The 115,343-nt window shown below is 43.8% G+C and carries 113 protein-coding genes, 3 pseudogenes and 1 riboswitch (1 of these 117 running past the window's edge); of the genes and pseudogenes, 41 read left to right on the top strand and 75 right to left on the bottom strand.

From position 1 onward, the window contains the following. Window positions 1-1,729, bottom strand: the 5' portion of a protein-coding gene (gene macB, locus AAY47_RS05060; protein WP_047767499.1) for a macrolide ABC transporter ATP-binding protein/permease MacB. 227 nt of this gene lie to the left of the window's left edge; only the first 1,729 of its 1,956 coding nucleotides appear in the window; the start codon lies at window positions 1,727-1,729; the stop codon falls past the left edge of the window. Window positions 1,730-1,731: 2 nt separating this feature from the next. Next, complete coding sequence (gene macA, locus AAY47_RS05055) at window positions 1,732-2,877, bottom strand: macrolide transporter subunit MacA (RefSeq protein ID WP_047767497.1); 1,146 nt, start codon at window positions 2,875-2,877, stop codon at window positions 1,732-1,734. A gap of 460 nt (window positions 2,878-3,337) precedes the next feature. Between macA and AAY47_RS05050 the strand changes: the two genes are divergently transcribed. The 5 genes from AAY47_RS05050 to artM all read left to right on the top strand — a co-directional run bounded on the left by AAY47_RS05050 (window position 3,338) and on the right by artM (window position 7,426). Further along, a complete protein-coding gene (locus AAY47_RS05050; RefSeq protein WP_047767495.1) occupies window positions 3,338-4,240 on the top strand; it encodes a lysine exporter LysO family protein in 903 nt (300 codons plus the stop codon). A 166-nt stretch (window positions 4,241-4,406) separates the two neighbouring features. Next, window positions 4,407-5,135, top strand: coding sequence for an arginine ABC transporter ATP-binding protein ArtP (artP, locus tag AAY47_RS05045; protein WP_047767493.1), 729 nt, complete (start codon window positions 4,407-4,409; stop codon window positions 5,133-5,135). A 157-nt stretch (window positions 5,136-5,292) separates the two neighbouring features. Beyond that, on the top strand, window positions 5,293-6,030 hold the full coding sequence (gene artJ, locus AAY47_RS05040) for an arginine ABC transporter substrate-binding protein (RefSeq protein ID WP_047767491.1): 738 nt from the start codon (window positions 5,293-5,295) through the stop codon (window positions 6,028-6,030). Between the two features lie 11 nt (window positions 6,031-6,041). After that, on the top strand, window positions 6,042-6,758 hold the full coding sequence (gene artQ / locus AAY47_RS05035; RefSeq protein ID WP_047767489.1) for an arginine ABC transporter permease ArtQ: 717 nt from the start codon (window positions 6,042-6,044) through the stop codon (window positions 6,756-6,758). Next, window positions 6,758-7,426: an arginine ABC transporter permease ArtM gene (gene artM / locus AAY47_RS05030; RefSeq protein WP_047767598.1), complete on the top strand. Its 669-nt coding sequence runs from the start codon at window positions 6,758-6,760 to the stop codon at window positions 7,424-7,426. The genes artQ and artM overlap by 1 nt, the downstream gene beginning before the upstream one ends. 189 nt (window positions 7,427-7,615) lie before the next feature. On the opposite strand, the gene rlmC is transcribed toward artM, so the two are convergent. The 3 genes from rlmC to AAY47_RS05015 all read right to left on the bottom strand — a co-directional run bounded on the left by rlmC (window position 7,616) and on the right by AAY47_RS05015 (window position 9,690). Then, the gene (gene rlmC, locus AAY47_RS05025) at window positions 7,616-8,749 is read right to left on the bottom strand and encodes a 23S rRNA (uracil(747)-C(5))-methyltransferase RlmC (RefSeq protein ID WP_047767487.1); all 1,134 of its coding nucleotides are present in this window, start codon (window positions 8,747-8,749) and stop codon (window positions 7,616-7,618) included. 24 nt (window positions 8,750-8,773) lie between these two features. Further along, window positions 8,774-9,295 (bottom strand): YbjN domain-containing protein, encoded by a 522-nt coding sequence (locus AAY47_RS05020; protein ID WP_047767485.1) that lies wholly within the window; start codon window positions 9,293-9,295, stop codon window positions 8,774-8,776. A gap of 83 nt (window positions 9,296-9,378) precedes the next feature. Next, window positions 9,379-9,690 (bottom strand): YbjC family protein, encoded by a 312-nt coding sequence (locus tag AAY47_RS05015; protein WP_047767483.1) that lies wholly within the window; start codon window positions 9,688-9,690, stop codon window positions 9,379-9,381. 208 nt (window positions 9,691-9,898) lie between these two features. Here AAY47_RS05015 and AAY47_RS05010 point away from each other — a divergent pair, with 208 nt between their 5' ends. From AAY47_RS05010 to AAY47_RS04980, 7 genes are all read left to right on the top strand, one after another. Next, a complete protein-coding gene (locus tag AAY47_RS05010; RefSeq protein WP_047767481.1) occupies window positions 9,899-10,162 on the top strand; it encodes a GrxA family glutaredoxin in 264 nt (87 codons plus the stop codon). Window positions 10,163-10,637: 475 nt separating this feature from the next. Continuing rightward, window positions 10,638-11,246, top strand: coding sequence for an undecaprenyl-diphosphate phosphatase (ybjG, locus tag AAY47_RS05005; RefSeq protein WP_047767596.1), 609 nt, complete (start codon window positions 10,638-10,640; stop codon window positions 11,244-11,246). 133 nt (window positions 11,247-11,379) lie between these two features. Beyond that, window positions 11,380-11,571 carry a transposase family protein gene (locus AAY47_RS20435; RefSeq protein WP_053460722.1) on the top strand — a complete coding sequence of 64 codons (192 nt, stop codon included), beginning with the start codon at window positions 11,380-11,382 and terminating at the stop codon, window positions 11,569-11,571. A 54-nt stretch (window positions 11,572-11,625) separates the two neighbouring features. Further along, window positions 11,626-11,892 carry a hypothetical protein gene (locus AAY47_RS04995; protein ID WP_047767479.1) on the top strand — a complete coding sequence of 89 codons (267 nt, stop codon included), beginning with the start codon at window positions 11,626-11,628 and terminating at the stop codon, window positions 11,890-11,892. A gap of 208 nt (window positions 11,893-12,100) precedes the next feature. Next, window positions 12,101-12,337, top strand: coding sequence for a hypothetical protein (locus tag AAY47_RS04990; RefSeq protein ID WP_047767477.1), 237 nt, complete (start codon window positions 12,101-12,103; stop codon window positions 12,335-12,337). Window positions 12,338-12,391: 54 nt separating this feature from the next. Further along, a complete protein-coding gene (locus tag AAY47_RS04985) occupies window positions 12,392-13,156 on the top strand; it encodes a gp53-like domain-containing protein (protein WP_047767476.1) in 765 nt (254 codons plus the stop codon). A gap of 2 nt (window positions 13,157-13,158) precedes the next feature. After that, a complete protein-coding gene (locus AAY47_RS04980; protein ID WP_047767474.1) occupies window positions 13,159-13,608 on the top strand; it encodes a tail fiber assembly protein in 450 nt (149 codons plus the stop codon). Window positions 13,609-13,637: 29 nt separating this feature from the next. Here the strand turns inward: AAY47_RS04980 and AAY47_RS22600 are convergent. Next, window positions 13,638-13,706, bottom strand: a pseudogene (locus AAY47_RS22600) (tail fiber assembly protein); the annotation flags it as partial. 13 nt (window positions 13,707-13,719) lie between these two features. On the opposite strand from AAY47_RS22600, the gene AAY47_RS23035 reads away from it, so the two are divergent. Beyond that, window positions 13,720-13,842: a hypothetical protein gene (locus AAY47_RS23035; protein WP_255334780.1), complete on the top strand. Its 123-nt coding sequence runs from the start codon at window positions 13,720-13,722 to the stop codon at window positions 13,840-13,842. Window positions 13,843-13,882: 40 nt separating this feature from the next. Here AAY47_RS23035 and AAY47_RS04975 read toward each other — a convergent pair whose 3' ends face one another. Continuing rightward, window positions 13,883-14,269, bottom strand: a complete 387-nt coding sequence (locus AAY47_RS04975; protein ID WP_047767473.1) for a LecA/PA-IL family lectin — start codon at window positions 14,267-14,269, stop codon at window positions 13,883-13,885. Between the two features lie 690 nt (window positions 14,270-14,959). Here AAY47_RS04975 and AAY47_RS04970 point away from each other — a divergent pair. Next, a pseudogene (locus AAY47_RS04970) lies at window positions 14,960-15,127 on the top strand (NADP-dependent isocitrate dehydrogenase); the annotation flags it as partial. Between the two features lie 128 nt (window positions 15,128-15,255). Beyond that, window positions 15,256-15,639: a hypothetical protein gene (locus tag AAY47_RS04965; RefSeq protein WP_047767469.1), complete on the top strand. Its 384-nt coding sequence runs from the start codon at window positions 15,256-15,258 to the stop codon at window positions 15,637-15,639. 168 nt (window positions 15,640-15,807) lie between these two features. On the opposite strand, the gene AAY47_RS04960 is transcribed toward AAY47_RS04965, so the two are convergent. Next, window positions 15,808-16,179, bottom strand: coding sequence for a hypothetical protein (locus AAY47_RS04960; RefSeq protein WP_047767467.1), 372 nt, complete (start codon window positions 16,177-16,179; stop codon window positions 15,808-15,810). Window positions 16,180-16,561: 382 nt separating this feature from the next. On the opposite strand from AAY47_RS04960, the gene AAY47_RS04955 reads away from it, so the two are divergent. Then, complete coding sequence (locus tag AAY47_RS04955; RefSeq protein ID WP_047767465.1) at window positions 16,562-18,025, top strand: tetratricopeptide repeat protein; 1,464 nt, start codon at window positions 16,562-16,564, stop codon at window positions 18,023-18,025. 10 nt (window positions 18,026-18,035) lie between these two features. Further along, the gene (gene arsC / locus AAY47_RS04950) at window positions 18,036-18,407 is read left to right on the top strand and encodes an arsenate reductase (glutaredoxin) (protein WP_053014208.1); all 372 of its coding nucleotides are present in this window, start codon (window positions 18,036-18,038) and stop codon (window positions 18,405-18,407) included. Window positions 18,408-18,489: 82 nt separating this feature from the next. On the opposite strand, the gene hda is transcribed toward arsC, so the two are convergent. The 3 genes from hda to upp form a co-directional block, all read right to left on the bottom strand. Beyond that, window positions 18,490-19,197 (bottom strand): DnaA inactivator Hda, encoded by a 708-nt coding sequence (hda, locus tag AAY47_RS04945; protein WP_047767461.1) that lies wholly within the window; start codon window positions 19,195-19,197, stop codon window positions 18,490-18,492. 477 nt (window positions 19,198-19,674) lie between these two features. Further along, on the bottom strand, window positions 19,675-20,985 hold the full coding sequence (gene uraA, locus AAY47_RS04940; RefSeq protein WP_047767459.1) for a uracil permease: 1,311 nt from the start codon (window positions 20,983-20,985) through the stop codon (window positions 19,675-19,677). Window positions 20,986-21,060: 75 nt separating this feature from the next. Continuing rightward, window positions 21,061-21,687 carry a uracil phosphoribosyltransferase gene (gene upp / locus AAY47_RS04935; RefSeq protein WP_047767457.1) on the bottom strand — a complete coding sequence of 209 codons (627 nt, stop codon included), beginning with the start codon at window positions 21,685-21,687 and terminating at the stop codon, window positions 21,061-21,063. 224 nt (window positions 21,688-21,911) lie between these two features. On the opposite strand from upp, the gene purM reads away from it, so the two are divergent. The 12 genes from purM to baeR all read left to right on the top strand — a co-directional run bounded on the left by purM (window position 21,912) and on the right by baeR (window position 39,783). Continuing rightward, the gene (purM, locus tag AAY47_RS04930) at window positions 21,912-22,955 is read left to right on the top strand and encodes a phosphoribosylformylglycinamidine cyclo-ligase (RefSeq protein WP_047767455.1); all 1,044 of its coding nucleotides are present in this window, start codon (window positions 21,912-21,914) and stop codon (window positions 22,953-22,955) included. A 114-nt stretch (window positions 22,956-23,069) separates the two neighbouring features. Continuing rightward, entirely contained in the window at window positions 23,070-23,708 is a 639-nt protein-coding gene (gene purN, locus AAY47_RS04925; protein WP_047767453.1) for a phosphoribosylglycinamide formyltransferase, read from the top strand. A gap of 189 nt (window positions 23,709-23,897) precedes the next feature. Next, entirely contained in the window at window positions 23,898-24,476 is a 579-nt protein-coding gene (gene speG / locus AAY47_RS04920) for a spermidine N1-acetyltransferase (RefSeq protein WP_047767451.1), read from the top strand. A gap of 38 nt (window positions 24,477-24,514) precedes the next feature. After that, on the top strand, window positions 24,515-26,584 hold the full coding sequence (gene ppk1, locus AAY47_RS04915) for a polyphosphate kinase 1 (protein ID WP_047767449.1): 2,070 nt from the start codon (window positions 24,515-24,517) through the stop codon (window positions 26,582-26,584). A gap of 3 nt (window positions 26,585-26,587) precedes the next feature. After that, a complete protein-coding gene (gene ppx, locus AAY47_RS04910; RefSeq protein WP_047767447.1) occupies window positions 26,588-28,120 on the top strand; it encodes an exopolyphosphatase in 1,533 nt (510 codons plus the stop codon). Window positions 28,121-28,132: 12 nt separating this feature from the next. After that, the gene (locus AAY47_RS20425; RefSeq protein WP_072059743.1) at window positions 28,133-28,309 is read left to right on the top strand and encodes a YfgG family protein; all 177 of its coding nucleotides are present in this window, start codon (window positions 28,133-28,135) and stop codon (window positions 28,307-28,309) included. A gap of 70 nt (window positions 28,310-28,379) precedes the next feature. Continuing rightward, entirely contained in the window at window positions 28,380-29,843 is a 1,464-nt protein-coding gene (mgtE, locus tag AAY47_RS04905; RefSeq protein WP_047767445.1) for a magnesium transporter, read from the top strand. A gap of 340 nt (window positions 29,844-30,183) precedes the next feature. Next, window positions 30,184-31,413, top strand: coding sequence for an MdtA/MuxA family multidrug efflux RND transporter periplasmic adaptor subunit (locus AAY47_RS04900; protein WP_047767444.1), 1,230 nt, complete (start codon window positions 30,184-30,186; stop codon window positions 31,411-31,413). Beyond that, window positions 31,413-34,574: an MdtB/MuxB family multidrug efflux RND transporter permease subunit gene (locus AAY47_RS04895; RefSeq protein WP_047767442.1), complete on the top strand. Its 3,162-nt coding sequence runs from the start codon at window positions 31,413-31,415 to the stop codon at window positions 34,572-34,574. The genes AAY47_RS04900 and AAY47_RS04895 overlap by 1 nt, the downstream gene beginning before the upstream one ends. Further along, a complete protein-coding gene (mdtC, locus tag AAY47_RS04890; protein WP_047767440.1) occupies window positions 34,571-37,669 on the top strand; it encodes a multidrug efflux RND transporter permease subunit MdtC in 3,099 nt (1,032 codons plus the stop codon). The genes AAY47_RS04895 and mdtC overlap by 4 nt, the downstream gene beginning before the upstream one ends. Window positions 37,670-37,687: 18 nt before the next feature. Then, the gene (gene baeS / locus AAY47_RS04885) at window positions 37,688-39,076 is read left to right on the top strand and encodes a two-component system sensor histidine kinase BaeS (protein WP_152669767.1); all 1,389 of its coding nucleotides are present in this window, start codon (window positions 37,688-37,690) and stop codon (window positions 39,074-39,076) included. After that, the gene (gene baeR / locus AAY47_RS04880; protein ID WP_047767436.1) at window positions 39,073-39,783 is read left to right on the top strand and encodes a two-component system response regulator BaeR; all 711 of its coding nucleotides are present in this window, start codon (window positions 39,073-39,075) and stop codon (window positions 39,781-39,783) included. The genes baeS and baeR overlap by 4 nt, the downstream gene beginning before the upstream one ends. Window positions 39,784-39,838: 55 nt before the next feature. Here the strand turns inward: baeR and AAY47_RS04875 are convergent, their stop codons facing one another. After that, window positions 39,839-41,017: an MFS transporter gene (locus tag AAY47_RS04875; RefSeq protein ID WP_047767434.1), complete on the bottom strand. Its 1,179-nt coding sequence runs from the start codon at window positions 41,015-41,017 to the stop codon at window positions 39,839-39,841. Window positions 41,018-41,260: 243 nt separating this feature from the next. Between AAY47_RS04875 and AAY47_RS04870 the strand changes: the two genes are divergently transcribed. From AAY47_RS04870 to fbaB, 3 genes are all read left to right on the top strand, one after another. Next, window positions 41,261-41,605, top strand: coding sequence for a YegP family protein (locus AAY47_RS04870; RefSeq protein ID WP_047767431.1), 345 nt, complete (start codon window positions 41,261-41,263; stop codon window positions 41,603-41,605). A gap of 177 nt (window positions 41,606-41,782) precedes the next feature. Further along, entirely contained in the window at window positions 41,783-43,147 is a 1,365-nt protein-coding gene (yegQ, locus tag AAY47_RS04865) for a tRNA 5-hydroxyuridine modification protein YegQ (protein ID WP_047767429.1), read from the top strand. A 603-nt stretch (window positions 43,148-43,750) separates the two neighbouring features. Continuing rightward, the gene (gene fbaB, locus AAY47_RS04860) at window positions 43,751-44,800 is read left to right on the top strand and encodes a class I fructose-bisphosphate aldolase (protein ID WP_047767427.1); all 1,050 of its coding nucleotides are present in this window, start codon (window positions 43,751-43,753) and stop codon (window positions 44,798-44,800) included. 57 nt (window positions 44,801-44,857) lie between these two features. Here fbaB and thiD read toward each other — a convergent pair whose 3' ends face one another. From thiD to AAY47_RS20420, 4 genes are all read right to left on the bottom strand, one after another. Beyond that, a complete protein-coding gene (thiD, locus tag AAY47_RS04855) occupies window positions 44,858-45,658 on the bottom strand; it encodes a bifunctional hydroxymethylpyrimidine kinase/phosphomethylpyrimidine kinase (protein WP_047767425.1) in 801 nt (266 codons plus the stop codon). Between the two features lie 44 nt (window positions 45,659-45,702). Then, window positions 45,703-45,795, bottom strand: a riboswitch (TPP riboswitch). A gap of 122 nt (window positions 45,796-45,917) precedes the next feature. Next, window positions 45,918-46,127: a cold-shock protein gene (locus AAY47_RS04850; RefSeq protein ID WP_047767423.1), complete on the bottom strand. Its 210-nt coding sequence runs from the start codon at window positions 46,125-46,127 to the stop codon at window positions 45,918-45,920. 794 nt (window positions 46,128-46,921) lie between these two features. After that, on the bottom strand, window positions 46,922-48,286 hold the full coding sequence (locus AAY47_RS04845; protein ID WP_047767421.1) for an amino acid permease: 1,365 nt from the start codon (window positions 48,284-48,286) through the stop codon (window positions 46,922-46,924). A gap of 317 nt (window positions 48,287-48,603) precedes the next feature. After that, window positions 48,604-48,759, bottom strand: a complete 156-nt coding sequence (locus tag AAY47_RS20420) for a PhoP/PhoQ regulator MgrB (protein WP_099131379.1) — start codon at window positions 48,757-48,759, stop codon at window positions 48,604-48,606. Between the two features lie 184 nt (window positions 48,760-48,943). Between AAY47_RS20420 and AAY47_RS04840 the strand changes: the two genes are divergently transcribed. Then, window positions 48,944-49,330, top strand: a complete 387-nt coding sequence (locus AAY47_RS04840) for a helix-turn-helix domain-containing protein (protein ID WP_047767592.1) — start codon at window positions 48,944-48,946, stop codon at window positions 49,328-49,330. 218 nt (window positions 49,331-49,548) lie between these two features. Here the strand turns inward: AAY47_RS04840 and AAY47_RS04835 are convergent, their stop codons facing one another. Beyond that, window positions 49,549-50,379: an N-acetylmuramoyl-L-alanine amidase gene (locus AAY47_RS04835; protein ID WP_235428289.1), complete on the bottom strand. Its 831-nt coding sequence runs from the start codon at window positions 50,377-50,379 to the stop codon at window positions 49,549-49,551. 211 nt (window positions 50,380-50,590) lie between these two features. Further along, window positions 50,591-52,045 (bottom strand): alanine/glycine:cation symporter family protein, encoded by a 1,455-nt coding sequence (locus AAY47_RS04830; RefSeq protein WP_047767411.1) that lies wholly within the window; start codon window positions 52,043-52,045, stop codon window positions 50,591-50,593. 1,295 nt (window positions 52,046-53,340) lie between these two features. Between AAY47_RS04830 and AAY47_RS04820 the strand changes: the two genes are divergently transcribed. After that, window positions 53,341-54,462, top strand: a complete 1,122-nt coding sequence (locus AAY47_RS04820) for a cupin domain-containing protein (RefSeq protein ID WP_047767409.1) — start codon at window positions 53,341-53,343, stop codon at window positions 54,460-54,462. Window positions 54,463-54,514: 52 nt separating this feature from the next. On the opposite strand, the gene pepT is transcribed toward AAY47_RS04820, so the two are convergent. From pepT to lolC, 5 genes are all read right to left on the bottom strand, one after another. Beyond that, the gene (pepT, locus tag AAY47_RS04815; RefSeq protein ID WP_047767407.1) at window positions 54,515-55,759 is read right to left on the bottom strand and encodes a peptidase T; all 1,245 of its coding nucleotides are present in this window, start codon (window positions 55,757-55,759) and stop codon (window positions 54,515-54,517) included. A gap of 66 nt (window positions 55,760-55,825) precedes the next feature. After that, window positions 55,826-56,656, bottom strand: a complete 831-nt coding sequence (gene cobB, locus AAY47_RS04810; protein WP_047767406.1) for a Sir2 family NAD+-dependent deacetylase — start codon at window positions 56,654-56,656, stop codon at window positions 55,826-55,828. Between the two features lie 106 nt (window positions 56,657-56,762). Then, window positions 56,763-58,010, bottom strand: a complete 1,248-nt coding sequence (lolE, locus tag AAY47_RS04805) for a lipoprotein-releasing ABC transporter permease subunit LolE (protein ID WP_047767404.1) — start codon at window positions 58,008-58,010, stop codon at window positions 56,763-56,765. Next, window positions 58,004-58,714: a lipoprotein-releasing ABC transporter ATP-binding protein LolD gene (gene lolD, locus AAY47_RS04800; RefSeq protein WP_047767402.1), complete on the bottom strand. Its 711-nt coding sequence runs from the start codon at window positions 58,712-58,714 to the stop codon at window positions 58,004-58,006. The genes lolE and lolD overlap by 7 nt, the downstream gene beginning before the upstream one ends. After that, the gene (lolC, locus tag AAY47_RS04795) at window positions 58,707-59,909 is read right to left on the bottom strand and encodes a lipoprotein-releasing ABC transporter permease subunit LolC (RefSeq protein WP_047767400.1); all 1,203 of its coding nucleotides are present in this window, start codon (window positions 59,907-59,909) and stop codon (window positions 58,707-58,709) included. Before lolC ends, lolD begins: the two co-directional genes overlap by 8 nt. A gap of 197 nt (window positions 59,910-60,106) precedes the next feature. Between lolC and mfd the strand changes: the two genes are divergently transcribed. Next, window positions 60,107-63,553, top strand: coding sequence for a transcription-repair coupling factor (gene mfd / locus AAY47_RS04790; protein ID WP_047767398.1), 3,447 nt, complete (start codon window positions 60,107-60,109; stop codon window positions 63,551-63,553). Between the two features lie 136 nt (window positions 63,554-63,689). Here the strand turns inward: mfd and umoD are convergent, their stop codons facing one another. From umoD to yceD, 19 genes are all read right to left on the bottom strand, one after another. Further along, on the bottom strand, window positions 63,690-64,172 hold the full coding sequence (gene umoD / locus AAY47_RS04785; protein WP_047767397.1) for a UmoD family flagellar biogenesis regulator: 483 nt from the start codon (window positions 64,170-64,172) through the stop codon (window positions 63,690-63,692). Between the two features lie 814 nt (window positions 64,173-64,986). Beyond that, window positions 64,987-66,291, bottom strand: a complete 1,305-nt coding sequence (locus tag AAY47_RS04780; protein ID WP_047767395.1) for an NAD(P)/FAD-dependent oxidoreductase — start codon at window positions 66,289-66,291, stop codon at window positions 64,987-64,989. A gap of 201 nt (window positions 66,292-66,492) precedes the next feature. After that, window positions 66,493-67,503 (bottom strand): beta-N-acetylhexosaminidase, encoded by a 1,011-nt coding sequence (gene nagZ, locus AAY47_RS04775; RefSeq protein ID WP_047767392.1) that lies wholly within the window; start codon window positions 67,501-67,503, stop codon window positions 66,493-66,495. Between the two features lie 39 nt (window positions 67,504-67,542). Beyond that, complete coding sequence (locus AAY47_RS04770; protein WP_047767389.1) at window positions 67,543-68,415, bottom strand: phosphotransferase; 873 nt, start codon at window positions 68,413-68,415, stop codon at window positions 67,543-67,545. Next, the gene (gene lpoB, locus AAY47_RS04765; protein WP_047767388.1) at window positions 68,402-68,971 is read right to left on the bottom strand and encodes a penicillin-binding protein activator LpoB; all 570 of its coding nucleotides are present in this window, start codon (window positions 68,969-68,971) and stop codon (window positions 68,402-68,404) included. The genes AAY47_RS04770 and lpoB overlap by 14 nt, the downstream gene beginning before the upstream one ends. A 156-nt stretch (window positions 68,972-69,127) precedes the next feature. Further along, window positions 69,128-69,478 carry a purine nucleoside phosphoramidase gene (gene hinT, locus AAY47_RS04760; protein ID WP_047767386.1) on the bottom strand — a complete coding sequence of 117 codons (351 nt, stop codon included), beginning with the start codon at window positions 69,476-69,478 and terminating at the stop codon, window positions 69,128-69,130. Window positions 69,479-69,530: 52 nt separating this feature from the next. Next, a complete protein-coding gene (locus tag AAY47_RS04755; protein WP_047767384.1) occupies window positions 69,531-70,316 on the bottom strand; it encodes a metal-dependent hydrolase in 786 nt (261 codons plus the stop codon). A gap of 22 nt (window positions 70,317-70,338) precedes the next feature. Continuing rightward, entirely contained in the window at window positions 70,339-71,355 is a 1,017-nt protein-coding gene (gene holB / locus AAY47_RS04750) for a DNA polymerase III subunit delta' (RefSeq protein ID WP_047767382.1), read from the bottom strand. After that, window positions 71,348-71,980, bottom strand: coding sequence for a dTMP kinase (gene tmk / locus AAY47_RS04745; RefSeq protein ID WP_047767380.1), 633 nt, complete (start codon window positions 71,978-71,980; stop codon window positions 71,348-71,350). The genes holB and tmk overlap by 8 nt, the downstream gene beginning before the upstream one ends. Next, a complete protein-coding gene (mltG, locus tag AAY47_RS04740) occupies window positions 71,977-73,002 on the bottom strand; it encodes an endolytic transglycosylase MltG (protein WP_047767378.1) in 1,026 nt (341 codons plus the stop codon). The genes tmk and mltG overlap by 4 nt, the downstream gene beginning before the upstream one ends. 39 nt (window positions 73,003-73,041) lie before the next feature. Continuing rightward, window positions 73,042-73,869 carry an aminodeoxychorismate lyase gene (pabC, locus tag AAY47_RS04735; protein WP_047767376.1) on the bottom strand — a complete coding sequence of 276 codons (828 nt, stop codon included), beginning with the start codon at window positions 73,867-73,869 and terminating at the stop codon, window positions 73,042-73,044. Window positions 73,870-73,937: 68 nt separating this feature from the next. Next, complete coding sequence (fabF, locus tag AAY47_RS04730) at window positions 73,938-75,179, bottom strand: beta-ketoacyl-ACP synthase II (RefSeq protein WP_047767374.1); 1,242 nt, start codon at window positions 75,177-75,179, stop codon at window positions 73,938-73,940. Between the two features lie 74 nt (window positions 75,180-75,253). Beyond that, the gene (acpP, locus tag AAY47_RS04725; RefSeq protein ID WP_012989255.1) at window positions 75,254-75,490 is read right to left on the bottom strand and encodes an acyl carrier protein; all 237 of its coding nucleotides are present in this window, start codon (window positions 75,488-75,490) and stop codon (window positions 75,254-75,256) included. Window positions 75,491-75,641: 151 nt separating this feature from the next. Further along, entirely contained in the window at window positions 75,642-76,376 is a 735-nt protein-coding gene (fabG, locus tag AAY47_RS04720) for a 3-oxoacyl-ACP reductase FabG (protein WP_047767589.1), read from the bottom strand. Window positions 76,377-76,387: 11 nt separating this feature from the next. Then, window positions 76,388-77,317 carry an ACP S-malonyltransferase gene (gene fabD / locus AAY47_RS04715; protein WP_047767371.1) on the bottom strand — a complete coding sequence of 310 codons (930 nt, stop codon included), beginning with the start codon at window positions 77,315-77,317 and terminating at the stop codon, window positions 76,388-76,390. Window positions 77,318-77,335: 18 nt separating this feature from the next. After that, window positions 77,336-78,289: a beta-ketoacyl-ACP synthase III gene (locus AAY47_RS04710; RefSeq protein WP_047767369.1), complete on the bottom strand. Its 954-nt coding sequence runs from the start codon at window positions 78,287-78,289 to the stop codon at window positions 77,336-77,338. 7 nt (window positions 78,290-78,296) lie between these two features. Further along, on the bottom strand, window positions 78,297-79,349 hold the full coding sequence (gene plsX / locus AAY47_RS04705) for a phosphate acyltransferase PlsX (protein ID WP_072059741.1): 1,053 nt from the start codon (window positions 79,347-79,349) through the stop codon (window positions 78,297-78,299). Window positions 79,350-79,378: 29 nt separating this feature from the next. Further along, the gene (gene rpmF / locus AAY47_RS04700) at window positions 79,379-79,549 is read right to left on the bottom strand and encodes a 50S ribosomal protein L32 (protein ID WP_004240653.1); all 171 of its coding nucleotides are present in this window, start codon (window positions 79,547-79,549) and stop codon (window positions 79,379-79,381) included. 12 nt (window positions 79,550-79,561) lie between these two features. After that, a complete protein-coding gene (gene yceD / locus AAY47_RS04695) occupies window positions 79,562-80,086 on the bottom strand; it encodes a 23S rRNA accumulation protein YceD (RefSeq protein WP_047767364.1) in 525 nt (174 codons plus the stop codon). Window positions 80,087-80,231: 145 nt separating this feature from the next. Here yceD and AAY47_RS04690 point away from each other — a divergent pair, with 145 nt between their 5' ends. Continuing rightward, window positions 80,232-80,825 carry a Maf family protein gene (locus tag AAY47_RS04690; protein ID WP_047767362.1) on the top strand — a complete coding sequence of 198 codons (594 nt, stop codon included), beginning with the start codon at window positions 80,232-80,234 and terminating at the stop codon, window positions 80,823-80,825. Here AAY47_RS04690 and rluC read toward each other — a convergent pair. Next, complete coding sequence (gene rluC, locus AAY47_RS04685; RefSeq protein WP_047767360.1) at window positions 80,819-81,775, bottom strand: 23S rRNA pseudouridine(955/2504/2580) synthase RluC; 957 nt, start codon at window positions 81,773-81,775, stop codon at window positions 80,819-80,821. The two genes, AAY47_RS04690 and rluC, sit on opposite strands and share 7 nt — an antisense overlap. A 555-nt stretch (window positions 81,776-82,330) precedes the next feature. Here rluC and rne point away from each other — a divergent pair. Together rne and AAY47_RS04675 are read left to right on the top strand one after the other, a co-directional pair. Further along, entirely contained in the window at window positions 82,331-85,576 is a 3,246-nt protein-coding gene (gene rne / locus AAY47_RS04680) for a ribonuclease E (protein ID WP_047767358.1), read from the top strand. A 275-nt stretch (window positions 85,577-85,851) separates the two neighbouring features. Beyond that, window positions 85,852-86,484 (top strand): SDR family oxidoreductase, encoded by a 633-nt coding sequence (locus AAY47_RS04675; protein WP_047767357.1) that lies wholly within the window; start codon window positions 85,852-85,854, stop codon window positions 86,482-86,484. A gap of 64 nt (window positions 86,485-86,548) precedes the next feature. Here AAY47_RS04675 and tmaR read toward each other — a convergent pair whose 3' ends face one another. The 11 genes from tmaR to AAY47_RS04615 form a co-directional block, all read right to left on the bottom strand. Further along, on the bottom strand, window positions 86,549-86,869 hold the full coding sequence (gene tmaR, locus AAY47_RS04670; RefSeq protein ID WP_047767355.1) for a PTS system regulator TmaR: 321 nt from the start codon (window positions 86,867-86,869) through the stop codon (window positions 86,549-86,551). Between the two features lie 723 nt (window positions 86,870-87,592). Next, the gene (locus AAY47_RS04665) at window positions 87,593-88,024 is read right to left on the bottom strand and encodes a tail fiber assembly protein (RefSeq protein WP_047767353.1); all 432 of its coding nucleotides are present in this window, start codon (window positions 88,022-88,024) and stop codon (window positions 87,593-87,595) included. After that, window positions 88,024-88,941, bottom strand: coding sequence for a hypothetical protein (locus tag AAY47_RS22370; protein ID WP_053014207.1), 918 nt, complete (start codon window positions 88,939-88,941; stop codon window positions 88,024-88,026). The genes AAY47_RS04665 and AAY47_RS22370 overlap by 1 nt, the downstream gene beginning before the upstream one ends. Window positions 88,942-88,958: 17 nt before the next feature. Then, window positions 88,959-89,993, bottom strand: a complete 1,035-nt coding sequence (locus AAY47_RS04650; RefSeq protein ID WP_047767352.1) for a DUF6453 family protein — start codon at window positions 89,991-89,993, stop codon at window positions 88,959-88,961. Beyond that, window positions 89,990-93,253 carry a host specificity protein J gene (locus AAY47_RS04645; RefSeq protein ID WP_047767351.1) on the bottom strand — a complete coding sequence of 1,088 codons (3,264 nt, stop codon included), beginning with the start codon at window positions 93,251-93,253 and terminating at the stop codon, window positions 89,990-89,992. The genes AAY47_RS04650 and AAY47_RS04645 overlap by 4 nt, the downstream gene beginning before the upstream one ends. Beyond that, entirely contained in the window at window positions 93,253-93,837 is a 585-nt protein-coding gene (locus tag AAY47_RS04640; RefSeq protein WP_047767350.1) for a tail assembly protein, read from the bottom strand. Before AAY47_RS04640 ends, AAY47_RS04645 begins: the two co-directional genes overlap by 1 nt. Next, window positions 93,780-94,493, bottom strand: a complete 714-nt coding sequence (locus tag AAY47_RS04635) for a C40 family peptidase (RefSeq protein WP_047767583.1) — start codon at window positions 94,491-94,493, stop codon at window positions 93,780-93,782. The genes AAY47_RS04640 and AAY47_RS04635 overlap by 58 nt, the downstream gene beginning before the upstream one ends. Window positions 94,494-94,497: 4 nt before the next feature. After that, complete coding sequence (locus AAY47_RS04630; protein WP_047767345.1) at window positions 94,498-95,202, bottom strand: phage minor tail protein L; 705 nt, start codon at window positions 95,200-95,202, stop codon at window positions 94,498-94,500. Next, window positions 95,199-95,534, bottom strand: a complete 336-nt coding sequence (locus tag AAY47_RS04625; protein WP_047767342.1) for a phage tail protein — start codon at window positions 95,532-95,534, stop codon at window positions 95,199-95,201. The genes AAY47_RS04630 and AAY47_RS04625 overlap by 4 nt, the downstream gene beginning before the upstream one ends. A 38-nt stretch (window positions 95,535-95,572) precedes the next feature. Further along, the gene (locus tag AAY47_RS04620; RefSeq protein ID WP_047767340.1) at window positions 95,573-95,812 is read right to left on the bottom strand and encodes a hypothetical protein; all 240 of its coding nucleotides are present in this window, start codon (window positions 95,810-95,812) and stop codon (window positions 95,573-95,575) included. Between the two features lie 11 nt (window positions 95,813-95,823). Beyond that, entirely contained in the window at window positions 95,824-99,108 is a 3,285-nt protein-coding gene (locus AAY47_RS04615) for a tape measure protein (RefSeq protein ID WP_047767339.1), read from the bottom strand. Window positions 99,109-99,197: 89 nt separating this feature from the next. Here AAY47_RS04615 and AAY47_RS04610 point away from each other — a divergent pair, with 89 nt between their 5' ends. Together AAY47_RS04610 and AAY47_RS04605 are read left to right on the top strand one after the other, a co-directional pair. Further along, a complete protein-coding gene (locus AAY47_RS04610; RefSeq protein ID WP_047767331.1) occupies window positions 99,198-99,500 on the top strand; it encodes a type II toxin-antitoxin system HigB family toxin in 303 nt (100 codons plus the stop codon). 2 nt (window positions 99,501-99,502) lie between these two features. Continuing rightward, entirely contained in the window at window positions 99,503-99,877 is a 375-nt protein-coding gene (locus AAY47_RS04605) for a helix-turn-helix domain-containing protein (protein WP_047767329.1), read from the top strand. 38 nt (window positions 99,878-99,915) lie between these two features. Here AAY47_RS04605 and AAY47_RS04600 read toward each other — a convergent pair whose 3' ends face one another. The 5 genes and pseudogenes from AAY47_RS04600 to AAY47_RS21185 all read right to left on the bottom strand — a co-directional run bounded on the left by AAY47_RS04600 (window position 99,916) and on the right by AAY47_RS21185 (window position 102,975). Continuing rightward, window positions 99,916-100,455 (bottom strand): hypothetical protein, encoded by a 540-nt coding sequence (locus tag AAY47_RS04600; protein WP_047767327.1) that lies wholly within the window; start codon window positions 100,453-100,455, stop codon window positions 99,916-99,918. A gap of 39 nt (window positions 100,456-100,494) precedes the next feature. Continuing rightward, the gene (locus AAY47_RS04595; protein WP_047767325.1) at window positions 100,495-100,857 is read right to left on the bottom strand and encodes a hypothetical protein; all 363 of its coding nucleotides are present in this window, start codon (window positions 100,855-100,857) and stop codon (window positions 100,495-100,497) included. A gap of 352 nt (window positions 100,858-101,209) precedes the next feature. Further along, window positions 101,210-101,587: pseudogene (locus tag AAY47_RS04590) on the bottom strand (phage antirepressor N-terminal domain-containing protein); the annotation flags it as partial. Between the two features lie 273 nt (window positions 101,588-101,860). Next, window positions 101,861-102,619: a Bro-N domain-containing protein gene (locus AAY47_RS04585; RefSeq protein ID WP_047767323.1), complete on the bottom strand. Its 759-nt coding sequence runs from the start codon at window positions 102,617-102,619 to the stop codon at window positions 101,861-101,863. Window positions 102,620-102,804: 185 nt separating this feature from the next. Then, a complete protein-coding gene (locus AAY47_RS21185) occupies window positions 102,805-102,975 on the bottom strand; it encodes an Arc family DNA-binding protein (protein WP_080718388.1) in 171 nt (56 codons plus the stop codon). A gap of 124 nt (window positions 102,976-103,099) precedes the next feature. Between AAY47_RS21185 and AAY47_RS04580 the strand changes: the two genes are divergently transcribed. Then, window positions 103,100-103,501, top strand: a complete 402-nt coding sequence (locus tag AAY47_RS04580) for an Arc family DNA-binding protein (RefSeq protein ID WP_047767321.1) — start codon at window positions 103,100-103,102, stop codon at window positions 103,499-103,501. Between the two features lie 231 nt (window positions 103,502-103,732). On the opposite strand, the gene AAY47_RS04575 is transcribed toward AAY47_RS04580, so the two are convergent. From AAY47_RS04575 to AAY47_RS04500, 16 genes are all read right to left on the bottom strand, one after another. Next, complete coding sequence (locus tag AAY47_RS04575) at window positions 103,733-104,023, bottom strand: helix-turn-helix domain-containing protein (protein ID WP_047767319.1); 291 nt, start codon at window positions 104,021-104,023, stop codon at window positions 103,733-103,735. A 2-nt stretch (window positions 104,024-104,025) separates the two neighbouring features. Next, window positions 104,026-104,337, bottom strand: a complete 312-nt coding sequence (locus tag AAY47_RS04570; protein ID WP_047767317.1) for a type II toxin-antitoxin system RelE/ParE family toxin — start codon at window positions 104,335-104,337, stop codon at window positions 104,026-104,028. 98 nt (window positions 104,338-104,435) lie between these two features. After that, window positions 104,436-105,125 carry a DUF6246 family protein gene (locus tag AAY47_RS04565; protein WP_047767315.1) on the bottom strand — a complete coding sequence of 230 codons (690 nt, stop codon included), beginning with the start codon at window positions 105,123-105,125 and terminating at the stop codon, window positions 104,436-104,438. A 52-nt stretch (window positions 105,126-105,177) separates the two neighbouring features. Further along, entirely contained in the window at window positions 105,178-105,930 is a 753-nt protein-coding gene (locus AAY47_RS04560; RefSeq protein WP_047767312.1) for an Ig-like domain-containing protein, read from the bottom strand. Between the two features lie 50 nt (window positions 105,931-105,980). Beyond that, window positions 105,981-106,355, bottom strand: coding sequence for a hypothetical protein (locus AAY47_RS04555; RefSeq protein ID WP_047767310.1), 375 nt, complete (start codon window positions 106,353-106,355; stop codon window positions 105,981-105,983). After that, a complete protein-coding gene (locus AAY47_RS04550; RefSeq protein ID WP_047767308.1) occupies window positions 106,352-106,723 on the bottom strand; it encodes a hypothetical protein in 372 nt (123 codons plus the stop codon). Before AAY47_RS04550 ends, AAY47_RS04555 begins: the two co-directional genes overlap by 4 nt. Before the next feature lies 1 nt (window position 106,724). After that, complete coding sequence (locus AAY47_RS04545; RefSeq protein WP_047767307.1) at window positions 106,725-107,072, bottom strand: hypothetical protein; 348 nt, start codon at window positions 107,070-107,072, stop codon at window positions 106,725-106,727. A gap of 2 nt (window positions 107,073-107,074) precedes the next feature. Continuing rightward, entirely contained in the window at window positions 107,075-107,440 is a 366-nt protein-coding gene (locus AAY47_RS04540) for a DUF7370 family protein (RefSeq protein ID WP_047767305.1), read from the bottom strand. Next, a complete protein-coding gene (locus AAY47_RS04535) occupies window positions 107,421-107,681 on the bottom strand; it encodes a hypothetical protein (RefSeq protein ID WP_047767303.1) in 261 nt (86 codons plus the stop codon). Before AAY47_RS04535 ends, AAY47_RS04540 begins: the two co-directional genes overlap by 20 nt. Window positions 107,682-107,690: 9 nt before the next feature. Further along, on the bottom strand, window positions 107,691-108,782 hold the full coding sequence (locus AAY47_RS04530) for a major capsid protein (protein ID WP_047767301.1): 1,092 nt from the start codon (window positions 108,780-108,782) through the stop codon (window positions 107,691-107,693). A gap of 10 nt (window positions 108,783-108,792) precedes the next feature. Then, the gene (locus tag AAY47_RS04525) at window positions 108,793-109,218 is read right to left on the bottom strand and encodes a hypothetical protein (protein ID WP_047767299.1); all 426 of its coding nucleotides are present in this window, start codon (window positions 109,216-109,218) and stop codon (window positions 108,793-108,795) included. Between the two features lie 5 nt (window positions 109,219-109,223). After that, complete coding sequence (locus AAY47_RS04520; protein WP_047767298.1) at window positions 109,224-110,612, bottom strand: DUF2213 domain-containing protein; 1,389 nt, start codon at window positions 110,610-110,612, stop codon at window positions 109,224-109,226. A 20-nt stretch (window positions 110,613-110,632) separates the two neighbouring features. Continuing rightward, the gene (locus tag AAY47_RS04515) at window positions 110,633-111,532 is read right to left on the bottom strand and encodes a phage minor head protein (protein ID WP_047767296.1); all 900 of its coding nucleotides are present in this window, start codon (window positions 111,530-111,532) and stop codon (window positions 110,633-110,635) included. A 37-nt stretch (window positions 111,533-111,569) separates the two neighbouring features. After that, window positions 111,570-112,937 carry an anti-CBASS protein Acb1 family protein gene (locus AAY47_RS04510; protein ID WP_167400584.1) on the bottom strand — a complete coding sequence of 456 codons (1,368 nt, stop codon included), beginning with the start codon at window positions 112,935-112,937 and terminating at the stop codon, window positions 111,570-111,572. A gap of 69 nt (window positions 112,938-113,006) precedes the next feature. Beyond that, the gene (locus AAY47_RS04505) at window positions 113,007-114,566 is read right to left on the bottom strand and encodes a terminase family protein (protein WP_047767292.1); all 1,560 of its coding nucleotides are present in this window, start codon (window positions 114,564-114,566) and stop codon (window positions 113,007-113,009) included. Further along, entirely contained in the window at window positions 114,563-115,123 is a 561-nt protein-coding gene (locus tag AAY47_RS04500; RefSeq protein ID WP_047767290.1) for a terminase small subunit, read from the bottom strand. Before AAY47_RS04500 ends, AAY47_RS04505 begins: the two co-directional genes overlap by 4 nt. Window positions 115,124-115,343 lie beyond the last annotated feature (220 nt).

Here is a 115,343-nt window from a genome sequence, read left to right as displayed (position 1 = left end):
TAAGGAATTGCTGCATAATGTCACTGGTTCTGGCCCCTACTGCCATACGAATACCAATTTCCCTTGTACGCTCGGTAACTGATACCAACATGATATTCATGACACCAATTCCCCCGACAACCAAGGATATTACCGCAACTAACGTTAAAAATATTTGCATCGTCCGTGTTGTTTTATCCATTATTTTAATGGTTTTATTCATGTTATAAGTGTGAAAGTCTTTTTTACCATGACGGAATATCAGCAATTGATTAATTTTTTCTTCGGCTTCATTGGACGCATGGTCATCTTTCAACCTGACAGCAATCGAATTCAAGTAGTTTTGATTCATTAAACGGCTATTCATCGTACTGTAAGGCACCCAAACTTGTAAGGTATTACTGCTATAAAGACTTTGCCCATTAGCAATGACACCAATCACTGTCAAGGGCATATTTATTAACAGTAACTCTTTGCCTACCACATTACCCTGGTAAGGAAAGAACTTCTTACGTGTATTATCATCAATGATAACCACTTGAGACTGACGCTCAATCATGTCTGAAGTAAAAGGAATGCCTTGAGAAAATTTCATTGCATATACCTGAAAAAAATCACTTCCTACCCCCGATATTTGTGCTTTAGCATCCATATTGCCTTGACGCAAACGCCCCTCATTCATAAATTCGGGAGAAACAGCCTGAACATAGGGCTGAGATTTTATTGCTGGAATATCAGTAAGTTTCAGTGCCTGCATATCCAAAGCGTTATCACTGCCAAAATCTTTTCCTGGATAAATTGATATAGAGTTAGTTGCGATAGATTTAATATGTGATAACACCATCGATTTTGCCGCATCACCAATCACTACGATCGTTACAACAGAGGCAATGCCTATTATGATCCCAAGCATTGTCAGCAGAGTCCGTAGCTTATTCACATTCATGGCACGCCATGCCATCAATAACGCTTCATTAAAACGTCCCCAGATTTGTTGCACTGAAGAAGTTTTTACATTGACCGTTTTTGTCTCTACAGAAGAAGGGAGGGGTAATTTGGGGCGTTCAGAAGAGCGTACCTCACTCATGATACGCCCGTCTTTAATTTCAATCACCCTTTGTACCTGTGCAGCAATATTAGGATCGTGCGTAACAATAACAACCGTATGTCCTCGTTGACAGAGTTTCTTCAAGATATCCATCATTTCCTGGCCGGAAGTACTATCTAATGCTCCGGTCGGTTCGTCAGCAAGGATGACCTGACCGCCATTCATAAGTGCTCTGGCAATACTGACCCGTTGTTGCTGTCCTCCTGAAAGCTGGCTTGGTCGATAATCAATCCGATTTTCCAATCCAAGGCTTTTTAGCAATTCAATAGCCCGCTCACGACGTTGTATTTTGGAAACACCGGAATAAATCGCCGGAATTTCAACATTTTGCTCGGCGGTTAAATGAGTCAATAAATGGTAGCGCTGAAAAATGAACCCAAAATACTCCCTGCGTAACTCAGCCAATTGATCACTATCCAAATCAGCAATATTTCTTCCCGCGACCCAATATTCTCCACTGCTAGGTTTATCCAAGCAGCCAAGTATATTCATTAAAGTAGACTTACCTGAACCAGAAGCGCCGACAATAGCCACCATTTCTCCGGCCTGTATCGATAACGAAATATTATCCAGCACAGTGAGTTGCCCTTCTCCAGCAGGATAATTACGACTAACGCCTTTTAGTTCCAGTAATGTATCCATTATTACTCCTCTACACTACTATCACTGAGACTGGTGATCACACGTTCGTTTTCCTTCAAGCCAAAGAGCACCTGAACATTCACGTTATCAAAGGCTCCTATTGTGATTTTACGTTTTTCTGCTTTGCCATTATGCAAAACACTCACTTCATATTGCGTAGAAAGTACATGCTGAGTTGAAGACGTATATTGGTGAGAAGCTATCTCCAAAGCTGAAATTGGGATCATCAATACATTATGCAAAGTTTGAAGCGCTATTCTTACTTGCGCAGTCATCTGCAAACGCAGAATATGTTCGGGATTAGGTACTTCAAAGCGGGCGTAGTAGAAAATGGCGTTATTCTCAACTTGTGGTGTTGGTAAGGTATCTTTCAGGACGCTGTGAAATAGCCTTCCTGGCGCCCCTAAGATGGTAAATGAGACTTTCTGTCCCGGCGCTAAATTGATGACATCAGCCTCCGATACTTCTGCATTAACAATCATAGTATCAAGATTTGCGAGGGTCAGGATAGTCGGTGCTTGCTGTGCAGCAATCACGGTTTGTCCCTGAAATGTTTTGATATCTGTCACAATGCCCGCGATTGGGGCAGTAATTCTGGTATATTGCAAATTCGTTTTTGCCGTATCAAGTTTGGCCTTATTTTGCTTAATTTGCGCCGCTAAATCGTCAATTCTGGCGGCCTTAAACTGCATATCTGTTATGCTGGAGTCCAATTCTTGCCGGGAAATTAAATGTAATTTAAACAAATGATTCAGGCGATTTACTTTGAGTTGTGCAAGTTTTAGTTCAGCCTGTGCGCCACGGAGATTAGCCTCCAGTGATTTTGCTGTTTCCTGAATTTCAGCCACAGTGTTTTTTGCTGTTTGTGGATCAATCAATGCCAATAATTGGCCTTGCTTAACTTTATCCCCCAATTTCACATAAAGCGCTTTCAACTGACCACTAACCTGAGCCCCTACGTCAACTTTACTGACCGCATCCAATTTACCCACCGCTAAGACACTTCTTTCGAAATCTCCCTTTATCACTGCACTCGTCTGATATGTGATAGGCTTCGGCAGGTAGAAGAAATAGAACCACACAGAAGCAATAGCTATGAGAACAAACCCAGCTCTGACCCAGCGATATTTGGCAAAAAGAAGTTTCATCAATAAATACCTACCATTAAAAGTATGTCATCTCATTTAATGACTTCATTTGAACTTTACTGTATAAACCATAAACAAACTCTATCAACGGGATATTTCTGATAAGAAAAATTTCTAATATCTCTTCTTAAAAAAACCAACGTCAATAGCCAAAATGACGTTCAATTGACTTTCCCTCTCACCAGCCAAACAATCCTGGAAAATATCTCTTTTAAAGGTAATGGAATAGTCGCAACACCCTGTTCTACTGTGTCATTCCATATCGGATTAACTTAGTTTTATTTATAACATCCATTCTGTCAGAGATTAAAAATGCATTGAATTTCAGTATGTTTCTCTTTATCCTACTTGTTATTTTGGTGTGAATTTTTTGTTTCTGTCTGTTTTCTGGTTTTTGTGCTTAGTTTTCGTGATTAAGATTAGATAAAAGACGTTTTTTATTGGATTAAGGATGAGGATCATGTATTCAGGATTAATAATTATTCTCCTGCCTTTGGCTCTGGGCTACCTTATTCATCTGAATGATAAATCGATGTTAACCTTCGTGCATAAGCTACTCAATGTCATGGTCTATATCATTCTCATTCTGATGGGTATCAGTCTGGCTATACTGGAAAATCTGAGCAGTCATTTACTTTCTATTTTGCTGTATGCAACAACATTTTTTCTATGCACCTTTATAATTAATATGCTGGCCCTCTTCCTCTTGGATATACGAGATCCATGGATTATTAATGCACATAAACAGGAAAAACCCCCTTCCAGATTACATATGGCGCTGGATTCCGTCAAATTATGTGGTGCATTAGTCTTGGGGTTTCTTATTGGATTAACAGACTGGTCAGGGTTTCACTTTTCTAGCCTAGCCAGCAAAATTGCCCTGATTTTTTTACTATTTCTCGTTGGGATTCAACTGCGTAATAACGGTATGAGCCTAAAGCAAACCCTGCTGAATCGCCGTGGTACGATTATTGCCATCGTGGTTGCCATAAGTTCTCTGCTGGGTGGCGTATTGGCTGCATTTTTGTTGGAATTACCAACCAAAACTGGCCTTGCCATTGCATCAGGATACGGTTGGTATTCCCTTTCCGGCATTTTAATTTCCGATGCTTACGGGCCTATGCTTGGTAGCACCGCATTTTTCAATGACTTAGCTCGTGAATTGGCGTCCATCATGCTTATTCCCATGTTAATAAATCGCTATCGTTCAACCGCATTGGGTTTAACCGGAGCAGCTTCAATTGACTTTACCTTACCAATCTTACAACGCTGTGGTGGTGTAAATATCGTGCCCGCCGCTATCGTTCATGGTTTTATATTGAGTCTACTGACGCCTTTGTTCATCGCATTGTTTACTCAATGAAGGATTTACCCAATAAAAAAGCAAAAAAAAGATCTAAAAAATGCAGGCAATTTGATTAGTTAACTTACTAATTCGATTAAAATAACAATTTTATGCCGATGTTATTGCATAGTTATGCTCGCGGGATTAATATCGCATCAATCAATTAACTATTCATATTTTTCGCATGAGCATTCAATTAAAAAACATCAATTGTTTCTATGGCTCACAACAGGCTCTGTTCGATATCGATTTTGTATGTACATCGGGAGAAACTGTCGTGTTACTAGGCCCAAGTGGAGCTGGAAAGAGTTCTTTGCTGCGTGTCTTAAATTTACTCGAGCTGCCTCGTTCCGGATTACTCAATGTGGCAACGCACCAATTTGATTTCAAACAACAACCAAACCACAAAGAAATTCTCGCATTGCGCCAAAAAGTTGGCATGGTTTTCCAACAATACAATTTGTGGCCACACTTGACCGTGATGGATAATTTGATTGAAGCACCTTGCCGAGTATTGAAGCAATCTAAACAATATGCACGGGAAAAAGCGGCCAAACTCCTTTCCCGGCTTCGTTTGGGCGAATTCGCCAACCGTTTTCCGCTGCACCTTTCCGGTGGGCAACAACAACGGGTTGCCATTGCACGTGCCTTAATGATGGAACCTCAGGTTCTCTTGTTTGATGAACCCACTGCTGCACTCGATCCTGAAATCACGTCTCAAGTTATTGACATTATTAAAGAGCTGGCAGAAACCGGGATCACTCAGGTTATAGTGACTCATGAAGTGGAATTTGCTCGCAAAACAGCAAACCAAGTTGTATATATGGAACAAGGACACATTCTCGAAAAAGGAGATGTCACTCATTTTATGCATCCTCAAACAGAAGCCTTTGCTCACTATTTATCACATTGAAATACCATACTGGATCTATAAACTCGATAGATTTCAAGCTACGGTTTCCCTGTAAGGTAGCAGATTGAAAGATGAAGTAGATATATCGATAATCGATTATAAAACAAACATAAAAGCAGTTATCAACCATTAAGTTCATAAACAACAGGATATTGCTATGAAGAAATTATTGTTTGCAGCCTTATTGAGTGTAGTGACCTTGTCAGCAACCGCAACAGAAAAAGCAACACTCCGTTTTGCGACGGAAGCGACCTACCCTCCATTTGAATTTATTGATGCAAATAATCAGATTCAAGGATTCGACGTCGATTTGGCGAATGCCATATGTACAAAGCTCAACACAGAATGTACATTCACCAACCAGGCTTTCGATAGCCTCATTCCCAGCTTAAAATTCCGCCGTGTTGATATTTTGATGGCGGGTATCGACATCACACCGGATCGGAAAAAACAAGTTGATTTCACCCAAATCTACTATGATAACTCTGCCATTTTCGTTGCTATCAAAGGGAAGTTTGCTCAAGTTGCCGATCTCAAAGGTAAACAAGTCGGTATCCAGAATGGCACTACACACCAGAAGTATTTGATGGAACAGCATAAGGAACTGAAAACCGTACCTTATGACAGCTACCAAAATGCCATTCTTGATTTAAAAAATGGCCGTATTGATGCGTTATTTGGTGATACTGCTGTCGTCAATGAATGGCTAAAAAAGAATCAAGAATTAAGCACAGTTGGTGATAAGGTGACAGACAAAAACTACTTTGGTATCGGTTTAGGCATTGCAGTTCGCAAAGGTAATACTGAGTTGCTGGACAAACTGAACAAAGCATTAACGGAAGTTAAACAAGACGGTACTTACGATACCCTCTACAAAAAATGGTTTAAACAATAAACTCAATCCTAATGAATGAACTTCTCTCTTTAATCCATGCCGCCGGTATCACCGTCGGCCTTGCCATTTCCTCGCTTATCGTCGGTTTAGTTCTGGCAATGTTTTTTGCTGCATGGGAATCCATTCGCTGGAAATCTATTGCTTTTTTAGGCTCCTGCTGGGTTACCGTGATCAGGGGATTGCCTGAAATTTTAGTTGTTCTCTTCATCTATTTTGGCAGTTCCCAACTTCTCATTACGCTGTCGGACGGTTTTGATATCAATCTCATTGTTTGGCACTTTAGAATACAGATGGAAATTGACAACTTTGATGTCAGACCTTTTCTGTGCGGTGTTATTGCCCTGTCTCTGCTCTATTCTGCTTATGCTTCACAAACACTGCGCGGAGCATTAAAAGCAGTTCCAATAGGGCAACGGGAAGCGGGCCAGGCTCTGGGATTAAGCCAAAGCCGCATCTTTTTTCGCCTGATCATGCCTCAAATGTGGCGTCATGCCCTGCCAGGGCTTGGTAATCAATGGCTGGTTTTATTAAAAGATACGGCTCTGGTTTCATTAATCAGCGTTAATGATCTGATGTTACAAACAAAAAGCATCGCTACCCGAACTCAGGAGCCGTTCACATGGTATATGATTGTTGCTGTGATCTATCTGATAATCACCCTGATCAGCCAATTTATTCTCAAACAGCTTGAAATACGCGCCACCCATTTTGAACGGAGTGCTTCATGATGTTTGAATATATCAAGGAAATTTTACCCGGCTTGCAAACCAGCCTCAGTTTGACTTTCTCTGCATTGCTGGCTGCATTCATACTATCCATTGTCTTGACCATGATCCTGACAATGAAACTGCCTGTACTTTCTCAGTTGGTAAGAAGCTATATCACACTATTTACCGGAACCCCACTCCTCGTTCAGTTCTTCTTAATTTACTATGGGCCGGGGCAATTTCCATCGCTCAAAGAATATCCGTGGTTCTGGCAACTTATGTCAGAGCCGTGGCTATGTGCAATGGTTACACTTACATTGAATAGTGCAGCTTACTCAACCCAGCTATTTTACGGCGCTGTCAAAGCAATTCCTGCCGGACAATGGCAATCTTGCCAGGCCCTCGGTATGTCCAAAGTGCATTCTATGCGCATCTTGTTACCTTATGCTTTTAAGCGAGCACTTTCTTCCTATTCCAATGAAGTCGTGCTGATTTTCAAGAGCACTTCACTAGCCAGTACCATCACCTTATTAGACATCATGGGATATAGCCAGCTTCAATTTGGGCGTAGTTATGATGCAACAATATTTATTGCCGCAGGTATTATTTACCTCTGCATAAATGGTCTTCTGACACTGCTGATGCGTGTAATTGAACAGCGATCCTTATCATTTCAACATCGCAATTAATCAGCATTCATCCTTAATTATCTGATTTCCCCCTTCCTGCCCGTGGTAACTTATTGTTATCACGGAGTAATTAAGATATACCCATCCAACTTCAAGATGCGTATTATATTTCCCCGTGCAGCGGGGAAATATAAGGCCCCGCGTCGTCTTGCGGATTACAACTTGAAGTTTATCGAGTATATAAGGTTGTTAGTTTACATTAAGAACTAACAGTGCCAATGCTTCATAATGTTCGGTATGAGGAAACATATCGAATAACTGTACTTTTTCTATTCGATATTGTTTAAGCAAAGTGATATCTTTTGCCATCGTCTGAGCATTACAGCTCGAATAGAGAACAAATTTAGGTGCCATCCGGCTAAGGTATTCGCATAGCTCTTTACCAATACCTCTTCTGGGAGGGTTTACCAGTACTAACTCAGGTATTTGTGATTTATCAAGGGCAAACTGAGTGGAATCCAATGCCTGAAAATCCACCTGCTCCAATCCCAGGCTTTTGGCAGAACTTTTCGCACAACTAATGGCTTCAGCACTGATCTCAATCCCTGTCAATCGGGTCTTTTTATCTGCACAATGCAGACCAAAACCGCCAGCACCGCAAAACAGATCCCACATACTGTTGATGTTTAATTCCCTAACCCAACGCCCCGCTGTTGCATACAGCTCTGAAGCAATATCTGGATTTGTCTGGAAAAAACTACGCGGGCGGATGTACAGCGGAATACCATTAAAAGTTTCCTGTAACATCTTACGTTCGGTAAAAATGATTTCCTTCTCACCTTCCAGAATTGCCATATGGGTTGGCTGAATATTAGCGGAAATCACAGTTGCTTGTGGCAATTGTTCCTTCAGCCAAGACAAAGCCTGCTCTAATTGAGCCAGCTTTGTTTCCGAACGCAAGACAAAGCGCAGCATTATTTCGCCATTAGCACGACTTTCCGTCAGAAGAATATATTTTAATTCCCCTTTCCGGCGTTCAACGTTGTACGGAACTAAACCCGCTTTGGCGATAAATGTTTTTATGACTGCAAATACCGTCTGAAAGTATTTTGGATACAACGGACAGTCACAAAGATCCACCGTTCTGCCATCACGATGCAGCATACCAAGTAATGGACGCTCAACACTGCCACTGACTACCATCTTGGCTTTATTACGGAACTCACTTGTTTTGCTACTTACGGGTGGCAACCAATGTATTCCTGACCCTTCCTGTAAAAGTTGCTTTAAATGTTGTTGTTTATCAGATAATTGCTGTAAATAGGACTTATCGAGCCACTGGCAAGAGTGACAATGCCCCGCGGTATACTGCGCACATTGCATAGTAAAAACCATATCAAAAAAATATTAGTGCAAAGTAAATGTTGATGTTTTCGTTGAAATTAAGGATTCTTCAGCTTCTTCAATTTCCTCAACTTCCATCTCACTTTCCATATCATTATTGACATAGAGAAGGTTATTGCTGTGAATTTCAAAAATCACATTCGCAATTTGTTCTTCACCCTGCTGCATAAAATTGGAGAATTGTCTGAAAGTCATTCCAGCAGCAATAGGGAAAGCCTGACACACAATCAACTTAGGCAAGTTTTCATCCTGAACATCGATAAATGCCTTCACAGTAAGAGAGCAAGCATTAATCTGACTCAAATTAGCAACCAATGGAATTATCGCAGTTGGCCTGACTTCGGCCAAAGCAGAAAGCAATACTACATCACCCAACAGATCGATCTTGGCATCAAACAAGCCGTCAATATTCTGCATATGAGGCAAATGCAAGACTGTGCCTGAATCATTCTCAAAATAAGAGATCTTGAGCTGTTCAAGCCACGTGCACAAAATTGACAAATCGGGAATAACCATAGAATCCATCGAATTAACCTCATATGACCGAGAAGTTACACATGCTACCTAAGGGAACGTCCCAGCAAGCAGCCGTATGTACAATAATTAATCTATTTTGTTTTTTCATCATCAGTGACAATCTGATGGTTTTTATCTGCTTTCTTATGATCAATTCCTAAAAAGGAAAGATTATAGACTGCACGCCAGATAATATGGATAGCTGCTGGTATCAAGCAACCGATACCCAATAAAATCATAGCAATGTGTGCTTCTGTCGTCATTAGTAAAGGTGATAAAATTATGCTATCAGTGATTGACAAGTAAGCCAGAACCAACAGCCCCACGCCCAATATTTCCAATAAAATAACTAACTTAGGCATATCAGCCAATGAGCGCATCTCTTTTGATGGGTTCACTTTCATTCTTTAACCTGTTGCAGCCTAAAAATAGAATTTCTGTTACTCAATAAATCTCTGTCACTGGGTAAGTCTATCATACCTGAATCCCACTTATTGGCAGGACTAATTACAACAAAAGGCAATTCCTGCTTTTTTTTATTAATACATACAGGCATAGTAACTCCAGATGACATTCTATAAAGTTCATGATCATTACCACTAAGGAGTTTGTATGTACACTGTCATTTTTGGCCGCCCTGGTTGTCCTTACTGCGTTCGCGCCAAAGAACTCGCTGAAAAACTAAAAAAAGTGCGCGACGACTTTGATTATCGCTATGTCGATATCTGGGCTGAAAACATCACCAAAAACGACTTATCAAAAACGGTGGGCAAACCTGTTGAGACGGTTCCCCAGATCTTCATTGACGAGAAACACATCGGTGGCTGTACAGATTTTGAAGCTTATGCTAAAGACAATCTGGAACTGTACCAATAATCGAATCCAATCATTAGTTATAAAACCAGCCGTCAAAAAAAACCGCTATCCAGCCAGAAACCGTCCCTTTACTGGATAGCGGGTGCCTTAACCATATTGCCCTTCGAAAAAACTCCACCTTTTTGAAAAGATTTTGCGATTTTTTTCTCAAGGATGAGAACTTTCACATCATAATGCAGTCTTAATTATTGCCACTGCTTTTCTTTGATGTCCCCATATTGAGGAGCCCGATAGTCATCCACTTTGGTTAAAGACTATCGGGTTTTTTGTTAGTCACGAGTGACTTGCAAGATAGCGGTTATCTTCCATTATTATTACAATCCCTATATTATTTACTCATGCAACATCAACAAACATTAAATAAAATTACAAATCAATATAATTCGCTTTTTTATGTGAAATTATTATTGTTAACAATGAGTTAATAAAATAAAATCACTCTGTGTATGTAAATATCTCGCTTGTGAGGCTGACTTTGCTAGAACAACTTAACCACATTTTGTTTACTTTTATCAATGCAACCCCAGATTCACCACCAGCAATGATCTCGCTTGCTATCTTTATAGCGAAATATTGCGTATTTATTTACCCTATCACATTGGTCATTTGCTGGCTTTGGGGGAAAGAAAGCGCCATCACATCTCAACGCATCGTTGTCAGTAAATATTGCATTGCTTTTGCCTTTGGCATGGCAACCTCCTATATCATCGGGGTAACCGTTCCACATGCCCGGCCATTTGTCGAAGGTGTTGGCTATCATTTTCTCTACCATGCTCCGACAGAATCTTTTCCCAGTAACCACGGCATAGCGGTCTTTACTTTTGCTCTGGCTTTTATATTTTGGCACCGCGTTTGGTCAGGTTTATCTCTGATGGTCATCGCCTGTGCCATTGCCTGGTCTCGTGTCTATGTGGGCGTTCACTGGCCAATCGATATGATTGGGGCATTTTTAGTCAGCCTGTTGGGGTGTGCTTTTGCCCAAATATTTTGGGGCCAATACGGAGCGCATTTACAAAGCAAACTTACCCGACTCTACCAATTTTGCTGCGCATTTTTTATCAAAAAAGGGTGGGTAAAAAATTAATCAAATGTAAATATGCACTGGTCATATATCCAGGGCAAACGGGTCTAAATTGACCAACGGGATTAACTGAGTGCATTCGGTACATAGAAATAGGATTGATAGCTGTTTGTGATTTATAATCAGCATCCTGTCAATGATAACCGTAGAAACTGCCATGCAAGCAACTACCCTCAGCAAGGCCTTTGGGCACCTCACTGATCCGCGTGTTAGCCGAACGAAACAGTATGCCCTCATCGATATTCTGACCATCTCGATTTGTGCCGTGAGCTGTGGTTGTGAAGGCTTCAATGCGATTGAAGAGTACGGTAAATCCAAAGAAGATTGACAGGGGATACTGGCACCGCCGACAGAGGATATCATAGAGGGTCTCTGGCGGTTAATGCAGTCCTGTTTTGGCGACAACCTCAATAAATCAATGGACACACCACAGGGCCAATTAGTTACTACTCTGATAGCCATCATCACCGATGAGCGAAACTTTTTTATCAACCTCCTGAACAGTTTCGATCCCCGGTACGCTGACGGCATGATGCAGGATGCATTAGGCTATATCTATTTTCTCCAGCGTCACCGGGCGACAAAATCTGTTACTGAGGTCACGATTAACGGACTGGCAAACACGGTTATTCCTGCCGGATTTCTGTAGCGCGGCGGCCAATTTTGCACTATTTAGCGGTATATTCTGCACTATTCTAAGTGAAAATTACCGCCCCATAATGCACAGTGCAGAATAAAACGCCTGATTAAAATTACGATGTTTTTATCAAAACACGCGGTATATTTAGATTGTTTTTTACCCATTAACGCCGATGTTCCTCCAAACTCACATTTTGCACATTTATTGAACTGAAAATTTGTTTAATTTCAACCCGTTCAATAGTCAATTACCCGTTTCTACTGCCAAATCAACCCAGTGCGTAATTCTAGAAAACCTCGGTTTATCGGATACGGTGGATCTGGCGAAAAATGCCCTCAACAAAAACGATGGCGGTGAGTTGCTATCACCGGTTAAATTTTCAGGGTTTAGAAAAAATGCGGGGTCAATCGTCATTTCGACACAATCGGATGGTAATGACATTGGCGATGCATAGACACAACTCGGTTACAACACTGGCAGTGATTCAGCACCCAGATTCAGTCATTATTTGCGTGGCAGCGGTGTTACGCACATTGATACCTTCGGTGGATGCGATGTACGTGAGGGGTTACGCGTCGGTAAACAGGTTGTACCCGATGATTATGGAAATTTTGATAGCCGATATCTGAGCAAAAACGATGGCGGTGAATTGCTGTCACCGGTTAGATTCTCAGGGTTTAGAAAAAACACAGGTTCAATTGCGGTATCTACACATTCAGACGGCAATAATTTTGGGGATGGGCAAACACAATTTGGCTATAACAAAGGCTCGCAATCACGACCTGAATTCCACCATTACCTGCGTGGGCGGGGTGTTACCGCTATCGACACATTGGGTGGGTGTGACATTAGCGCGGAGCTGAGAGTCGGACGACAGGTTGTACCGCGCGATTACGGGAATTTTGATAGTCGGTATTTACGATTGACGCAAATTGGCGACGCGACGGGAAATGTCCCCAGCATGGCGTATTTTCTGGCGAGTTTAGGCTATAACGGCTGGCAGCAATTCCCATCGCAGGATGGGGCGGGTAACCTGATTATTCAATGGGGTGCGTTTGGGGAATTTAAATCTGGTGAGAGTGTGCAGGTACAATTTACCCGCCCATTCCCGCGGTATTGTGTATTTGCGGTACCGGTTGCCGTTGTACCGTATAGCACAAACACAACCACAGTTGAACCCGTCTACCTCGCGGAAAAAACGAATACACACGCCACGTTTAGGAAAGGCGGCACTGAGACACTGAATGGTATTTACATTGCGTTAGGATATTAATGATGAGCAAAACCTATATTTATTGCGCTAACAACGAAAAATGCGACCCTCCGTGTCCGGGGTTCTGGCCTGTGGATGAACGTCACCACTATCCCGACACGTTCCCGGATACTGGTGTAGAGGTTGACGAGGCGGTCAAACAACGATTTGATGGGCAATGGCCCAGTGGAAAACGGCTGGGCTGCGATGAACACGGCTACCCTGCATGGATTGATATCCCACCGCCACCTCCTCCGACGCCAGAGGAATTACAGCAGCGGGCTGAATCTCAAAAATCCTCATTGCGACAACAGGCAGATATCGCTATCGTCCCGCTCCAATACGCGGTCGATCTCCAGATGGAAACAGATAGCGAACGAGCGGCGCTGACAGAGTGGAAACGATACTGCGTCCTGCTTAACCGTGTAGACTGTTCGACAGCACCAAACATTGACTGGCCTAAAACACCATAGTGAAAATCAGGGGCGTAATGCCCCTTTAATTATTCCGGCTGTTCCGGCCATTGGATATCGGGGGCGGTAGCGCAATCTACCCGATTGAGCAGTATCCGATATTTGCGTCATGTGTCTAATGACCCTCCTGATGCCGAACCCTGCGACATTCCCGAAGGTTGTCGCTTAGATGTCCGCGTCCAGATGCCAGAGGATTCGGTGTGGAATGCGGGGCAGGAGAAAGTTGAAACGTAAAATAAACCCGCAGAAATTGCGGGTTGAGTAATTTCGCTATCTATCTATTGATTTCTTCAAGGGAACTTAAAATCTCGGAAGATTCCACTATGATATCAACTGAAAATTCACCTGAATTATCACCATATGCGTCCGAACTATCGTCAAATAGAAGTATCAATTCACCATCTATGGGGACTCTTCTGCGTAGTACGCCATTTCCTATTTTGTAGGTTTTGTTGGCGATTTTAGCAATTAAAGATAGGCTGGGTTTTGCAGGTTGGTAAACTGGCATGGTACCTTCAGGTGCTGCCCAGTTAATATTACCGTAGCCGTATTTTATCCAGCCTCTGGCAACAACAGATATTACATCTCCTGCTTTAAGCAAAAGCCCTGTAGGTTGACCTTGCTCAGCATTAGCAGGAACAACTCCAGACCAATCATACATAGTATTACCTCCAATTATGTTTTTATAACGTTATGAAGGCGGTGGGAGACTTCTCCGCCTGTGAACATCAATAAAATCGGTTCATTAATACTGGAGAGTGCGACTTGATTTAGGATGGCACGGAATGGCTGATAGGGAATTAATAAAATCTATTTCCCTATGGTTGATAAAGCTTGGTATGACAAAGTGAAATCAGAAAGTGACATAAAGAGGATAATTATTCCCTTTTAACTCATTGATTATTGCATTCATCCTCAGTTTGGCCTGTCACTCAGCGAAACTTTCCGTTAATGGGATTTAAAAGCCCATTAAGGTGATAATTCATGGAGAGGTACCCTCAAAATAGCGACTTTAAACAAGGGATTAAGTCGTTTTGTCCAGCCCCTTGCGCACAAGTAACATTCTGAAAAAGAAGGAATATATCCTTTTTGTCCAGTGCCTTTATTAGAGGGCTTGGATTCAAGTCCTACTGTGTGGTGATTCCCCGATTTTAAATCAGGAAATTTTAGCAATGTGTTTTTTGGGATTTTTAGCGATTTAATGTGGATTTGGTTAGATTTTTGTTTCTGCAAAACTTTTATTAAGATTATATAAAACAATAAGTTATTTAAGTGATTTTATATATATAAAACCGATGTGGCAGACCTTAAATACTCAATATATACAGTTAGTTACTATATGCATCGTATCCTGTTGTTGCGCCACATGGAATGGTTCGAGGCTGCCGACTTAATCGTTAAAGGTGTTGAAGGTTCCATTGCTGCCAAGACCGTAACTTACGATTTTGAGCGTCTGATGGAAGGCGATAAGCTGCTGAAATGTAGCGAATTCGGCGATACAATTATCTCACATATGTAATTAATTACTTAACTGAATAGATGACGGGAGCTTAATGGTTCCCGTTGTTTTTGACTATTAAATAATGAAGGGGGACAATGCAGTGTTAGGCTATACTGATTTATAAATCATCTGATTATGGTGTGCTTATGTGGAATAGTCATCCGCAAAGAGGAAATATGCAGTTATTAGCGAATTTTCTATCGCCAATCGATGCTCACATCGTCTTGGGCAGAATATTATCAGAAGATATTTATGCAGTCGTGATAGATGAAGGCATTGTATGGAATAACTATATGTATTCCCAAGCATTTGGTGGTGTTAAACTGCTTGTCCACTCTGCTGATATAGAACGCGCAAAAGTGATACTTACTGAAATTGAGGATAATAAGTTCTTGTTAGATAAAGCAGAGTCTAACCAGGACAATGAGAAAAAATTATCGTTTCAATATCATTTTTCTGAATTAATAAATACTTTTTTAGTCCTTTTATTGTTTTTAATATTCGGTATAGCATTGCCATTAATAAGCTGAAATTAAATTCTTTTCGGATGATTTAATTTAAATAAATTCATCCCCGATAAAGAGTCATCCGTTGATGCTGTATTTTTTCACAGTCATGTTTCTATCCGGCCCGGCTCTATTGACAACAAGACTAATAAAAAATAGAGCGACAACATAAGTAAATCGCTCTACAGGAGTCTATTTTGTACTGCCGGATAAAGCATGTTTTGTTTGTACTTTACATGCTTCAACAGATTTATCCAGTGATTCGTCAAAATGACGCGTGCTTGGAAAGGCTTGTTTATTTTTTCTGACTTCTGTGACCGTTTGTTTGATGGATGTCATAAATTCATCCTTGTTGCTTTGGATCTCTTTAAGATCAAATCCCTTGCTAGTTAATTCATTGAACGCCTTTTGCGCTATCGTGTCGGGTGAGTCATGGGTTTTAAATGCTTCGACAGAGGCTTTCCCGAACAAGTTACAATAAGTTTCTGCGGTCTTATCTGCATTAGCATGTGCCGCATATGAGAAGAATGGGGTAAGGAAAATGGGCAATAAAAGACGTTTCATAATTTCCTCTTGATCGACTATACCACGATAGTAGTAACAACTTTAACAGGAACGACAACATTAACAATAGTACATAACTCAACGTTTGTGCCGGATCTCAGCGGATAAAACAGTTACTATTGCACCATTAACCAGTGAACGTTGAGGCAGGATGTCGCTTATATCCACGTCTAAGAGTACGCTTGCCCCACTCACATAACCCTCTTTGTCATCCCACATCCAAGCGACCGCCGGCACTTTGTGTAGGGGAAGAGAGGGGCTTATTTCATTATTTTTCACTAAAATTTATTATAATTAATGGTTTTAAGGTACTCTTTTATCATAAAAGTATTCATGAAATTGATAGCTAAAACGGAGCACACTATTTTATGAGAATCACTTTATGAGAAAAACATCCAGAAAATCTTTGATAACTCTTTTTATCGGCCTGTTGTTATCGGGGAATTCTCCTGTATTCTCTGCACCGGCTGAAGATTCACTACCTGATATCGGCACCACAGCAGGGGCCACCCTCAGCATTAATCAGGAAATGGCTATAGGGGATTTTTATATACGCTCGATAAGGGGCCAGGCCCCGCTGATTTATGATCCGTTGCTGACTCAATACATTAATCAATTAGGCCAAAGGCTAGCCAATCATGCCGATGCAGTCAAAACCCCTTTTCATTTCTATCTGTTAGATAACTCTAATATTAATGCCCTTGCACTTTTCGGTGGTAATGTTGTTCTTTATTCAGGCCTGTTTCGCTATAGCAACAATGAAAGTGAACTGGCATCTGTCATGGCCCATGAGATTTCCCACATTACCCAACGACACTTAGCACGATCAATGGAAGAACAAAAACGTACCAGCCCTCTGGCATGGGCCGGCACATTGGGTTCTATCCTACTGATGATAGCCAACCCACAAGCAGGCATGGCTGCACTCAGCGGCACACTGGCAGGCGTCCAACAAGGCATGATCAGTTTTACCCAATCGAATGAGCAAGAAGCTGATCGTATCGGAATGCAAACGCTCAGCCGGACAGGATTTGATCCAAACGGTATGCCTGATTTTATGCAAATACTGGTAGATCAGTCTCGCTATAGCTCCAGGCTACCTGAAATGCTCTATACTCACCCACTCCCTGCCAGCCGTTTGGCCGACGCCCGTAATCGGGCAAATCAATATCCAGCGAAAGCGGTGCCAGAATCTCAGGATTTTCTGCTCGCCCGTATCCGTATTTTAACCCTGTATTCAACTGATCAACGTCCCTATATTGATCAATGGCTAAAGAAATATCGTCAGGGAACGGCCAAAGAACAGCTTGCGGCGGCCTATGGACAAGCTATTTTGCTTTCTGAAGATAAAAAGTATGCTGAAGCCAGAGTTATACTCTCTCCATTGCTAGATAAACAACCAGATAACATTTGGTTTATTGATACAATGACGGATATTGACATCGGGCAAAAACAGTATGCTAATGCTATCAATCGCTTACAGGATGCACTTAAGAAACAGAAAAATCATCGGGTATTGCAAATTAACCTCGCCAATGCCTATTTGATGGATAAAAAGTATTTTCTGGCATCACAACTTCTGTTTCGTTATACCTTTAATTACCCTGACGACCTTAATGGCTGGATACTGTTAAGAAAGACTGCTGGAGAGCAAGGGAAAAACAATGATGAACTCGCCGCCTATGCAGAAGTTATGGCATTGCAAGGTAATTTTAGCGCCGCGATAGAACAATTAAGCAAAGCCAGTGCATTGGCAAAACTGGGCAGTTATGAACAAGAACGATATGATGCCCGTATTGATCAATTACGCCAACAACAACAAAGTTATGAACGATATAAAAAATGAAGGGTTTTATATGCAACATGTTGACGCACGAAAAGTCACTTTTTACCACAATCCCCGTTGCTCAAAGAGCCGTGAAACTCTTAAGCTGATTGAAGAGCTGGGTATTACGCCGGAAATCATTCACTATCTTGATACCCCTCCGACAGCAGGACAACTTGCCGTACTATTAAAACAATTGGGGTTCAAAGATGCCCGCCAATTGATGCGTACTAAGGAAGATCTCTACCAGGCATTAAACCTTGGCGATACTACCTTATCCCAAGACGTATTGCTTCAGGCGATGGCTGAAAACCCTAAACTGATTGAACGCCCGATTGTTGTTGTCGGTGATAACGCTCGTTTGGGGCGTCCCCCTGAACAAGTTAAAGAAATTCTATGGTAAATATTTTTCAATAAAAAAGTGATAGAGAACCTATTTCTATCACTTTTTTATCTTGATCTCATTCCCTTACTGCTTTACTGACTCAAAGCTCAAGGATATCTTTTACAAACGGGATCGTTAGTTTACGTTGCGCCACAATGGAAGCACGGTCAAGTTCATCTAACGTCCTGAACAACGTTTGCATTTCCCTATCGAGTCGTTTCAACACAAAACGCCCTACATCTTCCGGCAATTCAAAACCCCGTAATTTGGCCCGTAATTGCAATGCCTGGATTTTCTCATCATCTGACAGAGGTTGTAATTTATAAATTTGCCCCCAATCGAGACGAGATGCCAAATCCGGTAGTGTCAGGTTAATTTGCCGAGGAGGACGATCACCGGTGATCAAAAGACAAGTCCGGCCAATTTCTACAATGCGGTTGTAAAGATTGAAAATCGCCATCTCCCATGCCTGATCACCAGCAATACACTCAATATTATCGATGCACACTAATGATAAATGTTCCATACCATCAAGGACTTCAGGGACAAAATAGGCGCGTTTATCCAATGGTACATACCCTACAGCTTCTCCTTGTTGGGACAATTCGGCACAGGCTGCGTGAAGCAAATGGCTCTTACCCCCGCCATCGCGGGACCAGAAATAGATATAACTACCGTGTGACTGACTAATGGCCAATTTTATTGCAGCTAATAAGGAAGTATTCTCACCTGCAAAGAAACTGGCAAAAGTTTCATCATCGGGCAAATATAATGGTAGTGAAAGCTGCGACGGTGTATTCAGAAGCACCTCAAACAGAATGGATAACGAACAGTGCTAAGTCTACCACAAAAAGTCTCTATAAATGAAACGAATGCTTTGGTGAAAGCAGGAGATTATCATCAAAGCACACGCCCCCATAAAATGAGTAAATTACGACCAGCAATAATCAATATTACCAATCCAACTTCAGGATGCGTGTTATATTTCCCCTTTAGCACTCATGATCTTAGCATTCTTTTCTTTAATGGCAGGTGAAGCAAAATTTAAGTTTTTTATAGCGATAATAATTTTAATACCTCTTGCTATATTTATAACTTCTTTTAAGTCAGCTTATGAGTCGTTTATATTTATGAAAAAACATAAACGACTTTAATAAATATTTACCCCAGATAGAGCATTTAAGACATCACCGTCAGCCCGGTTTTCTACCGGAAATTGCCGCCGATCTTATTGCTTATACATTCCAATCTAAAAAATCTTTCCAATTCCTTTCATTGACGTATTTTATTCTACTACTTCACTCTTCTTATCATTTCTGATTGATTCCACAGAAGAGTTAATATACGGCTCTTCTGGGCGGATAAAGTTGAGCAGTTTAAAAAACAGGCTTAAACCAATCCCCACAACCGTTGCAAGCGCCATACCTTTTAATTCTACCGCACCGATCTGAATTTTCGCTCCGCTGACACCAATAATCAAAATAATGGAAGTCAGGATCAGGTTTTGTGCCTTACTGTAATCCACCTTCGCATCAATCAAAACTCGAATACCTGATGCACCAATGACACCATACAATAACAGGGAAACACCGCCCATTACAGGAACTGGGATCATCTGGATCGCGGCCGACAATTTACCGACACAAGAAAGCAATATTGCCATTATCGCAGCACCACCAATCACCCATGTACTGTACACACGGGTCAGCGCCATAACACCAATATTTTCACCATAAGTCGTGTTAGGCGTTGAACCAAAGAAACCCGAAATTATCGTTGAAAAACCATTGGCAAACATTGAACGATGCAGACCGGGGTTTTTAAATAAATCTTTCTGCACAATATTGGCTGTTACCACTAAATGCCCGACGTGCTCAGCAATAACCACCAGCGCCGCAGGTAAAATTGTCATCATGGCAAACCATTCAAAACGCGGCGTATAGAACGTCGGTAATGCAAACCACAGCGCTTCACGGACTGGCGTTAAATCTACAACGCCCATAAAAAATGACAGCGCATACCCGACTAAAACACCCGTCAGAATCGGAATAATCGCCATAAAACCACGGAATATCACCGATCCCAAGATGGTCACACCCAACGTCACCATAGATATGGTCAGGTTGGTCAGATTCATTTCAGTGCCTGCCGCTGGACGCAATCCCGCCATATCAGCAGCAACACCTGCCAATTCCAGGCCGATCACAGCAACAATCGCTCCCATCGCGGCCGGTGGAAACATTGCATTGATCCATCCCCTTCCTGCAACTTTGACAATCAGGGCCACCAGACAAAACAGCAAACCACAGACAATAAATCCCCCCAATGCCAATTCATATCCCAGAGGCAGTAATAACAATACAGGAGAAATAAAAGCAAAACTGGAACCTAAGTAAGCCGGAATTCTTCCTTTGCAAATGAATAAATACAGCAATGTTCCGATGCCATTGAATAACAAAATTGTCGCGGGATTTACTTTAAACAAAATGGGAACCAAAACGGTTGCACCAAACATGGCAAACAGATGCTGCAAACTTAAAGGAATAATCTGTGCCAAAGGCGGTCTTTCTTCTACGCCAATAGTCCGACGGGTCATTATTGATATCCTCTTATATCTTATATCACCTTGCCAGAAACCCAAAAAAGCCGACTTATTAGCCGGCTATCAATGTTATTTGGTGCCAAATATTTTATCACCCGCATCCCCTAAACCCGGGACGATGTAGCCATCTTCATTGAGATAGTTATCAATTGAAGCGGTATACAGTTCAACATCAGGGTGAGCCTTCTCCAGTGCTGCGATCCCTTCCGGCGCAGCAACCAAAACTAATACCTTAATGGCAGAGCATCCCGCTTTTTTCAACAAATCAATAGTAGCGATCATGGAGCCACCGGTTGCCAACATCGGATCAACCACTAATGCCATGCGTTCATTAATATCGGAGACTAATTTCTGAAAATAAGGCACGGGTTCAAGGGTTTCTTCATCACGATATACACCAACAACACTGATTCGTGCACTAGGGATATTTTCCAGTACACCATCCATCATACCCAGGCCCGCACGCAGGATAGGGACTACCGTAATTTTTTTTCCTTTAATCTGATCTATCTCTACCGGACCACACCATCCGTCAATGGTCACTTTCTCGACTGCCAAATCAGCAGTTGCTTCATATGTCAGAAGACTCCCCACCTCTGAAGCCAGTTCACGAAAGCGTTTGGTGCTGATATCATGATCTCGCATCAGGCCAAGTTTATGTTTAACTAGCGGGTGTTTAACCTCAACGATTTTCATGGGTTTCTCCTAATAGCCGGCAGATAAAAAAATCGCGGGATTATAACTCCTTTTCGGTATCAAACCACTACCAATCTATTAATTTTTATCACTAACGCGTTATTTTCTTCGATCCCGACCTGACAGGAAACCGATATAAAGCTATCGCAAACGTTTGCTTAGGCTGTTAGAATTGTCGCCGTTCTGTTTTATTTATAAAAATGCAACCGCCTGGGAGCTACGCAGTGACCAACAAAACCTCTCTTAGCTATAAAGATGCTGGTGTCGATATTGATGCCGGTAATGTCTTAGTCAATCGTATCAAAGGTGTCGTAAAACAGACCCGTCGCCCCGAAGTGATGGGAGGATTAGGTGGTTTCGGTGCATTATGTGCCCTGCCACAGAAATATCGAGAACCGGTGTTAGTTTCCGGTACAGATGGCATGGGGACTAAACTGCGTCTGGCCATGGACTTGAAACGCCATGACACAATCGGAATTGATTTGGTCGCTATGTGTGTCAATGATCTGGTTGTACAAGGTGCCGAACCTCTTTTCTTCCTTGATTATTATGCTACTGGCAAACTGGATGTCGACACAGCCGCCAGTGTCATCACGGGCATAGCAGAAGGCTGCAAACAAGCAGGCTGTGCATTAGTCGGTGGTGAAACGGCAGAAATGCCCGGCATGTATCACGGTGAAGATTATGATGTCGCGGGTTTTTGCGTTGGTGTTGTTGAAAAATCGGCAATTATTGACGGCAGTCAGGTTCAGACCGGTGATGCCCTGATTGCACTTGCATCCAGCGGGCCGCACTCCAATGGTTATTCTTTAATCCGTAAAATTCTCGAGGTAAGTCAGACAGATCCAGAGGCTACCGAACTTGAAGGAAAACCACTCGCCGATCACTTACTTGCCCCAACCCAAATTTACGTCAAATCCATTCTGGCGCTGATTGAAAAAGTGGATGTTCATGCGATTGCACATCTGACCGGCGGCGGCTTCTGGGAAAATATTCCACGTGTTCTGCCAGAAAATAGGCAGGCCAGAATTAAAGCTGACAGTTGGCAATGGCCGGCGATTTTTACCTGGTTACAGCAAGCCGGTAATGTCAGCGAGCATGAAATGTACCGCACATTTAACTGCGGAGTCGGTATGATAATCGCACTTCCTCAGTCTCAGGCAGAACAAGCGATTTCGTATCTGACTGCGTCAGGCGAAAATGCATGGCAAATTGGAACAATTGCTGAAATTAATGCCGATGAGCAACCTGTCGTTATTACAAAATAAGCTATTACAAAATAAATAGCTTGTCTGATTGATTTCAAGTTACAGCCAATAAAGCTGTAGCTTGAAAAAATGAAGTGCATATTAATCAATGAATTTCTTCAGTGAAAACCCGTTATGAAAAAAATTGTCGTTTTAGTCTCCGGCAATGGCAGCAATCTTCAATCCATTATTGACGCCTGCCAGCAAAACCGAATTAATGGATATATTGCTGCGGTTTTCAGTAATAATGCTGATGCCTATGGCCTGCAACGTGCTGAACAAGCAGATATCCCTGCCCACTTTATCAACCCGAAAACTTATGCAGATCGTACAAGTTATGATATCGCCCTACTCAGCGCTATTGATCAATACGCTCCCGATTTAGTGGTCTTAGCCGGTTATATGAAAATCTTATCGCCCGAATTTGTCCAGCACTACTATGGGCGTCTGCTCAATATTCACCCTTCCCTCTTGCCTAAATATCCCGGCCTGCATACCCATCGGAAAGCCATTGAAAATGGGGATAAAGAACATGGTACGTCCGTCCATTTTGTTACTGAAAAATTGGATGGCGGCCCTATTATTTTACAAGCTAAAGTACCGATTTTTGCGGGAGATAAAGAAACAGAAGTCATCGGCCGTGTACAAACTCAGGAACACTATATTTATCCTTTGGTCATCGGCTGGTTTTTAGAGCAACGTTTGGTTATGGAAGGCAATAACGCCATTATGGATGGCAAGATCCTGCCTCCACAGGGTTACGCATCAGAATAATTAACCTGCTGACTTCAACTTACGGCTCTGTGTTAGCGGATTTTGTTATAATGTTTTTTAAGTGCTATATTCCAGTAAGACTTTGCTGTAAGTTGCTATTTTGGATTGATTTATCTGGCAATAATTATTTATTCAATATCAAATATATTTATACCCTATCGATTTCACTACAAAACACTGAGGTATCCAATGTCCAGTGGTTCGGAAAATCCATCGGTAAATTTACGTCCTCTTGAACGAGAAGATCTTCCTTTTGTTCATCAACTCGATAATAACGCCAGTGTTATGCGCTACTGGTTTGAAGAGCCTTATGAAGCCTTTGTTGAATTATGCGACCTCTATGACAAGCATATACATGACCAACGTGAGCGCCGTTTTATTATCGAAAGCCTGAATTCCAAAGTCGGTTTGGTGGAGCTGGTCGAGATTGATTATGTCCACCGTCGTGCGGAATTTCAGATTATCATCGCTCCGGCTTATCAAGGACAAGGTTACGCAGCGGTAGCCGTCAAACTTGCGATGGAATACGCTTTTGCTGTCTTAAATCTTTACAAACTGTATCTGGTTGTTGATAAAGAGAATACGAAAGCAATTCATATCTACAATAAATTGGGATTCCATACTGAAGGTGAATTAATCGATGAGTTTTTTGTAAACGGCTCTTATCATACCGCTATCAGGATGTGTACTTTCCAGCACCACTATTTCGCCAGGAAAACCCGTGAAACCCAAATCAGCAACATCGACTCATTAAACGCCAACCATTAAACTAAGTGGAAAACCCCATAGAGTTGAAAGGAGTAGTAATGTCCCACGATCGTCTTTATAACGAGAAAGAACTCAGTTGGCTCTCTTTCAACGAACGTGTACTTCAGGAAGCGGCTGACAAAAGTAACCCGCTGATTGAAAGAATGAGGTTTTTAGGGATCTACTCCAACAACTTAGATGAGTTTTATAAAGTACGCTTTGCTGATGTAAAGCGGCGTATTCTTATCAGTGAAGAGCGGGGTTCAGCCACCGCTGCCCGCCAATTGTTGAAAAAGATTCAGACTAAGGTTGCCAAAATCGATCAAGAGTTCGATGCTCTCTATAACGATTTACTGCTGGAAATGGCACGTAACCAGATTTTCTTGATCAATGAACGGCAGATATCCCCGAATCAACAGATCTGGATGCGGCAATATTTTCGCCAGCATTTGCGGCCACATATCACGCCAATCGTCATCAACCCAGAAACTAATTTGGTTGAATTTCTCAAGGATGATTACACCTATTTGGCTGTTGAAATTATCCAAGGGCAAGAAACACAATATGCTTTGTTGGAAATTCCATCGGATAAAGTCCCGCGTTTCGTCAACTTGCCTCCAGAGATGCCAAAAAAACGCAAGTCAATGATATTACTTGATAATATTCTGCGTTACACGCTGGATGAAATTTTCAAAGGATTTTTCGATTACGATACCTTAAACGTCTATTCGATGAAAATGACCCGTGATTCCGAATATGATCTGGCAACAGAGATGGAATCCAGCCTGCTGGAACTGATGTCTTCTACACTGAAACAGAGACTGACGGCGGAGCCTGTACGGTTTGTTTATCAGCGTGATATGCCTGATGAAATGGTGGAACTACTGCGGAGCAAGCTGGGATTATCCAATGATGACTCGGTGATTGCAGGTGGCCGTTATCATAACTTTAAAGATTTCATCAAATTTCCCAATGAAGGCAATCGGAATCTCCAGAATAAACCCACGCCACGACTGCGCCATACCTGGTTCGACCATTTCCGCAACGGATTCGACGCTATCCGTGAAAGAGATGTTCTGCTTTATTATCCTTATCACACATTCGAACATGTGTTGGAATTGCTACGTCAGGCTTCTTTCGATCCCAGTGTGCTCTCGATTAAGATTAATATCTACCGCGTCGCAAAAGACTCTCGCATTATTGACTCCATGATCCACGCCGCATACAACGGCAAGAAAGTGACTGTCGTGGTAGAGTTACAGGCACGTTTTGACGAAGAAGCCAATATTCATTGGGCAAAACGCCTCACTGAAGCCGGTGTACATGTTATCTTCTCCGCCCTTGGCCTGAAAATTCACGCAAAACTCTTCATCATTTCGCGTCTGGAAGGGGAAGAAATTATCCGTTATGCCCATATTGGTACAGGAAATTTCAACGAAAAAACAGCTCGGCTCTATACCGATTATTCTCTGCTGACCGCCAACCCTGAAGTTACCAATGAAGTTCGCCGAGTATTTAACTTTATTGAAAACCCTTATCGGCCCGTCACATTTGATAATTTAATGGTATCGCCGCAAAATTCGCGGGCTATGCTCAATCAACTGATTACCCAGGAAATCGAAAATGCACGAGCCGGTGAATTAGCTGGCATCACGCTGAAAATTAATAATCTGGTAGATAAGGAGTTGGTGGACCGCCTGTATGATGCCTCGGAAGCGGGCGTCAAGATCCGCATTCTGGTGCGCGGAATGTGCTCTTTAGTTCCCAATCAACCCGGCTTTAGTGAAAACATTCAAGTCACCAGTATTGTGGATCGTTTTCTGGAACATGATCGCGTTTATGTTTTCATCAACAAAGGCAATGAAAAAGTTTTCCTTTCTTCGGCCGACTGGATGACCCGTAACATTGACTATCGCATTGAAGTGGCCGTTTGTCTGCTCGACCCCAGACTAAAACAACAAGTTATGGATATTCTTGAACTACAATTCAGTGATACCGTCAAGGCACGATATATTGATAAGGAATTGAGCAATCGCTATGTTCCGCGAGGAAATAAGCGTAAAATCCGCGCACAGCTTGCTGTTTATGATTATTTGAAAAACCTTGAACAACCGGAATCAAGAGCCTGATCTATGCCGTTGAAACACAACACGCCAATGCCCAAACCGCAAGAAATTGCCACTATTGATTTGGGTTCCAATAGCTTTCACATGGTCATCGCCCGTATCGTCAACGGTGCATTACAGGTTATCGGGCGTTTAAAGAAACGGGTTTATCTTGCCGATGGGCTAAACAGTAAAAATGAGTTAAGCGCAGATGCCATAAACCGTGGCCTGAAATGCCTCGCTCTGTTTGCTGAACGGTTGCAGGGTTTTCCCGCAAGTAATGTCTGTTTGGTGGGAACGCATAGTTTACGTGAAGCGACCAACGTACAAGAATTTCTGCAACAGGCAAAAGAAGTTATCCCCTATTCCATTGAAATTATCTCTGGTCATGAAGAAGCTCGCCTGATTTTCATGGGCGTTGAGCATACACAACCGGAAAAAGGCCGGAAATTGGTGATTGATATTGGCGGTGGCTCAACGGAATTGGTCATTGGTGAAGACTTTGAACCGCTGTTGATTGAAAGCCGCCGTATGGGTTGCGTCAGTTTTTCTCGCCAGTTCTTTCCGGACGGTATCATTAATGAGCATAATTTTCGCAAGGCACGACTCCAGGCGGCACAAAAATTGGAAAATCTCGTCTGGCAATTTCGGACAAAAGGCTGGGATTTTGCTTTAGGTGCATCGGGAACGATCAAGGCAATACACGAACAGTTGGTCGAGCTGGGTGAAAAAGATGGACTGATTACCCCAGAGCGCCTAAACATGCTGGTGAAACGTGTCCTGAAATACAAAAATTTCAATACGCTGGCATTGCCGGGATTATCTAATGACCGTAAACAAACGTTTGTTCCCGGGTTATCAATCTTGTGCGGTATTTTTGATGCTTTGCATATTCAAGAATTACGCTTGTCTCATGGTGCATTGCGGGAAGGTGTGCTGTATGAAATGGAAGATCGTTTCCGCCATCAGGATATTCGTCAACGAACGGCCAAGAGTCTTGCCGAACACTATAATATCGATCGAGAACAAGCAGCACGCGTTTGGAATACCGCCAAAAATCTTTATGACCAATGGTCAGAACAACATCCCAAACGCGTACATCCACAACTGGAATCTATTCTGCTGTGGGCGGCCATGCTGCATGAAGTCGGTTTAAGCATCAATCTGAGTGGTCTGCAACGGCATTCAGCTTACATCCTGCAAAATACCGATCTACCGGGGTTTACCCAAGAGCAGCAATCGTTGCTGGCAACACTGGTTCGTTATCATCGCAAAGCGGTTAAAGTCCATGAGCATCCCCGCTTCTATCTGTTTAAGAAAAAACAGTATCTTCCCATGCTTAAGATATTGCGATTGGCAACCTTGTTGAATAACCAACGCCAGGCGACTACAACACCGGATACACTAAGGCTAAAAACTGATCATCATCATTGGACGCTCTACTTACCTAAAAACTATCTAAAACAAAATGCGCTTGTGTTGCTCGATTTGGAGCAAGAGCAAAGCTACTGGGATGATGTGGCTGGCTGGCACTTACACATTGCAGAGGAATCAACTTAACGATATTGCGTGATGAAAAAGAAAAAGAAAACTGTTCAAATTATAAAATTGGTTCTGTTTATCAGCTTCTTTATTTTCTTTGGACGCTTTATCTATTCATTTATGGCAGCATTAGAGCATCATCAGCAAACTCAGCAGCAATTGGTGACGCCCTTACGGGGTTCGACAACAGAATATCATACCCAATAGCTGTTAAATTTATGGCGATATTATTGCAATCGCCGGTTGTTAGCCCTATTTTCTGCCTTAAAGGTTTACTATGTCACAACCAACCTTTACACCTGATAACTCAACTGTTGCCAGCCAGCACTCCCAAAAACTGGCACATATTCGTCAGCGGCTGCTTTCTCTATTCAACCACGATAAGCTCTTTGTCGATACATTATTAGGACAGGCTGATGAACATTCAGCAATCAGTGACAAAAAGTTATTGGAAAAAATAGAGGAAGTCAGTGCACTGCTAACCAGCCTGCATACCGCCGATATTGCCGATATTTTGGAAGCCTTACCTTATGATGAACGTCTCGCTTTATGGCGCCTGATCGACAATAACCAGCGCGGTGAGGTGCTGGTAGAAGCCTCCATTCCCGTTTGGGATAACCTAATCAAGGATATGACTGACGTTGAGCTGTTACGTGCCATCGGTAAACTGCACGTCGATGAACAAGCCTATATTGCTGAACATCTTCCCCGTGATACCACCCGACGCTTGCTGACTTATTTAGAGCCGGGCCAGCGCAATCGTATCCGAGAAGTCTTGCAGTACCACAAAGACAGTATCGGCCAAATGATGGATTTCGAGTTCGTGACAGTACGAAGCAATGTTACACTCGGCACCGTGCAGCGCTTTTTACGTTCCCGAGACGCCATTCCTGAAACAACAGATAAGATCTTTGTTATTGACCGCAAAAATCGTCTACAGGGAGAGCTGCCACTTACCACTTTGCTGATCAACGTACCGGATAAATTAGTTTCCGAAGTCATGAATACGGATACCGTGACTTTCTTACCGGAGCAAAAAGGTGAAGATGCCGCCAGTGCATTTGAACGTTATGATCTGATTTCTGCCGCCGTGGTAGACAACAACGGGCGTCTGATGGGGCGCCTGACTGTTGAAGATATTGTTGATACCTTGAGTGAAGAAACGGATACCAATATTCGCCGCATGGGAGGCTTAAGCCGCGAAGAAGATGTTTTTGCGCCGGTTGGCCAGGCTGTCAAAACCCGCTGGACATGGCTTGCCATCAATTTGTGTACCGCTTTTGTGGCATCAAGGGTTATCGGACTTTTTGAGCATACCATTTCCCAGCTCGTCGCACTTGCGACCTTAATGCCCATCGTGGCAGGTATCGGCGGCAATACCGGTAACCAAACTATCACCATGATCGTCCGTGCACTTGCGCTCCATCAAATCCAGACAGGGGGGTTTTCTTACCTGCTATTAAGGGAATTTGGCGTTGCCTTTATCAACGGCATCATCTGGGGTGGGCTGATGGGCGTGATTACTTATCTGCTCTATGGTGATCTTGCTATGGGAGGCGTCATGACAATGGCCATGATATTAAACCTGCTGATGGCCGCGCTGATGGGAGTTTTGATCCCATTTATTATGATGAAACTGGGAAGAGATCCCGCCATCGGCTCCAGTGTCATGATTACAGCCATTACCGATACAGGCGGTTTCTTTATTTTTTTAGGATTAGCAACATTATTTTTGGTTTAATTAAGTTTGCATAAATGCCGATAATTGCATCGGCGTTTTTTAATTATTAATACACTCTGTCGTCCCAAACACTGTATACCAATCCAACTTCAAGATGCGTGTTATATTTCCCTGCGCAGCGGGGAAATATAAGGCCTCGCCCGCGCCCTATTTGGATACCCCATCACAAATACCATGAAAAATCACTACCAGAAACATTATCTTTTTGACACAACCTCCACATTTTCTTCATTATTGACGAATTCCTGTTGGTTACACTAATAATATATTCTTGCATCTGATTTAGCATAAGATGCCGCATGATTGGTTACCGCCATAACACTAAGAGAATGTCGAGCAAATGAATAATAAAAGCCGTTCCTATTTTTTCCAACTCACTGCAGTGCTAGCCGTGATCGTCGGAGCCATTTTCTTTGCGTGGAAATACTTCAACGTACCTTCATCAGCAGGTGACTCTCAGAATGCAGAATCAAAACCTAACCCCGCTCAACCACCAGTGCAAGTAGCGACGGCTGAAATCAAATCGATACCCCATTACTTAGGAGGATTAGGAACCGTTCTGGCGGCCAATACCGTCACTGTCACCAGCCAGGCGGAAGGTCAGTTAATCGCCCTGCATTTTAATGAGGGTCAATACGTCAAAAAAGGGGATTTGCTGGCAGAAATCGATCCCCGTTCTTTTCAAGTCAAACTTGCAAGAGCACAGGGACAATATGCCAAAGATCAAGCAACACTCGCTAACACTAAACAGGATTTGCTCCGTTTTCAGCAATTAGCGAAAAATAAACTTATCTCTCAGCAAGATCTGGATAAACAAATTTCTTTGGTTCGCCAGAACGAAGCCAGCTTACAGGCCGACCAGGCAGATATTGACGAAGCCAAACTGCAATTGACATATAGCCGTATTACAGCCCCGATTTCCGGTCGCGTCGGATTAAAACGCATTGATACCGGCAACTACGTATCTGGTGGCGGAGCAACGCCAATCGTCGTTATTACGCAAGTCGATCCTATTGATATCGTGTTCTCCCTGCCTGAAAACGATATTGATGCGGTGTTAAAGGCGCAAAAAAATCACAAAAATGTGGTTGTCATTGCATGGGATCGCAATAATCAGCAGCCGTTGGCACAAGGAAAACTCACTAGTATCGATAATCAAATTGATGTGACGACTGGCACGATCAAGATGAAGGCTCAATTCAATAATCAAGATAATGTGTTGTTTCCTAATCAATTCGTCAATATTCAGATGAAAGTCAATACGTTGAATGATGTCGTCGTGATCCCTACGGCTGGATTACAAATGGGAAATAGCGGTCATTTCGTCTGGAAAGTGGATAAAGAGAACAAGGTTAGTAAACACAAGGTCGTTGCAGGTCTGCAAGATAGTCAATTAGCGGTCATCAATAGCGGGCTGTCAGCAGGTGAGCATGTCGTCACGGATGGCATTGACAACCTGACCGAAGGTGCCAGGGTTGAGATTGTCAACCCTTTGACAATCGAAGCACTTGATACAGATAAAAATAAGAAAAATCCAGAGCAATCAAACGGTAAGACGGGGAACTCCTGATGCAATCTGATTCTCCAATGACCGGCGGAGGGCCATCCCGCCTGTTTATCCTACGCCCTGTTGCCACGACACTGTTTATGATTGCGATCTTGCTGGCCGGGCTAATGGGTTACCGGATGCTGCCAGTTTCTGCATTGCCGCAAGTGGATTATCCAACTATTCAGGTGGTGACACTGTATCCTGGTGCCAATCCAGATGTGATGACATCCGCTGTCACTGCACCGCTGGAACGCCAATTTGGTCAGATGTCCGGCTTAAAACAAATGTCATCCAGAAGTTCCGGTGGAGCGTCTGTTATCACGTTGGTATTCCAGCTCTCACTGCCCCTGGATGTGGCTGAACAAGACGTACAGGCGGCGATCAATTCAGCCAGTAATCTGTTGCCCGATGATCTGCCGTATCCCCCCATTTACAGCAAAGTTAATCCGGCTGATCCGCCTATATTGACGCTGGCCGTAACCTCTGATGCCCTGCCGATGAGTCAGGTACAAGATATGGTAGAAACACGCATATCCCAGCGTATTTCCCAAGTCAGTGGTGTCGGTTTGGTGACCTTAGCGGGCGGGCAACGTCCCGCTGTGCGCGTGAAATTGAACGCACAGGCTTTGGCTGCCCAAGGATTAGACAGCGACGTTATCCGTTCTGCCATCATGAAAGCCAATGTGAATTCGGCAAAAGGCAGTTTTGACGGACCCACTCGCTCCATCACCATATCCTCCAACGATCAAATGAAATCTATCGATGATTACCGCAATTTAATCGTGGCTTATAAAAATAATGCGCCGATTCGCTTGCGTGATGTCGCCACCATTGAACAGGGAGTGGAGAATAACAAATTGGGCGCATGGGCAAATGAAAAACCTGCCATCGTTATCAATGTTCAGCGCCAGCCTGGAGCCAATGTTATTGAGACTACGGATAATATCCGCGTCATGTTGCCGGAATTGATCAACAGCCTGCCCAAATCAGTCAATGTGGAAATGCTGACAGATCGTACCGTCTCAATCCGCCATTCAGTCAACGATGTTCAATTTGAACTGTTGCTGGCGATTGCGCTGGTCGTCATGGTGATCTATCTGTTTTTGCGCAATGTCACCGCAACCTTGATCCCCAGTATTGCCGTACCGCTTTCACTGGTAGGGACATTTGCCGTGATGTATTTTTGCGGCTTCTCTGTCAATAACCTCACTTTAATGGCATTAACCATCGCAACCGGCTTTGTGGTGGACGATGCTATTGTGGTGATAGAAAATATTTCCCGTTACATTGAACAGGGAGAGAAACCGCTGGCGGCCGCCCTTAAAGGGGCGGGAGAAATCGGCTTTACGATTATCTCCCTGACTTTCTCATTAATCGCCGTTTTGATCCCCTTGCTGTTTATGGGGGATATCGTCGGTCGGCTATTCAGGGAATTCGCCATCACCCTTGCTGTCGCTATTTTAATTTCTGCCGTTGTCTCATTGACGCTAACGCCGATGATGTGTGCAAGGATGCTGAAACCCGAAGCTAATATTAAACACAACCGCTTCGAACAGGCGTGCGAACGCTTCTTTGAACTCATGATTGCGGTATATGCAGTCTTCCTGAAACGGGTGTTGAATCATCCCTGGATTACACTGGGTGTTGCATTCGGTACGTTGGCTCTGACCGCCCTGCTCTATATCATGATCCCCAAAGGATTCTTTCCCTTGCAAGATAACGGACTGATTCAGGGCACACTGGAAGCCCCACAATCTATTTCATTCAAGGCAATGGCAGATAAGCAACGACACGTTACGGCTCTGTTATTAAAAGATCCGGCTGTGGACAATGTCACCACCTTTATTGGTGTCGAGGGTAGCAATCCAACATTGAATAATGCCCGTCTTCAAATCACGTTGAAACCACTCAGAGAGCGTGACGATAGGATTGACGAGGTGATCCCACGCCTGCAAGCGCGAATGGCTAAAGTCCCCGACGTCAAGTTATACCTGCAACCCACCCAGGATTTGACCATTGATACTCAGATCTCGCGCACGCAATACCAATTTACGTTGCAAGCTGCTTCGCTTGATGAACTCGCTGTCTGGGTGCCCAAATTGCAACATGCCCTGAAACAACGGCCAGAATTGATAGATACCGGTAACAATTGGCAAAATCAGGGGCTAGTAGCTTACCTTGATGTGAATAGGGATATGGCCAGTCGCTTTGGGATCTCTATGGCCGCCGTAGATAATGCGTTGTATAACGCTTTCGGCCAACGCTTGATTTCGACTATTTACACGCAATCAAATCAATATCGCGTTATCCTTGAGCAAGATACGAAGAATTCATCGGGGCTGGAAGCGATAAACAATCTTTATCTGACCGGTACTGATGGAAAAATGGTCCCTCTTAAAACTATTGCCACTGTCGAACAGCGGCTGGGGAACTTGTCTATCGACCATCTGCAACAATTTCCCGCTGCCACTTTTTCATTCAACGTAGCGAAAGATTCGTCCCTTGAACAAGCTGTTAATGCCGTCAAAGAGGCAGAACAAGCGATCCAAATGCCAAAAGACATCATTACCCAATTTCAGGGAGCAACGTTGGCGTTCCAGGACGCGCTCAGTAATACCCTCTGGCTGATTTTGGCGGCTGTCGTCGCCATGTATATTGTGCTCGGTATCTTGTACGAAAGCTTTATTCACCCTGTCACAATCTTATCAACCTTGCCTACCGCCGGGGTGGGGGCATTGTTGGCTCTGATGGCTGGCGGGTATGAGCTAGATATTATCGCCATCATTGGGATCATTCTCTTAATTGGTATTGTCAAGAAAAATGCCATCATGATGATCGATTTTGCCCTGGCCGCAGAGCGGGAAAAAGGAATGACGCCTTATGAAGCCATTTACCAAGCCTGCCTGTTACGTTTCAGGCCGATATTGATGACGACAATGGCAGCACTGCTGGGCGCATTGCCCCTGATGTTGAGCACCGGTATTGGTGCAGAGCTGCGCCGGCCGCTAGGGGTCAGTATGGTGGGAGGTCTGATTATGAGCCAAATCCTAACTTTGTTCACAACTCCCGTGATTTATCTGCTGTTTGATCAATTAGCACACTACCGTCGAAATAAAAACAATAAGAAAGATAAACAAATCAGGCCAGATAAATCCTCAGTTAATCATCAGGAGCCGCTGTGAAATTCTTCGCCCTATTCACCCAGCGGCCAGTTGCCACAACATTACTGAGTTTAGCCATTACCCTGTGTGGTGCGCTCAGTTTTGTCCTGCTGCCTGTATCGCCGCTGCCACAGGTTGATTTTCCCGTGATAACTGTTCAGGCTTCCATGCCCGGTGCGTCACCAGAAACGATGGCCTCTTCCGTAACGACGCCTCTGGAACGCGCATTAGGCAGGATCGCGGGGGTAAAAGAGATGTCTTCTGCCAGCTCATTGGGAACGTCTTATATTTACCTGGAATTTGATCTCAGTCGGGATATCAATGGTGCAGCACGGGATGTTCAGGCTGCCATCAATGCCGCCCAAAGCTTGTTACCTTCCGGTATGCCAAGAAAACCAAGCTATCATAAAGCGAATCTGTCCAGCGCTCCAATCATGATTTTAACCCTCACTTCAGACAATTATAGTGAGGGGCAATTATATGATCTTGCTTCCACCCGATTGGCCCAGAAAATTTCTCAGATAGAAGGCGTCAGCAAAGTCAGCGTTGGCGGTAGTTCATTACCGGCTATACGGGTTGAACTCAACCCAAATGCCCTCTTCAATCAAGGTGTTTCTCTTAACGATGTCAGTAATGCCATCAATAATGCTAATGTCCGATTGCCGACAGGTCATGTTGATTCCGATAACCAAATTTGGCAGCTACGCACCAATGATGAATTGAAAACACCTGACAGTTACCGTTCACTTATCGTTCATTATCATGATGGGGCACCTGTCAGGTTGCAGGACGTTGCCAGTGTGAAGAATTCGGTCGAGGATACCCGCGCCGCCGGCATGTCTGGAAATAAGTCGGCCATTGTTCTTATTATCCGCCGTGAAGCCAGTGCAAATATTATCTCAACCGTGCAGCGTATTCGTGCTCAACTCCCTGCCCTGCAAGCCTCCTTGCCTGCCAATATTCAGTTAAACGTTGCCCAGGATCGTTCTCCAACCATCCATGCTTCTCTGCAAGAAGTAGAACGTGCATTAGCCATTGCCGTCGCCCTGGTGATCCTGGTCGTGTTCCTGTTTTTACGTTCTGGTCGGGCTACGCTGATTCCGGCAATTGCCGTTCCGGTATCGCTGATTGGTACTTTTACGGCCATGTATTTATGTGGTTTCAGCTTAAACAATCTTTCGTTGATGGCATTAACCATTGCCACCGGATTTGTGGTTGATGATGCCATTGTGGTACTGGAGAATATTTCCCGCCATTTGAATGCGGGTTTAACGCCCATGCAGGCAGCCCTTAAGGGAACCAGAGAAGTCGGGTTCACTGTGCTGGCTATGAGCTTGTCACTTATTGCGGTATTTATTCCCCTTATCTTGATCGATGAATTACTCGGCAGATTGTTCCGGGATTTTGCTGTCACACTGGCAACCGCCATCGGGATTTCGCTGTTAATTTCACTGACCTTAACCCCGATGATGTGTGCACATCTGCTCAAATCCACCCCTGAAAATGCCCAGAAGCAGGCACGGGGATTCGGTAAGGTATTGTTGAGAATTCAGCAGGGCTATGCCCATTCACTGAAATGGATACTCAATCATACTCGTTGGGTATTGTTGGCATTGGTCGGCATTATTGGCCTGAATATCTGGCTCTATATCAGCATTCCGAAAACGTTTTTCCCGCAACAAGATACGGGGAAAATGTTAGGGTTTGTGGTCGCTGATCAAAATATTTCATTTCAGGCTATGCGAAAAAAGGTGGAACGCTTTATGCAAGTCGTCAATGATGATCCAACTGTGGATAATGTCGTGGGTTTCACCGGTGGTGACAGCATCAATACGGGCTTTATGTTTGTTTCGCTAAAGCCATTAAAAGAGCGTAGCGAAAGTATCCAACACGTTATCACCCGCTTAAGAAGTAAACTGACCAATGAAGCGGGAGCACGTCTATATCTGGTTCCTGTTCAGGATCTGAGAAGTGGAGGACGAGGCGGTAAATCGATTTATCAGTTTAATTTGCTGTCGGATGATTTTGACGAACTGCGTAAATGGAGTCCTGTCATCAAGAAAGCATTGGAAAAATTGCCTCAATTGGTGGATGTAAACGCCGATGAAGACGAAGAGGCGAAAGGGGCTGAAATAGCGATTACCTATGACCGTGATGTGATGGCCCGTTTAGGCATCAATGTTGCTGAGGCAAATAATTTACTCAACAACGCTTTTGGGCAGAGACAGGTTTCCACGATTTATGCCCCTTTGAATCAATATAAAGTGGTCATGGAAGTTGCACCGCAATATAACCAAGATCCCAGTGCATTGGAGAAAATGTTTGTCATTAATAGCAAAGGAGAACGCATTCCCCTCTCCTACTTTGCCCAATGGCGCCCTGCCAATGCACCATTGGATGTTTATCACCAGGAACTTTCCGCTTCTTCTACCATTGCCTTTGATGTGGCACCCGGCTATACGCTATCTGATGCAATCAGTGCAATAGAAAGAACCATAACAGAACTGGGCGTTCCTTCAGCAGTACGTAGCTCTTTTGCAGGCACCGCACAGGATTTTCAAGAGAGTGAACGTTCCCAGTTATTGGTGATTCTGGCCGCCATCGTCACTGTTTATCTGGTACTTGGTGTACTCTATGAGAGTTATATTCATCCTCTGACCATCCTTTCTACCCTGCCTTCTGCGGGTGTAGGGGCTTTACTGGCTTTGGAACTGTTCAATACGCCCTTTAGCCTAATCGCCATGATTGGCATTATGCTGTTGGTTGGTATTGTCAAGAAAAATGCCATTATCATGGTGGATTTTGCCCTTGAAGCTCAACGAAACGACAAACTCAGTGCCCGGGAAGCGATTTTTCAAGCTAGTTTATTGCGATTCCGTCCGATCATGATGACGACGCTTTCGGCCTTGTTTGGTGCTTTACCTTTAGTACTGAGCAATGGGGATGGTGCAGAATTACGTTTCCCACTGGGGATCACGATTGTTGGTGGCCTGATGGTGAGCCAGATTCTCACTTTGTATACCACTCCGGTTGTATATCTGTTTTTTGACCGATTGCGTGAAAAATGGCGCCTTCGCAAAGCCATCTCATCTCAGATAGTTGACTCAAGTCGTTGAACCAGAATGAAACTCAGGATAAAAATGGGTATCAGCAGTAAATTGTTTCTGGCAATTTTTGCCACTTGTATGCTGGTATTGATCACAATGCACTGGGGCATTTACCTCAGCTTTCAACACGGTTTTATGGGCTATATTAAACAAAATAGCCAAAATCGGACGAATATGCTGGCACAAGCATTGACAGAACAATACCAGCAATATGGCAACTGGCATTTTCTGACCCAGAATGATCGCGCGATATTCCAGATTATCCGTACGATTGAACAGAGTGACAATCCCTATCAAAAAACCAGACATCATGGCTGGCGTCCCCAATTTTGGGTTGTGGATACTCACATGAATCGTTTGGTTGGGCATTCTAATGACATTCCAGCGGAAAATTATCGTGAGCCAGTCACCTATAAAAATAATATTGTTGGCTGGGTAATTGTCAGTGCATCAGACAAAATTACCCGTCAGGCTGATATTAGCTTTGCCCACCAGCAACAATTCACCAGTTGGACTATTGTCGGTTTTTCTACTTTATTGGCATTAATCGCCACTTTTCTTCTCTCACGTGGCCTGTTAAGACCGGTTAAGCGGCTAGTGGAAGGTACACATAAACTCGCGGCAGGCGATTTCAGTATTCGTGTCGTTCCATCCAGTAAAGATGAAATCGGTAAACTGGCAATGGATTTTAACCAACTTGCCAGTACGCTGGAAAAAAATGAACAGATGCGCCGTGATTATATGGCCGATATCTCCCATGAACTGCGCACTCCACTTTCTGTTTTGCGGGGTGAACTGGAAGCCTTACAAGATGGTTTACGGAAACCCACACAGGAAACACTCCATTCCTTGCTCGCGGAAGTGGCTACCTTAACAAAACTGGTAGACGATCTGCATTTATTATCCCTTTCTGATCGTGGTTCACTAGCTTATAAAAAAGAGTCTGTTAATGTCAGTGAATTACTGCAAATCTCCGTAGCGAATTATCATGGCCGTTTTGCGGATAAGCAAATCATGTTGGTATTGAATTTAAAAGACAACATAACACTGCTTGCTGATCCAAATCGGCTAACACAGTTATTTAATAACTTGCTGGAAAACAGCCTGCGTTACACCAATGAGCATGGAAAGGTAATTATTTGTGGATATTCAAATCAGCAAAAATGGATATTGGATATGCAGGACAGTGCGCCTGGATTAACGGCGGAACAATGCCAGCAGGTTTTTGAACGTTTTTATCGTTGCGAATCCTCCCGTAACCGCGCAAGCGGAGGTTCAGGGCTTGGGCTGGCGATTTGCTATAATATTGTTGAAGCCCATGATGGAATAATTCGCGTGGAAAGCTCACCTTTAGGCGGTATTAAAATTCACGTAGAATTACCGTTGATGAAATCGTCTGAACTTGAAACACAATGAGTACTACACATCTTACACAATATACTGTTCTCATCGTTGAAGATGAACCAAAGTTAGGGCAACTGCTGGTTGATTACCTACAATCCGCAGATTACCACACCCAATGGCTCAAACGTGGTGATGAAGTTATCGCTCATGTGCAAAAATTCCATCCCCATATTATCTTGCTTGATCTTATGTTGCCTGGTCTTGATGGATTGTCGGTCTGTCGGGAACTGCGTAAATTTTCAGATATTCCGATTGTCATGATGACGGCAAAAACGGAAGAAATTGACCGACTGCTCGGCTTAGAAATCGGGGCTGACGATTATATCTGTAAACCTTATAGCCCGCGGGAATTGGTAGCCAGAGTAAAGACAATCTTACGCCGTTGTTACCGTCCGAAAGAGATCATCAGTGAGCAAGGTGCGCTGGCCATTGATGAAAAACACTTTCAGGCACGTTATTTTGAACAGGTGCTTGAATTAACGCCGGTTGAATTCCGTCTGCTCAAAATTATGTCCAGCCAGCCAGGGCGGGTTTTTTCCCGTGATCAGCTATTAAATAACCTTTATAACGATCATCGCATTGTCAATGATCGTACTATTGATAGCCACATTAAAAACTTGCGCCGGAAACTGGAGCAACTGGATGGGGATAAATCTTTTATCCGCTCCATTTATGGATTAGGTTATCGTTGGGAAGCTGAAATCTGTCGTTTGATGTGAAGCACAGTAACCGGCATTAACCATACCAGTTACTGCTGCAACGCTCATTAGCTGCTTATGATTGCCTTTTTTCAACATTCAGCGTTCTTTTACGATCAAGCAAACCTGAAATGACAGCGAATAACAATGCCATTAAAGCTAATAACCCCCCGGCCAGATTAAGGGAGGTATAGCCATAATGAGATGCGATAATTACACCACCCAACCATGCCCCAACTGCATTACCCAAATTAAAGAATCCAATATTGACAGAGGAAACAAGATTAGGTGCGCCAGCCTCCTGAGCTTTATCCATCACCAAACGCTGGATTGGCGATACGGTGGCAAAGCCCGATGCGGCCATTAAAAACAGGCTCAAACAAGCAATGTACGGGTTGTCACCATAAAGCCAGAAAATAAATAAAATTAAGGACTGTAATCCTAATGTCCAATACAGCAATGGCATTATCGCCTTATCTGCAAGTTTTCCACCCACAATATTGCCAAAGAAAAAACCTAACCCCAACACCAGCAAGATCCCTGTTATTGCGCTTTCAGAGAATCCTGCAACATGGGTCATCAATGGCGCGATATAAGTCACTGTCGTAAAAAAGGCGGCAGGGCCTAAGACGGTGATCCCCATAGCCAAAAGAACATGGATATTGGTGAACGCCTGCAATTCTTTTTTAATACTGGCAGGCGCTTTTTGATCGAATTTAGGTAAAAACTTTAAAATCCCAGCTAATGCGATAATGCCAATCATCGTAATTATTGCAAAAGTAACGCGCCAGGAAATCGCTTTTCCTATCCATGTTCCAAGCGGTACTCCAACCAAATTAGCCAGTGTCATTCCACTAAACATAAAGGCGATCGCAGTGGTTTTTTTATTGTCTGGCACTAATTCAGCAGCAATAATCGCACCAATTCCCATAAAAGCGCCGTGGGTTAAGGAAGCCACAATCCGGCCAATAATTGCCAGATAAAATGTCGGGGAAAAAGTGGTCAGTGCATTTCCGATAATAAATAATACCATTAACATGGAAAGCATCTTTTTCCTTTCTATACCTCCCGCCAATATGATTAGAACAGGCGCGCCAACAAATACACCAAGCGCATAACTGGTTACCATATACCCCGCAGTTGGTATTGAAATACTAAATTCGGTTGCGATTTCAGGAAGTAAACCCGCGACAATGAATTCGGTTGTCGCGATCCCAAATGTCGCTATGGCTAAAGCCCAAATAGCTACAGGCATGGAAAACTCCTAATAAGAGGCTGTATTAATCGAGTTATATTGCAACGGTGTGTCGTTATCTCTGCGAGAGACTGTAATATATTCGTACAACCGCCAATTGGGAAGCAGTTCAACCAAGACAAAATAGTGATCATGCTCTATAAAATAGTGAGACAGGGGATGAATTTTTCTCATCAAATCCCTTGACTGTACGAAATTCAGGCTAAACTTAAGCTGATAATTACCCAATCAGGAGAATTTCTTATGGCTACTGGGCATTATGATCTTAAGAAAGCAAAGAACGGGCAATTTTATTTCAATCTGGTGGCTGCAAACGGTGACATTATTCTGAGCAGTGAAATGTATACCACCAAAGCGGCTGCCAATAAAGGCATTCACTCTGTGCAAGTTAATTCTCCCGATAAAACTCGCCATGAAGTGAAAAAAAACAAATCAGGCAAACCTTATTTTGTCCTGAAAGCCCGAAACCATCAAATTATTGCTATCAGTGAAACTCACACCAATGACGCAAGCATGAAGAAATCTATGCAGTCGGTCATGAAAATCGGTCCAACAGAAAGCATTCGTGACCTGACCAAACAAAATTAACCGGTATAATTAATGACTCGCGCCGTATCTGCGGCGCACTATCTTTATTTTCCATAATATATTTGTGCTAATGATAAAATAAGCGTTAAAATCCCCCTCCTTTAAACCTTACCCTTAGTAATGATATCAAGACCGGGTAAGGGCTGACTTGAACTCAGACCGAGAACGTTAAAAAATATGTTTACTCCAGAATTACTCTCTCCTGCCGGCTCTTTGAAAAACATGCGGTACGCATTCGCTTATGGCGCAGATGCCATTTATGCCGGACAACCTCGCTATAGTTTGCGTGTCCGTAATAATGCATTTAATCATGAGACATTGGCACAAGGCATTAAGGAGGCGCATGAATTAGGTAAGCGTTTTTATGTCGTTGTCAATATCGCACCACATAACGCAAAGTTGAAAACTTTTATTCGTGACTTAAAACCCGTCGTAGAAATGGGACCTGATGCTTTGATTATGTCTGACCCGGGCTTAATTATGATGGTGCGCGAGACATTTCCTGAAATAGACATTCATCTTTCGGTTCAAGCCAATGCCGTTAACTGGGCTACGGTCAAATTCTGGAAACAAATGGGGCTGACGCGAGTTATCCTTTCCCGTGAACTCTCGCTGGAAGAAATTGCTGAAATCCGCCAACAAGTGCCTGATATGGAGCTTGAGATTTTTGTGCACGGCGCACTTTGCATGGCTTATTCCGGCCGTTGCCTGTTATCGGGCTATATCAACAAGCGCGATCCCAATCAGGGCACTTGCACTAATGCCTGTCGCTGGGAATACAATGTGCAGGAAGGCAAGGAAGATAGTGTGGGTAATATTGTCCATAGGCACGATCCTATTCCGGTTAAAAACATGGAACCAACGCTCGGCCAAGGTGCACCAACGGATAAAGTCTTCATGATAGAAGAAGCCAAACGTCCTGGCGAATATATGTCAGCGTTTGAAGATGAACATGGTACTTATATCATGAATTCCAAAGACTTACGTGCCATTGAGCATGTGGAACGATTAACCAACATGGGCGTTCACTCACTGAAAATCGAAGGCCGTACCAAATCTTTTTATTATTGTGCCCGCACCGCCCAAGTATATCGCCGTGCTATAGATGATGCTGCGGCTGGAAAACCCTTCGATCCAACATTGATGACCACATTAGAAGGTTTGGCGCACCGTGGCTATACAGAAGGTTTCCTGCGCCGTCATACTCATGATGCCTACCAAACTTACGAATACGGCTATTCCGTATCAGACACTCAACAATTCGTTGGTGAATTTACTGGCAATCGCGTCAACGGACTGGCAGAAGTTGCCGTGAAGAATAAATTTCTTGTCGGGGATCATCTGGAACTCATGACTCCATCGGGTAATATTAACTTCACGTTAGAATCCATGACAAATAAAAAAGGCCAGGCTGTGGAAATTGCGCCGGGTGATGGGCATCTCGTTTATCTTCCTATTCCTGAAGAAATTAAGCTGAATTATGCTTTACTTGTGCGAAACTTAAAAGGTGGTAATACCAGAGCACCTCATCCATATGCATGACAAGTGAAATAATCCGAAATAGGATTTTAAAGAAATTGATCTATTTTTTTAGAAATAGATCACATCAATGCTAATTTATTTCCCGTATTATCAGTTCCGAAAAATAAAAAACTAAAAAATTTTGACTGTAAGACTAGGAACCACCTCCTTGGCTAGCTCAATCTCCCTTGGGCTGGCCTTTTCTTTTATACAAACAAATAAAACCAAATTAATTCAAGGAGTTAATAAAACCCCTTCATCTTAAAAAACATTAAATTAGTTAATGTTTCCAAATCCTGATGGGATATTCATTACCCTTTTATGAGTAACCGTGTTTATAGTAATCAAAAAACACCTTTTGATAAATCATGTTGGAATTTATTCAGTTTAATGAAGGAAATTTTGAGAAAAAATAAACCCAATTATCCAATTTCTGAATATCTTCAATATCTATCACCACACCAGATAAATATTATTTCACTTTATAGTCATATCACATGGTTAAATTTTAGCAACATTTGTCTTAACTGAAGCGATCCACTACGGCTTCCCTCTCCACTTATCTTGTGATCAGCTCAAATATAAACAACAATCAGTAGCGCCTTTTGCAAACTGGAGTTAATCATGACTGATATCATTAAGTTGTTAGGAAAAGACGCAGAGAGTTTATTGGAACATCAATGTAATACCATTCCACGTGACAATCTCTATCTTCCGGGTACAGATTTCGTTGATAGAGTCATGCTCGAAAATAACCGCCCCAATACTGTTCTTCGCTCCATGCAAACCTTATTGAATCATGGACGCCTGGCAGGTACGGGTTATCTCTCAATTTTGCCGGTAGATCAGGGGGTTGAACATTCCGCCAGCGCTTCTTTCGCTACCAATCCTCTCTATTTTGATCCCAAAAATATCGTTGAACTGGCGATTGAGGCAGGCTGTAATTGTGTTGCTTCAACTTACGGTGTTCTGGCGTCTGTTTCTCGCCGTTATGCCCATAAGATCCCGTTTCTGGTTAAGCTTAATCACAATGAAACGTTGACCTATCCCGCCCAATATGATCAAACTTTGTATGCCAGTGTCGAACAGGCATTTAACATGGGTGCCGTTGCAGTAGGTGCAACAATCTATTATGGTTCTCCCGAGTCACGCCGCCAAATAGAAGAAATTTCAGCCGCCTTTGAACGCGCTCACGAACTCGGTATGGTCACTGTGTTATGGGCTTATCTGCGTAATTCCGCTTTCAAGAAAGATGGGGTTGATTACCACACCAGTGCCGATTTAACCGGCCAGGCGAATCATCTGGCCGCAACGATCGGCGCTGATATCGTGAAACAAAAAATGGCTGAAACTAACGGTGGTTATACTGCTATTGGGTTCGGGCACACGGATAAACGCGTCTATAGCAATTTGACCTCTGAACATCCGATTGATCTCGTTCGTTATCAAATTGCTAACTGTTATATGGGACGCGCTGGATTAATCAATTCAGGTGGTGCTTCTGGAAACAATGACTTAAGTGATTCTGTCCGCACTGCCGTTATCAATAAACGAGCCGGAGGAATGGGATTGATCCTTGGCCGCAAAGCGTTCAAGAAATCGATGACAGAGGGCGTTGAGTTAATCCGCTCCGTACAGGATGTTTATCTCGATAAGAAAATTACCATCGCCTAATCCATTAGATTCAGTACGTTCAAAATGGGGATCTTTGCATCCCCATTATTCAAAAATTCACCACCATTGATGAAAATGGTGGACTGGCCCAATGCCATGACCAACCTGCAAACTATCCGCCTGCATCAGCGCCTTTTGTAAATATGTTTTGGCAACCGGCAACGTACTTTGCCAATCAGAGTACCGGGGGCGTAATGCAGCAAGTGCTGCGGATAAAGTACAACCCGTTCCATGAGTATGCCGTGTATTGACTCTGGGAGCGCTGAAACGCCACTCCCCGTCCGAGGTAAAAAGCCAATCCGGGCTTTCCTCATTATTTAAATGTCCACCTTTCAATAAAACGGTCTGGCATCCCATTGAACGTAATGCACGCCCCTGCCATAACATTTCATCTTCAGTATTGGCAATATCACATTTCAATATAGCTGCTGCTTCCGGTAAATTAGGGGTGATCAAAGAGACGATCGGCAGTAATTGCTCTACCATTGCGGAAACAGACTCTGGTGATAACAAAGGATCACCGCTTTTCGCTACCATAACAGTATCCAGTACAATGTAAGGAATAGGATAACGCTGCAACGACTCTGCTATTACAGCGATATTAGCCGCATTCGACAACATACCAATTTTGGCACTGTCAATCCTGACATCTGAAAGCACAGACTCTAACTGAGCAGCAACAAAGAGGGGATCAAGTTCATACACGGATTGTACACCCAGTGTATTTTGCGCAACCAACGCAGTGATAACTGTCGTGCCGTAGGCTCCAAGCGCAGAAAAGGTTTTTAAATCGGCCTGAATGCCGGCACCACCGCCGGGATCGGTTCCTGCGATAGTCAGTGAGTTAATAATTCTCATTATGGTGATTCCTGCCACCAGCTAAAGAAAAGCGGGTATCGGAATAAGAGATACCATGACTTCCCTACGCTGGCATTATCCAGATCAGGTAATACGGGTACTTCTCAGTTCAATAAAGAACGCCCCGAGTCAAAAAAAATCACTCTATTAGTATCCCAATAGAGTGATATTTGCAATAGGTTATCGCCAGATAATAAAACTAAACTAACGATAAATAGATTTAACCAGCAATCAGATAGCCGCTAAATTAAATTTATTACTATAAAGTTTTAACGTTTGCAGCAGCAGGACCTTTAGGACCATCCTGAATTTCAAACTCAACTTGTTGGCCTTCAGACAATGTTTTAAACCCATCTTTCGTAATAGCAGAAAAATGTACAAATACATCTTTGCTACCATTAGATGGAGTAATAAAACCAAAACCTTTAGACTCGTTGAACCACTTCACAGTACCAGTGATTTTTGCCATTTCAAAAATTTCCTTTGACTCACTTTATTCGCCTATTGGCATCAAAATAAACAAACCAGTATTAGTTACTGTTATTTATTAACAGAACTTTACTTCGTTTACCCATGTGTTTTATCACATACTCTTTATATAATCGCAAGCCATTTTTTTCAGGTGCTGGAGACAACGCACATATTTAAAACTCTAAATTTCCATTCCGATTTGAAATTACTCAATAACCTTTAAGTCGCATAACCCCATGAATAAACGTAAAAAGAAAAATTCACCCAAAACAATATCTTTAATAAGACTAATATATAATACTGTTTTACCTATCAGTTATGGTGTAGGCCAGAGAGTTATTGTTATACAAAATTCATTTTAGGTAGCTGTAATAATTATGGTTAATCTCACTTATTATTTTTGAACGTACAATATAGCCGTTTTGCATGTAACCAGCTTACTTTTTGTTTATCCTTTATTAAATATTGTTCAATTATAATATTTGTGGAATGACTTTTTACTATTCATCCATATGATCATCCTCATACGATTTATTGATTTCATGAAGTGCATTTCGCCGGAGTAGTTAGCGTTTAAAATGAAACTACATTGTCAAAAAAAGAGTATAAACATTCTTATTCTGTATTATGGAGAAAATACAGAAATAATATTTTATTAAAAATAGAATTCACCAGAGAATGGCATTTAGTTACATAAAATAACGGTAATGCATTATTTATCACTGACAATAACAATCAGCCGGGCATAATACCCGGCTGAAAAAACATGGCATGGATTAGCAACTAATCTGCTTATCTCTTGGCTTTCTTTGAGCGAACAATCAAATAACCAATCCATAAGACACCAATCCAAAACGGCATCAAGATGACTGAAATACGAATTGGTGGCATCGTTAGTATAATAACAAGAATGAATGCCAGGAATACTAAACACAGGTAGTTTCCAAATGGATACCACAGTGCCTGAAATTTCGTCTTGACACCTTCTTTATCTTTAGCTGAACGGAATTTCAAATGAGCACAACAAATCATAATCCAGTTAATGACCAGAGTTGTTACCACTAATGCCATTAACAACTCAAATGCCTTACCGGGCATAACATAGTTAATCAATACACCAATTGATGTTACCAGCGCGGATAAACCAATAGACAAGACAGGGACATTACGTTTGTTAACTTTTGTGAGTGCATAAGGCGCATTGCCTTGTTTAGCCAAACCATACAACATCCGGCTATTACAATATACTCCACTGTTATAAACCGACAACGCCGCCGTTAGTACCACCACATTCAGCGCATTCGCTACCCAGAAATTATCCAGATCATGGAAAATCAAAACGAATGGGCTGCCGCCTTCTACCACCTTCTCCCACGGATACAACGACAGCAAAATAGCCAATGAACCGATATAGAACAGCAAGATGCGATAAACAACCTGGTTAGTAGCTTTTGGGATATTTTTCTCAGGATTTTCTGCTTCTGCTGCGGTAATGCCGACCATTTCCAGCCCGCCAAATGAAAACATGATCACAGCCAGCGCCATAATCAAGCCAGAAATCCCATTTGGCATAAAGCCGCCCTGCTGCCACAAGTTGGTGATACTTGCCTGTGGGCCACCATTACCGCTAATCAGCAAATAACTTCCAAAGATAATCATCCCGACGATGGCACTGACTTTAATGATAGAGAACCAAAATTCGGTTTCACCATATAACCGAACATTAATTAGATTGACGAGATTAATCAGTACAAAGAATATTGCCGCAGAAATCCATGTTGGAAAGTCCGGCCACCAATATTGGATATACATACCAACAGCCGTTAATTCTGCCATTCCAACCAAAATAAACATTGCCCAATAATTCCAGCCTGCCAGAAAACCGGCAAAATTCCCCCAATATTTATAAGCAAAGTGGCTAAATGACCCTGCGACGGGCTCTTCAACAACCATTTCGCCCAGTTGGCGCATAATTAAAAATGCGATAAACCCGCCGAGTGCATACCCAAGGAGCACTGAAGGCCCAGCCATTTTAATGGTTTGGGCAATACCTAAAAATAACCCCGTACCTACTGCACCGCCGAGAGCAATAAGCTGAATATGTCTGTTCTTTAAACCACGCTTAAGCGTGGATTGTTGTTCTTGTTGTTCTGCCATCTAATCCTCTTTTTACGATGCTTAGAACCCGTCTCATTAGAAGTTGTTTTATTTGTTGTTTTGAACCGTTGTACCTGAATAGAGCCAGAAATTCGCCAACTCTTCTCAAATTCTTACATTGCGCAAAATTTGTTGAGTTCAAATTTTCTCAACATAGTTCCTTCAACATATTATATATGATTGAGTTATATACTAATTTAACGCAATATTGAGTTTATTAATTCGTATCAAGTGGATATTAAAACACCATTTACAAAGAATGAGTACTGCGGATGCATATTAACACACATGCAGGCAAAATAATGGTTGATTAAATGTCAAAATGGTAAGTATCGGGTGATAGAACAAACACCTAATTCGAACACATCATTACCTTGCTCACAATGTACATCCAACGCTAACAAATACAAAAACAAACATATCAATATCAAGCACAGAGCTAAGAGGATTTTTTTAGTATTCAATGAGGTCACCTTAGGATTATTTCATTGTAGTTAACTTTATAATAAAATATTATAGAGAGTTATCATATGATAGAGTGATAATAGTGTATTAAAATTTTTAATCTAATCACTGTACCTCTATTAATGATGGGTTTTGTCATCTTGAAAAGAAGTTGTGTATACTTCTCCAACCTTCAACCAATTTAAAATTGTAATGGCACAAGATAACCACTTAGCACTTGTATGCGCACTGAGTAAATGGATAGAAAACCATCTTGGCCGTGTCATTCATCTTGAAGAGCTTGCTGCTTATTCTGGCTATTCACTTTGGCACATGCAGAAAATATTCAAGGAAGTTACCGGCATATCTCTTGGGAAGTACATCCGTCAACGACGCCTGGCTGGCGCTGTTTATCTGTTGAAAAATAGTTCTTTGCCTATTTTTGATATTGCCCTGGATTTCGGGTTTGGCTCTCAATCCCATTTTACCTATATGTTCCGTAAAGAGTACGGCATTACACCTTATGATTTTCGCCAAAGTACAGATATTGAACTTGGAGTTAAGCTTCCACTACATTTAACTGACAACTGCGGATCATAAAACCGGGTATCGCTAGCGGCCATTCATCATGGCCGCCATGTCTCGGCTTACTTATATCCACTACCTTCTCTTTCCAAAAAACATCATTCTGTTTCTATATATACTCGATAAACTTCAAGTTGCCATCTGCAAGATGACGCGAAGCCTTATATTTCCCCGCGCAGCGGGGAAATATAACACGCATCCTGAAGTTAGATTGGTATATTAAGCATAAATCGTTATTGATATTTTTCTACCAGTGCCAGAGCTATCGCTTCCGTTTCTGCATCGGGAATGCCACTAATGTCTGACGGGCGAAAATGCATCTGAAATGCTTGAATCGTTTTATACGTGGCGCTATCCAAAATTCCCGTTTGAGGAATACGATAACCATAAAGGGCCAGTGCTTTCTGAACTGATATGACTGACGCCCGCATACCCGGTGCTCTACCCGCCAAATATTTATTCACTGTTGCATGATCGGGCCAGGCCCCAATCCCCTGTTCATAAAGTTCGCGCCACGGAAAAACAGGCCCAGGATCGTCTTTTCTCAGTGGGGCAATATCGCTATGACCCACAACATTCACAGCCTGGATCTTATGCCTGTGCATAATATCTTTTGCCAATCTGATAATTGCGTCAATTTGTGATGGGTGATATGAACACCATTCTTTTTTAATAAACGCTTGTTTAAAGCCGCAATTAACAATTTCTATACCAATAGAATAGAGGTTCAAGCTTTGGTATCCATTCCACTCACTCTTTCCCGCATGCCATGCCCTTTCCTTTTCTGAAACCAGTTGGAAAATAATCGGCTCTTTATCCTGATATCTCGGTTGCGAAGGAATAAGGTAATGAATACTAACGCGGCCTCCCGTTAATTCCCGTAAAGATCTTTTATCATCTAACGCGGTATAGTGAAGGACAAGAAACCTAATTGAGTCAATACGTTGCTTGGTCGAATAAGGATAGGAATAGTCAACAATATAACCATTTCTATCTTTTAGCTCAGGGGAATAAGAACAACCAATCAACAATGTGATAAATAGGCATATTATTAATCGTTTTATCATGATCGGTCAGCTATTTTACAGAAAAAGATAACATTATAATGATTATATATTAGATGAGACAAAAAGAGATGTGGTGTTCTTTTACTTATCCGCATGTTTTTAAGAACAAATAAAAGCCAGCTATTCGCGGAACGAGCGAATAGCTGGCTAATAAAGTGACTTGATACGAGTCGTCTTGTGTTACTGATATCCTATGGACATTTCAGTATCAGCAATTACTCTTCTCACCGTTATGCGGTGCATCATGATCCCAAATACCTTTTTCAACTTGCTGTTGGATCTCTGGGTAGCTATTAATATTGAATGTCGGTAATTTGCCTGATTTTCTCTGCTGGTTATAATCTTTCGCCAGTTTCATCGCGATACCTGACAACATGAGTATGGCAATCAAGTTAACAATAGCCATACACGCCATTGATAGGTTAGCCATATTCCAAACCAGAGGGACGTCTGCCAATGTACCAAACATCACCATACCCAACGCAGCCAACCGCAGGATAAATAAACCAGCAGTGTGGTTACGCTCCAGAAATATCATATTGCTTTCAGCATAAGCATAATTGGCAATAATCGACGTAAAGGCAAAGAAGAAAATTGCAATCGCAACGAACATCGTTCCCCAATGTCCAACAGCGGATGATAATGCTCGCTGAGTTAATTCAATCCCGCTGATCGCGGTAACGTTTTCGTTAAGAACACCAGAAGAGAGGATGATCATCGCCGTCGCACTACAGATAACGATGGTATCCATAAATACCCCCAACATCTGCACATAACCCTGAGAGGCCGGATGTGGTGGATAGGGAGAAGCTGATGCTGCCGCATTGGGTGCAGAACCCATCCCCGCTTCATTCGAGAATAATCCGCGTTGAACCCCCTGAAGCATTGCCTGGGAGATGCCATAGCCTAATGTTCCCGCTATCGCTTCCTGAATGCCAAAGGCACTCTTGATAACCAGTGCAAATACCGCTGGGATACGTTCAATGTTGTGACCAACAACCCAAAGTGCCAGGATAAAATAGGAAATTGCCATAAATGGTACAACCAATTCCGCGACCCGGGCGATAGAACGCAGCCCGCCGAAAATAATTACACCACTGATAATGACTAATACGATACCGACATAAATTGGTTTTATATTAAAAGCAAAGGCAGCCGCTTCCGCAATTGAGTTTGCCTGAACAGCATTAAATACAAGACCAAACGCGATAATAAGGAAGAATGAAAATAGAATTCCCATCCATCGCTTCTTCAACCCTCTTTCCATGTAGTAAGCCGGGCCACCGCGATAATTTCCTTGATCGTCTTTCGTCTTGTACAACTGGGCAAGCGTGCTTTCCACAAAGGCAGTCGCCATACCAATAAATGCCACTACCCACATCCAAAAAATAGCCCCTGGTCCACCGGCAGTAATTGCAATAGCAACGCCGGCTAAGTTACCGGTTCCTACACGGGCAGCAAGGCTGGTACACAAGGCCTGAAAAGATGAAATGCCCGAATCATCCGACTTATTACTATTTCTCAGAATTGAAAACATGTGGCCAAAGTGGCGAAGTTGTATAAAACCAGAACGCAGTGTGAAGTAAAGACCAACCCCAAGGAGAAGGTATATCAGTACATAGTCCCAAAGAATGTTGTTAATGAAGTTAATCAGATCCGTCAAGATATTTTCCCCTTACTAATTAGCAAACATTAGCTGACCATAGCGCCGTATTCGGCGAAATTTTATTGTGCTTCATTCCTTTTATAATTAACAAGTAACATAATTCTGTATACGAAAAACACAGAGATACTAGCCATTAAAGCGAAAAGAATGTAACACAATATTTATTTCAATGGGTAACTTTTAATGAAATTTTTACATTTACTTTAGCGTTATTGAACATTTATTTTGATATCCATAAACGCTTCATTTCTTATTTCAAGCCACCTAATTATATTTTTAGCGCAAAAAACACGCAGTAATTTTCTTCCCATATATAAGCAAGAAACATAAATGAATTAACAATTGGACTTAAAATAAGAAACCAGTTGGCAACTAAAATACAACCTATCAAAACCAGCGTCAATCTAATACCTATTCCAATGCCCACAGCATATATACCCATCCAACTTCAGGATGCGTGTTATATTTCCCCGCTGCGCGGGGAAATATAAGGCCTCGCGTCGTCTTGCGGATGGCAACTTGAAGTTTATCGTGTATAGAGCCTATGTTAACTGGAAGTTATTGATGTCATGTCAAACAAAATACATAGAATAAATTTAGATAATCACGCACTGCTATATCATTAATGTAGTAATAACCAAATTCATTAAAAAAATTGGGGTAATTACAAAGTTTAATCTTTAAGTTTCTAAAATTTTCGGAAACATATAGTGATATTTCACTTAAGATGAGATTATTAAATTTTAATACTGTGATAGTTGGAAAAAGTCACCATTGCATATTAAAATTTTCAGTTGTTATTTTTACAATAGGAAACAACAATAACAGGTTAGTAATATGTTAATAATCCACTATCTGGCCATCAGATAATCTGCAAGTGAGGTTATAATTGATGTTAGAGCGAAAAAGAAAAAACCCCGCAGACAATATACTGCCCAAGAGAGTTTATAGAGGAAAATCGAAGTATGAATATCACCCTGCAACAGGGGGTTCAATCTCTATCTGCTGTTTGAGTTCACCAATGTCTGTTGTTTGGAAAGAATACAATAAGATTGTGGAAAAAATAGAAAAAGATAGCACATAGCGCCTAATATATGTCGAAGTTAATGAAAAACGGGAGCCATCACTCCCGTTGATACTAGCATCCAATAAATAACTATCCAGCCAACAGGCAACTTCCCACCAGCATGTCAGAACCAGCACAATCTCAAAATATTTCAACCAAATCTGATATCGTCATTGACTATTCGTTATAATAGCGCGAAATTCACCCCTCACTTCAGGATGTCACCATGGATTATCAGCTAAATCTGGACTGGCAGGCGTTTTTGCAAAACCATTGGCAAAAACGACCATTGCTGATTAAACAGGGTTTCCATCAGTTTATTGATCCCCTTTCCCCCGATGAGCTGGCGGGTCTGGCGATGGAAAATGAAATCGATAGCCGTTTGGTTAGTCAGAAAAATGGGCGCTGGGACGTTTCCCACGGACCCTTTGAAACCTACGACCATTTAGGCGAAAAAAACTGGTCTTTGCTTGTACAAGCTGTTGACCATTGGCATCTCCCCTCTTCTGCACTGATGAAACCATTCCGTGTGTTGTCTGACTGGCGCATGGATGACTTGATGATCTCGTTCTCCGCACCCGGCGGTGGTGTTGGTCCCCACCTTGACCAATATGATGTTTTTATCATTCAAGGAAAAGGGCGCAGACGCTGGCGGGTAGGTGAAAAAGTCTCCATGAAACAGCATTGCCCTCATCCTGATTTGTTGCAGGTTGAACCCTTTGAGGCAATCATTGATGAAGAGATGTTACCGGGCGATATACTTTATATTCCACCGGGTTTCCCACACGAAGGCTATGCTATTGAGGATTCACTGAACTATTCAGTGGGATTCCGTGCCCCCAATGCCCGTGAGTTATTCAGTGGATTTGCTGATTATATTCTGGCAAACGAGCTGGGAAGCCATCGCTATAGTGATCCTGGACTGACATTTCGTAATAACCCAGCCCAGATCCAGACAACCGAGTTGGACACACTGCGTTCAATGATGCGTGAATTGTTGGAGCAACCAGAAACTTTCCAACATTGGTTTGGCGAATTTATCTCCCAATCGCGCCATGAATTAGATCTGGCACCGCCTGAACCTCCTTATGAAAGCGATGAGATTTATGATTTGCTAAAACAAGGCGAGGAATTAAATCGCTTGAGTGGCCTGCGCGTCCTGCGGGTTGGCGATCAATGTTTCGTCAATGGCGAATGGATGGATACTCCTCATCTCCATGCCGCCGATGCCATTTGCCAATATGACAAAGTCAACGCTGAACTTCTGGGTGACGCTATCGATGATGTCCGATTTGTCAGCCTGCTTACGGCCCTGGTCAATAGCGGTTATTGGTATTTTAATGATTAATCCGAACTAAGGGGCAAGATGGGTTGCCCCTTATTTTCTGAATGACGGTGTGTTATTCAGGCGGGACATGATTTCCGTGAGTTACCGTCAATTCAGCAATCCGCATAATCACATTAACTGCTTGCTCCATGCCCTCCAGTGAAATAAATTCGTGCTTGCTGTGACAATTATAGCCACCTGTGAATATATTCGGGCATGGGAGGCCTCGATAAGATAACTCTGCACCATCAGTCCCCCCACGTATCGGCTGGATTATCGGCTCAATATGACAATCCAGCATCGCTTGTTTAGCAATGGCAATAACATGGGGATATTTAAGCATCTCGCTATGCATGTTGTAATAATCATCATCTATCGCCAGCTCAATATAACAGTCTGGGGGTAATCCTTCTCCAGCATTTTCCACAATCGCAATGAGGTTTTTTTTACGCTGTTCAAAATTAACCCGGTCAAAATCCCGAATGATGTAGTGCATCTCGGCACGTTCGACTGTGCCTTTCATACTCTGCAAATGATAAAAACCTTCATAGCCTTCCGTCTGTTCGGGGATTTCTTGAGCAGGCAAGGCATGATGAATGCTCATGGCTAATGTCAATGCGTTAACCATGACGCCTTTGGCACTGCCCGGATGAGCCATATTACCCACAATCTTGATTGCCACTGATGCAGCATTGAAATTTTCAAATGCCAATTCTCCTACTCCGCCTCCATCAACGGTATAGGCCCATTCTGCGCCGAAAGCCTCTATATCAAAATAGTGCGTCCCCCTGCCAATTTCTTCATCCGGCGTAAATGCTATCCGAATATCACCATGGGGCGTATTTCCCTGTTTCAAGCGCACCAGTGCGGTAATGATTTCAGCGATCCCGGCTTTATCATCAGCACCCAACAGTGTCTTCCCATCCGTCGTAATTAATGTTTTTCCCAACAAGCTATGTAACACAGGGAACACGACCGGCGACAACACCTCATCTCCCATTCCTAATGCAATATCGCCGCCACGATAATTTTCCACAATCTGGGGATTAACATGCTTACCAGAAAAATCCGGTGAGGTATCGAGGTGGGCAATAAAACCAATGACAGGCACTGGTGTTGCAACATTTGCGGGCAATGTGGCCATAACACACCCCCTCTCATTGAGAGTCACATCAGCAAAACCAAGCGGGATCAGCTCCTCGTATAACACTTTGGCAAGATCCAATTGACCGTTACTACTGGGAATGGTTTTAGCAGATGGTTTTGCTTGAGTATTAAAGGCAATATATTGAAAAAAACGCGCTAATAATCTATCCATCTTCTCCCTCCCTCATTCATATGAATTTATTATGGAAAAAATGGATAGCGTTGGTATTGCGTCAAATCAGCTTTTATCTGCCTTTATCTGCTGAATTAAGGATTGGGTATATTGCGTAACTATTTTACTGGCATGCCCGTAATGTTTTTCATCAAACAAATTCTCGACCTGGCTAGGTTCAAGATTCAACTCAACAGTGTGCGCCCCGGACAATTTAGCCTCATGCACAAACCCCGCAGCCGGGTAAACGTGACCCGATGTTCCGATAGCAATAAAGATATCAGCATCAGCTAAAGCAGAATAAATCTGTTCCATCCCCAACGGCATTTCCCCAAACCACACCACATGAGGGCGCAATGGGGACGGGAACTGGCAACAATGGCAGCGATCTTCCATAGTGAGATCAGTCGTCCATTCAACTACCTGCCCTGATTGACAACACCGAACTTTCCGTAATTCACCGTGCATATGCAGAACCCGACGGCTTCCCGCCCGTTCATGCAGATCATCAATATTCTGTGTCACCAATAAAAAATGGTCACCAAACTCACGTTCGAGTTCCGCCAAAGCATAATGTGCCGCATTAGGCCGGATGTCAGGTTGCTGGAGCTGCTTTCGGCGCGCATTGTAAAAGGCCTGAACCAGATCAGGATCACGCAGGAAACCTTCCGGAGTCGCAACATCCTCGACACGATGTTCTTCCCACAGGCCATCAGAAGAGCGAAATGTCTGAATGCCTGACTCAGCAGAAATGCCGGCTCCTGTCAGAACCACCACATACGGTTTTTCTATTTTATTTGCCAATCGGATATCCCTGTAAAAGTTTTGTCTATATGACCGCTGACGCCGTAATCGCCTGACTCGGTAAAATTTACTGTGCCGATGAAGAACCCGCATAGATTATTTCCTTAATGTGTTTTTAGTATGTTCTTTCAGCCGATCCATTTTACCGATTCAGCGAGATACGATAGCGTGCTTAGATACGCGTTGATACCCCGATATACTATTGTCCACTCAAAATTCGCGCTGGATCAAGTTTACTGGCCCGACGAGCAGGATACCAACTCGCCAACAAGCTTAATACTAATGCCGTTAACAAAACATAAAACACATCCATAAGATGCAATTCTGACGGCAGAAAATCGATAAAATAGATATCTCCTGAAAGGAGTTGATGCCCAAGCAGCGTTTCCAGTGCTTTAATGATAGTCGTCAAATTTAATGATGTGAAAACCCCGACAACAACACCAGTTATGCTACCTATCATGCCTGTTAGTAATCCATACCATAAAAAAATTGCCCTGATATGGCTATCCCTGGCACCCAGCGTGCGTAGGATGGCGATGTCGCTGCTTTTATCCTTCACAGCCATAATCAGTGTTGAAATGATATTAAAGCAAGCTACACCAATAACCAGAATCATTGCCAAATACATAATGCTACGCACCATCTGGATATCGTTGTACATATAACCATAATCTTTTATCCACGTGCTGATATAGACATATTTCCCCGTGGCGTTACCTGCATCCCACACACGCTGTTCTGCGGCAAAAACATTATCTGCTTTAATGGCAATGCCTGTTATTGCATGACCGTAATCCAGATAGCGCTGGGCATCAGGCAAAGGAACAAGGGCTAAACTGTGATCTAACACGCCGCTTAACTGGAAAATACCCGCAACTTGTAAACGGATACGTTTAGGCTGCAAAAGTTTCAGGCTTGCATCATTATTGGGGATCATGACAGTCACCCAATCACCTTGTTTCACGCGCAGTGCATGGGCCACTCCCTGCCCTAAAATCACCTGATTTTTTCCTGCCCTGAATGTTTTCCATGCCCCATTACGCACAAACTGGGGTAAAGTACTCACATTCATCTCGGTATCCAGAGAGACGCCCCGTACCTGTATAGCATGAAGTTTTTCACCGCGTTCCATCAGGCCAGTAAATTCAATATAGGGAGAGGCTCCGGCAATCCCTGACGTTTCTCTTACCCTCTTAAGGGCGGTTTCCCAATCCTGAAAAGGCTGCTCCACCGCATAAATTTGTCCATGAGGCACGACGGAAAGTATCCGGTTTTTCAGCTCTCGTTCAAAACCGTTCATGGCACTCAGGCCAATAATCAGCACCGCGACACCCAGCATGATACCCAGCGTCGAAATGACAGAGATCAGGGAAACCATTCCTGAACGACGTCGGCCACGACTGAACCGTAATGCGGTAAATAATGCAAGAGGCAGATTTACCATGACCTCTCCCCCGCCGTCAGGGTTAATTCATCCTGTAAATACCCATCACGCATTTCTAGCTGACGAGCCAGTTGATTGGCTAATTTCAGATCGTGAGTGACAATGAGAAACGCAGTGCCTTGCTGTTGGTTCAATTCTTGCAGGAGCTGAAACACACTGTCTGCATTTTGTTGGTCAAGGTTACCCGTTGGTTCATCCGCCAACACTAATGACGGTTCATTTACCAGTGCCCGCGCAATGGCAACACGTTGGCGCTCTCCCCCTGACAGCTCAGATGGCCGGTGATGTGCCCGATTTTCCAACCCAACCGCCGCCAGCATATCCCGCGCTTTTTGTTGAGCACGGCGTTTTTGCCCACCAATCAGGAGCGGCATCGCAACATTTTCCAGTGCAGTAAAATCAGGCAATAAATGGTGAAACTGATAAATAAAACCAATTTCACTGTTACGTAATTCTGCCCGCGCAGACGAAGACATTTGGTTGAGTGATTGCCCTTTGAACCGAACTTCACCAGTCGTAGGTGAATCCAAACCACCAAGCAAGTGCAAAAGGGTACTTTTACCAGAGCCAGAACTCCCGACAATGGCCATTATTTCCCCCTGTTGCAGGGAAAAAGTGACATTCTTTAATACTTCTGTCGAAATTTTTCCTTCCTGATATTTTTTGCACAGTTGGTGACACAGTAATAAAGGGTGATTACTCATAACGTAAAGCCTCAGCAGGTTGGGTGGCAGCCGCGCGCCAGGAAGGGTACAGCGTCGAGATTAAGGAGATCAGCATGGCACTGATGGCGATCAGTATCACTTGCGTAGTGTCAATCGCAACAGGCAACTGAATGCCCTCAGCCAGCAGGCCGATAATCGGCATGAGGTTATTTAACTGACTGGAAAGCAATATTCCCAATCCCGTTCCCAATACAGCACCAATAATGCCGGCTCCCGCTCCCTGGATCATAAAAATGGCCATCACCTGACGGCGGGTCAGCCCTTGCGTCTGCAAGATAGCGATTTCACCCTGTTTTTCCATCACCAACAGAGAAAGAGAGGTAATAATGTTAAAAGCCGCGACAGCAATGATCAGGCTCAGTAATAACCCCATCATATTTTTCTCCATGCGAACCGCCTGAAAGAATTCCCCTTTGCGTTCGCGCCAATCTTTCCATATCAACCCATTTGGCAAGGTTTGCTGGCTTAACTCATCGACTGATAATGGCTCATTGAGGAACAAGCGCCAGCCGGTAATATGACCTATGGGATAACGCAACAATCTGGCCGCATCCTGTTGGTTAACCAACATTTCCGTACCATCAGCTTCACTGTTGGCGAAAAAGGTACCCGCTACCGTGAATAAACGCTGGCTGGGAATTCTGCCCATTGGTGTTAACTGGCTGGCACTCGGCACGATAATACGGATTTGATCACCCCGTTTTACCCCTAATTTGGCCGCCAATTTTTCGCCCAGAATGACAGAATAACGTCCGGGTTGGAGCTGGTTTCGATCAACATTAACAAGATGTTCTGCCAATGGCGCATATTCATCCTGATTAATGCCTAACATGACACCAACACCCACATTGTGGAGACTCTGTAGCACCACATCCCCTTGTACGATAGAGGTCATGCGATTAACCCCCTTTAATCCCGCAAGCTGGCTATTCGGATGTTCAACCGGGTTGATAGAGCCTTTTTCCGATGTAATGATAGCCTGCGGCATAAAGCCCAGGATGCTGCTTTCTAATGAACGCTCAAAACCGTTCATGACTGACAATACTGTAATCAAGGCCGCTACGCCTAACGTAATGCCAATCGCTGACAACCATGAAACAAAACGGCCAAATTTATCGACCGCCCGCCCGCGCATATAGCGCAATCCTATAAATAATGAGACAGATTGAAACATGAAATCTGTTACGCCCCTGTTGCCAAAGCAAAGTGTTCGAGGATAATAAAGGGTAGCAATACTTTATGGAACCACCCGTATCCCGGTTCTGTGGTTTTTTTTACTTTCTCTCAACCTGCCAGCGTATTTATTGTAAGGCTACTGGGTTAAAAATGTGTTGGGAATGGACTGAATCTTAGGGAACACATCAAACGCTTATGTCAGCAAAATATCGTTATCAACTTCCTGAAAGCCGCGGCGATACCCGCTGCTTGGGCCATTTGACAGGTGCAGCCTGTGCCGTTGAATGCGCCGAAATCATTGAACGTCACCCAGGGCCAATACTACTGGTGACCAAAGATATGCAAAATGCCCTACGATTGCGTGATGAAATTCAACAGTTCACCGACGCACCAATAAATACGATGTCAGATTGGGAAACTTTGCCCTACGATAGTTTTTCGCCTCACCAAGAAATTATCTCCAATCGCCTGTCTACGCTTTATCACCTCCCCTTTATGACGAAAGGGGCATTAATCCTTCCCGTCAACACGTTGATGCAACGTGTCTGCCCCCACGATTATCTCAAAGGTCATGCATTGGTCATGCACAAGGGGCAACGACTTTCACGTGATAAACTGCGGGCAGAACTGGAACAAGCGGGTTATCGCAGTGTTGAACAGGTACTTGAACATGGCGAATTTGCTACACGTGGTGCCTTGTTTGATCTGTTCCCTATGGGGAGTGAATATCCTTATCGTATTGATTTTTTTGATGATGAGATAGATAGCCTACGCACTTTTGATGTGGATAGCCAACGCACACTGGCCGAAGTGGAAAAGATCAATCTATTGCCAGCCCATGAATTCCCAACCGATCAAAATGCGATTGAGCGGTTTCGCAGCCAATGGCGCGAACAGTTCGAAGTCCGTCGTGATGCTGAACATATTTATCAGCAAGTCAGTAAAAAAGTGCTACCTGCTGGCATCGAATATTGGCAGCCGTTGTTCTTTGAACATCCCTTAGCGGCCATCTTTGAATATCTGCCCGACAATACCCTATTGATTACCCAGAATTTGGTCAGTGCTGCGGAACGTTTCTGGCAAGATACGCAACAACGCTTTGAAAGCCGCAACGTTGATCCTATGCGTCCGTTACTCGCTCCCGAACAGCTCTGGTTGCCTGTCAATACACTCTTCTCAGGATTGAAAAATTGGCCTCATATTGAAGTTGATAATGAACCGCTTCCCCAAAAGGCCAGAAATACCAACTTAGCCTATCATCCTCTGCCTGATTTATCGGTTGCAGCACAGCAAAAAGAGCCATTGGATAAATTACGCCGTTTTATGGCGCAATTCAGTGACAAGATCGTGTTTTCAGTGGAAAGTGAAGGACGCCGGGAATCCATACAAGAATTATTATCCCGCATCAAAATCAAACCGAAAAAAATAGACCAGCTAACCGATGCCAATACTTCTGGCTATTATTTGATGGTTGGTGCCGCAGAGCAAGGTTTTATTGATGAAGATAACAATCTCACTCTGATTTGTGAAAGTGACATGCTTGGCGAACGAATCAGCCGTCGTCGCCAGGATAATCGGCGCACAATTAATACCGATACATTGATCCGTAATCTCGCTGAATTACGGCATGGACAACCGGTTGTTCACCTTGAACATGGCGTTGGGCGCTATCAGGGGCTGATAACATTAGAAGCGGGTGGCATTAAGGCAGAGTATCTTATCCTGACTTATGCCGGAAAAGATAAATTGTATGTGCCTGTTTCTTCCCTTCATCTCATCAGTCGCTATGCGGGTGGTGCTGAGGAAAGCGCTCCCTTGCATAAATTGGGCGGAGAGGCATGGAACAAGGCGCGTCAGAAAGCGGCTGAAAAGGTGCGTGATGTTGCTGCCGAACTCCTGGATGTTTACGCACAACGGGCCGTCAAACCGGGTTTCGCTTTCCACAACGATAGCGAACAGTACCAACTGTTCTGCCAAAGTTTTCCATTTGACACAACATCAGATCAAGAACAGGCCATCAATGCCGTACTTGATGATATGTGCGAACCTATTGCTATGGATAGGCTGGTATGTGGTGATGTCGGGTTTGGCAAAACAGAAGTGGCAATGCGTGCCGCGTTCTTGTCCGTCATCAATAATAAGCAAGTCGCCGTTCTTGTGCCAACCACCTTATTGGCACAGCAGCATTATGATAACTTCCGCGATCGCTTTGCCAATTGGCCTGTGCACATTGAAGTGATGTCACGCTTTCGTAGTGCAAAAGAGCAACAGCAAGTCATTGATATGGCAGCGGAGGGTAAAGTAGATATCATTATTGGTACTCATAAACTACTGCAAAGTGATTTGTGCTGGAAAGATCTCGGTTTGTTGATCGTTGATGAGGAGCATCGTTTCGGCGTTCGCCATAAAGAGCGTATCAAAGCGATTCGGGCAGATGTTGATATCCTGACACTCACCGCCACCCCGATCCCCCGTACGCTTAATATGGCAATGAGTGGCATACGCGATCTCTCCATTATTGCCACTCCCCCTGCCCGTCGGCTGGCGGTCAAAACCTTTGTCCGTGAATATGATAGCCTGGTGATACGTGAATCTATCCTGCGTGAAATTTTGCGCGGTGGGCAGGTTTACTATTTATATAATGATGTTGAAAATATCGAAAAGGCAAAAAACCGGCTGGAAGAGTTGGTTCCCGAAGCCAGAATTGTTGTGGGACATGGGCAAATGCGTGAACGTGATCTGGAACGCGTTATGACGGATTTCCATCGTCAACGTTTTAATGTTCTGGTATGTACCACTATCATCGAAACGGGGATCGATATTCCCAGTGCTAATACCATTATCATTGAACGTGCCGATCATTTTGGCCTGGCCCAATTACACCAATTACGTGGGCGTGTCGGGCGCTCCCATCATCAGGCCTATGCTTATTTGCTGACACCACATCCAAAAGCCATGACCCGCGATGCACAAAAACGGCTTGAAGCCATTGCATCTCTCGAAGATCTGGGGGCGGGTTTTGCATTGGCTACTCACGATTTGGAAATTAGGGGCGCCGGCGAATTGTTGGGTGAAGACCAAAGTGGGCAGATGACCAGCATCGGCTTTACCCTCTATATGGAATTATTGGAAAGTGCTGTTGATGCCCTTAAAAATGGGCGGGAGCCTTCGCTTGAAGATCTCACCAACAACCAGACTGAGATAGAATTGCGTATGCCTGTGCTTTTACCTGATGACTATATTCCAGATGTCAACATCCGCTTATCTTTCTATAAGCGGATTGCCAGCGCACAAAATAATCTCGAATTGGATGAGCTGAAAGTCGAACTCATTGACCGATTTGGTATTCTACCCGATTCAGGACGCCAACTGCTGCACTCTGCTTCTATTCGTCTGACCGCTCAACAACTCGGTATCAAACGCATTGAAGCCCATGAAAAAGGAGGTTTTATTGAATTTGGTAGTAATAATAAAGTCGACCCGAATTATCTAATTAGTTTGTTACAAGCGCAGCCCAATATTTACCGATTGGATGGTTCCTATAAATTGAAATTTATGACTGAATTAACCGAGCGGGCTACTCGTTTATCGTTTATCCAGCAATTATTAGAAAATTTCGATCTACACAAAAGTGATGCCTAATCAAGCCACTTGATCGCGATAAAAAAGTAATGTCACGGTTGCACTATTTTGCCCAGTTCACAAACTTATAACTTAATGTGAACTAAGCGCGAAAAAGTGCAATCCTTTTTATTTTCAGCTAAGAAGTCAAAGAAATTCATTGTGGAGAATACGATTTCAGGATCAATTGTCCTTTCTCATTTAAAGGGATAGAGTCATTGGGTTTGTACTCTATCCTGACTTTTCCTGGTTGCTCACCAATCACATAATTTACGTCATAGGCAACAACACGTGGTTTCTTAAAATGAATGTCTATACAGTTTTTTAACGCCGAGTGGGTTAAAACAGGATATTTTCTATTAATTTTCAAGTGGTTAATAAGAGTTAAAATACGATACTCATATTTAATCAAATGGTTATGCGTAATCCCTTTTACTGTAACAGGAATGGGAAATACTGCAATATGACAATAGGATTGACGAAAAACAACCGTTGATTTGATAGGTTCCGAAGATAATACATGCGCAACACTGGGGCGTGGAGATTCAAAATAGAATGTTGCAGCTATACCAATGATGGCAATAGCAATAATAGTCATTATAGCACTCATTACATACTGTCTTATCGTTAGCTTAACCACATAGCACCTTGATATATTAATAGTTTTCCACACAATTTGATTAAAAGAATATTTCGCAACTATTTTTAAATAAACTAAAAGTGCGCTACGTTCATTATTGAGAAAAATCCTATTCCATTAAGTCAGTAAAATCATTAGTCACTTATCCATGTAGTCATGTATTATGGTAAATAATTTCAGTATTGACTTTACGAAAAAAACAGCTTCCATACCTATTTCATTAAGAGTTAGTACATAAAAATTTATGTGACATTCTCTCTTCATATCATATAAAAAGTTGCCACATAAAAAGTACAGACAACACAAAAAATAGATGATACCCCCTAACAACCTGATCTTACAGACTGTAGTAAAATGGTGATACCAAGGTAACCTAACTAAAACAGGCTTTATTATAACGATTAATTAAATCTGCTGATAAATTATTTGATTATCTATTAGGTAGGTATGCATAACTACGTCAATTAAATCTATCTTGTATAACATATCAATATAATTATGGCGCATTATTTTAAAAAATTATCGCATATAACAATAATGAATTAATTTAAATGAGAGCTAAATTTGATTCAAATACAGTTTCATTCATTATATACGCGATAAACTTCAAGTTGCAATCCGCAAGACGCCGCGAAGCCTTATATTTCCCTGCGGCGCGGGGAAATATAACACGCATCTTGAAGTTGGCTTGGTATAGTAAATAACCAGGTTAACTTTAGAGAAGAATAATTATGATATGTATAATAATAAATATAATGAACAGGTAAATGACCCATCTCAATGAATTACGTCAAGATGAGCCATTTTGGGCTAATTAATGCAACTTCAGGCGTGGACGAATAACGCGGTTAATTCCTCCAACCAGCATCATCAACCCTGTTTTAATATATCCATGTAAAGCGACCTGATGCATACGATACAAAGAGATATAAACCACACGGGCAATGCGGCCTTCAACCATCATTGAACCACGCATCAAGTTCCCCATCAGGCTACCAACAGTACTGAACTTGGATAATGAAACCAATGAACCATGATCTTTGTAAACATACTCTTTCAATGGTTTTTCATTCAACTGTGCCAGAATATTGGCATAACAACGGCTTGCCATCTGGTGAGCAGACTGCGCACGAGGCGGAACAAAACCCCCCTCTTTTTTCGGGCATGATGCGCAATCCCCAATGGCAAAAATATGATCATCCCGGGTGGTTTGCAAAGTTGGTTTTACAACCAATTGGTTGATACGGTTGGTTTCCAATCCACCGATATCCTTCATAAAGTCAGGTGCTTTAATTCCCGCAGCCCAAACCATCAAGGAAGCTTTGATCTGCTCACCCTCTTTGGTATTCAACCCATGCTCATCAGCACTGGTCACCATTGTCTTGGTTAATACCTTAACACCCAATTTAGTCAGCTCTTGATGGGCTGCACTGGAAATGCGTGTCGGCAACGCAGGCAGGATACGCTCCCCTGCCTCAACCAACGTCACGTTCAGGGCATCTGAATTCAGGCTTTCAAAGCCATAACTGTTAAGTTGCTTAACCGCATTATAGAGTTCTGCGGAAAGCTCTACGCCCGTCGCGCCACCACCAACAATCGCTATATTCACTTTTTCTTCTGCACGGTGATTTGCAGAATATTTCAGGAACAGGTTCAACATTTCATTGTGGAAACGGTGTGCCTGTTGCGGGTTATCAAGGAAAATACAATTTTCCTTCACACCCGCCGTGCCAAAATCGTTAGATTGGCTGCCCAATGCCATGACAAGAATGTCGTAAGCCAGTTCACGTTCTGGTATCAACAAATCACCATCTTCATTACTGATCCCAGCCAGAGTAATTTTTTTCCCTTCACGATTGATATTCGTGAGTGTACCTAGCTGGAAATTAAAATAATGGTTGCTTGCATGAGCTAAATAACTCAATGCATCAACACCATCATCAAGAGACCCTGTTGCAACTTCATGCAATAGTGGTTTCCATAAATGGCTATTATTGCGATCCACCAAAGTAATTTCGGCTTTTTTCTTACGCCCTAATTTGTGTCCCAAACGCGTTGCCAGCTCTAAACCACCAGCGCCCCCACCAATGATGACAATTCTTGTCTTTGGCGTTGTCATGAATACCCCACTGAAAATACAACATAATGTTATGTAAGGCGCTCAGTTCGTCTCTTTGAGTAAAAAACCTTGAATAACGTCCTTAAATAACTTCAAGCTAAACAAATTTCATAGTGCAAATATCACCAGAATATCATGGCAGGTCAGTTGGTCATACCAAAAACAGTCACAACTAAATTCTTTTGATTAATTAGACATCAATCACAAAAATTGTTCACACAAACCCTGTAACGTCTGGTTAGCTTTTTGCCAACGTGCAGATTTTTGTAACTCTTCCAAACTAAATTGTTTGCCTTGATGGTATAACTGTTTGACTTTAGGTGATTCAATTATCGGCAGGTTATCCAGCACACTGACCGCACCCTCTCGATTGTTACACACTAAAATCATGTCACAACCGGCATCTAATGAGGCTTTAGCCCGTTCAGCATAACTGCCCATCACGGCGGCACCTTCCATCGACAAATCATCGGAAAAAATAACGCCGTTAAATCCTAATTGCTCACGAAGTATGGTTTTCAACCAATAAGGTGAACCACTTGCAGGTCGGTGATCTATCTGAGGATAAATAACGTGAGCAGGCATAATTGCATCCAGCAGATGACGTTGGATAAAATCGCGGAAAATCACCATATCATGGCAACTAATGGCATCCATAGGACGGTTATCCCTTGGTGTTTCCTTATGGGAATCTGCCGTCACGGCGCCATGTCCCGGAAAATGTTTCCCCGTCGATTTCATGCCCGCAGAATGCATTCCTTGGATAAATTTTTCCGCCATTACCATCGCAGGTTCAAGCTCTTCATGGAATGAACGTTCACCAATTGCTGTACATTTATGTCCCAAGTCCAATACTGGCGCAAAGCTGATATCGATATCCATTGCGATCATTTCTGATGCCATTAACCAACCAGACTCTTTTGCCAGATGTGCGCCTATAAGCATGTCATGTACACAAGCAAAAGATTGGGCCGCAGGTAAACGCGTAAATCCCTCATGAAAACGCTGAACCCGTCCTCCTTCCTGATCAACAGCAACCACCAAACGGTGGCGGGAAGCTGCGCGGATTTGGCGAACCAATTCACGTAATTGTTCTGTATCATGAAAATTGCGGGTAAACAAAATTAAGCCACCCACTAATGGATGTTGTAAAATTTCGCGCTCTTCATTATCCAATTCATAGCCAACAACATCTAACATTACTGGCCCCATAGCCTTCCTCACTTCTCTTTATATTGGTTATTAGATTCATTACGACAATTTAAAAGTCTGGCGTAAGGGATATGCCAGCGATAAAAATTGTTGTTCTCTTGTCTGCTGCCAGCGCACTTCATACCACATTAACATCATATAACTGACCCACGGCTCCCATCGCTTAATGTGTTGCTGCAATAAGTGGATATCTGAATATCCTGATGCCTGAGTACAATAATAATCTAAAAAAGTCTTTTGCTTCACCTCATTCCACTGATTTCCCTTGAATAATACAGCCAGTGAAAAGCCGATATCGACATCCGCAGCATATTCCCAATCAATCAATTTTAACCCTTTTTCAGTCATTAATAGATTATCAGGGTGAATATCCATATGAGCCGGAGCTATTTTTAATGCGGTGGGTACTCTACTTGCCATAAAAAATTTGTGCAGACGTAACCAACGGGGCGACAAGCGTCTTCTGTCAATCTGCTGCCACTGGAATGCAATTTGTTCTTTTAATTGAAAGGGGTAACCCAATGGAGAATGGTTATGAAGAATAGCAAGCGTTTGAGCTAATGGTTGCTGTAAAATTGGCTGGCCCAGTGTATCGGGTTTTACTTTTGTTCCAATAAGCCACTCAAGCAACAGCCAGGTTCCGTGCATAGCCACGACTTCAGGCGCAATACCGGTGGAAGATAATCGCCGCAAGATCTGATTTTCTCGTTGACGATCCACGCCGAGCATTTCACTATGCGGTGTTTGCCCGCGTCCAACCATCTGATGCACTTCATTTGTAGCTGTATTAGCAATAGAGTAACTTCCCTGTGTCAGACCCGTTAATGGCCTAATTTCCCAAGAGTCGGCGGGAATATCAGGCCATAACTGACACAACACCCTGAGCAAAACGTTGCCATTAGTTAACGTCACCGCGGCCTGACCAGAGTATTTCGCCAGTTTTCACCAGCATTAACTGCATCTCCAGGTCACGCTGACCATGATTATTGGAGACAACAGAATAGAGAACATAATCGGCATTTAAATAACGAGCCAATCCAATGGACTTGCTGCGCAACCCCAGGCTATCTTCCGATGACAACCCCAGCGCCTGTCTGGCTGAATGGACCTGGGATTTCGGTACAACCTGAAAAGTGTGTTTATTACTGATGACATTCGTAATTGCATCTGTGGCTTTCAGGGTTCGCAATGAGCCATTCGTGTTGTTCTTGACAGAATCAACCAACAGTAATTTTCCCGCTTCCACACCGTTAGCATTAACCATCTGATCAACTAACGGCTGAACAATGCGATCCCAATTAATAGATTGGATTTTAGGCGGCTGGGGAACTTTTTCTGACGGTCCTACCGACGACTCCGGTTTTTTCTCTGGCTCCACCGGTGTAACAGGAGCAGGCGGCTGTGTTTCTGGAGCGACACAACTCGCCAGCAACATTGCTGATAACATAACAAAGAGAATTCTTTTCATTCATCTACTCCAGTTACATCACTACTTTGTACCGATATATACTCGATAAACTTCAAGTTGCAATCCGCAGAACGACGCAAGGCCTTATATTTCCCCGCTGAGTGGGGAAATATAACACGCATCTTGAAGTTGAATTGGTATACATAAATTAGGTTATTATTTTGCTAATAGCGGTCCCAATGGACGGCCACCGACTAAATGCATGTGGATATGGAAAACTTCCTGCCCAGAATGGCGATTACAGTTCATGATCAGGCGATAGCCATCTTCTGCAATGCCTTCCTCTTTTGCTATTTTCGCTGCCACGGTAAACAGACGTCCTAAGGCCAGTTCATGATCGGCAGTGACATCATTAACCGTTGGGATCAATACATTAGGTACGATCAAAACATGGGTTGGTGCCTGAGGGGAAATGTCACGAAATGCCGTGACCAAATCGTCCTGATAAATAATATCAGAAGGAATTTCTCGACGGATGATTTTACTAAAAATAGTTTCTTCTGCCATTTTACTTCTCCTGTTTGTTATAAGGCCTAAAACACCGTGTGACACAGCTGACTTAGTTTTCTTTAATATCGATATGAAACAGTTCACAAAAATTTCTGGTCGTCACCGCCGCCAATTCTTCAACACTGACACCTTTCAATACTGCCATATATTCAGCAACATCACGTACATAAGCTGGCTGATTTTGCTTACCCCGATGAGGAACCGGTGCCAGATAAGGTGAATCAGTTTCCACCAGAATGCGATCCAGTGGCACAAATCTTGCTGCTTCACGGATCTGCTCGGCATTACGGAAAGTGACAATACCAGAAAAAGAGATATAAAAACCCAAATCCAACAACGCCCTTGCCGTTTCTTTATCTTCTGTGAAACAGTGCAACACGCCACCACAATCCCGGACTTTTTCTTCCCGTAAAACCATCAATGTATCGTCTCTTGCGTCACGGGTATGCACAATCACTGGCTTATTTAATACCCGGCCAATGCGAATATGTTCACGAAATGAAGTTCTCTGACGTTCAGCATTTTCTTGCTGATAATAATAATCCAGGCCGGTTTCCCCCATGGCAACGACGTCTTCATCCGCAGCCAATCGGGCAAGCTCTTCGAAATCGTAACCTTCATCCAGATTCAATGGGTGGATACCACAGGAATACGCGACATTTTCCCGCTTACCAATCAATGCCTTCATTTGCCGGAAACCCGGCAACGTGGTTGCCACCGCCAGCATATACTTCACATCCCGTTCGGCCGCTTTCGCCACAACATCATCTACACTTTGGTGCAGCGTTTCATAATCAAGGCAATCGAGATGACAATGTGAATCAACTAAAAACATAATAGGCTCGTATCTGACTAAGTTACTGTGTGGGACAAAATTGCCTTTCCCAATTGAGTAATTGTTCCGTTAACAACAATTCCCGATTGACTCCCACCACCGATAATAATTGATGACGACAATGTACCCAGTCATCAACTGTATTTAATAATGTTTCCACACTTTGGCGAGAAGCAAGATAATGAATCAAAACCTGCTGATCTTGGTTGATACAGTAATTCTGCGCCTGCTGCCGCCATTTTACTGCATCGGATAATAAGCTGATCAGCCAATGCAAAGATTGCTGCACATCATCACGATTCAGTAAGGGTAAAAGTGTCAGGGTATCACATTTATGTAATGCCTGTTCAATCGCCTGGCAAAGTGAATTCCTCTGCTGCCATTTTTCAGTTTGGAGTAGTTGCTCCGCAGCCAATGGCGCTCCCTGAGAAAGTTTCAATGCTGTTTGTGCATCCAACGAAGATATCGCTGGTAGCTGTTTTTGCAGCCAATAAAGCCCCGCCGAGGCTTCAGGAGCTGGCACAAAATAGTAAAAACAGCGGCTGCGTAGTGTTGCCAGCAAATTTACAGGGCTTTGACATTGCAACAAAAAGTAGGTGTTTTGTGGCGGTTCTTCCAACGTTTTCAATAAGGCGTTAGAAGCAGCATCAGTCAGGGATTCTGCGGATGTGATCCAGGCAATTTTGGCTCCCCCTTGCTGAGAATATTCATAGAGCTTCTCACTGAGCCGACGTACTGCGTCTACTCCAATGACATTTTTTCCCTTCTCAGGAGCAAGAACATGCCAGTCAGAATGTGTTGCCGCCAACATCAAATGACAGCCGTGGCATTTGCCACAGCTTTTAATGCCCTGTTTATTCTGACACATTAACCAGCGACTCAAACCATACAATAATGCATAATCCCCCATTCCTGCATGAGCATGAAGCAAAATAGCATGATGTCCACGCCCCTGCTGGTGGAATTCAACTAACTGACGGTATGCATGATTGAGCCACGGATACCAGTTCTTGTCTGAATTGCCTGTGCTTTTAGTCAAGGTTCTTTAACCAATCAAGTAAGGTATGACGAATATCATCCTGCACTTTTTCCAGTGGCTGGGTTGCATCAATCTTTTTGATACTGTCATCTTTCGCCATAAGTTCGAGATATTTTGTACGCGTGCGGTGGAAAAAATCTAAGGACTCCTTTTCAATCCGATCCAATTCACCGCGCTCAAGCGCACGTTGTAAGCCCACTTCGGGTGGTACATCAAGATAAAGGGTTAAATCTGGGGAGAAATCGCCCAATGCAGCACTGCGTAGTGACGCCATCAAGTGCTGATCGATGCCTCGGCCTCCCCCCTGATAAGCCTGGGATGAGAGATCATGGCGATCACCAATGACCCACGTTCCCTTTACCAAAGCTGGCTTGATAATATTTTCTACCAATTGAACTCTGGCAGCATATAGCATTAATAGTTCTGCTTTATCTGTCAGTGATTCTCCTTCAACCCCTTGTTTAATCAGCTCACGTAATTTTTCTGCTAACGGCGTCCCGCCAGGTTCACGGGTAAGCGCCAAATCAGAAATACCTTGCTGCTTCAAGGTTTCAACCACTGTTTGGATTGCCGTTGTTTTTCCAGCACCCTCAAGCCCTTCAATTACAATAAATTTGCTACTCATTTATCCTGCTTTAACCTTTGGCGATAAAGACTTACTGCCTTATTATGTGCTACCAGATTGGTGGTGAATGTGTGCCCCCCATCGCCATTCGCCACAAAATATAAATATTCCGTGACAGCAGGATGTGCTGCGGCCTTCGTTGAAGCCAGACCTGGCATGGCAATAGGGGTTGGTGGCAACCCATCAATCATATACGTATTGTATGGTGTAAATGTGTTGAGATTACTGCGAAAAATCGTACCCGTATATTTATCTCCCAATCCATAAATCACGGTTGGATCAGTTTGCAGTTTCATCTTTAACCGTAGACGATTCACGAATACAGAGGCAACTTTGGTTCGTTCAGATTCAATTGCCGTCTCTTTTTCAATAATAGAGGCCATGATCAACATTTCATAGGCACTTTTATATGGCAGGTTTTTTTCCCTGTTTTCCCATTCCTGCCCGACGACGGTTTTCATTTTGTTATGGGCGCGTTTAAGTAACGCCAAGTCACTCGTGCCTGCTGTATACAAATAGGTATCAGGATAAAACCAACCTTCCAGTGACTCGCCTTCTTTCATGCCTAAAGCATCAAGCAGCTCTTTCGGCGTCTTATTTTCTATTTCATGCTTTAAGTATGGCGCATTCTGCAATATTTTTGACCAATCAGATAAACGGCTGCCTTCAACAAAGCGAATGGTAAACTGAGTTTCTTTGCCACTGGCAAACAGTTGCAGGACAGACTTCAAAGACATCCCTTTTTGCAAACGGTAAGTTCCAGCCTTGAACTTTGCCAGCTCTGGTTTAAAGCGAAACAGCCATGGCAATAATTGACTCTCTTCAATCAATTTATACTGGGTCAGTAAGGCTTGCAGGCCAGTGCGTCCAGTTCCCACCGGCACAGTAAATATAAGCTCCTGGCTAAGATTAATCCCTTGATCAGCAAAGTTCTCTATTTTCTTCATAAAAGAAAAAAATACGATCACCGCGATCGCAATAAATAATCCGGGCAGAATGAAAATGGGCTTTTTTAGTTTCATTCGGTAATCACTTTATTTGTGCTTCTGAATACTAATTCGCTAAGGTTTTAAACATTCAGGTAATAAATATTCATGCAACTCTCTTGATTGATATTTCCACGCCGGTTGATTTTCATGCGCTTGAATTTGGCTTACTGGCAGTACTGGCATTAAGGAATTACAGATAATCACTTCGTCTGCATAAGCCAGCGCTTCGGGATAGCGCATAATACATGATAAGCGATAATCACTTTTCGCCAACAATTCGATGATCTTTTGTCGCATAATCCCCGCTACCCCACACTGGCTGAGATCAGGTGTATAAACATTTTTGCCTTTTCGCCAGAAGATATTGGCAGTAGCGCATTCAACCAATAAGCCATCACTATCAAGTACCAGGGCTTCATCTGCTCCTGATTGTACAATAAACCGTTTGATCAAAACCTGCTCCAAACGATTTAAGTGCTTAATGCCAGCCAGATAGGGATTAATTCCCATTGGAATCGGGCTAAGAGTCAATGACACACCTTTTTGACGCTGAGTTATATATCGTTCAGGATATGAACTCAAAGACAAGATCTGGGTAGGCGTAGTCGTGTCAGCAAAACTATAGCCACGGCCTCCCGTGCCTCTGGAAAGAATGATTTTCAACACACCGGAATCACACCCTTTCACTACCTGTTTAATATGGTTCTCAAGTTGGAACCAATCCAGTGCTGGCATAAAGAGTTTTTCAACACCTTTCTGCAACCGTTTTATATGCAAAGGTAGCAAAACCGGTATCCCTTGCTCAACCTTTATTGTGGTAAAACAGCCGTCACCAAACTGCACCGCACGATCATTGACAGGTATATGATCACACTGATTACCATTAATCCAATACGTCATGTTAACTTCTTATTTTTGATAAAAAAGCCCCAACATTTGTCGGGGCTTTTCATAAACACAAAGTGATTTTAGATCTTGCGGAAAATCAATGACCCGTTGGTGCCACCGAAACCAAAAGAGTTACACAATGCGTATTCCATTCCTTCAACGCTACGCGCTGCGCCCGGAACTAAATCCAAACGACAGTTCTCATCCTGATTCTCCAGGTTAATGGTTGGAGGAACAATCTGATCACACAGAGAAAGAACAGTGAAAATAGATTCAATCGCGCCTGCGGCACCCAACAAATGGCCTGTCATTGATTTGGTAGAACTCACTAATACTTTAGTGCCTTCACCAAAAACAGCCTCCACTGCACGAGCTTCTGCAAGATCACCCACTTGCGTAGATGTACCATGGGCATTGATGTAACTCACCTGCTCTGGTGAAATTCCCGCATCATTCAGGGCATTTTGCATTGCTAAAGCAGCACCTGCGCCATCTTCAGGAGGCGATGTCATATGATAAGCATCGCTGCTCATGCCAAAACCAACAACTTCAGCATAGATTTTGGCACCGCGTTTTTTGGCATGCTCATACTCTTCAAGCACAACGACACCTGCACCATCACCCAGCACAAAGCCATCACGATCTTTATCCCAAGGGCGGCTTGCCCTTTGAGGATCATCATTACGGGTTGACAATGCACGTGCAGCACCAAATCCAGCAACTCCAAACTCAGTACTCGCTTTTTCTGCACCGCCCGCCAGCATAATGTCAGCATCATTATAGGCAATGATGCGAGCCGCATGACCAATATTATGTACGCCAGAAGTACAAGCAGTTGCAATGGAAATGCTCGGGCCACGAAGACCATACAGAATGCTCAAATGGCCCGCCACCATATTAATGATGGTTGAAGGTACAAAGAATGGGCTAACCTTACGAGGCCCTGACGATAGCAGTGTGCTGTGATTTTCTTCGATCAGCCCTAACCCACCAATACCAGAACCAATGGCCGCACCAAAGCGGCCAGCATTGGCTTCTGTTACTTCGATTCCTGCATCGTCAATAGCTTGCTTGCCAGCAGCAATACCATACTGAATGAAGAGATCCATTTTCCGTGCTTCTTTGCGCGAAATATTGAAATCTTCATGATTAAAATTCTTCACCAAACCTGCAAACTTAGTTGCATGGTTACAGGTATCAAAATGTTCGATAAGGCCGATACCACTCTGTCCGGCACAAACAGCATTCCAGGAAGACTCTACTGTATTGCCGACAGGAGATAACATGCCTAGTCCGGTCACGACTACTCGACGCTTAGACACGGTTATCCTCCAAGGAGGGAAAAAAATTAGGACGAAAAACATAGGCGGTCGAACGACCGCCTAGGTATGTGTGCTTATTTACCTGCGTTTTCAACGTAGTCAATAGCAGCCTGAACTGTAGTGATTTTTTCAGCTTCTTCGTCTGGGATCTCGATATCGAACTCTTCTTCCAGAGCCATTACCAGTTCAACTGTGTCAAGAGAATCAGCGCCCAAGTCATCAACAAATGAAGCTGTGTTCACAACTTCTTCCTCTTTAACACCCAGTTGTTCAACGATGATTTTCTTAACGCGTTCGTCGATAGTGCTCATACTATTAAATTTCCTATCAAAACTCGCTTTTGCGATGGTTTTCGTAGTTTATAAAATACAGGAAAAGATGCAACCAAATCCCGGCTGGTCGAACCACAATCTGCTTTTTTTGTACAAAAAACATATCAAAAACAGTGGGTTCGCTCATTTTTTAGATCATGTACATGCCACCATTGACATGTAATGTTTCACCTGTGATGTAAGCGGCCTCGTCAGAAGCAAGAAACGCTACAGCACTGGCAATTTCCTTTGCATCACCAAGACGATTAGCAGGTATTCCAGCAGCAATGCCTGCACGTTGTTCGTCTGTCAACGCTCTGGTCATATCAGTTTCGATAAAACCAGGTGCAACAACGTTAACCGTGATGCCACGGGAAGCGACTTCACGAGCCAATGATTTACTGAAACCAATAACTCCTGCTTTCGCTGCCGCGTAATTCGCCTGTCCCGCATTTCCCATTGTTCCAACAACAGAGCCAATAGAAATAATGCGTCCATAACGTTTTTTCATCATAGAGCGCATTACTGCTTTTGACAGACGAAAAATCGAAGAAAGATTAGTGTCAATAATATCTTGCCACTCATCATCTTTCATGCGCATCAACAAGTTATCACGAGTGATGCCTGCATTATTAACTAAAATGTCTATTTCACCAAATTCAGCACGAATATTCGAGAGTGCATTTTCAATGGATTCTGAATCTGTGACATCCAGTACAAAACCTTTACCTTTATCACCAAGAAAGGCACTGATTGCTTCAGCGCCCTTCTCACTGGTTGCGGTACCAATAACACATGCACCACGTTCAACCAATAATTCTGCAATCGCGCGACCTATGCCACGGCTCGCGCCAGTGACCAGCGCAATTTTTCCATCAAAGCCCATTTTTTCCCCAGTCATTTGTTCAGAGCAACTGTGAGTGATGATACATCATTTACTGCTACAGCACTTAAAGTATCAACAATACGTTTCGTTAACCCAGTGAGTACCTTACCTGGCCCAATTTCTAACAATTGTTCAACCCCAAGCCCTGCAATATATTCAACTGATTCTGTCCAACGTACAGGATTATACAACTGACAAACCAACGCGTCCCGAATAGCATCAGCAGATTTTTCTACTTTTACATCGACGTTATTCACGACAGGGAATTGCGGCTGGTTAAACTCAACGTCTTGCAATGCCGCCGCCAGTTGTTCAGCAGCAGATTTCATCAATGCACAGTGCGAAGGCACACTAACGGATAGTGGCAATGCCCGTTTTGCGCCTGCGGCCTTACATGCCGCTCCCGCACGCTCTACAGCCTCTTTTTCACCTGCGATAACCACCTGCCCAGGTGAATTAAAATTAACCGGCGAAACAATCTGACCTTGTGCTGACGCTTCACATGCCTTTGCAATGGATTCATTATCTAAACCGATAATGGCATACATTGCTCCTTTCCCTTCTGGTACAGCTTCCTGCATCAACTTCCCACGCAATTCAACAAGTTTAATGGCTTGCTGGAAATCAATCACGCCCGCACAGACCAGTGCAGAATATTCGCCAAGGCTATGGCCTGCCATTATGGACGGTGCCTTACCGCCTTTCTCCTGCCATACACGCCAAATCGCCACTGAAGCTGCCAGCAATGCAGGTTGAGTTTTCCAGGTTTTATTCAGTTCTTCTATCGGTCCTTGCTGAACCAACGTCCATAAATCATATCCCAAAACCGCAGAAGCCTCTGCGAACGTTTGCTCAACCAGTGGAAATTCTGCGGCTAAATCAGCCAACATCCCCAGAGATTGAGAACCTTGACCGGGAAACACCATTGCAAAATCAGACATGTTTATTTTCCTGTTAAATTAAAAAAGTACCAGCGCTGAGCCCCAGGTAAAGCCACCGCCAAATGCTTCAAGTAAAACAAGTTGGCCGCGTTGGATCCTTCCATCACGTACCGCTTCATCGAATGCCGTCGGAATAGATGCTGCCGAGGTGTTGCCATGACGATCTAAAGTGATGACCACTTTATCCATTGTCATATCTAATTTCTTGGCAGTTGCCGCAATAATACGCAAATTCGCCTGGTGAGGTACTAACCAATCAAGCTGAGAGTGAGGCACGTTGTTGGCTTCCAATGTTTCATCAACAATATTCGCTAATTCACGAACCGCCACTTTAAAGACTTCATTGCCGGCCATAGTCACATATTCTGGAGTATCACACTCCACCCGGCTTTGATGTGGCAATGACAGTAAGTCACCATAACGGCCATCAGCATGAAGATGAGTGGACAAAATGCCGGGTTCCTCTGAAGCCCCGACAACCATTGCTCCTGCTGCATCGCCGAAAAGAATAACTGTGCTGCGATCTTTAGGATCGACGACCCTTGAAATAATGTCAGAGCCAATCACCAGTGCATGTTTAGCCGCACCTGTTTTAATAAATTTATCGACAACACTTAACGCGTAAGTAAAGCCGGCACACGCTGCGGCAACATCAAAAGCCGCAACGCCTGGAATGCCCAACAACTGCTGGATTTGGCAAGCGGCACTTGGGAAAGCATGAGTTGAACTTGTTGTGGCAACAACGATTAAGTCAATTTGTGTTTTATCGATGCCCGCCATTTCAATGGCTTTTTCAGCCGCTTTGAAACCCAAAATGGCAACATTTTCATCTTCAGCCGCAATACGGCGCTCACGAATACCCGTCCGAGTGACAATCCATTCGTCAGACGTATCTACCATTTTTTCTAAATCTGCGTTAGTACGCACCTGCGCAGGCAAATAACTGCCCGTACCTAAGATCTTTGTATACATGTTATGTTTATTCACTCTTGGGTAATACTGCATCCAGTCGGGCAGCGATTCTGTCTGGAACCTGCTTCTCTATAGCTTGAATGGCTTGATCAATAGCAGCCTTAAAAGCACGTTCATTGGCAGCACCGTGGCTTTTTATAACGATACCACGTAATCCTAATAACGTTGCTCCGTTATACTGGTCAGGGTTTAGATGGCCGAACCGTTTGGTTATCTGTCTCAGTAACCATCTTTTCACTATCTTCATCTTGAAGAGTTTCATCAACCAAGATGATTTTTTCTGCTGACCATCCGGTGACTTTATCAGAGTTAAAATCACTCTGATCGCACCTTCCATCGTTTTCAGCGTAACATTACCTGCGAAGCCGTCACATACGAGTACATCCGTTTTTCCGGTCAGTAACTCATTTCCTTCCACATACCCGATGTAATTAATCGTTGGGATATTACGCAAGGTTATAGCGGCTTCGCGGATATTATCTAGCCCTTTGGATTCCTCTTCTCCGATATTAAGTAACGCAACACGTGGATTATCCACACCAGCAACATACTCCGCCATTACGGAACCCATAATCGCAAACTGAACTAACATACTGCTATTACAATTAATATTAGCGCCTAAATCTAATACAACTGTTTTCTGCTGTTTTAGATTAGGTATCACCGTCATCAATGCAGGCCGTTCAATACCTTCAATGGATTTCAGCATCAATTTAGCCAATCCCATCAAAGCCCCTGTATTTCCCGCACTGACACAAGCCTGAGCTTTGCCCGACTTCACTAAGTCTAGTGCTATACGCATTGAAGTACCATGACTGGAACGGATGGCCTGAGATGGCCTTGCATCGTTGGAAACGATATGTTCCGCAGGAACAATTTGCAAGCGGCTAAACAGCTCGGCATTTTGATTTGCAAGCAAAGGAAAGATGGTTTCGGGATTGCCGACCAACAATAGCTTCAGTTGTGGATTAGATGCCAGTGCCTGCAATGCAGCAGGCACCGTAACGCGAGGACCAAAGTCCCCGCCCATAGCATCTAACGCTAAGGTTAGATTAACCAAGATATCAACTTGCTAATGATTAGCTGAAATTACTTGTTGATTACCTTGCGGCCACGGTAGTAGCCATCAGCAGTCACGTGATGACGCAGGTGAGTTTCACCAGAAGTTTTGTCTACAGAGACAAGTGTTGCAGACAGTGCGTCATGAGAACGACGCATACCACGCTTAGAACGAGTTGGTTTATTCTGTTGTACGGCCATTGACCTTACTCCTTAAGTACTTTTCTTTAAACTGGCTAATACGGCAAACGGGTTTGGTTTTTCTGCTTCAGGAGGCAGCGTACCAAACACCATATCCGCGTCGGACACTTCACAGTGTTCAGAATCATGTACCGGAACCACCGGCAGAGACAGAATTATTTCATCTTCAATCATTGCCAGCAAATCTATTTCGCCAAATTCGTTAACGTTTATTGGCTCATACTCTTCCGGTAATGCCTCAGCCTGTTCATCATTGACAACCGGGCTAAAACAATACGTTGTGTGAACATGATGACTGAAATTACTGCCACAACGCTGACAGGCAAGCGTAACATCCACTTCGGAATGCCCTTTTACAACTGCCAGACGCTGATTATCAATTTCAAATGATAATGAGTTATCTACATCACCATCCACACTGACCACAGTTTCTGCAAGACGAGAAACTTGCTCAGCAGAGTAACTACCATGGTAATCCAATCTTTTCTGGGCTGCTCGAAGTGCATCAATGGTCAGGGGTAATTTTACCTTTTGCATAAGGCGCGCATATTATCTTTGTAATGAGACATAGTCAAAGAAAAAGGCCACACATCTACGCCTTTCCGTCAAATATTCGCTTATTAAGCGGCGTATAGTTTAAAATGCCTGCAAATATTTCTCTACGTATTTTATGGAAAAAAAGATGCTTCCGATTATTTTATCGTCAACTTCCGAATATCGCCGCCAATTGCTAGAAAAGCTGGGATTACCTTTTACCTGTGCTGCTCCCAATATTGATGAAAGCCCGCTGGAAAACGAAAGTCCAAAACAGTTGGTAACGCGGCTGTCACAGGCAAAAGCTCACGCATTACAGCGGGAGTATTCTAGCCACCTCATTATAGCGTCAGATCAAGTTTGTGTTTTGGATGACAGGATCACCGGCAAACCCCATAATTTTGAGAATGCTTTCTTACAATTGGAAAAAGCCAGTGGAAAATGTGTCACTTTTTATACTGGCATTACCTTATTCAATAGCAAAACAGAAGTGGTTGATACTCGTTGCGAGCTATTCCATGTCTATTTCAGAGATCTGACAGAAACAGAAATTACTTATTATCTCAACAAAGAAAAACCCTTCAATTGTGCGGGTAGTTTCAAAAGCGAAGGCTTAGGAATTACATTATTCGAAAAACTTGACGGCAAAGATCCAAACACACTTATCGGCTTACCATTAATAACGTTGACAGAAATGCTTATCCGTCAGGGGATAAACCCACTGACGGTATGCTATCAATGATGATTATGCCGCAATATTCTTAAACATTTCCGCAATCTGTCATCCATTGGGGCTTCGAAACGCAGCGTTTCCCCGGTGGATGGATGGGTGAACTTTAATGCGTTGGCATGTAAGAACAATCGGTTAAGTCCTGTTTCTGCAAGTTGGGCATCAAATGTTCTGTCACCATAGCGATCATCAAACGCAATCGGATGACCGGCATGTAAAGAGTGCACTCGGATCTGGTGAGTTCGCCCTGTCACTGGGCTTGCCCGCACCAATGTTGCAAATGCATATCGTTCTTCAACTTTAAACCGTGTTTCAGACGGTTTGCCTTCTTTACTGACTTTAACCACCCTTTCTCCACTTTGCAGGGTGTTTTTCAATAAAGGGGCCTCTACAACTTTACAATGGGATTGCCATTGCCCACGCACTAGCGCCAAGTAGTCTTTCTGCATCTGTTTCAAGCGTAATTGTTCATGCAATGCCCGCAATGCAGAACGTTTTTTCGCAATCAACAAAATACCCGATGTATCGCGGTCAAGCCGATGTACCAGTTCAAGAAAGCGGGCTTCAGGACGCAAAGCCCGCAATCCTTCTATCACGCCAAAACTCAGGCCACTGCCCCCATGTACTGCGGTTCCTGAGGGTTTGTTTATGACTAAAATATGGTCATCTTCATACAATATACATTCCGCCAAAGCAGCAACCTTATCCAGCTTGACAGATATCGGTGTTTCTTGTTTTTCTGCGACTCTAACCGGCGGGATCCTGATGACATCACCTGCTGTCAATTTATATTCAGGCTTAATTCTTCCTTTGTTGACTCGAACTTCACCTTTACGCAAGATCCGATAGATCATGCTCTTAGGTACGCCTTTTAAACGGGCCAACAAAAAGTTATCAATTCGCTGACCGGCATATTCGTCATCAATCGTGACAAACTGTACAATTGGATTATCTGTTTTCATGGGTGAGATTCTAATAATCCAACAAACAGAGCGCCACTCATTTTTAACTATGTCTAAATAACAGCCATTTTTCCTACTTCATTGTTTCAGGTGACTTAGGATAAAGACTAAATATTAACAACTTATCACTATTTCCTAATAAAAAACCTGTAAAGCGACAAAGTCACCTTGCTATCACCCCAATAGCAATGGAATAATGCTTTCTGGCCACGGTTTACTAAACTATGAATGGCAAGATTGAAATTGTTTGTTATCTGTTTGATCGAGCAAAAACGCAGCAATGGCATAAGACGTAATGTTCGATCAAATAATTTATGGGCTGCGGGTGGCAGCTTACTGGATTGGGTAAAATCTGTACCTATTTATTACAGTGCCCCAATAAAGAGTACTGTGTTCAAATGAAATTCAGACTCGCCGACAAATAGGCGCCTCTATACAAACGATAGCCGTGAGGCTGACGGTTTTGTAAAAGACACGAGGCCATCGGTAACTAGTAGCTCGCCTCTTTTTTACTCGCAGCTCTATATTCATGTAAAAAATAATGAGTAAGTTAGAATGAAAAGAATGTTAATCAACGCAACCCAGCAGGAAGAGTTGCGTGTTGCCCTTGTTGATGGGCAACGTCTTTATGATTTGGATATTGAAAGCCCTGGACACGAGCAGAAAAAGGCAAATATATATAAAGGGAAAATTACTCGAATTGAACCTAGCCTGGAAGCTGCTTTTGTTGATTACGGCGCGGAGCGTCATGGTTTCCTACCCATAAAAGAAATTGCTCGCGAATATTTCCCAAGTAATTATCACTCTCATGGTCGCCCTAATATTAAGGATATCCTTAAAGAAGGCCAGGAAGTCATCGTCCAGGTTGATAAAGAAGAACGAGGCAACAAAGGGGCAGCTTTAACAACCTTTATTAGTCTGGCTGGCAGCTATTTAGTCCTGATGCCAAATAACCCAAGAGCAGGCGGAATTTCTCGCCGCATTGAGGGTGATGATCGCATCGAATTGAAAGAAGCGCTTTCTTCTCTTGAAGTTCCAGAAGGCATGGGGCTTATCGTTCGTACCGCAGGTGTCGGCAAATCAGCTGAAGCTTTGCAGGGAGATTTAAACTTCCGCCTGAAACATTGGGAAGCTATCAAAAAAGCTGCCGACAGCCACACCGCGCCCTTCCTGATCCACCAGGAAAGTAATGTGATCGTACGCGCATTCCGTGACTATCTGCGCCCAGATATTGGGGAAATCTTGATCGACAACCCTAAAATCCTTGATTTGGCACGCCAACACATCACTGCCCTGGGACGCCCGGATTTTGCCAGTAAAATCAAACTGTACAGTGGTGAAGTCCCCCTGTTCAGCCATTATCAAATAGAATCGCAAATCGAATCGGCTTTCCAGCGTGAAGTTCGGTTACCTTCCGGCGGCTCTGTCGTCATTGATACGACTGAAGCTTTAACGGCTATCGATATCAACTCATCCCGTTCAACTCGTGGTGGTGATATTGAAGAAACGGCATTTAATACCAACCTGGAAGCTGCTGATGAAATTGCACGCCAATTGCGTCTGCGTGACCTCGGTGGCCTGATTGTTATCGATTTCATTGACATGACTCCCGTGCGTCATCAACGTGAAGTTGAAAATCGGTTACGTGACTCTGTAAGACAAGATCGCGCCCGTATTCAAATCGGCCGGATTTCCCGCTTTGGCTTACTGGAGATGTCACGCCAGCGTTTAAGCCCATCCTTGGGTGAATCCAGTCACCATGTCTGCCCGCGTTGTAGCGGCACCGGCACTATTCGTGATAATGAATCACTGTCCCTGTCAATTCTGCGTTTAATCGAAGAAGAAGCGCTAAAAGAAAACACACATCAGGTTCATGCCATTGTTCCTGTGCAGATCGCTTCTTACTTACTGAATGAGAAACGTCAGGCAGTCAGCGCCATTGAGCACCGCCAGGGTGATGTTGGTGTTGTCATTGTTCCAAATGATCAAATGCAAACGCCACATTTCTCTGTCTTACGGGTACGTAAAGGCGAAGAAATTTCAACGTTGAGCTATTTGCTTCCACAACTGCATGAAGCGGAAATGATAAATGCTCAGGACGATATTCAGCATGAACGCAAACGTCCAGAGCAACCAGCCATTTCAACTTTTGATCTGCCAGCAGAAGCCGCACCGACAACAACAAAAGTAAAAACAAAAGAGAAAAAAGTCGTCACCAATAACCAAAAACAGACAGAAAAACCAGGTTTGTTTAGCCGATTCTTGAGTGCCCTGAAAAAAATGTTCAGTGGTGGTGAAGAAGAAAAACAAACCCAAGAAAGGGACAAAAAATCGGCGGGCAATGATAATCGTCGCTCATCAGAGCGGCGCAACCCACGCCGTCAGAATCAGCGTCGCGAAAGTGAAGCACGTAATAACCGTGAACGTGATGAACAGCGCAAGAGCCGTAATGCCCAGCCGAACAATGTCCAGGATAACACTGAGCCGGATAACGAAGCTCGTGAAGCACAGCAGCAACAACGCCGTGAACAACGTGCTGAACGTCAACGTCGCCGTCAAGAAGAAAAACGGCAGCAGCAACTGGAAGCTAAAGCTCAACAGACCACCAATCGACCTGACATTGTCGAAGAAGACGTTGAAGAGCGTCAGCCAGTCATGCCTCGCCGTCAACGCCGTCAGCTTGATCAAAAAGTTCGTATCACTGACGAATTGAGACAAGAAACTAATATTGTAGCCTTACCCGCTGTAATGCCTGAATCTGTGTCTGTATCAGAAAACGCTCACAAAGAGACAAAAACGTCTGTACCAGCCGTTATTGATACTCATGTTGAAGCAGCTAACCAAGCTGAAATGCCACAAAATACAGATTCACAAAACGCGGCATCACAAGCTGTTATTTCACAAAATAATGAGCAGCAAGACAACACAATGCCGCGTCGTTCCCGCCGTTCCCCGCGTCACTTGCGTGTCAGCGGTCAGCGCCGCCGCCGCTACCGTGATGAACGCAATCTGACTCAATCGCCAGTACCATTGAGAATGGCTGTTGTATCGCCAGAACTGGCATCAGGCAAAGTGTGGGTTCGTTATCCGGTTACTCCTGTAACCATGACTGAACCTGAAATCCCTGCTTCTGTTAATGTGATTAGCGAACCGTTTGAAGAAAAAACAATACCTGTACAACAGGAAAAAGTTATTCTGCTGCCAGCAATCACAGAATCAGCACCAACGACAACAGTGCCTCACGCCGAAATAGCAGAACAACAAGACAGCATTACTCAGGATGATAATGTGAAATTTGTTGTTGATAACGCTTCCATCGTGACACCAGCAGAGCCGGAATTAGAAAAGCCTGACGTTTCAGAATCAGCTAACGTGGAACCTGTCATCAATCATGATGAAAAACATTGGTCAGAAATTTTAGCAGATGAAGAATCACATATTCTAGTATCACTCGATGCTGAAAAAATGTGCCACACGGCAGAGTCCATCATTAGGACGTCGATTGTTGAACAGGAACATCATGAAGAACAGCCAACTGTTGCAACGGAAATGCGCCCTCAGGCAGAGGAAGTTAAAACGGAAGAGAAAACAGTTGTTAAGTCTTCGATTATCGTGGAAAAAAATCATCACGCTTACTCCCCAATGACGAAGGCTCCAGCACCAGATATGATGACTAAGCCTGTGCTTATCACTGAATGGCAACGCCCTGCTTATCCATTCAAAGGTAAAGGCGGTGCTGGCGGGCATTCTGCAACAAGTATTGCAACTTCTGCTATGTCTAAACCACCGCTATTCGAATAATCGGATACTGTGATTTGAATTAAATGGCTCCCTCCCCTGGATTGGGGCCATTTTTTTACCTTACCCACAACAAAAACGAATTACCTTCATTCCTTTCAATCAACTATTCCAATAAATTTATACCAATCCAACTTCAAGATGGGTGTTATATTTCCCCCGCTGAGCGGGGAAATATAAGGCCTCACGTCGTTTTGCGGATTGCAACTTGAAATTTATCGAGTATAAATGGTTATCATTTAAAATAGTTAGTTAATTTTATGGAGAGCTTCCCATCAATGAAACCTTGGTTAATTTTTGGTGCCGGAAAAGGTGTTGGACGCCATTTGGTCACCATTGCCCTACAACAAAACCGTCCTGTCACAGCCTTAATTCGTAATCCACAACAAGCTGCGGAACTCAGTGCAGCAGGAGTTAACGTAATCCACGGTGACGCTTGTGACAGAAAAAGTATAGAAAAAGCAATTGCACAGGCAGGAGAAAATCCTATTGTCTTCTCAACGATTGGCGGAGGAAATTCGGATCATCATGGGAACATGGCAATCATAGATGCATTGGAACAAGCTCAAATTACCCGTATGTTATTAGTGACATCCATTGGATGCGGTGAAAGTTGGAAGACATTATCAGCACGGGCCAAATCATTATTCGGGCAATCTGTCAGACACAAGTCACTGGCTGAAAGTTACCTACAAACCAGCACACTGAATTTTACCATCATTCGTCCCGGTGGTCTTACCGATCAATCTGGTACTGGACATTGCAAACGTTATCAAGTGGAAGTTCATGGCATGGTAAACCGAGAAGATGTAGCCGAACAATTAGCACAAATGGCCGAAGATGAACGAACTTACTATCAAACCTATGCTTTAATTGATCCTGAACTCAAACCTTATTGGAACTCAAACTAAAAAAACAACCACGCCATAAGGCGTGGTTAAGTACTAAACAATCATCTTTTCAAACAGCTAAAACTTACTTAACTCCACCATCCACTGCCTTAAGTTTTTTGGATAACTCACGGCGTTCTTTAGATAGTTCGGCATTTTTGATGATATATTCATCAACGCGTTCTTCATAATCACTGCGCATATGGGCAATAATTCCTTGAATATCTTCAATCGACATACCTGGCTTTATATAGTCACTCAGGTTATCAAGCAAGAGTACACGTTTTTGGTTATCTCGGATCTTTTTCTCATTGTCTACAATTTCGCGCTGTAATTTATTTTTGCGCCGAAATATACGCACAAACTCCAGTACATTTTGGAATGTTGGTTTATTTGTGTTGTCCATTTTTCACACCTTTTTAATCAGACCGATAATTTCTTATGCTAACGACACAATACAATCTCAAGTGGCGCATAGACAAGTCAGTTTCGACAATTTATTGATATAAACTCCCTTTCAGATACATTTCTTAATCAAATTTCTTTTCCCATCTATCTTGAACAATAACCGCCACTGCCACGGTCAGTCTGAGTTTGGGATAGCCATACGAACTGCTTCGCTCAAATCTTATTATGGTTTACCATCTATAACACGTCATTTAACGTCATCGAGAATGATCGTTTTTGGTGTGCAAACTAGCGACAAAATGAGATAAATGTGACACTAATGGAAATGTAATTCATTGATTAGTCGTAATTAAATTGGCGATAACGGAGAATACACAACCTTGAATACCAGTAAAGAAAACCAAAGTTTCTACTTTCATGATTATGAGAACTAAATGTTAATCTACTGTATTTAAACGTTATTTATTTAAAATTAATTTTTTATGTACTCAATTTTGTACTCAAATATTAATTTCGATTACATTTGATGTAATAGCTCTGGCTTAATTGGCGAGATAGCTAAGCAATTTCAACCCGCAACTTTCTGCGGGTTTATTTTACGCTTCACCTCCCCCCGCCCCACATTCCACACCGAATCTTCCGGCATCTGAACACGAACATCTAAGCGACAACCTTCGGGAATGTCGCAGGGTTCGGCATCGGGGGCACGTAGCCCCTTTAATCACTCCGGCTGTTTCGGCCATTGGATATCGGGGGCGGTAGAGCAATCCACCCGATAGAGGATTATCCGGTATTCCCTCCATGCGTCTAATAACCGTTTTTCATCGCCTGTTGCCATACCAAAATCAACGGCATCCTGATAAATATCAATTTTTTCCCTGACCAGACGCAGCAATTGCCGTTTTTCATACTCAGCCTGCTGCTGCAATTCCTCTGGTGTGGGAGGAGGTGGCGGTGGGGCATCCCCCCACGCGGGTAAACCATTAGGGCCAACTACACGTATTTTTCGCGGAGGTGGATTGGTAAACTGTTGAAAAACCTGTTCAGATATCGGGATAACATCTGATATATCCCAACCAGCCCGCTCGTAATACACTAAATCTAATTCGTAAAAAAATGCGTTATTTTTCGCACTCCATACTATGTTCTGCATTAGTATTTCCCCACTGCGATATACATGAATTTTAATTTAATGGAGCTAGTCAATTTTGACATAATGCCCGCCCGTAACACGAACCCCGCGCGGGATACGGCTTCACAGGTGCAGAAAATAGGGCCGTTCCCGACGCCTACTGCAAATACGCCCGTCACAGAATCGCACGAGTGCGGAAACGGCGTAGAAAATTTGACGGATTCTCTTGACGCACTACGCCCGTCAGCCGACGACGGAACGGTCGCCAGAAAATCTCCAAACACCATCATATAACCACTAGGTACACGAAATGAATTTGCTGTGCTGCTAAAAAACGACATATCAGGAATTTGGTTTGGCCCGTTACCAATGGTTCGATAGCCCAGTTCTGACAAACCGAGGTTTTTCACAAACGCCGGTTTGTTGGGGATATCTGCCCCGTTCTGGTTCTTATCCAGTTTTCCCTCCATCGCCACCTGCAACGCCCGTACCGACTGTTGAAACTCTGTTTTATCTGCTTTTCCTTCTAATGCCGCCTGTAACGCCCGTATCGATTGCAGTGATACCGTCTGTCCATTCGGCAATGTCACGTCAACCACGCCATTCTGCGACATCCATTTGTCCATGTTCTGGAGAAACTGGGTGATGTAGCTGGTGTTGGCCACAATATGTCGGACGCCATCCGAGACGGAATCGGGGAGGGTGGTCTGAATCTGGTATTTCGCGTTATTCAGGGTGACCGTGGCGTTATCCGCCAGTACCAGTTCGGTATCGGAGTTCACCGCCTGAATCAGGTGGATTAAGTTGTTGTTGCCAGACCGGATTAACATCATCTGCCCGGGTGCAACGCCGTTGATATTGGATTTAAATTTCGTGCCCGTACCGCGGACAATAGCCGAGCCGGACACAGTTGAGACTGTGCCTTGTGAATAGTACATAGTGTGTTCCTGGGAGGTTAGAAGTAATCGTCGAAGTTAATCGCGTAGATGTCGTAGTCGATGGGTTTGTAGCTAAAGTTATTCACCTGAACATAGTTAAATTCCATACGCCCAGCCTCACTAATAGAAATTGCATTCCCTGAGAATACAAAACCCGAATCTGCAAATCGCCATGAGTTCCCGCCGACATTTTTGACCAGTTTCGCCAGCTGGTTAACCTGTACCATTGGTTTTGCAATGGTCTTAGTTGTACCACGCCCATTTCTCACCGATATCATTTCACCCGTAAAAAAGGGGGCATAATAGGAGGAATAGGTTATTTGTCCTGATACGTTGTAAATTGCGACACCCCATTCAGGCTGTTGCAACGGAAATCCGCTGGAGAAAATGACGACATGCACCTCACAGGCAACATCATTATTTACAATGACTTTATCGTGCGTCATGCCTATCGCTGCCCCGGCAGTATCTGTCCGGGCAAATACCAGACACTGCGTCCTGTTGGGAATAGTATCCGGCACCCGCCACTGCCCGTTTTTCCCCAGCGTGAATTTCCCACGATAGACGCAATAGCCTAACCGATTCTGGTCTGCAATCGTCGATATCCCATTCATGCCCGCCAGTTGGATACCAAATGAACCTGTATTCTTAGGGTAGCCGCAAACCTGAATATAGAAGTGTCTGTCATCATCATCGGAATAAGGCATAAACGCGTCGATTAAGGCCCCCAGTACGGTTTGATGTCCGATAGGAATATCACTGTATTCAAAATGCAGGTATTCTCCCTCCATTCTGATATTCTCAATCCTGAGATCAATAATGGCAGAAATCATTCCCCGCTGCCCGACCATGACAGTTTTTGTCGGTATCAGGACGATGTTAAAATCCCGCGCCTCAGGTATATGGCGTGTCTGCCGCCATCCGTATTTACGGTAATCGTCGTATAACGCCACCGACACTGTTTGTATCAGGCTTAATGTCTGCGCCCGATCTGAATCCAGATGGTACGGTTTACCCCCGTCACCGGGATGTATCATCATGCCCCAGCTCATATTTTTCCTACCTTAACCCGCATTGTTCCGCTGCTATCCCAAACCGTTAGTCCGGTATGATCTAATGCTACCCGCGCCCCGCTTGCCGAGCTTCGCATTTCAAACGCCCCACTTTTTGGCAAATTCCAACCACCGGAAGGCCAGTTATCTGAGCGCATCCCATCAGCGATTTTTATCATTGTGATGGAGGCATCTTTAATTTTCGCCCCGTCAATGACCGCTGTACCAAGAAAGGCTTCCTTGATAAAAACCTGACCATTCTTAATCACGAACACCGGCTCCATTTTCCCATTGGACGGATTCACCACGGTAAACTGGTTCGCCCTGACGCCGAAATGCGTTTCGACCCTGCCATTCTTTACCTCAGCCCCAATGACCATTCCCGCGCCATAATATTGTCCCCTGTAGTTCACGCCTGCCCCGATATCCTTGATGGCATAGCCGTTGCCGTCGATATTGAAAACTGCCGTCGCTTTCTCGCTGATAATGGCGGATTGCTTACCCAGTTGAACCTGAGTGCGTCGTTCATTGTCAGCCACGACCTGATCTGTTTTCGCTATGGCTTTCTGGTTTTCCTGTACGCTGGCTTTAATCTCGTTTCTGACTTCCCCGGCGACAGTGTTTATCTCTGCTTTCACTTCGCTGAAAGATTGCGCCCATACCTCTTCTGTGCTCGCAAAGACACGGTCAAGACGTTTGATTTCAGCCTTATTTTCCCCATCTCTTGCCATCAATTCAAAGCTGTTCTGCCGAATCGCCGCACCGTTGATAAGGGCAGCCTCGGCCTGATAATCAATCTGGGATTGCAGCCGTTTTCCGGCTTCGGCAGAAAAGAACTGGTTACCTAATTCATCCAGAATTTCCTTTGCGTTGTCATTGGGTTCTCCAACTGCTTCAACGAAATGCGACTTACCAAACTCATTTACACTGCGAACATAAAACCAATATGGCGTTCCCGCTTTTAATTGGCCCTTTATCCAAAATTTCGCAATACCCAGAAAATCGGCCTGTGCCTCAATTTCGTTGATATTGATAATCTGTTTTTCTGAAAACCAGAATTCAAACTGAGTATCCAGTGTCTTTGGTGCGCTGATATGAGGGATAACTTTTAACTCAAAAAATCCTGGCTCAATGTTAACGGCGGAAGGAGCGGCAGGGGCACCAATTACCATCTGAACCTTAGATTCATCGCCTAACATTCCACTGTCATCACGGGCGCGAACGCCCACCATGTAGTTTCCTGCTCCCAACCCATTAAAGTAATACTCAAGCTCTTTCGTATTGCCGCTGGAAACCACTTTATTGTCACGATAAACCGTCACATCAAAGGTGATATTGCGGCTAACAGTGGTAGTCGCCCACATCGCCCGTGCCTGTACCTGTGAACTATCCAGAACATAAGCAATGCTCAGGCGTTCAATGTTGGGAATCCGGATCACGTTTTGCGTAGCTGGATTACCCTTAAAATCGGCTCCACTATCAACAATTGCCTCTTTTTGGGGTTCATGCTGAATGCAGGTAAAATTGTAATTACCCGCTTTGCTGTCCTCGGCAATACTCATGACTCTGAATAGGCGTGTGACGAGTGATCGCTTGGAAATGGAGAACACACCCCATTGACGCAATCCTTTAGGCTCATCTTTCAGTGTGACAACATCACTATTGACGGACTCAATATCAACCCGAACAAATTTACCCTCACTCCCCATGTAGGAAAAATAACCCGATTCCCCTTTTGAGAATTCTGCGGGGGCGTCAATGCGAACGGTTTTACCTGAAAATGAAAGTACGCGTCCACCAATACGCGCAGCAGCAAATGTGTTATCGGCAATCTCAACGATATCGCCCGGTATGCAGTTAATTCCCTCACGACCTGCGCTGAACGTCACAGAATCGGTTTCGAGCTTTTCGGTTTCGATGATCCATTTACCGACACGGTGAGCCTGTCCACGACTGGTGCAGCCAAAGGCAGTCACTTTTTTGACATTGATCCCCAAACGAGCTACCAGTTCATCATCCTGAATAATTTCCCGCTCGTCTTTCCAGCCATTATCGGGGTTAGTCCATGTGACCTCAATCATGGTGTGTCTGGCTTTCTTTGCGGCAGAACTGTAGTTAAATTTCCCCTCAATCACGTTGGCATTAGTAAATGTCCATACTGGATCAGATGGCCTATCCTGAAACGCAGTCAGTTTCAAACCGTCCCATACCTGCATACCACGGAATACGGACGCCAAATCATCCAGTACATCCCGCGCTTTGCGTTGAGTGGCTATGTAGGCATTGCAAGTAAAGCGGGGTTCAGTCCCCCCAAATCCATCAGGAACGGGCTTATCACAATATTGCGCGATGGCATATAGAGCGAATTTATCACAACCAAATGACCCCATTAATTTTCCAATGCCATAGCGGGTATTGGTCACTAAATCGTAGAAAATCCATGCCGGATTATTACTGTAGGCGGGTTTAAATCGTCCTGTCCAGACGCCTTTATACTCACGGGTTTCTGGATTGTAGTTATCAGGAACCTGAATAATCATCCCTTTGATGTGATAGGTGCGTTTGGGTGTGTCGGCAAACTGTGATCGGTCAATACGCATACCGACCACAGCGCTATTGGGGTAACTCATCAAAGTATCGGTAATTTCGGTATAACTGGCCCAGACTGTACCGTTGCGGAGCTGGTCGTTCTTGCTGTCATCTGTTAAGCGGCTCACTCTGATTTGGAATGGCTTTTTCTTGGGTGCATCAATGGTATGAGATTCTAAATACTGTCCACTGATTTTCCCTGGCCCTATCTGAACGGTCTTAACATGCTGCCAACCAGAACCATCATTCACATCAATAGCCATTTGCACCGAACTATTGCTTTGATTGCCTTTACTATCTGTTTGAATGAGCTGACTAACACCCAGTGTAAACCTGACTCTATCTACATCACGGTTGGATACAGACCTGAGAATAGGCGTGTCTTTTTTCACTTCAACACTGACAGGAATTTCACTCTCAACGAATGGATAATCACTGAGTGGCTCTTGGGATTGAGTGCCAGCACGCCATTGCACAGTAACGCCGTTAATATTAGGATTGCCATTTTTATCAACAATAGGAGTTCCATTAATCCTGAATCCATGCAGCCCGCCTACTGGCCCTTCTATTTGTCCTTCGCCGACCAGATCAACAATTCTCAAAAACTGTTTGTTTTTTAGGTTATCATCAACCAATGTTGGCGTACTGCCACCACCTCCGCCCTTACCCATTATTCCGTCTCCAAACCTTGCGAAATCACATTTGAACCCACCACCAGCTCACCATATGCAATCGGAACCGGATACCCCTGACCAATGCGGTTTTCCAGTGAATTGAAATACTTATTGCCTTCCGTTTTGCTGGAACCCATCTCCGGGCCATTAGGCATTTTGGTGAGCATAGAAGCCAAGCCAGCCCCGATTAATGCAACCCCTGCAATGGCTAGCCCAGTTGCTACTGTGCCAGACATTCCCGCCCATGCCCCAATGGATGCGCCGCCCGTGTAGAATGCAGCAGCAACGGCAACAACGCCCAAAATCACCATGCCAACGCCATTCCCACCAGCACCACCAACGACCGGAACAATAGTAACGGTATCACCATCATTGAGCGGGTGATTCATGCCTCCGGGAATGCTCTTTTCTGTCATGTCCCGCCCGGCAATACGAATGCGTATATGCCCGCCAGAAAGCGCTTGCTGGAATCCGGTTAACTGGTAACACAAGCATCTGACCGCTTCTGCTGCATCACGCACTTCTAATTCGTAGCGACGGCCAAATCTTCTAAGATGGCCTCCCAGCTGTAACTTGACCATTGTCTATGTCTCCATATTGAATGCGTGTATCTGAGCCAGTAACCGTCGTAGATATCACGTTTACTGATACGGTCTGGTCTATGGTGTAGTATTTGCTGATTGTCGATATAGATAGCCCCGTGACAGGGTGTCTGGCTACCTAAGCAAATAAGAATGATGTCGCCGGGCTGAATCTCATCAACCTGCTCAAACCCCTGACCAGCGCTGTTATCGATATAAAGATTCTGCCCTTTGTTCCACCACTCATCCTCACGCTCGGCATCTATTAATTCAATACCGGCAAGATGATAAGCATCCCGGATGAGCGAATAGCAATCCTGTACACCGTGAATAAATTCCCGACCTAATAACCGTGGAACAGGGCGGAATTTATGCACCCGATCACCACAGGTTAACCACCATGGCAAGCTCGTTCTGATTTGTTGTTCCCTGTCTCCGGTACTCAGGCGAGGTCGCCCATTTGGGTGACTGTGAACAATCGCCTCAATATCGGCAAAACATTCTGCCGTTATCCAGTCATCAGGATTAATTTCAAAGTAGTTCTCAGGATCTACCGCAATATTTCGGCATGGGAAATAGCGCCCACCTGAAATCAGGCCGCACGATTCCCTCACCCCTTCCGCTTTCGCGTGAGCGATAATGTCTTGTTCAAGCATGGTATTAACCTAGTTTATTGGCACCCAAAAAGCCGCCAAATGGCATGGGCTGAGGACGCGGAAAGCGTTTAACACACCCGCTATATTTCTTCGAGCACCGATCTTTGAGTGGATTGGTGATTGGCTGGTCTTTCTCATCTGCCACAGGAGGGCCGTCATAGCCACAATCAGCAGAACGATACTGCCAGCTACAAATATCCGCCTGAATGACTCTCGCAGGAATTAGCGCACCGTCAGTTTCACTGGGCAGAGCAAGTACATAGGTCACAAAGTCCGCATTAGAATCTTGTTTCTGTTCTATCAGGTACTTGCTCACGGCTTCTCGTGTTGGATCGGCCTGTGGATTACCATTCGGGAAATTCACTGCATCCAGATAAATCTCAGGCACTTGATGGCGCGTCACTACTGCACCTAGCGCATCATTGAAATCCTGATTGATTGCCGTAATGAACCCGTTAATATTGGCAAAAACCATTTTAGGGCGAGAACTTGGCCCCTTGCCACTCATCTCAAACCCTGTCACTTCAACCGGATACGCCTCATAGCGCATACCCTGCCAGATAACCGGCTGTAACTTTCCGTTCATTCCATCATGAAAACGGTAGATGTCGCCACCAAAGACTGTTAAATCTATCTCATACAGATTGAGAATGGCATTCTGAGCCAGTTCGGTAACCTCAATCCGCATCTCTTTTGGGATATCCCTCACGCGACCACCTCTTCAAAGACACAACTAATAGACCACATTAACCGCTGTCGATTCACTGTCCATGAACGGCACACAAAAGTACGTAACTGGTGATCATCACTGGTTAGCCATGCGAATGATTCGACGGCACCTCTGGCTCGCAGAAACTCATCAATGGCTCGCCCCGTTTTCAGCTTCTCAACGAAGCTGAGTTGGTACTTTTTGAGCTGATTGTTAATGCCGTCTTTGATGCGCTGCTCGTAGCCATCGCCAAATCGAATCACTTTGACCCGTGGTTCATGACTGACCTCATAGTTACCCTGTGGCCGCCATTTAAATTCTGGTTTTGTCATATTTACTCCATTAAAAAACCCTCCGAAGAGGGTTATTTTTAAATTTGACTTAATACTGTCTTGAGTTTTTCTTTTGCCATTTCTATGGCCTTATTTTCCATCTCTTCAAGAGTTAACTCTTTGCTATATGGTAATTCAACCCATGTTTCAAGTTGACATCTTTCGCTTTGATCTGTGTAAACATCAACCGTCATTCCAATTGTTTTCTCGCCAAAAACAGGCCCTTTTTCTATATCGTATTCTGAATGGTAGGTAACTCGCGTAATCAAAAATCTCATTATTTTTCCTTTTAATATCCGACTTTCTCAAAAAGACCATTATCTCTCATTTGGTTCACGACAAACTCGTTCATTTTAGCATCAATGATATTTGAAAGCATTCTTGCATCTTGCTCCGTAACCCCGCCTTGTGTAGTAATTGTGATCTGATTTGTTTGCTGGAGAACAATGGTCTTCCCATTGCCACTCCCCATATCCCGATTACTGATCACCTTGCCTCTATCGCCCGGTATCATGTACTGGTGACCATTATTAGCCTTGAATATCTCCGGCTTATTATTCTCACCAATACGGTAAGCACCGTTCGGACTGACTGGGCCACCGTTTTTACGAGCACCGAGCAACGCAATCATCGCAGGTACAGCAGTTGCCATTGCCATCATACCGACTGTAGCCGCTGTTCCCATTGTTGCTACGCTGGTAGCCGCAGCAGCAGGAGCCATTGCCGTAGTAATCGTCGCGCCTGTGGCAACTGCCGATGCCGCCGCCGCAGTATTCACGGCCTTACCGATAATCATGTTCTTTATTTGCTGCATACCCATCTGAACCAGTGCAGATACCGCCTCATTCGTGATAGTAAGCGCCAGATTTCTCATAGCTTCATTGGCGGTCTGAGTGCCAGTTAGCAGCCCTGTGATAGCATTGGCTGAACGCTGGCCCAATGCTTCAACGGCATCGCCCAGAAATTGATACATCTCATTCTGGCCTTTCCATTGCTCCCATTGAGCGGTAGTCATATCATCATTGAATTTACGGGTCAGTTCAGATTTGAGTTGCAAGATTCGTTCATGCTCGCCAATATCATGGGCATTATAAGCATCCAGCATAGCCATTTTCTGAGCGTATTCATTCTGGAGTTGCTGGATAGGGTCTACTTTACCCAACATTTCTTCATTAAAGCCCACCGATGAATCAACTTTCTTGTTAATTTCATCTTCCGTTTGCTTATTCTTATAACGCTCTCTTATCTCTTGCTCGCGCTTATTGAACTCTTCTATTTCAATCAAGCCCTGAACCTTGACGTGCCTCAAATGCTCAAGCTCTTCATCCATTGCCTTTTTGGATTTCGCTAAAGAATCTTGTTCCAGCGCCCACTTTCTGGCTTCGTAATTCTTTTCCAGATCGTATCTTTCTGCTGCATTTCTTCTGGCTTTTTCAATCTGTTCCTCGCCAGAACCTTCCGGCATGGCTTTAGCAGCATCGTACATAGCCATTTCACGGCTAGCTTCCTCGTAGCCTGTTTTGAGACGGTCTATTTCGTCACGCTGACGTTTGAGTGCTGCGGTAATATCATCTGATCGCCGTTTGGCTTCATCGGCGGCTTTTTTAGCTGCATTTTCCGCTTCTCTGGCGGCATCTTCTCGTTGTTTTTCAGCCTCTTTGAGCTGTATATTTTCTTTGACTGAGGCCTTTAAATCTTCTTTTTGCCCTGAGCTTGCCCCTAGTTCGTTAGCTTTGAACTCTGCGGCTTTTAAGTCTCGTTCTAACCCCTTTTTGGTTCTGAGTAATTCATTTTCTTGCTTGAGCTTGGTGATAAAATCTGCCGCTTTTTCAGACGCCTGATCAGACTCTTTATTCTTATCCTTAATGGCATCAGTGTTCTCATTAGTCAGCGCGGTGTTCTCAGCAATGGCTTTACTGGTTAGATCAATGGCTTTTTCATAATTACTCTCGACCGTTTGCATATCCTCAAGCTCACCTTTAGCTAGAGCCAAATCTTCTCTGAGCTTCTTCATTTCCTTTTCAGATTTTGTTGAGTATATAAAACGGCCATTTTTATTAACATCATATTGAATGCCACTTACTTTTACTTTTTGTTTTTTTACCTGTTCACGTTGTTCGTCTAGTTTTCTTTCTAATTCGACTTTATTCGATTCAAGTTTGGCCTTACTCAACTCCTTTAAGTTACCGGTCAGACTCTCGACCGTATTAGATAGATCTTTGGCCTCGTTCTTCGCTTCTTCTGCTCGCTGGTGGAAATAATAAAGCGCTGCTGCTGCCAGCATAACCACACCAAGTGGCCCACCTAAAAATGACATGGCTGCTTTGAGTCCATTCACTGCAATAGTTGCGCCTCTTGAGGCTGCTGCGAATCCTGTTTGAGCGGCAGTGACTGCATTTTGTGCGGTTCCATATGCGACTGTTGCTGTCGTTGCTGTGGTGCGAGCGGCGGTTAATCTGGCAAGTGCTGCTGTAGCTGCATCAGTTCCCTTCGCTGCTGCATATTCAGCCTCAGCGACACGCAGGGCTGATAATGCAGCTTCCTTATCCAGCGCTGCTTTTCTCAACGTCATTTCGGCGGCATAGAGTACACTTTGCGCTTCTGCTTTATTAGCTTGCGCTAATGCTATAGCAGCCCTAGCATTTGTTATCTTTTGGCTCGCCGCTAATGTCATCGCACTAACCATCCTCGACCCCATCACAACGGCTAAAGCAGTCGCAGCACCCGCAACAAGATCCATGTTTTCACTAACAGTAACCAGAGTGCTATTAAATGCTTTAAGCGCTGTTTGAACTGTGGTTGATTGACCAAAGAACCGAGTCATATTGTTAGCTGCCATTTCCATTGACTGGCTCATAGTCGCTGAGGTTTTATCGAATTCTTTAGCGATAGTTCCAGCCTGAGCTAGAAAAGCCTGAGCTACGACCGTGGACGTCAGTTTCCCCTCCGCCGCCATCTTCCTTAGCTGACCAATATTCACGCCAAGGTGATCGCTTAATGCTGCAATTAAGCGACTTCCGTTCTCAGACATGGAGTTAAATTCTTCACCACGCAGAACGCCAGAGGCCATAGCTTGCGAGAACTGAATCATGACGCTCGATGATTCCGCCGCAGTTGCACCTGAAACGACCAGACCTTTTGCTACAGTTTCGGTTAGTTTTGCGACATCATCAGCCGATGTACCATAAGCACGGGTAGCTCTTTCAAGGCGACCATACAACGCGGCGGTAGAATCCAGACTGGCACGGGAGTTTTGAGCAATAGTGAATACGCGCTCAGATACTTCTGCCAGTGATTCATTTGCTTTCGTGGCGTTGACCAGCTTGTTATTTACCGTAACCCACGCATCAGCATAGCCAGCTATTTTCTCAACAGATAACGCTGCTGTTACCGCAGTGGCAGCTCTTGATAGACTCAATATCGCCTTTTCTGCTCCATTAACCGCCTGTCCTGTTTGGTTAAAACGTTGCTCCACCTGTCCCAAGCGCGAATCTAATTGCCGTTGCGCTGTCAGCAATTGCGCTACATCCATTGATACCTGATAAACAATGTTGCCTACTTGATGTTCTGCCATTTTCTAGCCCCTGAAAAAATCGCTAAAGCGACTCATTTTTGAACAATAAATTCTTGCCATAGTCCCGAAATGGGACTAGAGTAAAAGTTATGAAAATAATATCCGTTGCATCACTGAAAGCGTTCTGGGAAAAGTACCCGGATGCAGAGCAGCCACTAAGAGCTTGGTTTGATGAGGCTAAAAAAGCCTCTTGGAAAACACCTGCTGACATTAAGGCTCAATACCGCAACGCAAGCATTCTGAAAAATAATCGAGTGGTATTTAACATTAAGGGAAATGATTATCGATTAATCGTCTCCATCTTTTACCCCGCTGGATGGGTATACGTTAAATTTATCGGTACTCACAAACAGTACGATGCCATAGATGCTAATACCGTAGATATGGAGTAAAAATGAATATTAAACCTATCAGAACAGAACAGGATTATCAGGACGCACTGAAAGCCATTGCGCCACTATTCGATAACCAACCCGAAACTGGCACACCTGAGTTTGATTATATGGAAGTTATGGTATTACTGATTGAAGCCTATGAAGAAAAACATTACCCCATTGACCCGCCAGATCCGATTGAAGCTATTAAATTCAGAATGGAACAATCTGGCCTGACTGTAAAAGATTTAGAGCCAGCCATTGGTAAGTCTAATCGTGTCTATGAGGTTCTGAGCAGAAAACGTAATCTAACGCTGCCCATGATCCGCAATTTACATGGCATGTTCGGAATACCTGCCGATATCCTGATAAAACAAACAAATAAAGCCCCATAAGGGGCTTCAATTACCAAACTGGCAGTTTGATGATCTTATTATCTTGCTATAAAACGTTTTCCCATTTTACTTAAAAGCAAAGAAAATAGAGTTGCCAACGAGCCAATGATAGTTATTGATACTCCACCCGTCATATAGAGTTGTCTATCTGCAATCAATCCAGCATTAATCACCTCATCATAACGACTAATGGTTACACTCATGGTAATAGCATAAAAACAAATACAAATGCCAATGAGTGCTAATATAACGCCTATCCCTTTCAGCATAGAGACATCATTAACATTCAACTCGCATTCTTTGGCTTTCATTTCTTCTGCCAACACATTACGCATAGCCATCTTTGCATCGTCAGGTTCATTGAGAATAAAAGCATCAAAGGCGTCATAATAATCTTGATGAGTTAGCATTACCGCATTAAGGTCACCATTATATTGATATTGTCCAGTGGCTTTATTTATCTCTGACATTAACTCTCTTATTGTACGCCTATTGGCCTGATAGCATTCGCTATCATCATTCTTCGTGAAAATTTTGTAGTAATCTCTTGGTTCACCCGGTATTAATACTTCCGACATAATCATCTCCAAAATTAAATTTTTCTCACACTAAAATCATTAAAGACATTGTTCTACAATTTCTTTTCTATTTGATTCAAGAGGAATGGCACCAAGTACTGTTTTGTAGAATTTCACATTCGATCCATTCCCAGAGCTTTTTACATCTGCAAACATGACATCATTGACAGTAAATATAGTAATTTTGTCACCGAAAGATTCAGTATGAGTTGTATTATCCCTTTCCAGCAAAACTCTTGTATTAGTCCATCCGTTATATATACATCCTGCAAGCTCTTTTGCAGTCTTATTACTATTTCCTTCAAACCGTGGAGTTTCGCTTCTGGCTTCATTGGGGGTTGCCAAGCATCCAGACAACATCAACGTTGATAGGGCCACTCCAACTATTAATATTTTCCTCATCACAATCCCTCATCGTTAAATTTTGCTCATGATACCAACCAATTAGCGCAAAACAACGAAAAATGCCACGGTTAAGTGGCATTTATGTGATGGTTATTTGATTAAGGTCGTCCTTGGGTTAGTGTTAGTTCAACAACACCTTAGAGTTCCGCTCAATTGCAGTCTTGAGAGAAAATAAAGAGCCGTCTATATTAGAAAGTGCAGTATTAAACACCTTGGCTATATCAGGAGTTAGGACAGATAAATGCGGGTCAAGTCTGTCCCAAACATCTATCAACGTACCCAGTTCCCTATATGCAGCGTTAACATTATCAACCTCAGTTGACAAATTAATATGGTTGCATGTGGCTCTCTTCGCCTTAACCTCACCAGTAGTCCAGTACTCGTAGAGAACGTCATCGCACTCTTCCTGATACCGGATAACTTTATCCCTGATCGATGCTTTAACTTTATTCGGGCTGATAGTCGCTAACCAGCCAGCGAGTTTGCGGAGAGCGAGGCAAGTCATATCTTGATTACCTGTTTTGGTAGGTATTTCGATTTCCGAAACACCTTTACTAAAGCGTTGTTTTAACTTAACAAATTGAGCACCCCAAGCTAAACCCATACCTTCAACAATAGGTTTCATTGGTACATACGGCTCACCATTATAATTAACAACATAGAGATCTGAGCCATAAAATGGAACGTTAATAGTTTTACTAACTTCTTTAGTTGCTATAATAGACATGTCTATTTTCCTTGAGATGGTATTAGACGATTTAGAGGCCCCTGACTATTAGCAGTAGTTAGGGGCTTCGCCGTTTCAGAGCGGTACTATTTATTACGTAATTGTAACTTTTTGTAAAGGTGATATATTTCGAATTGCGAGACACCTCGTATTTTCAACCATTTACACACGAAATACGTGTAAATTTGTATTGTTAACCCTAGCAATCACTGTTAAATTGGTTAATCCTGTTGAATAGATCAGTATTTGATCGCCATCCTTGGCGCTCAATCCTTACGCTGCTTCAACGCCGTGAATTAAATGTCTAAGTGCCTTAATGCCGTTCTCGTTATAACGGAATGCTTCCACTTGCTTACTTGAGTGAGCTGACTTGTCCAGAAAGAATTTACCGTGTTGTTCATTTTTGAGGTTGTGCTCATTGGCAACACGCCCGATTTTGTTTGCCGATACATCCAGCATCTTTCCTACTTCACCTGCTGTGTAGTATTTTTCTTCCAACACAGGAAGAGGAACAGCTTCAAAGCCGACTATGGGGTTAACGATATTAGCGGCTGCACATTGTTTTGCTTCATCGCTCAGATTTGGCATCAAGTCAAACAGGTTGGAGATCGCATCAACCGACATCTTTAACGTTCTGGCACGACGGTATTCTGGTAAACCTGACTGGCTCTGCTTGATTGAATAGCTACCCGTTTCCATAATGGACGGAAGTACAGATTCAAATACCCAATCCTGAAAACGTTCAGCAGAAGGTAAATTACTGCGCATGACCAATCTGAACATATCTGATTGTCCAGCAAGGATAATTCCACGAGGATTTTCACCCAACCCTAATTCTCGCGATTCGCTATAATTAAGTTTAATCAATGGCTTACAATGCTTACTTAAGGCATCCGATGGGTTTGCATAGCCTAACGCCTCAGCCAACTTCACAGCAAAAAACACTGGCTTGCCTTTATATTTCAGGCCAGAAATGGTTACTAATTGGTCGTTACTTGACTTAAACTCGAAATGTTTGATAATGGAATTCATATATCTCTCCAGTGATATACCTATGGATGCCAGCAACTTCAATTTGCTGGTTTTCTGTTTTTAGAACACCTGCAAGTGTTCTGGAAAATTAATTTGTCATTCGTTACAATGGCTAAGTTGTTTATCTCACGGTAAATAGCACTCAGAAGCCCTAGTCTGTTCGCGCAGCTAGGGCTTCACTGTTTCTATGCTGCATTCTTCCTTTGCCCTATTACTCTATTCATTCTGTCCTTCAAAATTTTCACAATCTCGGCATTTAGAGAGCGCCCGCTCTCGTTGGATTCTTCTTCATACCACTCTCTTAATTCAGGCGGCATTCTTAATGGATACGGGGGTATTCTTTGTTTATGACTCATAATGAATCCTTTTTATCCTTCAAAGCATCTTAATTTATTCAAATGATGGATCATAATGATTCACTTGTCAAACAGATATTTGATACCTACACTGCCAATTAGTGAGTCTAAAGGAGTCAAAATAATGTCACGTATAGCGCCGTACCCTTTAAGAATGCCGCCCGAAGTTAGGAGTAACTTAGAAAATGAAGCACAATCCTCAGCAAGGAGCTTGCAGCAAGAAATTCTTTTCAGATTAGAAAAGTACCAACAAATAGAGACACTTATTGTCTCAACTCAGAAAAACAGAGGTGATATATATAAAGGCGATATATATGACTATATTGCAGAACTAATGAGAAAAGCTAAATCCGCAGAAGAAAAAGACGAAGAAATAAATAGACTAAAAAAAGAAGAGGCCGAGCTACGTAGTTCACTAAAACTTTCAGAGACTGATAGGTTCATGAAAATCAGTCAGCAATCGGAAATCATTGAAAAAGCTGTCGGTCTTTTGATTGACGCATTACCACCTAACTACAAAAAATAAGCCCTATAGGGCTGCTTGTGGCTTAATTTTGCGCTACTGATGAGGTCGCGTAAAACTTTTACGTGACTATCTTTCAATGGGTTATGCTTTAATTATGCAGATTTGCATAGTTTATCTTGGTGAACGATGTGCATTTTTGCATATCAATACTTATCGGTAGAGCAAGGCCCGAATTTGGGCTTAGGTTATATATCAGCAACTACTCAACAAAAAAGCCCCGTAAGGGGCTGTTTACATAGATAACGCTTTCAGAACATTGACAGGATCTTTCTCTATCGCTTTCAACAGGGCTTTTGCTGGGCCAGTCGGTTCTCTCCTTCCTTGTTCCCAATTACGTAGAGTTCCAACATTAACGGAAATTAACTTAGCAAAACCCGCCTGACTTAAGCCAGTCGCCTGACGAATACTTTTTACCTTCACCGCCTCAACAAGTGTTTCACGAGAAGGCGCACGCTCGCCATCAATAATCTCATTCATTTGTGCCATGCTTTCGGTGAGTCTGGCAAATAATTTGCTATCCATTGTTACCACCTCTCATTTAATGCTCTCAGGACTTTCTTTTCCGATTCACTGAGGTCGTCTTTGACGCCTTTTTTGTAAATCAGCAACAGTCTGATATGTGAGACATCGACTTTGTAATAGTAAATAACACGCACACCACCACGCTTGCCTTTACCTCTGGACGCCCACCTGACTTTACGTAGTCCACCTGTGTGTTGGATAACATCACCCGCCGTGGGATTGTCTGCAAGGTATTGCTGAAATTCACGATATTCATCATCACCTAACAGCTCTTTGCAATCTTCGGTAAAGATAGATGTCTCGATAAATATCATATCTAAGTGCGCCAATGGTGTATGATTGATACAATAATAGGCTTATTTATAACATAAGTCAATGGCGTATATGTGAGCAAAATTTGAAAGATTGGTGTCTATTTCTTCATACTCACCAACCTTCGCTTACCGCTCATCAGGTCATTAGTACGCTGATCATCAGCATCAATAACGGCGTCATATTCCTCACGAGTGAAGCCTTTTTCATCAGGGAACTTGGCTTTCAGCATCATCTGAAACTCAGTCATCGTTAACTGCTCGGCTTCTTCGCGGGGCATATTGAAATGGGTGCGTGCTGCGTTGATGTATTCAATGGCCTTAAACTGGTCAGAAAACGCTTCCGTTCCTTCATGTCGCTGGAGTTTGCGGATTTTGACCCGACCGATAACACCATGCGTTATCAGTTCGCAAGCAATGACAATGATGTCATTAATTGGCAAACCACCCGGACGATACACAACTCCTTTTCGCCCCGGACGCCATTCACCGATTAGCTCTTCCGCGTCATCGTTACAGCACGCCTGTATCACTATCATGGCAGTTGACAGGACATTGCGGCCAAATGCAGGTTTGCGCATCAGTTTAATCAGCCAATCGGGAAGTGTGCCGTAAGCCGCCAGCGCTCGGTTAATTAACTCCTGAGTTTCTGCCCCATTGAGAAAAGTGTAAGTCGCCACAATCTGGTGAGGTGTACCGATACGTGTCATTGCTGCAAAGGATGGTCGTAGAAAAAAATCTCGTTTATCAGTAGAGATAATCATCTCACCAATATCAATAATGGGCGTCATAACTCCTCCTCCTGAACATTATCAAGGGCACTCGTAAGCACCCTTTGTAATGTTATGCCGTGACGGTCACTGCACATTTTGCGGATTTATTGCCGTCCCGTGTTTTCACTGTGATATTGGCGGTTCCTTCCGTAATGCCTTTTACTGTTACCACGTTACCTATCTGGCTCACTGTCGCAATGCCGGGCTTGTCTGATACTGAGGTATAGGTTTTGTCAGTAGCATCAGTAGGATTGAAATTAACTACGAATGAGCCAGTTTTCCCTACTGCTACTGTCAATGACTGAGGGTTAACAGAAACTGATTGCACCGCAACCTCTTCAATTAACCATTCAACCGTATCAGCGTCACTGACTTTCAGTTCGCCAGAGTATGTAGCAAACTCGCTAGAGCCAAACTGAGATGACCATGATGTAAACACCATGTACGCCTGTAGTACCAGTGTATCTTCGCCGGTGAAATCCATTTGTACCCAATACGCCGGCTGGCGGCCCGCTTGAACTTCCTTGGGGATCTCCTTTAATAGTCGCAGTGGGCCGAAGTCGTCTGCTTTATCCCGCTTACGGTATTCACCGTCAAACGAGATAGTTAAGTCCATACTGGTTACGACGCTTTCCACCAGCCCTTTTGAATCATCAGCCTCAGATGTCAGTGTGTTGGGTGACAGGTCAAATGATTTGGTGGTCAATGCACCTATCCGAAAAAATGCAGATTGATCTGGCACTGCATCAGGGCAACCCTGCGCAATGCGAATAATAGCGTTACGACCAATCAATTTATTGGTTTCTACCGGGCAATCTGCCATGTGAATAACCTCGATTAATAGATATTAAAAAGGCCGCTTTATGCGACCTGTTATGATGTACAACGGAATAGTAACCGGATGACGTACCGGTTCTCTTGGGTGGGGATAGGGGTTGTCAAGCCGCCAAGATTAAAAACAGATGTTAAGCAATCATCATCGGGGTGAGAGGCGACGTAATCGAGAATTTCTTGTGCCCGTTGAATGACTGGCTGTGGGTTATTTTGTCCACTGACCAAAATTACCTGTACATTGTCATCAGCCCCTAAATCATCCAACCGGGCAGTTCCACCAGCAGGCTGAAAAACCATATACTGCATCTTCCCACCATCGCCTTTTTGCTCAATCCAAGTGAGCATCTGGATTGTGAATCCATCAGTCAGTCCGGCATTAGCCAGATAATGGCGGAATTGTTCAAATACACTCATAGTGATTTCAATTCCTCCGTTACGGCCTTGTCGATCTGTTGCCTCATCTCATCAAATCCCAGTTTCAGGAACGCCTTCTTCGCTGTTGCTCTACGGAAGTTTTGCTTAATTTTCGGATCATGAACGTAAACCGCATAATTCGCAGAATAGCCCACCCTCCCTGTCAGTCGCACCCCGTCAAAACGAACATCGCGGAACTGAGAATTAATCAGTGTGGAAGTATCGATAGGGGTATAAAGCGCGGCCTGAGCACTGCCGATATACAGAGCCTTATACATAGCCCGAACCACTTTCCGTCCCCGGATATCGCCGATTAAGACACTGAGCCGGGATTTGGCCTCACGAATACCTGTGACTTTGACGCCCATATCAGACTCCTGTCACTAGCGCATAATCATCTGCCAAACGTTCGAATGTATCCGCATAACGAGCTATGTGTTTGATTTCGTCGGCTCCTTCCTCTATAGGGTTCGGATTTGATGATTCGCCAATCAATATGTAATCACCTGTAGATGCATCAGCAAACTCAGTCCAGAATGTGTTTTTAGCGACAATCTCAGTACCAATACCTGATATTTTGCTAGACAGCCCACCTTGATAATCACACATGATGATTTGCGGCTCTTTATAACCAAGAGGACTACCATACTCATTATTCCCCAGCCGCTTCCAGAATGTACAAGGGGCGGTATACGCCCAGTTAGCCACGCTGCTCATATTCACCCCACCACATCAAAGAAGCCGACAGATTTACTCTCCAGCGGTAAGCCAGACAAGCAGCCGGATGTATCCCACACTCTGATTTGTTTAAGCAGATAATCCGTGCCAGCAGAGTCATAGTTGAATGAGCGGGAACCGCCAGATGGCGAACCCTGCGAAGCAATTTTCCTTGCTCCGGACAGTGACGCCAGACGAACCGCCGCATAAATAAGCAACAATTTTTGTAAACTTTCATCATAACCATGAGCCGCCATACACTCAGATTTTTCATTCACCTGATTCAATAACAACTCCAAGACTGAATCAGGCAAAGTAAAACCCAGTTCGGCGATCATCGACTTAATGTCATTCAGCGTTATCACCATCTGATTTATCCTTCTTGCCGCCTTTGCCCCTGGGTGGTTTTTCAGGCTCAGGCTCAGGCTCATTAGTATCTTGCGTTGGTGTTGCTACTTCGAAAACACTATCTTCGATTAACTCCACCAGCCCAATTAATGCCCATCGCTGCGCTGTGGCCTGATCCACTTCCGCAAAATCACCAACCTCCAGTTTTTGGAGATTGGCACCGGAAAACAGATTACCTGCAATCACTTTCACCAGTGCCATAACGTTTCCTTATCCTTTAGCGAACAGAACGCCGTGTTTGTTGTTGATATCGGTCTTGACCATCAGGCCAGCCGCACCCCATGTGCGCCACACGTAGTCTGAGTTGTAGTACTGACGTGGATCGGCAACCGTACCGAATGCTTGACCAACGACAGGCGCAATAACACCCGCCCCCAAAGGCACAACCAGAATTTCGTTACCTTTCAGCTCGAAATCCTCTTTGATAGCTTTGATACCGATCAGGCGTTTAACCTCTTCCAGCACAGTACGGGTTGAATTCACATCGAAGTAAATCTTCTCCCAGTGAGACAGAATGTCACCGGAGACATACCACGTCTGTTCGGCGTACATGTTGTTTTTCAGTCGCAGAGTGTCACGGAGTGCAATGGCTCCTTCGCGGGTTGCTTTAGCGTCTGATTGGGTAAAGTCGATATTCAGGCCACCAGCGCCCAAATCCACCATGCCAACGCGCTCATCAGCTTTCAGTCCTTTCCATGTTTTGCCGTCAAACTGAACATAGTTGCCTTCACTGTCTCGGAATCCATTAAAAATGTAACCCATGTACTGACGACGAACACTGTCAACCGAACCTCGTTGCGCATCAGCCAGAGAAGCCAGTGCTGAGCCTTTATTGAAAATCGGGTCACGCCACTGGAATTTGAATCCAGAATCGTGAATCGGCACCATCGTTCCATCGAAGGAGTATGCGCGAGCATCCAGTGCAGCACCAATCTGTCCGCTCATGGACGTATGCGCCCAGCCTTTGCCACCTGTACGAGCGTACTCATACACGGACTCTTCCAGACGAACAGAACGAGAGAGCGGCATCAGGTCATTCAATAAGGTGAACTCTGTGTTAGGCTCAAATTCTGCCAGTACCGTTTGGTCATACGAACGGTACAAACGACGAATATCGTCAATAGCGTTGACCGCGTTCAGTATAGGTGCGTTATCCGCCTCTCCCTGCCAGCGAGTGCGAGCCAAAAAATCAGCCACCGCTTGCGCTGAAGCATTACGTGCCGTTTCGAGCTTGCGGAACTGCATTTGGTTGACTGCCAGATTACCGGTTTTTTCACCGATAGATTTTGAAAATACAAACATTCATGTCTCCTTACTTAATAACCACGCGAACCAACTCACCCGCTTTAACGGTGATGCTGTCTTCTTCTATATAGGCAAATGCAGCCCCATCACTGGCAGCTTTAATCTGACCATTAGCGACCGTCACTGGCTGGCCCTTCTTGTACGTTCCCTCTGCCGCACGGACGTTCAGGAAAATACCCGCCATGGGGTGAATGCCGACAACCACACCACCCGCCGTGATAGGATCATCCACGACCTGACAACGCAAATAATCGATATTGGCGACATAAAGGATTGCCGCTTCCTTGCCATCTACTGAGGCTTTAAACTTGCCTTTCTCAAAATACCCAATCGTGCCGGGCTGAGTATCGACCGCCGCCGCACCTTCTCGGTTTAGCATAGGGTTGATAAACACGCCGCCAGCATGAATTACATGTTTTCCGTCTTTCGCCATTTCTATTACTCCGGCATAGATGTGAATGATTCAGAATTGTTATTAGTAAATGCAGAATTAAGCCCCGCTGAGGACTGGCATTGCGCATAGAAGCCGTCGAGCGCTGCGCCATCCAGTGCGTTAACGGCGGTGTCATCCAGACCAAACTTGGCTTTGACAGCGGCGCGTTTGTCGCTCTTCTCCTTGTCTGCGTTGGCGGTCAACTGAGATTCCAGCGTGGTGATTTTGTCAGTCAGTGGTTTCATGGCTGCATTTATTGCTGCGGTGATCACATCAGTATTTGTTGCGACCTCTTTCTCTTTTTTCTCGCGCGCAGCCTTTTCTTCCGGCGTTTCTTTGTCTTTTGCTTCGTCAGCATTCATCTGGTTGTATGCATCAAGCAGCTCAGCTTCGGTCTTGCCGTCAGTCGGCTTACCTTTCGCTTTCAGGGCGTTAACAATCATGTCTTTCATCGGGTTATTAGCTCCGTTGGTTTTAATTTCGTATTCAGTCGGCTTGCGTACCACTTCAATAGGCTCTCCAACGAGTTCAGCGGTGCCGTCATCGTTCATGAGATATTTTTGCTGGTAGGTTTTGCCGGATCGGTAGTAGATGAATTTGTCAGGCCAGATGCTCTCGGCGTATGGATAATCGTCATCTGGATATGTGGCTCTTAATTTCTCTCTGAGTGCTGAGTGAATATCGTCGAATGAGAAGTTAGAGGCATTAGTGAAGAAGAACTTGGTCTTACCTATCCACCCTTCTTGGGTGCAGTTAGACGCATCAGACAGATTAACTTGCTCGACGACTATCTTTTCACCTTCGGCATTGACAAACATTCCCACGCCTTCTTCTGGTGTAGCTGCACCCGGTTCGTTGGCTGGTAATACAGCGATATGGTCAAACTGCATATTGCGGGCAACCCACGTATACGCTTTGCCCTTTGATTTTCCTTTGTTCTGCTCTCTCTGCAACAACAGACCGGTTGAAACATGGATTGATTCAGCGCTATTCCCCGCGATAATGTCATCAATACGGGATAAAAATTCCGCCCCCTTGTTGGTTGAACCCGCGAACCGACGATTAACTTTTACATCCATAACAACTTTGTCGCCATCCTTACGGACGTTCTCAGCCCATGCGCCGATATGGAATTGATTGACTGCTCTTGGTGTGTCAGCAGATATATACTGATCATCAATTTTGGGGTGTCCGTAAGGAACCTGTTTCCCCTCCATTGATTTGTAGCTCTTGTTAATCTCACTGGCTGGATATAACCCCCCGTTCATCACAACATCATCGACAACGGGCACAACGCCACGAATGACGACATGCTCATCACCATCGATAGTTTCAGTTGAGATATTGGAGGAATTTAGGGCCAGTGACTTAATATGAACGCTAGATAGCCCCATGCTTTGACCTCTTTGAATTGTTACTTAGATGGTTCAGGCTCCCACGTCTTGCGCTCTTCCGTCAGGCGCTCAGTCAGACCCGTGTTATACAGTTTATCGTCATCGCCCAGCACCACAGGTTGTTGAGCGCAGTAGCAGCGATAGCGATTCCCGTTTTTAGAGTAAAACACCTCAACCTCCTGCTTAGTGTAGATCTTCCCGTGCCTCGCAGCGTGCCATGATCTGGTGGTGGGTTTCAGGGCTGATAACCAAAGCAGTTTAGTATTCAGGCCTAACCGTTCTTTAGCCCACTCCATTTCATTCCAGTTAGCATTTCGCAATGCGCCAACCTGCTCCGTCTGGGCGATGTTTTGAGCCATACTCATTGACACATCAAGGCGTTTGCTGACAATAGCCGCTGTCTCTCTGGGGTTAACCCCACGAGCGATAGCCTCAGCGATTACATGCGATAAGTCCGCCCTTGCTGCATCAGAGATCCCTGTCCAGTCGCTATAGGTTGCTACAAATGCCGTAGCAATCTGATTTTGGTAGGCTGGCATTGATAACAAGGCTGATAGCGTAGTTTGCTGTGCGTAGATCTCTGACTGTATAGCCAGATTCGTGTGGGCGTTTAGGGTTCCGCGTTTATATTCATCAGACACATAATCAAACGCCCATAACTGAGTTTTCCCGCCATCCAGCAAATGCTCATCAAGAATTGCCTGGATTTTTTCCAGCAATAACGCTAAAGCAGTAGCTGACATGTCATAGATGAAAGCCTCTTTATTAACACGAAATAAGCAATCCGGCCGTCCTACCCCGTTTTTAGCTAATAACCAATCCGGCTTTCCATCTTGTTGATGTCCGATTAGAGTACTGTCAAATAATTGCCTGAGAGCCTTCTTGATGCTGTAATACCGCTGCTCGATATCACGGAACATTTTATTAACCGAACGGTATGATTGAGTAGGGTCGTGTTTATTCCTCGGTATTATCGGGGTTCCGATTCTGGTCTGGGTCATCGGTTAGCGGATCTCCTGTTATGTCCTGTGGTTCGGGTTCATCTTCCAATGGTTCCAGCTCACCCACGGTACGTATTTCATTCGGTGTAAATATTGGTGTGCCGAATGCCTGCTGAGTTTTCAATGCTGCCTCAGCCATCTTAATCATGTTGTCGATCTTCTCTTGCTCACTGGCTGCGAGCATGTCAGACCATGCAATGGTGACCTCACCCGATGTTGGCGGTTCGATAATGCCAATCTCCCACAGTCTCTTTATTAGCTGAGTGACATACTGCGTCAGAAATCCCCAGCGGCGACCGTTCAGGCGTACCTTCCATGTAGCATCATCTTTATCACCAGCCAATTTCCCTGTCTGAGTACCAAACAGGATCGTGAACGGCACTTGAACAGAGGCGCAAAACTCACGCGTAGTGACTTCCCATGTTGGAGTTGGGTCACCCGGCGTGACTGATAACACATTCAGCTTACCTGCTTGCATAACAGCGGCTGAGTCCGTCCCCCTGTTTAGCTTATGGATTTTATCTTCCAGTGCTGCCCCCAGATCTGGATAGCCTGCCTGAACCGCCGCAGTGGTGATATTGTTTAAATCAGTTTCTTTATCAAACTCCACCCCAATCTGACGGGAAGCATTTTTCAAAAAGCCCTCAGAACTGCCGCCAGAGACTTTTTCAACGTCCAGCAATTTGTTATACCCCGCCCTGAGCAGGGGCGTTCCAGAAAAAATATTCCCATCCTCAGCCCCCTCGCACAAAACAATGACCCGCGATGGATGAATAGCAAGCTGCTTGGCTGGCCCTTGTATCTCAACCTGACCGACCGGACGCTCATCAAAGTTGAACATCGCTGGCTGTCCGTAGGTGTCTGAGTTAATATCAGTATCCCACTCAGCAATGGTAAGCTGAGTTTCCCAGACCGGGATCAGGTTAACTAACGCGTCTTCTTTTAATCGTGCTACCACTACCGTATCAATAGGCTCACTCCATGCCCGACTATCCCGAACCTGAATGAGCAGCGCCGAGTAATGACCAATCATATTACGGCGATCAGCGTCTTTGACTTTCGGCCAGAATCGCTTTAACAGCTTTGTTACTTTTGTTTCCCATGAACTGGTGACGTCTGACTCGCTCTTTTCCTCACCATCAATAATGGTCGGGTTATCCTGCCAGCAACCATCCAGTAAACGATGCACAGCAGCATGCGCTACAGCATTGCGCTCATAGGCGTTGTAATACTCACGAAATGTTAGCCGCTCTGGATACCCAAACTCAGAATAGATATTGGTGCGTTTCGTATTACCACTCACGCCACCCGACGCATAAATCATCCGTTTGGCGATAGTGTCAGCTAGACTATTAACAAGAATTGTTTTGCTTTCACTCACGAAAGACTCTCCTTAAAAGAAAAATGCGCCGATTTTCTTTGGCTTATGCAAGACACGATATCGCGTGGCATCCCAGTCGTGATCTTCCTGTTCGGTATCAACATCATCAGGGTTTTTGCTATCACGAACCAAAACCGGAATGCGGCTAATCCAGCCCCGGCAATAATCGAACACGTAGAACGCGGGCTTTTCTGGCATTCCTGACTCGGACTTCTTACCTTCAATGACAGCCTCCAGCATATCAGCGAAGAGAGAAGCGCCATTGATACGAGAACCGGGCTTTTTATTGGCTTCTAGCCACTTCACACCCTGTTTTGCCATCTTCTGTGCTATGGAATCTTCGTTATCGCCCGTATTAAAGATGGAGCCATCAGCGGGGCCAGAAATTACTTTCTTGCAGATACCGGGCATGATATTCAATTGTCCTTGCGTTTTACCGTCCTGTTTAATCTCATCAGGCTCTATAACATCTTCGCCAGCCAGACGCCGATCAATCCACTGTACGCCCTTAGCCACGTTGGTAGATGACATATTCAGCCCTTTATTGAGTTCATCAGGCGGGCAACCGTACCATTCACCAATCAGAATCAGCGAACCCGCAGGAGGGCAGAACTTTCGGCCATCCGATAAAGTTGCCTCTGCCCCATCTGATTCAGCCCACCACAGATTGGCAAACGGTTTTGATTCTCCCCAGTCATGAGAGCGGTCAACCGTCCAACTGTCGGGTATTTTAAACGGTTTAATGGTGTGATAGTTCGCATTCCACAGATGATCGAACCGCCCACCACTGGTAACGTCCCATGAACCCTCAACCCATGCTTTTCTACGGTTCGGGTCTTTGATATTCATCAGGGTAGCAATGTATTGTGGGTCTAAGTAGGGGTTCTCTTTAAATGAACCATGAATGGCGACGCGAGTTAGTGTTATGTCCTCATCTTTTTCAGTCTGAGGATTGAACACCTTTTGAGTTTCACGAATAACCGTTCCGCGTGGTGCAGGTTCAATAAACCGTTTTTTCACCCAGGTATGCCCGATACCAAACGGGTTAGTTGTGCTGAATGTTTCAAGCGGAATAGATTTTAATAGTGAACCGTCCTCACGCGGGTAATCTTCTGGCCTGAATGACGAACGCCGACAAGAGAACATGGCCTCATAAAAATCTGCTGATTTCTGCTTGGTTAATTCGTTGAAGCCGATGAACGGGAATTCCTGCCCGTGATAATCCCAATAATCATCCGCCTCTTTGCCGAAACGGAATAACAGTTCCTCACCCGTAGGCCATACCCAGCGTAACTCAGAGGCAGAAGCAAGAAAACGCGCACCATCTTTAAATAGACGATACATACGCTTTGACTGAGTGATGATATCAGCAAGGTTTTTGTATTCAGTATCAAATATCACCCCCCTCCAGAATGAACCGTAACCGATACCCACATTGCGTCTGAATCTGGCTAACTGCGCTGCTGTTTTGCCGGGGCCACGAGTTCCCTCATAGAGAATTTCATTACATGGGCAACTTAAAGACAGAGACTGAGACCCGGGAAGAGGCTTCCAGACCACATTGTAATTCATCCGCCTAATACCTCGCCCTGTTGCTTCTGTGCCGCTTTTTCCCAATCATCGACGTTATCGCAGGCAGGTACGGGCATAATGTTATGGGTAGCCACCACCTTTTGATCAATCTGCTCTTTAAATGCCTGAACACTGATATGTTTCCCAAGCAATTCCAGATTTTTAACCTTATCAGGCCACTTGATCTTCTTGAGTAAGGCGGCGGTATCTTGTGAACCTACTTCCAGCACTTCCAGACCTGATAGCGTAGTACGCCACACTTTAGGCCAGTCTTTAACTGACTTGAGTTCGCCTCCATCAGTGAGAATGTCGAGGACGTCCATTTGGTCAATTTCAACTAACCGCTTTAATACATAAGTCGCATTAATCCCGACTTCTTCATTACGGCCTGCCTTGAGTTCGGCAATACGTGACTGAATATCAGGTTTTGACAGGTTTTCAGACGCAGTGCGGTTTGCGGTTTTCTCGCTGTACCCCGCACGAATGGCCGCTTGAGTGGCGTTCAAATCTACGAGGTACTCACGACAAAACATTTCTTGTTTGTCGGTGAGTGCCATTTACTTTCTCCATAAATCAGAATAATTAACTGGTCTGGCTGATATAAGCCCCTCTTCGGGCGAGACCACCGAAGCCAAAAACCTCCACAAAATTCTATCAACGCCACTCAGGGAATGACGTTTGCAGCATTTTGTAAAATCACCGTCTTGCGATAACTTAGCAATTACAAATTCACTTCCTCATCGGTAGGTAATCGATACCGACCGCTTTTCTCTCTGA

It is taken from the genome of Xenorhabdus griffiniae, assembly GCF_001028135.1.
In the GTDB taxonomy this organism is placed as follows: Bacteria; Pseudomonadota; Gammaproteobacteria; order Enterobacterales; family Enterobacteriaceae; genus Xenorhabdus; species Xenorhabdus bakwenae.
Note: the sequence above shows the minus strand (reverse complement) of the source record. Positions and strands in the feature narration are given on the sequence as shown.

Coding starts and splice junctions, on each gene's coding strand:
- AAY47_RS04615 (WP_047767339.1), bottom strand. CDS start 99,108: ATGGCAGAACATCAAGTAGGCAACATTGTTTATCAGGTATCAATGGAT.
- AAY47_RS04535 (WP_047767303.1), bottom strand. CDS start 107,681: ATGGCACTGGTGAAAGTGATTGCAGGTAATCTGTTTTCCGGTGCCAAT.
- rlmC (WP_047767487.1), bottom strand. CDS start 8,749: ATGCAATGTGCGCAGTATACCGCGGGGCATTGTCACTCTTGCCAGTGG.
- arsC (WP_053014208.1), top strand. CDS start 18,036: ATGCAACATGTTGACGCACGAAAAGTCACTTTTTACCACAATCCCCGT.
- AAY47_RS04575 (WP_047767319.1), bottom strand. CDS start 104,023: ATGGATAGCAAATTATTTGCCAGACTCACCGAAAGCATGGCACAAATG.
- AAY47_RS04520 (WP_047767298.1), bottom strand. CDS start 110,612: ATGGGGCTATCTAGCGTTCATATTAAGTCACTGGCCCTAAATTCCTCC.
- purN (WP_047767453.1), top strand. CDS start 23,070: ATGAAAAAAATTGTCGTTTTAGTCTCCGGCAATGGCAGCAATCTTCAA.
- AAY47_RS04620 (WP_047767340.1), bottom strand. CDS start 95,812: ATGAGATTTTTGATTACGCGAGTTACCTACCATTCAGAATACGATATA.
- AAY47_RS04690 (WP_047767362.1), top strand. CDS start 80,232: ATGCTTCCGATTATTTTATCGTCAACTTCCGAATATCGCCGCCAATTG.
- AAY47_RS04565 (WP_047767315.1), bottom strand. CDS start 105,125: ATGACGCCCATTATTGATATTGGTGAGATGATTATCTCTACTGATAAA.
- AAY47_RS04875 (WP_047767434.1), bottom strand. CDS start 41,017: ATGCCTGTAGCTATTTGGGCTTTAGCCATAGCGACATTTGGGATCGCG.
- AAY47_RS04625 (WP_047767342.1), bottom strand. CDS start 95,534: ATGACAAAACCAGAATTTAAATGGCGGCCACAGGGTAACTATGAGGTC.
- fabG (WP_047767589.1), bottom strand. CDS start 76,376: ATGGGCTTTGATGGAAAAATTGCGCTGGTCACTGGCGCGAGCCGTGGC.
- AAY47_RS04560 (WP_047767312.1), bottom strand. CDS start 105,930: ATGGCAGATTGCCCGGTAGAAACCAATAAATTGATTGGTCGTAACGCT.
- AAY47_RS05020 (WP_047767485.1), bottom strand. CDS start 9,295: ATGGATTCTATGGTTATTCCCGATTTGTCAATTTTGTGCACGTGGCTT.
- fabD (WP_047767371.1), bottom strand. CDS start 77,317: ATGTCTGATTTTGCAATGGTGTTTCCCGGTCAAGGTTCTCAATCTCTG.
- artM (WP_047767598.1), top strand. CDS start 6,758: ATGTTTGAATATATCAAGGAAATTTTACCCGGCTTGCAAACCAGCCTC.
- mgtE (WP_047767445.1), top strand. CDS start 28,380: ATGTCACAACCAACCTTTACACCTGATAACTCAACTGTTGCCAGCCAG.
- AAY47_RS04955 (WP_047767465.1), top strand. CDS start 16,562: ATGAGAAAAACATCCAGAAAATCTTTGATAACTCTTTTTATCGGCCTG.
- AAY47_RS04555 (WP_047767310.1), bottom strand. CDS start 106,355: ATGAGTGTATTTGAACAATTCCGCCATTATCTGGCTAATGCCGGACTG.
- AAY47_RS04550 (WP_047767308.1), bottom strand. CDS start 106,723: ATGGGCGTCAAAGTCACAGGTATTCGTGAGGCCAAATCCCGGCTCAGT.
- AAY47_RS04505 (WP_047767292.1), bottom strand. CDS start 114,566: ATGAATTACAATGTGGTCTGGAAGCCTCTTCCCGGGTCTCAGTCTCTG.
- AAY47_RS04665 (WP_047767353.1), bottom strand. CDS start 88,024: ATGCAGAACATAGTATGGAGTGCGAAAAATAACGCATTTTTTTACGAA.
- pepT (WP_047767407.1), bottom strand. CDS start 55,759: ATGGATAGATTATTAGCGCGTTTTTTTCAATATATTGCCTTTAATACT.
- thiD (WP_047767425.1), bottom strand. CDS start 45,658: ATGAGAATTATTAACTCACTGACTATCGCAGGAACCGATCCCGGCGGT.
- artP (WP_047767493.1), top strand. CDS start 4,407: ATGAGCATTCAATTAAAAAACATCAATTGTTTCTATGGCTCACAACAG.
- AAY47_RS04600 (WP_047767327.1), bottom strand. CDS start 100,455: ATGTCGGAAGTATTAATACCGGGTGAACCAAGAGATTACTACAAAATT.
- AAY47_RS04545 (WP_047767307.1), bottom strand. CDS start 107,072: ATGAGCAGCGTGGCTAACTGGGCGTATACCGCCCCTTGTACATTCTGG.
- AAY47_RS04635 (WP_047767583.1), bottom strand. CDS start 94,493: ATGCTTGAACAAGACATTATCGCTCACGCGAAAGCGGAAGGGGTGAGG.
- ppk1 (WP_047767449.1), top strand. CDS start 24,515: ATGTCCCACGATCGTCTTTATAACGAGAAAGAACTCAGTTGGCTCTCT.
- AAY47_RS20435 (WP_053460722.1), top strand. CDS start 11,380: ATGATAACCGTAGAAACTGCCATGCAAGCAACTACCCTCAGCAAGGCC.
- yceD (WP_047767364.1), bottom strand. CDS start 80,086: ATGCAAAAGGTAAAATTACCCCTGACCATTGATGCACTTCGAGCAGCC.
- lolC (WP_047767400.1), bottom strand. CDS start 59,909: ATGTTTCAATCTGTCTCATTATTTATAGGATTGCGCTATATGCGCGGG.
- AAY47_RS04710 (WP_047767369.1), bottom strand. CDS start 78,289: ATGTATACAAAGATCTTAGGTACGGGCAGTTATTTGCCTGCGCAGGTG.
- AAY47_RS04650 (WP_047767352.1), bottom strand. CDS start 89,993: ATGAGCTGGGGCATGATGATACATCCCGGTGACGGGGGTAAACCGTAC.
- tmk (WP_047767380.1), bottom strand. CDS start 71,980: ATGAGTAGCAAATTTATTGTAATTGAAGGGCTTGAGGGTGCTGGAAAA.
- AAY47_RS04895 (WP_047767442.1), top strand. CDS start 31,413: ATGCAATCTGATTCTCCAATGACCGGCGGAGGGCCATCCCGCCTGTTT.
- AAY47_RS04515 (WP_047767296.1), bottom strand. CDS start 111,532: ATGTTCCGTGATATCGAGCAGCGGTATTACAGCATCAAGAAGGCTCTC.
- AAY47_RS04960 (WP_047767467.1), bottom strand. CDS start 16,179: ATGAAACGTCTTTTATTGCCCATTTTCCTTACCCCATTCTTCTCATAT.
- mfd (WP_047767398.1), top strand. CDS start 60,107: ATGTCAGCAAAATATCGTTATCAACTTCCTGAAAGCCGCGGCGATACC.
- AAY47_RS04525 (WP_047767299.1), bottom strand. CDS start 109,218: ATGGCGAAAGACGGAAAACATGTAATTCATGCTGGCGGCGTGTTTATC.
- rne (WP_047767358.1), top strand. CDS start 82,331: ATGAAAAGAATGTTAATCAACGCAACCCAGCAGGAAGAGTTGCGTGTT.
- artJ (WP_047767491.1), top strand. CDS start 5,293: ATGAAGAAATTATTGTTTGCAGCCTTATTGAGTGTAGTGACCTTGTCA.
- yegQ (WP_047767429.1), top strand. CDS start 41,783: ATGTTTACTCCAGAATTACTCTCTCCTGCCGGCTCTTTGAAAAACATG.
- AAY47_RS04610 (WP_047767331.1), top strand. CDS start 99,198: ATGAAAATAATATCCGTTGCATCACTGAAAGCGTTCTGGGAAAAGTAC.
- AAY47_RS04850 (WP_047767423.1), bottom strand. CDS start 46,127: ATGGCAAAAATCACTGGTACTGTGAAGTGGTTCAACGAGTCTAAAGGT.
- AAY47_RS04640 (WP_047767350.1), bottom strand. CDS start 93,837: ATGGTCAAGTTACAGCTGGGAGGCCATCTTAGAAGATTTGGCCGTCGC.
- rluC (WP_047767360.1), bottom strand. CDS start 81,775: ATGAAAACAGATAATCCAATTGTACAGTTTGTCACGATTGATGACGAA.
- upp (WP_047767457.1), bottom strand. CDS start 21,687: ATGAAAATCGTTGAGGTTAAACACCCGCTAGTTAAACATAAACTTGGC.
- AAY47_RS04870 (WP_047767431.1), top strand. CDS start 41,261: ATGGCTACTGGGCATTATGATCTTAAGAAAGCAAAGAACGGGCAATTT.
- AAY47_RS04580 (WP_047767321.1), top strand. CDS start 103,100: ATGTCACGTATAGCGCCGTACCCTTTAAGAATGCCGCCCGAAGTTAGG.
- AAY47_RS05050 (WP_047767495.1), top strand. CDS start 3,338: ATGTATTCAGGATTAATAATTATTCTCCTGCCTTTGGCTCTGGGCTAC.
- AAY47_RS04980 (WP_047767474.1), top strand. CDS start 13,159: ATGAGCAAAACCTATATTTATTGCGCTAACAACGAAAAATGCGACCCT.
- AAY47_RS04995 (WP_047767479.1), top strand. CDS start 11,626: ATGCAGTCCTGTTTTGGCGACAACCTCAATAAATCAATGGACACACCA.
- uraA (WP_047767459.1), bottom strand. CDS start 20,985: ATGACCCGTCGGACTATTGGCGTAGAAGAAAGACCGCCTTTGGCACAG.
- AAY47_RS04530 (WP_047767301.1), bottom strand. CDS start 108,782: ATGTTTGTATTTTCAAAATCTATCGGTGAAAAAACCGGTAATCTGGCA.
- AAY47_RS22370 (WP_053014207.1), bottom strand. CDS start 88,941: ATGTACTATTCACAAGGCACAGTCTCAACTGTGTCCGGCTCGGCTATT.
- AAY47_RS04675 (WP_047767357.1), top strand. CDS start 85,852: ATGAAACCTTGGTTAATTTTTGGTGCCGGAAAAGGTGTTGGACGCCAT.
- acpP (WP_012989255.1), bottom strand. CDS start 75,490: ATGAGCACTATCGACGAACGCGTTAAGAAAATCATCGTTGAACAACTG.
- hinT (WP_047767386.1), bottom strand. CDS start 69,478: ATGGCAGAAGAAACTATTTTTAGTAAAATCATCCGTCGAGAAATTCCT.
- tmaR (WP_047767355.1), bottom strand. CDS start 86,869: ATGGACAACACAAATAAACCAACATTCCAAAATGTACTGGAGTTTGTG.
- AAY47_RS04755 (WP_047767384.1), bottom strand. CDS start 70,316: ATGTTTTTAGTTGATTCACATTGTCATCTCGATTGCCTTGATTATGAA.
- baeR (WP_047767436.1), top strand. CDS start 39,073: ATGAGTACTACACATCTTACACAATATACTGTTCTCATCGTTGAAGAT.
- AAY47_RS04965 (WP_047767469.1), top strand. CDS start 15,256: ATGTGGAATAGTCATCCGCAAAGAGGAAATATGCAGTTATTAGCGAAT.
- macA (WP_047767497.1), bottom strand. CDS start 2,877: ATGAAACTTCTTTTTGCCAAATATCGCTGGGTCAGAGCTGGGTTTGTT.
- AAY47_RS04540 (WP_047767305.1), bottom strand. CDS start 107,440: ATGGTGATAACGCTGAATGACATTAAGTCGATGATCGCCGAACTGGGT.
- speG (WP_047767451.1), top strand. CDS start 23,898: ATGTCCAGTGGTTCGGAAAATCCATCGGTAAATTTACGTCCTCTTGAA.
- lolE (WP_047767404.1), bottom strand. CDS start 58,010: ATGGTAAATCTGCCTCTTGCATTATTTACCGCATTACGGTTCAGTCGT.
- lolD (WP_047767402.1), bottom strand. CDS start 58,714: ATGAGTAATCACCCTTTATTACTGTGTCACCAACTGTGCAAAAAATAT.
- rpmF (WP_004240653.1), bottom strand. CDS start 79,549: ATGGCCGTACAACAGAATAAACCAACTCGTTCTAAGCGTGGTATGCGT.
- AAY47_RS04780 (WP_047767395.1), bottom strand. CDS start 66,291: ATGACAACGCCAAAGACAAGAATTGTCATCATTGGTGGGGGCGCTGGT.
- AAY47_RS04605 (WP_047767329.1), top strand. CDS start 99,503: ATGAATATTAAACCTATCAGAACAGAACAGGATTATCAGGACGCACTG.
- AAY47_RS04500 (WP_047767290.1), bottom strand. CDS start 115,123: ATGGCACTCACCGACAAACAAGAAATGTTTTGTCGTGAGTACCTCGTA.
- AAY47_RS04595 (WP_047767325.1), bottom strand. CDS start 100,857: ATGAGGAAAATATTAATAGTTGGAGTGGCCCTATCAACGTTGATGTTG.
- AAY47_RS21185 (WP_080718388.1), bottom strand. CDS start 102,975: ATGAGTCATAAACAAAGAATACCCCCGTATCCATTAAGAATGCCGCCT.
- artQ (WP_047767489.1), top strand. CDS start 6,042: ATGAATGAACTTCTCTCTTTAATCCATGCCGCCGGTATCACCGTCGGC.
- AAY47_RS04975 (WP_047767473.1), bottom strand. CDS start 14,269: ATGTATGATTGGTCTGGAGTTGTTCCTGCTAATGCTGAGCAAGGTCAA.
- AAY47_RS04645 (WP_047767351.1), bottom strand. CDS start 93,253: ATGGGTAAGGGCGGAGGTGGTGGCAGTACGCCAACATTGGTTGATGAT.
- AAY47_RS04820 (WP_047767409.1), top strand. CDS start 53,341: ATGGATTATCAGCTAAATCTGGACTGGCAGGCGTTTTTGCAAAACCAT.
- AAY47_RS04585 (WP_047767323.1), bottom strand. CDS start 102,619: ATGAATTCCATTATCAAACATTTCGAGTTTAAGTCAAGTAACGACCAA.
- AAY47_RS04900 (WP_047767444.1), top strand. CDS start 30,184: ATGAATAATAAAAGCCGTTCCTATTTTTTCCAACTCACTGCAGTGCTA.
- AAY47_RS04845 (WP_047767421.1), bottom strand. CDS start 48,286: ATGGCAGAACAACAAGAACAACAATCCACGCTTAAGCGTGGTTTAAAG.
- AAY47_RS05015 (WP_047767483.1), bottom strand. CDS start 9,690: ATGAAAGTGAACCCATCAAAAGAGATGCGCTCATTGGCTGATATGCCT.
- mltG (WP_047767378.1), bottom strand. CDS start 73,002: ATGAAACTAAAAAAGCCCATTTTCATTCTGCCCGGATTATTTATTGCG.
- AAY47_RS04840 (WP_047767592.1), top strand. CDS start 48,944: ATGGCACAAGATAACCACTTAGCACTTGTATGCGCACTGAGTAAATGG.
- cobB (WP_047767406.1), bottom strand. CDS start 56,656: ATGCGGGTTCTTCATCGGCACAGTAAATTTTACCGAGTCAGGCGATTA.
- AAY47_RS20425 (WP_072059743.1), top strand. CDS start 28,133: ATGAAAAAGAAAAAGAAAACTGTTCAAATTATAAAATTGGTTCTGTTT.
- AAY47_RS05010 (WP_047767481.1), top strand. CDS start 9,899: ATGTACACTGTCATTTTTGGCCGCCCTGGTTGTCCTTACTGCGTTCGC.
- AAY47_RS04570 (WP_047767317.1), bottom strand. CDS start 104,337: ATGATATTTATCGAGACATCTATCTTTACCGAAGATTGCAAAGAGCTG.
- fbaB (WP_047767427.1), top strand. CDS start 43,751: ATGACTGATATCATTAAGTTGTTAGGAAAAGACGCAGAGAGTTTATTG.
- ppx (WP_047767447.1), top strand. CDS start 26,588: ATGCCGTTGAAACACAACACGCCAATGCCCAAACCGCAAGAAATTGCC.
- AAY47_RS04510 (WP_167400584.1), bottom strand. CDS start 112,937: ATGATTTATGCGTCGGGTGGCGTGAGTGGTAATACGAAACGCACCAAT.
- lpoB (WP_047767388.1), bottom strand. CDS start 68,971: ATGAAAAGAATTCTCTTTGTTATGTTATCAGCAATGTTGCTGGCGAGT.
- pabC (WP_047767376.1), bottom strand. CDS start 73,869: ATGACGTATTGGATTAATGGTAATCAGTGTGATCATATACCTGTCAAT.
- nagZ (WP_047767392.1), bottom strand. CDS start 67,503: ATGGGGCCAGTAATGTTAGATGTTGTTGGCTATGAATTGGATAATGAA.